Raw genomic sequence first — 112261 nt, forward strand, 5'->3', positions numbered from 1 at the left:
CCCGCCCTCGGCCCGGCCGGAGTCCAGGTCGCGCTCACCGGCGCCCCGGCCGCGGTCGTCGCGACCGCCGCCGCCCCGCCCGCGGTCGTCGCGGCCCCCCGTGGCGTCGTCGAAGTCGTCCTCGTCGTCGTCCTCGTACGGGGCCAGCGGACGCAGCACGCAGTACCAGATGCCGGCGGCGGCCACCACGAGCAGCGCCGCCGTGAAGAACCCCGGCACGGCGAAGCGCATCGCCCCCAGGACGGCCAGCGCGGACGGCACGACGACCAGCACCGCGTGGAGGTTGTCGGTGTCGTACTCGTCGCCGTTGCGCCAGCGCAGCGCGGCCACCACCAGCGCGCCCAGGAGGAGCGCCGCCACGACGGCGTGCGCGCCGAGGAGCAGCCCGTTGGGGATGAGTCCCCAGTGCGCGCCGCCCGCGGGCAGCACCTTGGTCATCTCGTCGCCGATGATCGGGTCGACGAGCAGGATGACGCCCGCCACGATCGTGAACGCGGTGCCGAACAGCCAGGCGGCGAACTTCGGCGGCACCTTCTCGGCCAGCAGCTGGACCAGGCCGACGGCGAGCCAGAGCGGCGCCAGCAGGGACCCGGTGAGCTGGTAGAGCTTGAAGGTGACGGTGCCGAAGCCCGTCAGGTAGCCGACGCCGATCCCGGCGAGTGAGAGGCAGAGCGCGACCGCCGCGACGGTCCAGGCGATCAGCCAGCCCTCGGCCTCCTCACGCAACCGGCGGACGAGGGCGCCCGTGGCGATCGCGGCGAGGAGCGCACCGGCGAAGGCTATGACAGCAACAAGGATCTCCATGGTGACTCCCATGCTGCCGGACTATGCCTCCCAGCCGGTAGCCGAAGAGGGAACGGGTCGGTCCACACGGTATCCGCCGATTACGGCAAGTCATGCCTGCTGCACCTGGATTGTGGATTTTGCAGTTGATTTCTAGAGTGTTCGAGCACGCCGCACCCCTTACCCGTAGGGATACCGGATGCCTGACTCGTGGCCGTTCGCCGAGCTGCTCTCACCAGCGGTCTCCGGCGCCGCCCGGACGTCCGAGCTCGCCGTACGCGAGGAGCTCCCCGACGACCTACGCCTGCTGGTGCTGCGCGCCAAGACTGGTGACACGGATGCTTTTGGCACGCTCTATGACCGTTACGTAGAGCTGGTCTACCGTTACATCTACTTCCGGGTGGGCTCCCACCCGCTCGCCGAGGACCTGACCAGCGAGACCTTCCTGCGCGCGTTACGCCGCATCGCCGACTACACCTGGCAGGGACGCGATTTCGGCGCCTGGCTCGTGACGATCGCCCGCAACCTGGTGACCGACCACTTCAAGTCGGGCCGCTACCGGCTGGAGATCCCGACGGGAGAGGTGATCGACGTCCCGCTCGACGGGGCGCACATCCCGGAGAACGCCGTGGTCACCGCCATCGTCAACGACCGGGTGCTGCGCGCGGTGCGCGATCTCGGACCGGAGCAGCAGGAGTGCGTGGTGCTGCGATTCCTGCACGGTCTGTCACTGGCGGAGACGGCGTTGATCATGGGGAAGAAGAGCGGAGCGATCAAAGCCCTGCAGTTCCGGGCGATCAAGGCTCTGGCGCGGGCCCTCCGTCATGACCTTGCGTAACCTCCCATTGCGTCACTTCGTTAGGCATTTGTCACGACTGAAGGTTTTTCGGGGGAGGTCAGGGAGCTGTCATGGGTAGGTCGCGCAGATCGCGCGAGCGCGTGGTGGGTCACCTCACCGAGCTGCGGGAACTCCAGCTCGGCGGCGGGCCGAGCGACGCGTTCCGCCACAGGCTGCGCGACGAGCTCCTCGCCGCCCGCGCCTCCACTCCTGCCACGGGTACCCCTGCCGGCGCGAACTCCCCGCGACACGCCCAGGGCTCCTGCTCCGGCTCCGCCCGGCGGCGCGGGCGGGCGCGGCCGTGGCTGTCGCAGCTGGCCACGCTGAGCCTGGCGGCCGGTCTGATGCTGTCCGCCTTCTCGACGTACCGATCGGTGCCCGGCGACACCCTCTACCCGCTCAAGCGCGCCGCCGAGAGCACGCTCGTGCGGCTCAGCGGCGACGACGTCGAGCGCGCCGAGCGCGAGCTCGACTCGGCCAAGGCCAGGGCGGAGGAGGTGTCCGAGCTGCTCGGCTCCTCCGCCGACGACGCCCTGGTCACCAGGACGCTCAGGGACATGGAGGAGTCCACCCGCTCCGGCATCAGCAGGCTCGAACGCGTCCGCCCGCGCTCACCGAAGATCAGGACGTTCGCCGAGAACCAGCGCGACATGGTGGAGCCCATGCTGGAGCGCATGGCCGACGACGATCACGACAAGGCCACCGGGTACCTCGACTACATCGAAGGGCTCGTGGCTCCGCCTGGGTAAGCTGAACGGCATGAGGCGGCTTATCCGACGACGGCACGAGGTGGAACCGGAGCTCGCCGGAGAGGCCGCGGCGGCGGCCGCCGTGACGACTCCCCCGGCCGATCCCGACCTGGAGGCGGCGGCCTTCTTCGACGTCGACAACACGATGATGCGCGGCGCCTCGATCTACCACTTCGCCCGGGGACTCGCGACGCGCGGCATGTTCACGACGTCCGACCTGTTCAAGTTCGCCGTGGGCCAGGCGGTGTTCCGCCTGCGCGGCAACGAGAACCCCGAGCACATCGCCGTGGCCCGCGAGACCGCCCTGGCCTTCGTCGCGGGGGCCAAGGTCGACGACGTCGTACGCCTCGGCGAGGAGATCTACGACGAGGTGATGGCCGACCGCATCTGGGGCGGCACCCGCGCGCTGGCGCAGAGCCACCTCGACGCGGGCCAGCGCGTCTGGCTGGTGACGGCCACCCCCGTCGAGCTGGCCAGGGTGATCGCCCAGCGACTCGGCCTGACCGGCGCGCTCGGCACCGTCGCCGAGACCGCCGACGGCGTCTACACCGGGCGGCTGGTCGGCGACCTGCTCCACGGCCCGGCCAAGGCCGAGGCGGTGCGGGCGCTGGCCCGCCGCGAGGGCCTCGACCTCACCCGGTGCACCGCCTACAGCGACTCGGCCAACGACCTGCCCATGCTGTCGCTGGTCGGCCGGGCGGTGGCCATCAACCCCGACACGGAGCTGCGCGAGCACGCCAAGAAGGTCGGCTGGCAGGTCAAGGACTTCCGCACCGGCCGCAAGGCGACGCTGACCGCGCTGCCCATCGCCGCGGGCGTGGGGGCGGTGGCGGGCGGCGTGGCCGCGGGCATCGCGCTGCGCAGGCACTACCGCCACCACCTGTAGGACACCGCCTGTAGGACACGGCTACCTGAACGTCTCGAAGAGCTGCTTCGCCTCCGGCTGCTTCCAGACGACCCGGTTGGGGTCCTTCGGGTCGGGCTGCCAGGGCACCGAGACGAGCATCGGCCGGCTCTTCTCCACGCTCCGTGCGATGTCCACCATGGTCTCCAGGCCCAGCCCCTCGTCCGTCTTGATCGACTTGGTGCTGACGGCCAGGAAGGCGCGGACCTTCCCGGGATCGGTCAGCGTCCTGCGGGCCTTGGCCAGCATCGCGATGAGCATCACGTGCTGCCGCTTGATCCGCTGGATGTCGGAGCCGTCGCCGTAGCGGCGCAGCCGGACGTAGCCCAGGGCCTGCTCGCCGTTCAGGAGGCTCTTCCCGGCGGGCAGCTTCAGCTTGGACGCCTTGTCGTCCACCGGCCGCGGCAGCGTGACCTCGACCCCGCCGAGGGCGTCCACGACGTCCTTGAACGCGTCGAAGTTCACTTCGGCCATGTGGTCGATCCGCACGTTCGTCAGCTTCTCCACGGCCTTCACCGTGCACGTCAGCCCGCCCTTGCTGAAGGCCGAGTTGATCATGTCGCGCCGGGCAGGCTGGGAGCCGCACGCCGGGAGCCGGACCATGGAGTCCCGCGGGATGCTGACAGCGGTGATCTTCTTCCGGTCGGCCGGCAGGTGCAGCAGGATGATCGTGTCGCTGCGCGCCCCCTTCTCCGCCCGGAATCGCGCGGAGCCGGCCCTGTCGTCGGTGCCGACGACCAGCACGTTGAGCGCGCCGGTCACCTTCGCCGGCCGGACGCCGGCCGGCGGGGGCACAGTCTGGTGGCCGCGCAGCACCACCGTGGGCACGGCGACCGCGGCGGCGGTGGCGACGGCGGCCAGGCCGGTCAGCAGCAGGCCGGTCCGGCGCCGTCGTGGCCTGGCCCGGGTCAGGCGGTTGCGCTGGCGCGCCAGCGTCGCGGGCGGCTCGTGCTCCAGCGCCGCGCCGAGGTCGCGGAGCAGCTTCAGGTCGTCCATCGTCACGCCTCCTCGTCGAGCAGCGGGTTCGTGTCGCCCAGCGCGGCGCGTACCTTCCGCCTGCCCCTGTTGAGGCGGGAGCGCACGGTGCCGATCGGGATGCCGAGGGCCTGAGCGGTCTCCTCGTACGAGAGATCGCCCCAGGCGATGAGCAGCAGCACGTCACGGTCCTTGGCGGGCAGCGCCGCCAGCGCGCTGGCCAGCTCGGGCCGTGACGCCTGCGCGGTGACGCCGGCCGCGACCCGGTCGGCGGGCGAGTCCACGCGGTCCTCGACGGGCGCCCGCAGCAGGGCCCGGTATCGGGCCGCCTCGCTGCGGTGATGGCGGGAGATGAGCTTGGTGAGAATGCCGAAGAGCCACGGCCTGGCGTCGGCGTAGGCCAGGTCGTAGCTCTTCCTGCGGGAGAAGGCGACCAGGAACGTCTCGCCGACGAGGTCCTCGGCGGGCTCGGGGCCGAGGCGTTTGGAGACGTACCGGTAGAGCATGCCGGAGTAGCGGTCGAACAGCTCGGCGAACGCCTCCGGTTGTGTCCAGGAGGCGCTGACGAGGTCGGCGTCAGGCCCCCTGGTGGCGGGTTGCGTGATCATCAACGCCCTTCTGCGGGGAAGTAGGTCGCAGATGTCTCGCCACAACCCGCCTTACGGGTTCACGACGCCGGGAGCCGGGTCACAGCTCCTTGAGGAATCCCCCGTCCACCGCGATCTCGGCGCCCGTCGTGCTGCCCGAGCGCGGCGACACGAGCAGCGCCACCGCGTCGGCGATCTCCTGCGGGTCGACCAGGCGGCCGGTGACCATCCTCATCATCTGGGGGGCCACGGTGGAGATGACGCTGTCCTTGTCGGCGCCGGCCATCCCGGCGATGACGTCGGCCGCGCCGCCCTCCTTGGTCCACCAGTCGGTGAGCACGGCGCCGGGCAGCACCGTGTTGACCCGGATGCCCTGCGGGCCGTACTCCTCGGACAGGGCCTTGCTCACGTGGTCGAGTGCCGCCTTGGCGGCGCCGTAGTCGACGTTCATCGCCGACGGTTGCTTGCCCATGGTGGAGGAGACGTTGACGATCGCGCCGCCGCCGCGCTCCAGGATGACCGGCACCGCCGCGCGGATCATCCGGACCGCCGCGTACAGGTTCAACTCGAACATCTCCCGCCAGGCGGCGTCGTCGGCCGCCAGGAAGCCGACGCGCGGCAGCGTGACGCCGGGCGGCGGGCCGCCGGCGTTGTTGACGAGGATGTCCACGCCGCCGAACTCCTCGACGGCGGCGGCCACGACCCGGGCGGGCGCCTGCGGGTCCATCAGGTCGGCGGCCACGTGGACCACCTTGTCGGGCAGGTCGCCGGTACGGGTCCGGGAGACGGCCACGACGTGCGCGCCCTCCTCGTGCAGGGTGCGGGCGACGGCCAGGCCGATGCCCTTGGACGCTCCGGTGACGACGGCCACGCGGCCGGAAAGCTGCAGATCCACGATGTTCCCTCGGGGTTCGGTGTCACTTACCTCCGGAGAACACCGGCCGGACCGGAGCGGTTGCGGTCGCGGTCGCGGTCAGAGGAACGGCGGGAAGGCGTGGCCGCGGCGCAGCCTCAGCTCGTTGAGCATCTGCTGGATGACCTCGCGCACGTGGTCGGTCAGCTCGAAGACCACCATGGGGTCGTCGGCGGCCGACGGGTCGTACTCGTCGGTGCGGATCGGCTCCCCGAACTCGATCATCCACTTCGACGGCAGCGGCACCAGCCCGAGCGGGCCCAGCAGCGGGAAGAACGGCGTGATCGGCAGGTAGGGCAGCCCGAGCAGCCGCGCCAGCGTGGGCAGGTCGCCGATCTTCGGGTAGATCTCCTCGGCCCCCACGATGGCGGTGGGCACGATCGGCACGCCCGCCCGGATGGCGGAGGCCACGAAGCCGCCCCTGCCGAACCGCTGCAGCTTGTAGCGGTCGGAATAGGGCTTGCCCACGCCCTTGAACCCCTCGGGGAACACCCCGACGAGCTCCCCCTTGCGCAGCAGCCGATCGGCGTCCTCGGGGCAGGCCAGGGTGTGGCCGGTCTTGCGCGACAGGTGCCCGAGCACGGGGAGCTGGTAGACCAGATCGGCGCCGAGCAGGCGCAACGGCCGGCCCGCCTCGTCGTGCAGTGCCACCTGCATCATGAGCGCGTCGAGCGGCAGCGTGCCGGAGTGGTTGGCGGCGACGAGCGCGCCGCCCTCGGCGGGCACGTTCTTCAGCTCGACGGTCTCGACCCGGAACCAGTGGCGGTACAGGGGCCTGATCAGCTCCAGCATCACCTTGTCGGTGAGCTCGGGGTCGTAGCCGAACTCGTCCACCTCGTACTCACCGGTGATGCGGCGGCGCAGGAAGGCCAGCGCCTGCGCGAGCGGTTCGGCCCGGTCCGACTGGTCGTAGGAGGGAGCCGAGGTGATCGGGATCACCCGCGCGTCCTCGTGGTCCGAAACGCTCACCTGCGGACACCTCCGAGCGGACGAAGCCCTCGCGACCGCAGGTAGTCGTCGAACGCCGCGCCGGTCGTGAACTTGGGCTTCCAGCCGAGCTCCGCCTCCAGCCGGGAGCAGTCGACCACGCGGCCATGACTCATCAGGCGCACCTGCTCGGGCGAGTAGTCGACCAGCCCGGCCCGGCGGGCCGCGTCGCCCAGCATGCGGAAGGCCGGTGCGAGCAGCGGCATCGACGCCCGGCCCGCGCGGCGCGCGCACTGCGACAGCAGCAGCACGCCTGCCCCGGCCACGTTGAACGTGCCGGGGTGGTCCTCCGTCGCCATCCGGCGCAGCACCTCGACCGCGTCGTCCTCGTGGACGAACTGCAGCCGCGGGTCGAAGCCGAACACCGTCGGCAGCACCGGCTGGGTGAAGTAGCGGGTCAGCGGCGAGTCGACGCCCGGACCCATGAAGTTGGCGAAACGCAGCAGCGACACCGTGATGTCGGGGCGACGGCGCGCGAATCCGCGCACGTAGCCCTCGACCTCGGCGGCGTCCTTGGCGTAGCCGTGGACCGGGCCGTCGTGGGGTTCCAGGTCCTCGGTGAAGACCGCGGGATCCCGGGGCGACGACCCGTAGACGGCCGTGGTGGAGCGCACCACGACACGCCGCACGGTGGCGGACCGCTGGCACGCGCCGAGCAGTTGCATGGCGCCGATGACGTTGTGCTCCTTCATCAGCGCCCGGCCGGTGGTGCGCGAGGGAGCGCTCACCAGGCTCATGTGCACGACGGTGTCGATGTCAGCGGCCGCGATCACCTGGGCGATGTCGGGGCTGCGCAGATCCACCCGGACGAACTCCGTCCGGCCGAGGGAGATGCCGCCGTCCCGCGTGAGGGAGGGGGGCGGCACGGTGTCGACTCCGATGACACGGCTGACGTCCGGGTCTGCAGCCAGGACGCTCGCCACCCGGGCGCCGATATGGCGCGAGACCCCGGTGACGAGCACGGTGTGGGTCATCAGCGCCTCGCAGCTGCGTGTGTCTTACTTCTTGTTACGCCGCTGGATGCGCGTCTTCTTGAGCAGCTTGCGGTGCTTCTTCTTGGCCATCCGCTTGCGGCGCTTCTTGATCACAGAGCCCACGGGACCCCCAGTGCTGGTAGCAAGTCTGAACGGTGTGCGAGCGCACACCGGCTCATACACTACCGGCGATCCACGGTAGATCGCCCCAAGGGGGGTAGAAGCCCGGCCGCGTGGCGCCGGCCAGGCCTCTCCCGCGTCGGCATTCGCGGTGTGATCACGGCGTGCCCCACACCGCTACTCCAGCATCAGCCTGCCTCGATGTAGGCCTCCCGCAGATAGTCATGGACCGCCTGCTCGGGCACTCTGAAGGACCGGCCTACTCGGATGGCCGGCAGCTCGCCGGAGTGCACCAGGCGGTACACGGTCATCTTGGACACCCGCATGACCGTGGCCACTTCCGCCACGGTCAGGAACTTCACCTCGCTGAGAGGTCTTTCGCTGCCTGCACCCATCGGACGCCTCTTCCGCACGTGTTTCCGGGTTATCCCCACTGGTGCCATTGCTCACGCACGTGTACTGCTGTCAGCGTAAGTCGCGACTCCGAGTCGGCAAACCCCCTAGTTTCTCAGTTCGCGGAGCCGCATGTCAGCCAGACCAGCGAAATCGCTGGCCAGCACCGTTGCCGAGCACCTCGCCTGGACCTTGGAACCATCCAACTTGTCACACATAGAGTCGCCCAGGGTGTGCCAAAAGTTGGCAAAGGGACAGCGAGCCTCTTGGAATGCAGGCGCGAAAAGACCGTATCGGGAGGGCCGAATTGAACTCAGAGGGCTCGTGAGACCAGAGTGACGAGCCTCTCGGTCAGCGGCGCGTAATAGCGCGGCAGCACGTTGTCATCGAGCGGGACCACCACGTCGATCTTGCCCTCGGCCTCGCCGACGAACAGGCCGGGGTCGTTGCTGTCGGCGAAGGCCACCGTCGGCACGCCCGCCTGCCCGGCGGCGCCGGCCCAGCCGTGGTCGGCGATGACGAGGTCCGGCGGGTTGTCGCCCAGCTCGGCGAGCATCCACTCCATCGGGGCCGCGTCGTGGGTGTGGACGAAGCCGCCCTTGTCGTCGAGCATCGCCACGTCGTCGAGGTAGCGCAGGCGCCGCGGCCGGCCGAAGCCCGACCCGGAGTACGTCCAGCCCTCGGCGGGCGTCAGCAGCGTCGCGCCGCGCTCGGCGGCGAAGCGGGCCAGCGGCAGGTGGACGGCCAGCAGGCCCGTGGGGTGGCCGGTGGCGAACAGCAGCCGCGGGCTCCCGTGCGACAGCGCCGTCGCGATGCGCTCGGCCATGGCGTCGAGCGCGTCGATCGTGAGCTCGGGGTCGATCGTGTCCTGTCCCCAGCGGTGCCCCGGGTCGGCGACCACGCCCGCGGACTTGGCCATCAGCTCCAGGACGTCCCTGAACGCCCAGGGCTGGTCACTGATCAGGCCCAGCATGTAGTACGGGTCACCGTTGGCCAGCGAGCTGTAGTGGTCGAGGTTGTTCTCGCGGGGGGTCGCGACATCGCCGGCGATGCGGGTGCGCACCAGATGCTCGCGGAGTTCGTCGCGGCTCAGCACTGCTCTTCCTCGTCAGGACAGGGGGCTCAGGGCATGGGATCGAGGCCGTGCAACGGGAAGACCGCTTTGCGGGTCGCCATGATGGCACGGTCTATGGGGTCTCCTGGGTCATAACCACCGGATAGGGGGCGAAATTCCGGATTGCGACCGTCTGTCATGGTAAGCGGCGGGGTCTCACCCGTGCGCTCCCGCGCCAGGCGCCGCCACTCCTCGCCGGTCGGCGTGGCAGGGTCGAGCGGGTGCCCCGCGACCTCGGCGATCAGATGCGTCCACGCCCGCGGCACCACCTGGACCAGCTCGTACCCGCCGCCGCCGGTGACGATCCACCGGCCGCCCGCCGTCTCGTGGGCCAGGCGGTGCAGCGCGGCGTAGGCCGTGCGCTGCCCGTCGATGCTGAGCATGAGGTTGGCCAGCGGGTCGAGGGCGTGGCTGTCGCAGCCGTGCTGGGTGACGAGGATCTCCGGCCGGAACTCGCGCAGCAGCGGCGGCACGACCGCGTCGAACGCCCGCAGCCAGCCGGTGTCGCCGCAGCCTGCCGGGAGCGCCACGTTGACGGCCGTGCCCTCGGCGCCGGTCTCCTCGGCGAAGCCCGTGCCGGGGAAGAGGGTGCGCGGGCTCTCGTGCAGGCTGATCGTCAGCACGCGGGGGTCGTCGTAGAAGGCCGCCTGGACGCCGTCGCCGTGGTGGACGTCGACGTCCACGTACGCGACGCGGGTGGCGCCCTGCCTCAGCAGCCAGGCGATGGCCAGCGCCGGGTCGTTGTAGACGCAGAAGCCGCTGGCCGTGGCGGCCATCGCGTGGTGCAGGCCGCCCGCCACGTTGACCGCGTGCTCGGCCGTGCCCTCCCAGACCGCGCGGGCGGCTGCCAGCGAGGCGCCGGCGATGAGCGCGGACGCCTCGTGGACGCCCGCGAAGGCGGGGTTGTCGGCCGTGCCGAGCCCCGCCGACAGGTCGGGCGCGCCGGTGGCCGACACCCGCTTGACCGCCTCGATGTAGCCGCGGTCATGGACCATGGCCAGCTCGTCGTCACCGGCGGGCTCGCACCCGGCCACCTCCACCTTGTCGAGCACGCCGAGCTCGCGGGCCAGCGCCATCGTCAGCTCGACCCGGACGGGCGCCAGCGGATGGCTCGGCCCGAAGTTGTATGAGGTGAGAGCGTCGTCCCAGATGACCCGTGCTGTCCGACTCATAGCTCTCCCGTTTCCTCGCCTTGGGGCGACGTTACCGCAGCGTCAACGGGGGCCGCCCACGCGGTGGCCTCCGTTGATCAAGGTGAAACACAGCACGTCCGGACACGAGTCCGCATACCCATGCATATGCCGCAATAAGGTCAGGTCATGGCTCTCCCCCGGCCGACGGCCCGGCGCGCCGCGGCCGTGTGGCGCTTCCTCAGGCGGCCGCCCGTCCTCGACGCCGCTCTGGTGCTCGCGCTCGTCGCCGCGGCCTGTCTGGGCCTGGTGGCGGTGCTCCTGCAGGGTGATCGCGAGGCGGCCGCGGGCGCCGCGCACTTCATGATCACCACGGTCCCCCTCCTCGTACGGCGCCGCCACCCGGTCGCCGCCGCCGCCCTGGTCGCCGCGCTCGACCTGATGGGCCTGGCGACCGGCGTCATCGAAGGCGCCAACGCGTCCGTGGTGATCGCCCTTTACAGCGTCGGCCGCTACACCGGGGGCAGGCCGGCCGTCCTCGTCACCACCGCGGCCACGATCGTCTACAACGTCGCCGGCGCGATCGCCGTGGACGGGCCCAGCACCGTGCTGCCCACCGCTCTCCTGTTCTTCGCGTCCATGGGGGTGGGGCAGTTCGTCCGCGTCCGCGCCCAGCTCAGGGAGCGCGATCAGACGGAGGCGGCCGAGGCCGCGGTCCGCGCCGAGCGGCGGCGCATCGCCCGCGAGCTGCACGACGTCGTCGCACACCACCTCAGCGTCATCAACGCCCTGGTCGGCGGCGCCCGGGCGACGCTACCGCCAGGCCACGACGTCACCCGCGACGCCCTGTCGAGCGCCGAGGGCACCGCCCGCCAGGCGCTCGCCGAGATGCGCCAGCTCCTGTACGTGCTGCGGGCCGACGGAGACGGCTCCGACGCCGCCACGGGCGTCGGCGCGGACCGCCTCCCCGCGCTCGTCGAGGAGGCCCGCACCGCCGGGCTCCCCGCCGAGCTGACCGTGATCGGCACGGCCGTGCCCCTGCCGGCGGCCGTGGACCACGCCGTCTACCGCATCGTCCAGGAGGCGCTGACCAACACCCGCAAGCACGCGCCGGGCGCGCGGGCCCGGGCGCTGCTCGCGTACGAGCCGGACGCGGTCGAGGTGGAGGTCCTCGACGACGGCGCCGCCGGCGCGCAGACGGACAGGCCGCCGGGGTTCGGGCTCGGCGGCATGGCCGAGCGCGTGGCGCTGTGCGGCGGCGAGTTGCGCGCGGGCCACCGGCCGGAAGGCGGCTTCCGGGTGCACGCGCGCATCCCCCTGGAGATCCCCGTGGAGCAGGCATGATCACGGTGTTGCTGGCGGACGACCACGCGCTGGTGCGCAAGGGCTTCCGGCTCATGCTCGACGCCCAGCCGGACATGACCGTCGTCGGCGAGGCGGCCGACGGCGAGGAGGCGGTCGAGCGGAGCAGGCGGCTTCGCCCTGACGTGGTGCTGATGGACCTGCACATGCCGGGCCTCGACGGGGTGCGCGCCACCGAGCTCATCACGGCCGAGCTGCCCGGCGTGCGGGTGCTCGCGCTCAGCACGTTCGACCTCGACGAGAACGTGGTGGCCGCGTTGCGGGCCAGCGCCAACGGATTCCTGCCCAAGGACGTCTCACCGGAGGAGCTGGTGGAGGGCGTGCGCGTGGTCCACCGGGGCGAGTCGGCCGTGGCGCCGAGACTGCTGACCCGCCTCATCGGCACGTTCGTCCGGGCCGCGCGCCCCCGCCGCCCGGGCCGGCGCTCCACCCTGCGCGGGCTGACCGAGCGGGAGCGCGAGATCCTCGTGCTGATCGGCCGGGGCCGCTCCAACGGCGAGATCGCCGCCGAGCTGGGCGTCTCCCCCTCGACCGTGAAGAACCACGTGACGAGCCTGTTCGGCAAGCTCGGCGTCAGGGACCGGGCCCAGGCGGTGATCGTGGCCTACGAGTCAGGGGCGATCACCCCAGGAGAGTAGGACCGCGCTCCCAGAGGCCCCGCCCGCGAACGGTCCTCCCGCAGGAGGTCCGCCCGCCGCCGCGCGGCCAGGCTGGACACATGACCGCGATAACCGCGACGAACCTGACCAAGAGCTACGGCCGGACCGTCGCCGTGGCCGGCCTCTCCTTCGACGTCAGACCCGGCCACGTGACCGGCTTCCTCGGGCCGAACGGCGCCGGCAAGTCCACGACCATGCGCATGATCCTCGGCCTCGACCGCCCCACCGGCGGCTCGGTGCTCGTCGACGGCACGCCGTACCGGGAGCTGCGGCACCCGCTGCGCAAGGTGGGCGCGCTGCTCGACGCCAAGGCCGTGCACGGCGGGCGCAGCGCGCGCGACCACCTGCTGGCCATCGCGCAGGCCAACGCGATCCCCGCGAGCAGGGTCGGTGAGGTGCTGGAGACCGTCGGCCTGCGCGAGGTCGCCAGAAGGCGCGTCGGCGGCTTCTCCCTCGGGATGTCACAGCGGCTCGGCATCGCCGCCGCGCTCCTCGGCGACCCCGAGATCCTCATCTTCGACGAGCCGGTCAACGGGCTCGACCCCGACGGGATCCTGTGGATCCGCACGTTCATGCGCGACCTGGCCGCCGAGGGGCGCACGGTGTTCGTCTCCAGCCACCTCATGAGCGAGATGGCGCAGACCGCCGACCACCTCGTCGTGATCGGCAGGGGCCGGCTGATCGCCGACACGAGCATGACGGAGTTCATCGGCCGCAGCTCCCAGGCGTACGTCCGGGTGCGCTCGCCGCGCCTGGCCGAGGTGGCCGAACTGGTCAAGGTCGGCAGCCTGTACGCCGACCACCTGCGCGTGACGGCGATGTCGCCGCTGGAGATCGGCGCCCTCACCGCCCGGGCCGGCCTGCCGCTGGAGGAGCTGACCCACGTGCAGCCCTCGCTGGAGGCGGCCTACATGGAGCTCACCAAGGACAGCCTGGAGTACTCGTCATGATCGACATCATCCGCTCCGAATGGACCAAGATCCGATCGGTCCGCTCGACGGTGTGGACCCTGGCCGTCACCGCCGTGCTGATGCTGGGCCTGTCCGCCCTCTTGAGCGCCTCGGCCAGGAACGCGGCCGAGGGTCCGATCCCGGGTGAGCAGGCGATCATGCTGAGCCTGACCGGCCTCATGCTGGCGTCGCTGTCCATGGCCACCCTGGGTGTGCTGGTGATCTCCAGCGAGTACCGCACCGGGGGCATCCGCACCTCGTTCATGGCCGTGCCGCGGCGCATGAGCCTGCTGACCGGAAAGATCACGACGTTCGTCGCGATCTCGCTGGTCGTCTGCACCGTCGCCTCGGCCGGCGCGATCGGCGTGGGCGTGGCCATCTCCCAGCCGCCGTCGATCGAGATGGGCGACGTGGCGCGGTCCGCGCTCGGGTCCGGTCTCTACCTGACCGCCTGCGGGCTGTTCGGGCTGGGACTGGGCACGCTGGTCAGGCACACGCCGGGCGCGATCGTGTCGGCCATCGCGCTGATCCTGGTGCTGCCCTCGCTGGCGAACCAGCTTCCTGGCGAGTGGGGGCGGACCGTGGCCGCACACTTCACCACGAACGCCGGCCTGCTCGTCGTGTCCGGCGCGGGCAACGGCTCCCTGAGCTCGTGGAGCGGGTTCGCCGTCTACCTCGGCTGGATCGCCGTCACGCTGGCCGTCGCGGCCGTCCTGATGCACCGCCGCGACGCCTGACCCACCAGGCGGCCTCCTCGGCGTACCCGGCCTCGGCCGGCGGGTGCGCGGAGGCCGGGTCGCGGCGGTGTCAGCCGGAGGCCAGCTCGCGGCCGCGGTCGCGGGCGGCCTCGATGGCGGCCAGGAACGCGGCCCGCACGCTGTGCCGTTCGAGCTCGGCGATCGCGGCGATGGTGGTGCCGCCCGGCGAGGTCACCGCCTCGCGCAGGATCACCGGGTGCTCGCCCGAGTCGCGCAGCATCACGGCCGCGCCCACGATGGACTGGGTCACCATGTCGAGCGCGGCGGCCCGCGGCATGCCGAGCAGGATGCCCGCGTCGACCATGGCCTCGACCAGGTAGAAGAAGTAGGCGGGCCCGGAGCCCGACAGGGCGGTCGCGGCGTCCTGCTGCGCCTCGGGGATGCGCAGCACCTTGCCGACCGGCTTGAGCAGGTCCTCGGTGTGCCGCAGGTGCTCCTCGCCCGCGTGGGCGCCGGCCGAGATGACGCTCATCGCCTCGTCGAAGCGGATCGGCGTGTTGGACATGACGCGCACCACCGGCACCTCGACGTCGAGCCGCTGCTCGACGAACGCGGTGGTGATGCCGGCCGCCGCGGTGATCACCAGCCGGTCGGCCGGGACGTGCGGGGCGATCTCGGCCAGCAGCGTGGCCATGTCCTGCGGCTTGACGGCCAGGACCAGCGTCTCGGCGACCTTGGCCGCCTCGGAGTTGGACAGCGTCCGCACGCCGTACGTCTCGCGCAGCACGCGCGCCCGCTCGGGCCTGCGCGTGGTGGCCACGATGTCGTCCGGCTGGCGCCCCGCCCGCAACAGCCCGGACAGCAGGGCCTCGCCCATCTTGCCGGTGCCCAGAATCGCGATCACGTCGCACCTCCCGCGAGCAGCCTACCCGGCGCCCCGCCGGCCGCCCGCACGCCGGGTCTCCGCCCGGCGGCGACCCGGCGGGAACCGCTCAGCGGCGGCCGAGCAGGGAGCGCAGGAAGAAGGCGAGGTTGCGGGGACGCTCGGCCAGGCGGCGCATCAGGTACGGGTACCAGTCGGAGCCGTACGGCACGTAGACGCGCATCTGGGCGCCGAGCCGGGCCAGCCGGTCCTGCTCGCGGGGCCGCACGCCGTACAGCATCTGGAACTCGAACCCGGAGTGGTCGCGGCCGTGCAGCACGGCGAGCGCCGAGGCGATCTCCACCAGCCGGGGGTCGTGCGTGGCGACCATGGGGTAGCCGGCGCCGGCCATGAGAACCTTGAGGCATCGCACGTACGCGCGGTCGATGTCGGCCGGCGCGGTGAGCGCCCCCGGCGCGCTGTAGGCGCCCTTGCACAGCCGCACCCGGACTCCCTCGGACTCGGCCAGCCTGGCGCAGCGCTCCACGGCGCCGGGAAGGTACGACTGGACGACCACGCCGACCGTGGGCTGCTCCTTGAGCAGGGTGGCGTGGACCGAGTGCAGCTTGCCGATCGTGTCGTGCTCCTCGGCGTCGAGGGTGACCGTGATGCCGCGGGCGGCGGCGTGCTCACAGATCGTGGCGGCGTTGTCGAGCGCGAGCTGCTCCGACAGGCGCAGGCCCAGCGCGGTGAGCTTGACCGACACGTCGGCGCCCTCGGGCAGCTGGGTGAGCAGGGCCAGGTAGGCCTGCACCTCGCGCTCGGCCTGGGCCGGGTCGGCGACCTCCTCGCCCAGGTGGTCGGCGCTGACGAGCAGACCCTCGCGGGTGAGCCCGGAGACGACGTCCCGCACGTCGCCGGCGACGTAGCGGCTGACCACGTCCCTGGTCAGCGGCGAGGTGGACACGACCCGCTCGACGCGGTCGCTCCTGGAAGCTGCGAGCAGCACCTGACGAAGCACGTCCCCAACCCTAGCCCGATGCCCCCGCCCCGCGGCGGATCGCCGTCCGCCCCGGTGCGCGATCCGCTCACGCCCCTTGAACCGGGCGGGCGTGCCGTCCGTCGTAGGGGTATGCGGACCTTGAAAGCGACTCTTCTGGCCGGATCTGTCGTGCTCGCGATGGGATGCGGCACGGCGACGCCCGCCGGGCAGGCCGGACCGCCCTCCCGAGGGCAGGCCGCCTCTCCCGCTCCACACATCCCCGTCTCCGTCCCCGCGGCGACGACCCCGCCCAAGGGTCCCCAGCCGGTCAAGCCCACGGGCGACGCGGTGAACGTGCGCAAGGTGCCCTGGCAGACGGCCCGGGCCGTCCCCAAGAGCCGCATGATCCGGCTCGTGTGGTCGTCCGGCGTGGAGCCCTGCACGGTGCTGGACCGGGTCAAGGTCAAGGAGACCGCGAAGACCGTGACCGTCACCCTGTACGAGGGCGCCTCCCCCAAGGCGAAGAACGTGGCCTGCATCATGATCGCCATCGAGAAGACCACGACCGTCAAGCTCAAGGCCCCGCTCGGCAAGCGCAAGCTCGTGGACGGCGCCAAGCACTGACCCCAGCGGCCCCGCGACCCCTGCCAGGCCCCGCCCCGGTACGGACATCCGTGCCGGGGCACTTTCTTGGAGGAATGTGCGTTCTGTCGGAATGCCGGGCGAGTCATCTAGGTTGAGTCCGGTAGGCTCAAGTCGTTTGACAAAGCCTCCCGGCATTCGTAGCTTGAGTCTGACCGACTCAACTTTGACCACAAGGACGTACTCATGGCACGTGCGGTAGGTATCGACCTTGGGACGACCAACTCCGTCGTCTCGATCCTCGAGGGCGGTGAGCCCACCGTCATCGCCAACGCGCAGGGCTCGCGGACCACGCCGTCCGTGGTCGCCTTCGCGAAGAACGGCGAAGTCCTGGTCGGCGAGGTCGCCAAGCGCCAGGCCGTCACCAACGTGGACCGCACCATCCGCTCCGTCAAGCGCGAGATGGGCACCAACTGGTCCCAGGAGATCGACGGCAAGAAGTTCTCCCCGCAGCAGATCAGCGCCTTCGTCCTGCAGAAGCTCAAGCAGGACGCCGAGGCGTACCTGGGCGAGAAGATCACCGACGCGGTGGTCACCGTCCCCGCGTACTTCAACGACGCCCAGCGGCAGGCCACCAAGGAGGCCGGCACGGTCGCGGGCCTTAACGTGCTGCGCATCATCAACGAGCCCACCGCCGCGGCCCTCGCGTACGGGCTCGACAAGGAGCAGGACCAGACGATCCTGGTCTTCGACCTCGGCGGCGGCACCTTCGACGTGTCCCTGCTCGACGTCGGTCAGGAGGACGGCCACGGCTTCGTCGAGGTGAAGGCCACCTCCGGTGACAACCACCTCGGTGGCGACGACTGGGACCAGCGCGTCGTCGACGAGCTCGTCAAGCGCTTCCAGAACGCCCACGGCGTCGATCTGTCCAAGGACAAGATGGCTCTGCAGCGCCTGCGCGAGGCCGCGGAGAAGGCGAAGATCGAGCTGTCCAGCCAGTCCGAGACCAGCATCAACCTGCCCTACATCACGGCCTCCTCCGAGGGCCCGCTGCACCTCGACGAGAAGCTGACCCGCGCCGAGTTCCAGCGGCTGACCGCCGACCTGCTCGAGCGGACCAAGGGCCCGTTCCACCAGGTCATCAAGGACGCCGGCATCAAGGTCTCCGACATCGCCCACGTGGTGCTCGTCGGCGGCTCGACCCGCATGCCCGCGGTCACCGAGCTGGTCAGGGAGCTGACCGGCGGCAAGGAGCCCAACAAGGGCGTCAACCCGGACGAGGTCGTCGCCATCGGCGCCGCCCTGCAGGCCGGCGTGCTCAAGGGCGAGGTCAAGGACGTCCTGCTGCTCGACGTGACCCCGCTGTCGCTGGGCATCGAGACCAAGGGCGGCATCTTCACCAAGATCATCGAGCGCAACACCACGATCCCGACCAAGCGCTCCGAGGTCTTCACCACGGCCGAGGACAACCAGCCGTCGGTGCAGATCCAGGTGTTCCAGGGTGAGCGCGAGATCGCCTCGTACAACAAGAAGCTCGCCACGTTCGAGCTGACCGGCATCGCCCCGGCGCCGCGCGGCATCCCGCAGATCGAGGTCACCTTCGACATCGACGCCAACGGCATCGTCAACGTCTCCGCCAAGGACCTGGGCACGGGCAAGGAGCAGTCGATGACGATCACCGGCGGCTCCGCGCTGCCGAAGGACGACATCGAGCGGATGATGCGCGAGGCCGAGTCGTACGCCGAGGAGGACAAGAAGCGCCGCGAGGAGGCCGAGGTCCGCAACAACGCGGACGGGCTCGCCTACCAGACGGAGAAGTTCCTCCGCGAGAACGACGACAAGGTCCCGGGCGACATCAAGACCGAGGTCAACGACGCGCTCGGCGAGCTGAAGAAGGCCCTGGAGGGCACGGACACCGACACGATCCGCACCTCCGCCGAGAAGCTCGCCACCGTCAGCCAGAAGATGGGCTCGGCGATCTACGCCCAGAGCCAGCAGCAGGCCGGCGGCGAGGGCGCCCCGCAGGGGGCCGCGCCCGGCGACGGCCAGCAGCAGAAGGCCGACGACGACGTGGTCGAGGCCGAGATCGTTGACGACGACCAGCCGAAGAAGGACCAGTGATGCCGCCGCGTGACAACGGGCACGAGCACGGTGAGCCGGTGATCCGCGACAACCGCAAGATCGACCCGGAGACGGGGCTGCCACGCGTCAGCTCGGAGGGGGCCGAGGCCCGTTCCGAGCAGGCGCCGGCCCCCGACCAGGCCGGGACGACGACCGACGGCGAGCTGGAGGCCCAGCTCGCCGAGCGGACCGCCGACCTCCAGCGGCTCCAGGCCGAGTACACCAACTACCGCAGGCGCGTCGAGCGTGACCGCGTCGCGGTGCGCGAGCAGGCCGTCGCGGGGGCGCTCATGGAGCTGCTGCCCGTGCTCGACGACATCGGCCGGGCCCGCGACCACGGCGAGCTGACGGGTGGCTTCGCGAAGGTGGCGGAGTCCCTGGAGGCGGCGGTCACCAAGCTCGGGCTGAGCGCGTTCGGCCAGAAGGGCGAGCCGTTCGACCCGATGGTCCACGAGGCGCTGATGCACAGCTACTCGCCGGACGTGACCGAGCCGACCGCGGTCGAGGTCCTGCAGTCCGGCTACCGGATGGGCGAGCGGGTGCTGCGCCCGGCCCGGGTGGCTGTGGCCGAGCCCGAGGACGCTCCCCCGGCGTCCGGCGACATCGCCGACTGACTCCGGCGACGACAACTCCACGAACATGGACGAAGGGCTGTAGATGAGCACCAAGGACTACCTGGAGAAGGACTACTACGCCGTCCTTGGTGTGCCCAAGTCCGCCACCGCCGATGAGATCAAGAAGGCGTACCGGAAGCTGGCCAGGCAGTACCACCCCGACACCAACCAGGGCGACACCGCCAAGGAGACCAAGTTCAAGGAGGTCTCCGAGGCGTACGACGTCCTGTCCGACGGCAAGCGCCGCAAGGAGTACGACGAGGCGCGGACGCTGTTCGGCTCCGGTGTCGGCGCCCAGCGGCCCGGCGGCGGTGGCGGGTTCCCGTTCGACTTCGGCGACCTCTTCGGCGGCACGGCCGGCCCCCAGGGCGGCCACGGCGCCGGAGAGCGGCTCGGTGACCTGTTCGGCGGGCTGTTCAACCGCACGGGAGGTGGTGGTGCGACCCGCACCACCAGCACCACCAGACCCCGCCGCGGACAGGACATCGAGTCCGAGGTCACGCTCACGTTCACGGAGGCGGTCGAGGGCACCACGGTGTCCCTCCGGCTCACCAGCTCGGCCGCCTGCACCGCGTGCAGCGGCACGGGAGCCAAGGCGGGCACCACCCCGCGGGTCTGCCCCACCTGCGAGGGCACCGGCGCGGCCAGCCGCAACCTGGGCAACTTCGCCTTCTCCGAGCCGTGCCGCGACTGCAAGGGCCGCGGCCTGCTCGTGGACGACCCGTGCCCCGTGTGCGACGGCAGCGGCCGGGCCAAGAGCACGCGCACCATCCAGGCGCGCATTCCCGCGGGGGTGGCCGACGGCCAGAGGGTCCGGCTCAAGGGCAAGGGCGCGCCGGGCGAGAACGCGGGACCCGCGGGCGACCTGTACATCCTCACCCACGTCAAACCGCACGCGGTCTTCGGCCGCTCGGGCGACAACCTGACGATCACCGTGCCGGTGACGTTCACGGAGGCCGCGCTGGGCGCCGAGATCAAGGTGCCCATCCTCAAGGGGATGCCGGTCACGCTGCGCATCCCGCCGGGGACCCCGAACGGCCGCACCTTCCGCGTCCGCGGCCGGGGCGCCGCCCGCAAGGACGGCACGAAGGGCGATCTGCTCGCCACGGTGGAGGTGGTCGTCCCGCAGAGCCTCGACGACAAGTCGCGCGAGCTCCTGACGGAGTTCGGCACCGCGACGGCGGGTGACGACCCGCGAGCTGATCTCATTCAGAGAGCCAGAAGCGAGTAGCCGATGGACGCCAACTATTTCGATCTCTCAGACGACACGCCCGTCTACGTGATCTCGGTGGCCGCGCAACTCTCGGGGCTGCACCCGCAGACGCTGCGGCAGTACGACCGGCTGGGGCTGGTCAGCCCCGGACGTACGGCGGGGCGCGGCCGCCTCTACTCGACGCGCGACATCCTCCAGCTCCGCGAGGTGCAGCGGCTCTCCCAGGAGGAGGGCATCAACCTCGCCGGCATCAAACGGATCCTGGAGCTGGAGAACGAGGCGTTGCGGCTGCGCGAGGAGGTCCACCGCCTGCGCGCCGAGATGCAGATGGTCAAGGCGCTGATCCGCTACGAGCTGCCACCGGGGGCCTAGAACAAGATGGACTACAAGCTCACTCAGAAGAGCCAGGAGGCTCTCTCGGGGGCCATGCGGCGCGCCGCCGCCGAGGGTCACCCAGAGATCTCCCCGGCCCACCTGCTGACCACGCTGCTCGGCCAGACGGGCGGCACCGCGGTCCCGCTGCTGGAGGCCGTGGGCGCCGACTGGAAGGCCGTGCGCGCCAGGGCGGAGGAGCAGCTGGCGGCGCTGCCGAAGGCGCAGGGCTCCACCGTGAGCGCGCCGACGAGCTCGCGCCAGCTTCTCACCGTCATCAACACCGCGGCGCAGCGCGCCAAGCGGCTGGAGGACGAGTACGTCTCCACCGAGCACCTGCTCGTGGCGCTGGCCACCGACGGCGGCCAGGTGGCGGAGCTGCTCAAGGGGCAGGGGGCCACGCCGCAGGCGCTGCTGGACGCGTTCGAGAAGGTGCGCGGCCACGCCCGCGTCACCAGCGAGACGCCCGAGGACACCTACCAGGCGCTGGAGAAGTACGGCGTCGACCTGACCGAGCGCGCCCGCGCGGGCCGGCTCGACCCGGTCATCGGCCGTGACTCCGAGATCCGCCGCGTGGTGCAGGTGCTGTCCCGGCGCACCAAGAACAACCCGGTGCTGATCGGCGAGCCCGGCGTCGGCAAGACCGCCGTCGTCGAGGGCCTGGCCCAGCGGATCGTGGCGGGCGACGTGCCCGAGTCGCTGCGCAACAAGCGGCTCATCTCGCTCGACCTGGGCGCGATGGTGGCGGGCGCTAAGTACCGCGGCGAGTTCGAAGAGCGGCTGAAGGCCGTGCTGTCCGAGATCAAGGAGAGCAACGGCCAGATCGTCACCTTCATCGACGAGCTGCACACGGTCGTCGGCGCGGGCGCCGCCGAGGGCGCGATGGACGCGGGCAACATGCTCAAGCCCATGCTGGCCCGCGGCGAGCTGCGCATGATCGGCGCGACGACGCTCGACGAGTACCGCGAGCGCATCGAGAAGGACCCGGCGCTGGAGCGCCGCTTCCAGCAGGTGTACGTCGGCGAGCCGACGGTCGAGGACACCATCGCGATCCTGCGCGGGCTGAAGGGCCGCTACGAGGCCCACCACCAGGTGCAGATCGCCGACAGCGCGCTGGTGGCCGCCGCCGCCCTGTCCGACCGCTACATCACCAGCCGGTTCCTGCCCGACAAGGCCATCGACCTGGTCGACGAGTCCGCCTCGCGGCTGCGCATGGAGATCGACTCCCGGCCCGTGGAGATCGACCAGCTCCAGCGCAACGTCGACCGCATGAAGATGGAGGAGCTGGCCCTCTCCAAGGAGACCGACGACGCCTCGCTCCACCGGCTGGAGCGGCTGCGCAAGGAGCTGGCCGACCGCCAGGAGGAGCTGAGCGCCCTCGTCGGCCGCTGGGAGCGGGAGAAGGCCGGCCTCAACAAGGTCGGTGAGCTGAAGAAGCAGCTCGACGAGGCGCGCGGCTCGGCGGAGCGGGCGCAGCGCGACGGCGACTTCGAGGCGGCGTCCCGGCTCATGTACGCCGAGGTGCCGAGGCTGGAGCAGGCGCTGCGGGAGGCGTCCGAGGCCGCCCAGCCCGACGACGCCATGGTCAAGGAGGAGGTCGGCCCCGACGACATCGCCGAGGTCATCTCGTCCTGGACGGGCATCCCGGCCGGCCGCCTGATGGAGGCCGAGACGACCAAGCTGCTGCGCATGGAGGACGAGCTGGGCAGGCGCCTGGTCGGCCAGCAGCAGGCCGTACGCGCCGTGTCCGACGCCGTCCGGCGCAGCCGGGCCGGCATCGCCGACCCCGACCGGCCGACCGGCTCGTTCGTGTTCCTCGGCCCGACGGGCGTGGGCAAGACCGAGCTGGCCAAGGCGCTGGCGGAGTTCCTGTTCGACGACGAGCGGGCGATGACCCGCATCGACATGAGCGAGTACTCCGAGAAGCACAGCGTCGCCCGGCTCGTCGGCGCCCCTCCCGGCTACGTCGGCTACGAGGAGGGCGGCCAGCTCACCGAGGCCGTACGGCGCAGGCCGTACACCGTGGTGCTGCTGGACGAGGTGGAGAAGGCCCACCCCGAGGTCTTCGACATCCTGCTCCAGGTGCTGGACGACGGTCGGCTCACCGACGGGCAGGGCCGCACGGTCGACTTCCGCAACACGATCCTGATCCTCACCTCCAACCTGGGCTCCCAGTTCCTGGTGGACCCGACGCTGGAGGGCGACGCCAAGCGCGAGGCCGTGATGGGCGCGGTCCGCGGCGCCTTCAAGCCGGAGTTCCTGAACCGGCTCGACGACGTGATCCTGTTCGACGCGCTCGGCTCGGAGGAGCTGGCCCAGATCGTCGACCTCCAGGTCGACCGGCTGGCGAGGCGGCTGGCGGACCGCAGGCTGACCCTGGACGTCACTCCGGCGGCCCGCGAGTGGCTGTCGCTCACCGGCTACGACCCGCTGTACGGCGCCCGTCCGCTGCGCCGCCTGGTGCAGTCGGCGATCGGCGACAAGCTGGCCAAGGCGGTGCTGTCGGGCGAGATCGTGGACGGCGACAAGGTGCTGGTCGACCTCGGCGACGACGAGCTGACCGTCAAGCGCGCCTGACGCGCGACGTACCGACGACAAGGCCCCGGGGCCGGCCTTTCCCGCCGGCTTCCCGGGGCTTTCGCGTGCCCGGGTCCGTGTCGCGGCCCGCTCGCCGGTAAGGGCTGGTCCACCGTTCGGCCAAGCCCGCCCCGGCGCACCGCTTCCCTGGCTAGCTTCGGCCTTCGTCCGAGATCCGCCCGGCGTCCGCCCGGGCAGCCGTACCGACGAGGGGGACGTTCAGTGTCAGTGTCATCCCGGTCCTATCCCAGGTCATCCCGGTCCTATCCCAGGTCATCCCGGTCCTGTCCCGGCTTTCGGGCCGTCGCGGCGGCCACGCTGAGCGCCGGCGTCATCTGGATCATCGCGGCGCCGCCTCCCGTCCTCGCCCTCACCCACGCCCTCACCCCCGTCCCGGCCGGGGACGAGGGCGGGGCGGCCGGCGAGGAAAGCGCCGCCGCGGTCGCGGCGCGGACGGCGGAGCGCCTCGGCCTGACCGGCCCCCGGGGCGCCGGCTCCCCGATGGTCGCCCCCGACCTGACGGCCACGGCCGCGGGTGTGCCGGTCCTGCCTCCGGGCGCGCGCAACCCCTCGGGCCTGTCCGACGTGTCCACGATGGCCGCCGCGCCCGACCTGCCCGGCCTGCCGGCGGCTCCGGCCCGGCCCGTCCGGACGTTCGACGGGGTGCCCGTCTCGGGGGCCCCGGAGCCGGCCGTCCGCCGTCAGCACGCGCACGAGGCGCCGGACCGCGCACCGAGCCGCCGGGACGCCGCCACCCACGCGGAGGGGCCGCGCACCGGGGCCTCCCGCGTCGCGGAGCCCGGCGTCACCTCGCTCGGCGACGTCGGCACCCTCCTCCCGAGCCTGCCGCTGGGATGATCCCTGTTACGGTGGACCGTGACGCGGGGTGCCCGGAGGGCCGGGCTGAGATCACACCCGTCGAACCTGATCTAGTTCGTACTGGCGAAGGGACGTCGACGTTGTCGTTCTGCGACGAGGTCTGGGCGAGCACCGCCACGCTGCTCGACGCCATCCATCGGCACCCGTTCAACACCGCCCTCGGCGGCGGCACCCTGAGCCGCGACCGGTTCACCTTCTACCTGGTGCAGGACGCCCGCTACCTGGCGGCGTACGCGAAGGTGCTGGCGACAGCGTCGGCGCGCGCCACCGAGCCCGCGGACGCCATGTTCTTCGCCCAGAGCGCGCACACGGCGCTGGCCGTCGAGCGCGCCCTGCACACCGGCTACCTCGACGGGTTCGGGCTGAGCCCCGAGGACGTGGCCGGCATCCGCACCTCGCCGACCTGCCTGGCCTACGCGTCGTACCTCCAGGCGACGGCTCTCAGCGCGCCCCTCCCCGTGCTGGTCGCCGCGGTGCTGCCGTGCTTCTGGGTCTACCAGGACGTCGGAACGGCCCTGCTGGAGCGCACGGCCGGCCGGTCCGGCCACCCGTACCAGGCGTGGATCTCCACCTACTCCGACCCGTCGTTCGCCGCCTCGGTGACACAGGTGCGTGCCATCGCCGACCGGCTGGCCGGGACCGCCGACCCCGCCACCCGCCGGGCCATGGCCGAGGCGTTCTGCCGGGCGACGGAGTACGAGTGGATGTTCTGGGACAGCGCGTGGCGGCTGGAGACGTGGCCCACCGGCCAGTGGCTGGCGACCGGCGCGGAGGCCACGGCCGCCCTCTGACCCCGGATCGCCCGTACGGCCTGATCGCGGGCATGCCGACGGCAGCGAGCGCCCCTCGGGGCGCACCCCGGGCCGGACAGGATCGCCCGGCCGGGAGAGCCCGGCTCAGGACACCAGGGCGTCGAGCTCGTCCTCGGGCAGGCCCAGGTCGACCCGGATGCGGTAGCGCGTGCGCAGCAGCGCCACATGCTCCGGGTCGTCCTCGTCACTGGCCAGCACGGCCTGGGTCACCCATTCGAGCCCGGCCGGCAGGTCGCCGTACGCGACGAGCGTCTCGGCGATCGTGTGGGAGGTCGCCGTGGTGATCCCGCCCTCCGCGCGGATCGCCTCGATGACCTCCCTCGCCTCAGCGGGACGGTCGAGCTCGAAGAGCGTGTCGGCGATGCCGGCGCGTGGGTCGATGAGCGACTCACCGCCGTCCTCCACCGCGCGCTGGAAGCACTCCAGGGCCCGGGCGGGCTGCCCGGCCGAGCGCCATTCCTCGGCCGCGAGGACCAGGATGGACGCCCTGGAGACATCGCCCGAGGAATAGCCGAGCGCGACGTCGTACAGCCGCCTGGCAAGGGAGCTGTGGTCGTCGGCCAGCAGAGCCTGCTCAAGCAGGCGATCAAGGTGCTCACGGGTCACATGCGCCACACCGCGAGACTACCGAGCCAGGTGCCGGTTTGCCCCGGCAATGCACATCGCCGATCCGGCACGACTTTGGCAAGGTCATGTCAAAGGATGCCCGCTTCCGGCGTGTCTTCGCAGGCCGTAGGGCATATAGCGGTCGCGCGCACCGGCGAGGAGGAGGGGCTGCGATGGGCATCTCCAAGCAGACGACCTTCACGCTCTCCTGTGCCGTGGCGCTTTCGGTCCTGGTTCCGGGTGCGGCCGGATACCTTTCCGGACGGCTCGCCGCCGTGGAATCGGCCGAGCGCGAACTCCACGCGATCGAGACCCGGCTGGACGCCCGGGAGGCGCGCGAGGACCGCCAGGCGTGGCCGGTGGCGCTCCCGGCGCCCTGCGACGGTGCCCCGACGGCCAAGGACCGCGAGGGGCGCGCCCCCGCGCCCCGGCAACGCGTGACGCCCTCGCAGGCGCCCCAGGCCGGCGAGGCACGCCCGCCGGCGCCCGACACGCGGCCGCCGGCCCCCAAGGCCCAGCAGCCGCACCCGGCGCTCGGCTGGCTCCCCGAGCTCATCCAGCGCCTGCGCCTGAACGACTGACCACCCCGGACGGCGTCCGCGGCGTCAGGCCGTCCACGGAGTCAGGCCGTCCGCGGCGTCAGGCCGTCCACAGAGCCAGGCCGTCCGCGGCGTCAGGCCGTCCGCGGCGTCAGGCCGTCTGCGGCGTCCAGGAGCGGAGCTGGCGGGACAGGAAGCCGCGGATGAGCTGCTTGGCCGCCGCGATGATCTCCGGCTCGCCGTTCGGGTCGCGGCGGAAGGCGAGCTTGAGCACCGCGTCCCCCGCCTCGACCGCCACCAGGACCGCCACGTCCAGCTCATGGCTGTCGGCCAGGCCGAACTCCTGGAGCAGCAGCCCGCGCAGCCGTCCGGCGATCACCGTGTTGTTGTCGGAGTCGGAGTCGAGGAGGTTGAGGTCGACCACGTCGCCGAAGTGCAGGCTTCTGAAGCCCCGGACGGTCCGGTGCATGTCGACGTACTCGTCGATGATCGCGTCGACGGCCTCCCACCAGCCGACGTAGTCCTCCTCCAGGAACCTGCGGCCGACCCTGGAGACGAACTGCTCGACGTTGCGCCGGGTCAGCTCCTGGGTGATGGCCCGCTTGTCGGGGAAGAACTGGTAGACCGACCCGATCGCGACACCGGCCCGGTCGGCGATGCGGGTGGTGGAGAGCGACTCGTAGCCGATCTCGTCGAGCAGCTCGGCGCAGGCGTCGAGCATCCGCTCGACCCGGCGCGCGCTGCGGCGCTGCGCCGGCCGTCGCCGTAACGGCTGGGGTCGCACGCATTCGTCCATCTGGGGTGACAGCACGAGTTCCATCTTTCCCCCAAGGACACGATCGTTATCTGGCAATCAGTGGATTTCTCACGGCTCCAGGTGAGCCTCGTGCGAGTTCGGCCGGTGGCCGAGGCGGCGGGCCGTGCCGGAGAGCCGGGCCAGCACCCGGGCGGCGCCGGGCGAGAGGCGTGACAGGGCGTACCCGAGCTTGCCCTCGGCGTTGACCGGGACGACGGCCTCGTTCCGGTGGACGGCCCGCAGGATGTGCGCGGCGACGCGCTCGGGCGGGTAGCCGCGGCTCTCCAGCGCCGTCACCGAGATGTCGCGGAGATCGGTGCCGACGTACGTGGCGTGACGGGCGATGTTCGTGGAGACGAAACCGGGACAGATCGCGCTGACGCCGATGCCCTGCCCGGCCAGTTCGGCCCGCAGGCAGTCGCTGAGCGTCTTCACCGCCGCCTTGACCGTCGAGTACGCGGGCAGCAGCATCGTGGGCGCGAACGCGGCCAGCGAGGCGACGTTGACGATGTTGCCGCCTTCGCCGCGTTCGACCATCTGCGCCGCGAACAGCCGGCAGCCGTGGACCACGCCCCACAGGTTGACGTCGATCATGCGCCGCCAGTCCTCCACGGAGTGGTCGAGGAAGGCGCCGGCGACGAGGATGCCGGCGTTGTTGACCACGATGTCCGGGACGCCGTGGTCGGCGCGGACCTTCTGGGCGAAGCTCTCCATCCGGGCGGCGTCGGCGACATCGACCTGCTGGGCGTGGGCCGTGCTGCCGAAGTCCTTGGCGATGCCGGCGGCCGTGCGGGCCGCCGCCGCCTCGTCCACGTCGGCGCAGACCACCTCGGCCCCGTGGGCGGCGAAGGCTCGGGCGGTGGCGCGGCCGATCCCGCTGCCCGCGCCGGTGACGACCGCCAGCCGCCCCGCGAACGCCTTCTCCCTCCCCGGGGAGGACTCCTGCCGGGCGCGGCGCAGGCCCGGCGGGGCCTCGGCGCCGTCCACGTGCGCGGCGAACTCGGCGATCATCCTGGCCACCACGTCCGGCCGGCCGCGCTGCGCCCAGTGTCCCGCCACGATCCTGCGATGCCAGAACCTCGGCGCCCACCGCCCGAGCGAGGCCAGCAGCGCCGGCGAGACGAACGGGTCACGGGTGGCCTCGATGAGCTGCACCGGCACGTCCACCACCGGGTCGCCATGTGACGCGGTGTGGCGGGGCCGCAGCCCGGGGCCCATGTTGCGGCGGTACATCCACAGCCCGTTGGCGGCGTCCCTCGACAGCGTGTCCGCGGGGTGCCCGGCGCGCGGCTGGACGCCGTCGCGGACCCGCATGCTCCGCTCCAGCACCGCCGGCATGAACGTCCGCCACGCCGTCTCGGGCAGCGCCGGTGTCTGGAACACGCCGATGTACCAGGACCGTGCGAGCTGCGAGGCGACCTCCGCGGGGCTGCCCTCCCGCATGAACCGGCCGGCCTGGGCCAGCCCCGGCCCGCCGAAGCTGGTGAACGACGCCACCCGCTCCCGGATGCCGGGCCTGCTCACCGCGTCCCAGCCCTGGAGCGAGCCCCAGTCGTGGCCGACGAGGTGGACGGCGGGCTTGCCGATCGCGTCGAGCACCGCTGCGAGGTCGCCCGCGAGGTGGTCGAAGGTGTAGTCCGCGTCGTCGGCCGGCGCGGTGGAGCGGCCCGCGCCGCGCACGTCGTAGCGCACCACGTGGAAGCGGTCGCGCAGCAGCTCCGCGACCTCGTCCCAGACGCGGTGGGTGTCGGGATAGCCGTGGACGAGCAGGATCGTCGGGTGGGCCGGGTCGCCCTCCTCGACCACCCACAGCCGTACGTCACCGGACTCCACCCACCGCATCGCGGCCTCCTCCACGTCGCCGGCCCGTCCAGAGGACATGACCGGCCACGCCGCCCGCAAACGCCGGTCAGGGACGGGTGGACAGGCCCGTGCAGGAGCGCAGCGCCTTCCAGTCGGCCACCGCCTGCGTCCTGGCGGCGCCGGTCATCGGCACCGGGATGCCGCCCTGGATGGTGGCCGGGGTCCACTGGTCCTTGAGCACCTTGCGCCCGTTGATCGTGAGCGTCAGCACCCCGGTCCGTCCGGTCGTGCCCGGAGTGGAGTTGTAGAAGACGAAGTTGCCCAGGCCGTAGCTGATGTAGGAGCTGCCCAGGTAACCGGCGCCGAGCAGGATGTGCGCGTGGCCGCCGACCACCACGTCCGCGCCGGCCTTGACCAGCTTGGGGGCGAGGGAGAGCTGCGCCGGGTTCGGGCACTTCTGCATCTCGGTGCCCCAGTGCAGGTGGACGATCACGGTGTCGGAGTTCTTGCGGGCCTGCCGGACGGCCCGGAGCAGGCGGTCCTCGTTCTTGGCCGAGGCGAGACCGCCCTTGCCGGGCGTCGCCGTCCAGGCGTTGACGAACTCGGCGTCGAGCACCTGCGTGGCCCCGATGACCGACACGCGGTTGCCGTTGACGACCTTGCGGAACGGCCGGTACGCCTCGGTGTCGTTCGCCCCGATCCCCACCACGGGGAACCTGGACTTCTTGATGGCCGCGAGCGAGTCGGACAGGCCGGTCTCCATGTAGTCCATGCCGTGGTTGTTGGCCATGGACACCACGTCCACCCCGGCGGCCTTGAGCGCGGTGAAGGCGCTGGCGGGCGCCCGGAAGGTGAACTGCTTGCCCGGCGCGGGCGTGCCGCCGGTGGTGATGGCCGTCTCCAGGTTCACCATGGCCAGATCGGCGCGGCGCAGGACGGACGCGATCGGCCCGAGGGTGGTACGCGGGTTGTTCAGACGGGGGCGCAGCACGCCCTCGAAGTGCACGTCACCGCCGAAGGAGATCGTGAACGGCCGGCGCTCCGGCGACGGCGTGGAGTCCGCCACGGCGGGCTTGTCGAGGGCCTGCTTGCTCTGGGCGCTGGGCTGGGGGTCGGGCTCGTCCGCGGCGCACGCGGTGGAGGCGGTGAGGGCGGCGGCGACGGCCACGGCCGCGGCGGCACGACGGGGGAGTCTCATTTGTCGCCACTTCTGCTCGTTCCTGACATTCAGCCAACGAGCATGCCATGGGTGGCGACGCGGCGTGCCCTAACTCCGGACGGTCAGCGGGACATGAGCCAGGTGACGGCCTCGCGACTGGCGTCGTCCACCGGGGTGTAGATGACCATCCGCGTCTCGGGCGCCGCCGAGGAGTTGAAGCTCACCGTGCTGAAGCGGAGCCTGCCCACCTCGGTGTGCTTGAAGATCTTCTCGCGTGGCCCCGGCTCGGCCACGTCCTGGCGCGCCCACAGGCGAGCGAACTCCGGGCTCTCCCGGGTGAGCCGGCGGACGAAGTCCTGCCAGCACGGGTCGTCGGTGTGACGGCTGTAGGCGCCGCGGAAGACGGCCACCGCGCGGGCCAGCTCCTTGTCGCGGTTGACCAGCACGCAGGCCAGCGGCCCCACACAGCTCTGCCAGAGGGTGTTGCGCTCGCCGTCGGGCGCGCCGACGACCTCGGGGAACAGCGCGGCGTAGGCGGGGTTCCAGGCGAGCACGTCGCAGCGGCTGTTGGCCAGGCAGGCGGGCATCGGGCCGAGCTGGTCGAGGATGGCCTGGACCTGCGGGGTGACGCGCGTGGTGTCGTCGTTGGGCACGCCCGTGGTGTGTCCGGCCAGCCGGTAGAGGTGCTGCCACTCGGCGTTGTCGAGCCGGAGCGTGCGCGCGATCGCGTCGAGCACCTGGGTGCTGGCGTTGATGGGACGGCCCTGCTCCAGCCACGTGTACCACGTGACGCCCACGCCGGCGAGCTGCGCGACCTCCTCGCGTCGCAGGCCGGGCGTGCGCCTGCGCGGCCCCGGGGCCAGGCGCACCATCTCGGGGGTGATCCGCTCGCGCCTCGTGCGCAGGAACGCCGCCAGGTCGGTCCGCTTGGTCTCCGCCATCGTCATGTCTCCCCTATGGTCCGCCGGGCAACGATGATCCAGGTGGTGCCAGTACCAGTATAAAGAGGCTCTCGTTACTGGTATCGAAATCCCCTCATCCTAGGAGCATGACCCAAACAGCCGTTTCCCCCTCTCTGGCCGGACAGCCGGAAAGGACCCGGGCCGGCGGGCTGCTCCTCACAGTCATCCTGGTGGGGCAGTTCCTGGCCATCCTCAACGTCAACATCGTCAACGTGGCCACCCCCACCATCCGGGCCGACCTGCACTCCTCCGGCGCGGGCCTGCAGATGATCGTGGCCGGTTACACCATTGTCTATGCCGTCCTGTTGATCACCGGTGCCAGGCTGGGCGACCTGTTCGGCTACCGCAACGCCTTCCTCGGCGGCCTGGCCGCGTTCGGCGTCACCACGCTCGGCGCGGGGCTGGCCCCCTCGACGGGCTGGCTGGTCGCCTTCCGCCTGGCCCAGGGTGCCGGCGCGGCGATGATGATGCCTCAGGTGATGACGCTCATCCAGCGCAACTACCAGGGTGCGGCCCGGGGACGGGCGCTCGGCCTGTGGTCGGCGGTGATCAGCGGCGGCATCGTCGTCGGCCAGGCGATGGGCGGCATCCTGCTGGGGCTCGGTGCGGGCTGGCGGATCGTGTTCCTGGTGCTGGTGCCGATCGCGGCGTTGCTGCTGGCCGCGGGTGTGAAGGTGCTCCCCGCCGACGAGGGCGGCGGGGGGCGGGCCGGGCTCGACCCGCTGGGCCTGGTCACGTTGTCGGCCGCCGTGCTGCTGCTGATCGTGCCGATGGTGCTGGGCAGGGACCTGGGCTGGCCGGTGTGGGGCTGGATCTCCATGGCGTTCAGCGTGGTGATGTTCGGGGTGTTCGTCCAGGTCGAGCGCTGGGTGACCGCGCGGGGCGGCCGACCGTTGGTGGACGCGGCGGTGCTGCGGGCACCGGGCATGCGGCCCGGGCTGGGCGTGCTGCTGTTCGGGCCGGCGACCTGGGGCGCGTTCCTGTTCACCTCGGCCCTGCACCTCCAGGGCGAGCTGCACCTGACACCGCTGGCCTCCGGCATGATGCTGGTGCCGTGCGCGCTCGCGTTCGCGCTGGTCGGGCTTGGCTGGCCGCGTCTGCCCGCGCGGTTGCAGCGCCGGTTGGTGCCGTTCGGGTACGTGGTGGCCGCGCCCGCGTACGTCGGCCTGGGGCTCGCGGCGGCGGGCGGACTGCCGTACGCGGTCATGAGCGCCCTCATCGGCGCGGGCCTCGGCGTGCAGGTCGCGGTCACGAACCTGGCGACCGAGCAGGTGGCCGACGAGTACGCGGCGGACGCCAGCGGCGCGCTGCTGACCGTCATGCAGCTCGGTCAGGTGATCGGCGTCTCGACGGTCGGCACGCTGTTCGTCTCGCTCCAGGGCCGCGCCTCGGCCTCCATGTCCACGGCGATCGCCCTCGCGGCGCTGGCCGTCCTGGCCGGGATCAGCTCCCTCTTCCTCGTACGGCGCCGTGCGGCTGCACCCGCGGTTTGAGCGGCACGTGAAACGGCCCCTGTCCCGCGATTTGGGGATGCTGTTGGGGAAGTAGACCGAACAGAAAAGGGCCCGTGATCACTTACTGGCAGCGGTCAGCATAGCGCGAGCCGACTGGGCCACCGTGTTCCTTTGAGGGAAGACAAAACCCAGTCGGAGGCTTAGGGGTCCCTGTGGTAACTCAGCGGTGCGCCTTCCAGGGTGCGCTCGGATGTCACGTGAGTCCTGACCTGCATATTCGTCGAAGATCGACCCACCTCCGGACGGCGCTCCGCCGAAGTGGCCGATCGTCACCACCGATGGTTCTGTCACGTTCGTAGTTCGCGCACAAGTTGATGCCTGAGCGGTTGTCCGATAACCGCGGGAAGAGCGCCAAGTGCCCTCAGGCGGTCGCCGAGACGTTATGGGTGGTTTCGCAGGTTGAGGCCCAGCCTCGTATGTGAGGCGTCTTGGGTCAGGTTTCAGCCGTGGGGTTCCGATGGTGGTTCAGTGCTCCTAGTGTGAAGCGCAAGGCCACCACCGTTCGCGGGCCGGAACCCCAGTCCATGGAACTCAGGATCGTCGACCGCGGTGACCACGCGCAGGGCGCCGGCCTCGGCTACCTCGCGGACCACGAGACGCACCAACGCATCGCGCACCTGTGATGGAATGCCGGGCTGGATGTGCACCAGGTCGAGACGGGCGATGGTGCGTCGCTTGTCCTCCCAGGACGCGACTGCCTGACCGACGAAGGGTTCCCCGCGGGCGTTGTCGACATAGGCATGAAGCCAGCAGGCAAGCCTTGCTTCGACGATCAGCTGTCTGGGGATGGTGACATCCATCCCTGCCCGGGCCAGGTGGGTGCCGACCTTGGCCGCAGGCGGAGAAACCGATGCCGACAGCGATCCGATGAAGAAGCCGGCGGGGCAGTCGTCTGGGGCATCGTGAATGTCCAACAGGACGTACCCATCTCGGATCATCCGGCGGCTTCGGCGAACCAGCCCGGTATCGAGTTCCAACCTTAGACGGAATGCGAAGTCTGCGGCCCATTCATCCGGCGAGGTCACCGGCAGGCCAGTGTAGGAACCGCCGGTCCACGGACTCTTCGACGCCATCGGAAACTCGACCTTGATGGCGTATGTGTTCGGGTCTCGCCGCCATTGGAACATCACTAGCATGCCGTCGGGCTCTGCCATGACATCGACGGTGAAGTACCCGTCCAACACAGCGTCCGCACGCAGCAAGCGTGTCCTGACCGCTTCGAGGACCTCCTGCCGGGACCACTCAATTGTCATATGTCCAGACTCTCACGCCCTTCCCCTGATCGGATCGGGACATGTCACTGAAGATCGTGGGGTCTCCGGTGTCGAAGGGGAACGGTTCGCTGATATCGGCCATCTACTGTGCGATGAGTCAGGAGACAGGTTCGGGCCAGGTCAGGCGTAGGTCACCACAAGTTCCGCGAGGCGTTCAGCCCGGGTGTCCCAGCCGAGCGTCCTTCTTGGTCTGGCATTCGATTCGGCAGCAACGATGTCGAGCTCGTCACGGGTGTGGACGGACAAGTCGGTGCCCTTGGGGATGTAATCGCAACAGGTGGCGTGGCAGGGTCGTGATGGTCTGGGTGAGAGCCTCGCGCATCAGTTCGGCGCTGCGGCCGTGAGGAAGGTGGATGAGCATCACGTAGCGGGTGCTGCGCTCCACGAGGGTGCTGATGGCGTTGCCGTTCTTGCCGATGATGAGGTCGCCCTTCCCAGTGGCCGGGCACGGTTAGGTCGTCGGCCTCGGCGGGTCGCTCGCTGATCATGACCATGGGCGCGCTGTAGCGGGGCGGGCGCTGCTGGGCCGACCGGCGGGGCTTGCGCATGGCGCGGCCGGTGCGCAGCGCCCGGGTCAGCTCGCGACGGGGCCAGTGGCGTTCCGGTGAACCAGGCATCCAGCAAGGCCGCACGGGCTACCGCCGGCGTGGCCGCCGGGATCCCGTCCGGACCAGTCGAACGTAGGGACACCGGGGCACATCCGAGGTAAGAACCACAGAAGTGACCCCATGATCACAGACGTGATCACGAGGCCACTTCTTTTGATCTACTTCGCCAACGGTGTCCCGGATCATCCAAGGCCGTTCGGCGTCATACGCCTGGCGTCAGCGTGGCCAGATCGAATTCACCGTCGCGGACCCCGGCCACGAAGGCCGTCCATTCTGCTTCGGTGAAGACGAGAACCGGGCTGTCGCCGATCTTGCCGTCCCGCAGTGCGACACTGCCGTCGCCCAGCGGGGCGACTTCCACACAGGTGCTCGAGCCGTTGCAGAAGCTGCTCTTCCGCCATGCCGCCGAGCTTATGTTGATGTGCATTATCTCCCCATATGGGCAAAAAAGGGCGCCATTGCCCTCTTCTTGTGCTAATTTCGCCACAGCATGGCTTTTCGCTGGATCAGCACGCGGGATTCGTCCTCATCGAGCGCTTCCGCGCCCAAGTACTCGAAAGCCGCCTCGTATCCAGCGACCCGTCCGAGGTCTTCGACGAAGCCACCCGCGTAAAGCTGCTCCAGGTAAACGACGTCATCGAAGCCCGCGAACTTGAGATGTACGAATCCTCCAGTGTTGACCGGGTGCAGCGACTCCATGGTGAGAACGCGAATGCTGACGTGCGGGAGCAGTGAAGCCTCCAGGAGATGCTCCATCTGCGCCTGCATGACCGAAGGCTCGCCGAATTTGCGGATCAGGACTGATTCGTCCAACACGAAACGCGCATCCGGCGGATCGGGCCGGTACAGGACGCGCTGCTGCCGATCCATGCGCGCCTCCACCCGGCTCCGCACGCCACTATGAGTGATGCGGACGATGCTACGAGGCGCCGAGACGACTTCGCGCGCATAGTCCTCGGTTTGCAGAAGACCGGGCACGACCTGGGGTTCCCAGTTGCGCTGGCACACGGCCTCCGCCTCCAGCCCGAGGAATCTTGTGTACTCCCCGGGCAGGGAGTCTTCGTAATCCTCCCACCACCCCCGTTGATCCGCATCTCGCAACAGGCCGAAGAGTTCGTCAAGCTTGGCCTCGGCCACGCGGTAGAGCTTGGCCATGGACTCGATGTCCTCGGCGCTGGGCATGGTCTTGGCGGCCTCGATGCGGCTGACCTTGCTGGGCGACCAGCCGAGCTCCCTGGCGGCCGCGGCACCGGTGAGCTTGTGACGCTCACGGAGGAGGCGGAGCTCCTGGCCGAGCCTGAGCCTGCGGACAGTCGGGCTGCCCTGTTGCGATGACACCGTCCACTCTCCTCGTCGGAAGGAAGGTGTAGCCGGAAAGGTCGTTTGGACGCCCGGGGCGGTGGACCGTCCGCCCAATCTTACACTGCAAGTTGCACGCGTCACGGTGGGAGGCCCCCGGGAGACGCACCGACGAGCATGGAACTCCCCTCGTCAAACCCATGACAGCACGTTGCGGTGCAACTTGCACGGCAATTCATCCGGCAAGGTGCGAAGAAATCGAAATCTTCTCTTGCGCAAGCTCTTGCAGGGGAAGAAAGCCGGAGGGACCATCAAGGCCTGGAGGGACATCGAGCGCACAAGGAGGCCGGGATGAACGTCTCACGGCCTGGCGCTCAGGGATCTTCCCTCGCGATCACGCGCGGCCACGCGGGCCGCACCACCGGCAACGGCGCCGTCCCGGATACGCAGATCTACGCCAGGGAGGCCGTTTGCCGGAAGGACCCCGCATTCATCTGAACGCAAGCCGCGACCGCAGCAGCTCCGCCCGATCGTCCGCCACGAGCGCCGCTCACATGAGCACAGGTCAGGGGAGCACCGAAAAGCCGGACCGAGGCCGGTCACCGGATCGCCGCATATGGGCTGCCACCCTGCGACGACGTGGTCACCAGCCTGCAGTCCGGCGTAAGAAGCCACCTCGAGTAATGCCGCGAAAGGGGTCTTCTATGTACCCACAAGGTACCAAGGGACTCAGCCGAATCAAGTCCCGAATCCGGGAACTCATCGCCTGGGCCGACCGCGAGATCTGCATGGAGCCGGACGAGTTCGCCTACCGGCGAGGCTGGGCCGTGACCCGTACCGGGTTCGGCTGCCGCGTCTACCGCGACCCCCGGTTCGACCAGCTCAAGCTTCCCGCCAAGGTGGCCGAGGAGGTGTCGTGAGCATGCCGCGCAACCCCCGCAACCAGATCTACCCGGCCAACGAGGACCTGCCCGGCGCCGGCCGGAGCGGCCTCCTGGCCCGGCTGTGGCGCTGGCGCGCGGAGCTGCTGCTGCTCGCGCTGGCCGTTCTGGTCACGTTCATGCTGCTGGGGGCGGCGCGGGGCGGCCACTGGACGCCGTTCGCCCTGACGGCCGGCGCGATCTCCGCGCCGGCGGTCACCCGGACGGGCCGCAACTGGGTGGTGGCGCACTTCTGGTGCGTCGTCTCCCGGCACCGCCTCCAGCGGACCTGCCTGGAGACGACCATGCACACCCGCTCCGGCAGGATCCCGCTGGTGCTGTGGATCACGCCGACGCGCACGGGCGAGAAGGCACTGATCCTGACGAGGGCCGGCATCAGCGCCGCGGAGTTCGAGGCGTACGCGGAGGAGATCGCCGCGGCCTGCTGGGCGCGCAGCGCCAACGTCTACCGGCACCGCAGGCGGGCGCAGCTCGTGGTGGTGGAGGTGGTGCGGCGCGAGGAGCTGCCGGGCGTCCTGTCGCCGGGGTTCGACCGCCTGTACGGCAGGCGCGCGTGGATCTCGCTGCGCCCGGACCTCGAGGAGCCGCCTGATCTCCTCCACCGCGAGCGGGCCCTGACAGCGGCCTGACCAGGTGACCCAGGGAGCGCCCACCGCGCCGGGCGCTTCCTGGCCGAAGCCCCGGAGACAGCGCGGGGGCTCCGGGGCTTCCCCCTCCGGCCGGCACGAGCCAAGATGAGTTCATTCCACGAACCCAGGAGTGGCGATGACGGCGACCGTCCACCGGACCTGTCCCCTGTGCGAGGCCGTGTGCGGCCTGGCCCTGACCCTCGACGAGGGAGGGCACGTCACCGGGGTCCGGGGCGACAAGGAGGACCCCTTCAGCCGGGGCTTCATCTGTCCCAAGGGCGCCAGCTTGGGGCGCCTGGACGAGGACCCCGACCGGCTGCGCAAGCCGCTGATCCGCGAGGGCGACCTGTGGCGCGAGGCCGGCTGGGACGAGGCATTCGCCCTGGTCAGGGCGAACATCGACCGGGTCGTCGAGACGTACGGCCGGCAGGCCCTCGGCGTCTATCTGGGCAACCCGGTCATCCACAGCATGGCCGGCTCCCTGTACGGCGGGCCGCTCGTCAAGGCGCTCGGCACCCGCAACGTCTTCAGCGCCAGCACCGCCGACCAGATGCCGAAGCACGTGTCCAGCGGCCTGATGTTCGGCCACCCGCTGGCCATCCCGGTGCCCGACCTGGATCGCACCGACTTCTTGCTGATGCTGGGCGCGAACCCGCTGGAGTCCAACGGCTCCCTGTGCACCGCGCCGGACTTCCCGGGCCGGCTCAAGGCGCTGCGCGCCCGGGGCGGCAGGCTCGTGGTGGTCGACCCGCGCCGCACCCGTACGGCCGCGCTGGCCGACGAGCACGTGTCCGTCCGGCCCGGCACCGACGCCTACCTGCTGTTCGGCCTGGTCCACACGCTGTTCGCCGAGGACCTGACGCGGGTCGCGGCGCCGGTCGACGGCCTGGACGAGGTGCGGGAGGCGGCCAAGCACTTCCCGCCCGAGGTGGTGTCCCGCCGCACGGGCGTGCCCGCGGACGTCGTCGCACGGCTGGCCAGGGAGCTGGCCGCGGCCCCGACCGCCGCGGTGTACGCCAGGATCGGCACCTGCACGGCCGAGTTCGGCACGCTGGCCCAGTGGCTGGTGGACGTGCTCAACGTGCTGACCGGCAACCTCGACCGGCCGGGCGGCGCCATGTTCCCCAAGGCCGCCACGGAGTCGCCGGGGCGGCGACGGGCGTACACGGTCGGGCGCTGGAGGAGCCGCGTCCGCGGCCTGCCCGAGGCGAACGGCGAGCTGCCGGTGGCGACGCTCGCCGACGAGATCGAGACGCCCGGCGAGGGGCAGATCCGGCTGATGGTGACCGTGGCCGGCAACCCGGTGCTGTCGGCGCCCCACGGGGACCGGCTCGACGCGGCCTTCGCCGGGCTCGACTTCATGGTGAGCGTCGACCCGTACCTCAACGAGACCACCAGGCACGCGCACGTGATCCTGCCGCCGCCGCGCGTGCTGCAGTCGGGCCACTTCGACTTCTCGCTGCTCGGCCTGGCCGTGCGCAACTACGCGCGCTACTCCCCGCCGTCGCTGCCGCTGGACGGCCGGCCGTCGGAGGCGCTGATCCTCTCCCGGCTCGCCCAGATCGCCTCGGGCCTGGAGGGCGACCTCGACGAGTTCGTCATCGGCGGGATGCTGGCCAAGGCGGTCGAGACGCCGGGGTCGGCGGTGGCGGGCCGCGACCCGGCCGAGCTGCGGGCGGAGCTGGACGGCGAGACGGGCGCCGAGCGCAGGCTCGACGTGATGCTGCGGCTCGGCCCGTACGGCGCGTGGGCGGGCAGGGGCGACCTGTCGCTGCGCAAGCTGCTCGACCACCCGCACGGGCTGGACCTCGGGCCGCTGGAGCCCCGCCTCGGCGAGGTGCTCAGGACGGCGTCCGGGGTGGTGGAGCTGGCCCCGCCGCAGCTCATGGAGGACGTCGAGCGGCTGCGCGGCCGGCTGGAGGAGGAGCCGCCGGAGTTCGTGCTGATCGGCCGCCGGCACCTGCGCTCCAACAACAGCTGGATGCACAACGTCGCGCCGCTCGTCGGCGGTAGCAACACCTGCACGCTGCAGATCCACCCGGCCGACGTGTCCCGGCTCGGCCTGGACGGCGTCGCCGTGGTGCGCTCGGCCAAGGGCGAGGTCACGGTGCCGCTGGAGCCGACCGAGGCGATCATGCCGGGCGTGGTGTCACTGCCCCACGGCTGGGGTCACGCGGACAGCACCCAGGCGGTGGCCGCCGAGCACGCCGGGGTGAGCGTGAACGCCCTGACGGACGAAACGGCGATCGATGTTCCGTCCGGAAATGCCGTGTTCAACGGGGTGCCGGTCACGATTTTGCCAACCGGGGTGATCACCGCACATTAAGGTGTCGCGCGTGACTATCGCACCAGATGAGGACCGCCTGACCGCCCAGATCGCCTTCGCCGTCGAGATCGACAAGTTGAAGCGGGTCATCCGCCGCAACCTGTTGATGGACGGCTCGCGGCGGGAGAACGACGCCGAGCACTCCTGGTACGTAGGCATGCTGGCCCTCGTCTTCGCCGAGCACGCCCCGCCGGGGACCGACATCCAGCGGGTCGTGGCCATGCTCCTCGTGCACGATCTCGTGGAGATCGACGCGGGGGACACGTTCATCTACGACCCGGTGGCGGTGGCCGCGCAGGTCGAGGCCGAGCGGGCCGCGGCCGAGCGGATCTTCGCGCTGCTGCCCGCGGACCAGGCGGCGTCGATGCGCGCGCTGTGGGAGGAGTTCGAGGCGCGGGAGACGCCGGAGGCGAGATTCGCCAAGGCGCTGGACCGCTTCGCGCCGATCCTGGCCAACCACAACACCGAGGGCGGCACCTGGCCGCTGTTCCGCGTCACCGCTTCGCAGGTCAAGGAGAAGGTGCGGCTGATCGAGGACGGCTCGCCGTCACTGGGCGCGTACGCCATGGAGCTGGTCGAGCTGTCCGTCGCGAGAGGTCACCTGTCCGAGTGATGCCCTCACGCGTGGGGTAGGGGACTTGTCGTGAAAGAGATAGTACGACCGAGACGTAGGCAGATGCGCGTTTTGGGGGGACCGCTGGACCTGGCCGACCGACTGGAGAAGTCCAAGGCCATGGACAAGCCGATCCAGCGGCTCGCCAAGGCCGTACGTGACCGGATCCGGCCGGGCCTGTTGCGGGACGTGCTCCACGGCGTTCCCACGGGCAAGCCCCTGCACCCGCCGATGGCGACGGTGAGTCTGGGCTGCTGGGCATCGGCCGGTGTGCTCGACCTCACCACCATCGATCCCCGCGCCGCGCGGCTGCTGCTGGCCGTCGGCATCGGCAACGCCCTCCCCACGGCCGCCGCCGGACTGACCGACTGGTCCTCGCTCCACCGGGAGCAGCAGCGCGTCGGCTTCGTGCACATGCTGTCGAACGTGACGGCGCTCGGCCTGTTCACCGCCTCGCTGGCGACCCGCCTGTCCGGCCGCGAACGGGTCGGCCGCATGCTGTCCTGGGCCGGGCTCGGCGTGGGCGGCGTCGGCGCGTACCTGGGCGGCCACATGGCCTACCGGCAGGCGGCCGGCGCGAACCACGCGCCGCAGGTGGCCCACCTGGTGCCGCTCGGCTGGCACGACCTGTGCCGGCTCAGCGACCTGCCCGACGGCCGGCCGGTGGCCCGGCGGCTCGGCTACATCCAGCTCTTCGTGCTGCGGCAGGGCGAGGGCGTCACCGTGCTGGCCGACCGCTGCCCCCACCTGGCGGGCCCGCTCCACCAGGGCCGGCTGGTCGCGGAGGACGGCGAGGCGTGCGTGGTGTGTCCCTGGCACGGCAGCACGTTCCGGCTGGAGGACGGCTCGGTGCGGCACGGCCCCGCCACGGCGCCGGCCCCCGCGTTCGAGACACGGGTCAGGAAGGACGGCACGCTCCAGGTACGGCCGGGCTTGCTATGAACCTTGGTTGAGGTTCTACGGTCGGAGGCATGAACGACATCCTCGTGACCGGTGCGACCGGCAACGTCGGCAGACACGTCGTCTCCCAGCTCGCGGAGGCAGGCATCCCGGTGCGTGCGTTGGTCCGCGACCCCTCCCGTGCCACACTGCCCGACGGCGTCCAGGCCGTGCGCGGCGACCTGACCGCCCCCGAGACGCTGGAGCCCGCGCTGCGCGGCGTGGACGCCGTCTTCCTGATCTGGCCCGGCTTCGCCGCCGAGACGGCCGAGCCGGTGGTGGAGGCCGTCGCCAAGCACGCCCGCCGCGTGGTCTACCTGTCCGCCCACGTGCCGGCGGCCGGCGACGACGACGACGAGCCGACGATCTTCCACCAGCAGGTCGAGCGGCTCATCCGCCGGACCGGGATGGCGTGGACGTTCCTGCGGCCGAGCGGGTTCGCGGTCAACACCCTCGGGTGGGCCGACCAGATCCGGCAGGGCGTGGTGCGCTGGCCGTTCGGGGCGGCCTCCAGGTCGCTCATCCACGAGAAGGACATCGCGGCGGTCGGCACGCACGTGCTCACCTCCGCGGGCCACGCCGGTGCGGCCTACGTGATCACCGGGCCGGAGCGGATGACGCAGGCCGAGCAGGTGCGCGTCATCGGCGAGGCGGTCGGGCGCGAGGTGCGCTGGGAGGACATGCCGCCGCAGGAGGCGCGCGAGCTGCTGCTGGCCTCGTGGGGTGACCCGGGCTTCGTGGATGGGGCGCTGCGGGGCTGGGAGTCGTTCGTGACGTCGCCCGAGACGATCACGGACACGGTGGAGGGGCTGCTGGGACGGCCCGCGCTGGCGTTCCGCCAGTGGGCGGAGGACCACGCCGCCGACTTCCGCTGAGGGCCCGGACGGCCGGGGCGCGGGCCGGGCCGCGCCCTGTCGTCAGTCGTCGTCCCGCGCGCCCCCGCCGTGGGAGTTCTCGTCGGCGGGGTGCTCCACCAGGGCGAGGATGCGGCTGGACATGAACCGCGCGGTCCGTACGGTCGTGCCGCCGCGGGTCACCTCGCTGACCTCGACCAGGCCCCGGCGCGTGGCCACCTCGACGCGGCGGCCCGCGCGGGTGGCGATCACTTCGTAGGTTCGCGGGGTGCCGCCCGCGTCGATGACGATCTCCACCCGATCACCCTTCATGTACGGATTTATACCCAGAAAGACGGGAATTTATCCGTACACTAGTTTGATAATCGCCGCGATCCCCACCACCACGATGATGCCGCGCAGCACCGGAGCCGGGATGCGCCGCCCGATCCGGGCCCCCAGGAACCCGCCGGCCGTGGCGCCCAGCGCGACGGCCAGCACCGCCCACCAGTCGATGTCGGCGATGAAGAAGAACAGGACGGCCGCGGTCGCGTTGACGATCAGCGAGAGCACGTTCTTGGCGGCGTTGACCCGCTGGATGCCGTCGTCGAGGAAGCTGCCGAGCAGGCCGATCAGCAGCACGCCCTGCGCCGCGCCGAAGTAGCCGCCGTACAGGCCCGCACCGAACACGCCCAGCCAGAGCGCCACCCCGCCGTGCGGATGGGCGTCCTCTCGCCGCGCCGCCAGCCAGCCGTTCAGCTTGGGCTGCACCACGACCAGCACGCAGGCCAGGCCGATCAGCACCGGCACCACGACGTGGAACACGGCCGGGTCGAGGAACAGCAGCAGGATCCCGCCGATGAGCGAGCCCAGGCAGGAGGCCGGGGCCAGCCGCAGCAGCCGCTCACGCTGGCCCTTGAGCTCCTGGCGGTAGCCGTAGGCGCCGGTGAAGGAGCCGGGGACGAGGCCGATGTTGTTGGACACGTTCGCGACCACGGGATCGACGCCCACGGCCACGAGGGTCGGGAAGGTGATGAGCGACCCGGATCCGACGACCGCGTTGATCGCCCCGGCCGCGACACCGGCCGCGCACACCGCGACCCCTTCCCAGAACATCACCCGCCCGAGCCTAGAGGGCCCGATTCCGGGTGACCCTCCGGGGGTGCCAGGTCAGAGCGCCCGCGCGTACCAGCGGCCGTCGGCGCTGCGGTCGAGCGTCAGCGGCACGCCGAACGTCCGCGACAGGTTGTCGGCCGTCATCACGTCGTCGAGCGAGCCCTGCGCCACCACCGAGCCGTTGCGCAGCAGCAGCCCGTGCGTGAACCCCGGCGGCACCTCCTCCACGTGGTGCGTGACCAGCGCCAGCGTGGGCGAGCGGTAGTCGTGGGCCAGCACCGACAGCCGGCGCACCAGGTCCTCCCGGCCGCCCAGGTCGAGGCCGGCGGCGGGCTCGTCGAGCAGCAGCATCTCCGGGTCGGGCATCAGCGCGCGGGCGATCTGCACCCGCTTGCGCTCCCCCTCGGACAGGGTGCCGAACCGGCGGCGGATCAGGTGCGCCGCGCCCAGCATGTCGATGAGCTCCACGGCACGGGTCACGTCGTTGGAGTCGTACTCCTCCGTCCAGCGGCCCATGATCCCGTACGAGGCCGTGAGCACGAGGTCGATGACCTTCTCCTCCGGCGGGATGCGCTCGGCCAGCGCGGAGCTCGCCAGCCCGATGCGCGGCCGGAGGTCGAACACGTCCGTCTGACCCAGCCGCTCGCCCAGCACCTCGACCACACCCTCGGTCGGGAACAACAGCGTGGCCGCCACCTGCAGCAACGTGGTCTTGCCCGCGCCGTTCGGCCCGATGACGACCCAACGCTCGTCCTCGTTGACCGTCCAGTCGATGCCGCGCAGCAGGGCCGCTCCGTCGCGCCTGACGGCGACGTCCTGGAGCCGCAGCACCTGACCACCCATCCTCGGATCCCTCCTTAGGAGAACGCTCGGGACAAACCTATTGCAGGGCGAGCGCATATCGTGGACCGGTGCACCCTGAATCACCTGTCTGCCGGGTTCTTGTCGTGTGGGGCAACGCCTGGCTCGCCGGCCACGTCGGCCTGGACGAGGCCGCCGACCGGGTGGAGAGCGCCGGCGGACCCACCGTCGTGGGTGAGGTTCCGCTGCGCGAGTATCTCGCCGTCCTGCGCCGCGACGGCCTGAGCGAGCTGCGGCTCGCCCTGCCCGCGCCCGGCGACCCGCTCGGGCTGTCCGGGCCGCCGGAGTTCAACGCGGCCGCCGTCGAGGCGGGGCAGGCGGCCATCGCCGTGCTGCCCGACCGGCGCCTCGGGCTGGTGCCCTCACCCGACCGGCGCGGGTCGTCGTACGCGGGCGTGCGGCTGTCGGTGTACGAGGCGGGGCCCGTACGCCACGACCTGCCGTCGCTGGCGGAGGCCGAGCAGGAGCTTTCGGCCGCGATCCGCGCGGCCACCGAGTCGCTGGACTCCGTCGACGGGCCCATGGCCGGCCGTCCGGAGCGGCTGGGCGCCGCGGGCGGCGACCTGGCCCCCGGCTACCCGGCGCGGGCGCACCGCGTCTCCGCGCTGGCCGCCCGGCTGGCGACCGTGCTGCGGCTGGCCGGGGAGCGGGGGCTCACCTCGGGGCAGGTCGCCGTCCGCGACGCCGCGCTGCGCGAGCTGGACCGTGCCGTACGGCGGGCGCTCCTGGCCTCCTGCCACGCCATCCTGGAGCCCTCCCCCGACCGCTCCTGACGCACCGGGGATCAGGCCAGGCCGTGGCGGACGGCGTACAGCGCGGCCTGGGTGCGGTCCTGGACGCCCAGCTTCATCAGCACGTTCGACACGTGGGTCTTGACCGTCTTCTCGGCCACGGCGAGGCTCCGGGCGATCTCCCTGTTGGACCGGCCCGCCGCGATCAGCGCGAGCACCTCACGCTCCCGCTCGGTCAGCGGCGCCGGCCCCGGCACGCCGCCCGGGTTCCCGTACGGGCCCGCGCTGCCGGTGGCGCTCAGGACCGCCTCGGCCGCCTCGGCCGCCAGCAGCACCTGCCCGCCGTGCACCGCCCGCACGGCCTGTGCCAGCGCCGACGGGTCCACGTCCTTGTAGAGGAACCCGGCGGCGCCCGCCCGCATCGCCGGCGCCACGTCCGACCGGTCGCTCACCGACGTGAGCACCAGCACCCGGACCGGCGACCCGGCCAGCCGCTCCAGCGCCCCCAGCCCGTCGAGGACCGGCATCCGCAGGTCGAGCAGCATCACGTCCGGGGCCAGCTCCGCGGCCAGCTCGACCGCCCGCGCCCCGTCACCCGCCTCACCCACGACCGTCATGTCGTCCTGCAGGTCGAGGAAGGTGCGCAGCCCCTGCCGCACCACCGGATGATCGTCGACGATCAGCACCCGGATCACACGCCCACCTCCACGCGGACCGTCGTGCCCCGGCCCGGCGCCGAGTCCACGGTCATCACCCCGCCGACGGACTCCGCCCGCTCCCGCATCGACACCAGCCCGAGCCCGCGCGAGACGCCCTGCTCGAAGCCGTCGCCGTCGTCCGTCACCGACAGGGTCAGCTTGCCGCCCGCGTGGCCGAGCCGTACCGACACCTCGCACGCGCCCGAGTGGCGCAGCGCGTTGTGCAGCGCCTCCTGGGCCACCCTGAGCAGCGCGACCTCCACGGCGGAGTCGAGCGGCGGCGGCTCGTCGCAGTCGAACGCCACCCGCGCCGGATGCAGCCGGTCCAGGAGGCGCACATGCTTGCGCAGCGTCTCGGCCAGGCCGTGACGGTCCAGCTCGGCCGGGCGCAGCTCCACGATCACCGCGCGCAGCTCGGCCAGCGCCTCGCCGGCCAGCCGCTGCACCCGATCCAGCTCGGCCGCCGCCTTGTCGGGCGCCTTCTCCAGCAGAGTCACCGCGGCCTGCGCCGTCAGCCGCAGCGAGAACAGCTTCTGCGTGACCGCGTCGTGCAGCTCCCGGGCCATCCGGTTGCGCTCCTCCAGCATGGCCAGCTCGCGTCCGCGCTCGTACAGCCGGGCGTTGGTCAGCGCGATCGCCGCGTGCGCCGCGAACATCGTCAGCAGCTCCTCGTCGGCCTCCGTGAAGCCGCCGGGCGTGCGCTTGTTGGCCAGGAAGACGATGCCGAGCACCTCGTCGCCGTCGCGGATCGGCACGCCGAGGAAGTCCTTCATCACCGGATGCGCCTTCGGCCACCACTCGAACCTCGGGTCGTCCCGCAGGTCGGCCAGCCGCACCGGGGAGCCTTCGCGGAGCATCGCGCCGAGCATGCCGTGCTGGCGCGGGAGCGGGCCGATCGCGTCCCACTGCTTGTCGGTCAGCCCCTCGGCGACGAACTCGGCGAACGAGCCGTCCTCGTCGGGCACCCCGAGCGCGGCGTAGCGGGCGTCGAGCAGCCGCTGCGCCGAGCGGACGATGACCTGGAGCACCTCGCGCACCGACAGGTGCCGGGTGACCGCGAGCACGGCGGAGCTCACCGCCTGCAGGATCTCCTCCCGGTCCGACATCACGGACACACTCTATGGTCCCCGCCCAGCGCTCCTGGGACGAGACGGTCCTAGGACGAAGTGCCCAGACGCGGACAGGTCCGAGGTCCGATGTGCCGGGGACGCCGTTTTCCTACCGTCGAGACATGACGAACACCGCACTGATCACCGGCGCCTCCCGCGGCCTCGGCCTCGCCCTCGCCCGGTCGCTGGCGGAGTCGGGCTGGGACCTCGTCCTCACCGCCCGCGGCAGGGACGACCTCGACCGGGTCGCCGCCGAGCTGGGCGCCACGGCCGTCCCCGGCGACGTGACCGACCCGGCCCACGTCGAGCGGCTGTCGCTGGCCGTACCGGAGCTGGACCTGCTGGTCAACAACGCCAGTGACCTCGGCGTGACGCCGCTGCCGCCGCTGGCCTCGTACCCGCTGGAGGCGTTCAAGGCGCTGCTGGAGACCAACGTGACCGCGCCGCTCGCGCTCGTCCAGGCCACGCTCCCCGCGCTGCGCCGGCGGCGCGGCGCGATCGTCAACGTCACCTCCGACGCCGCCACGGGCGCCTACCCCGGCTGGGGCGGCTACGGCGCCACCAAGGCCGCGCTGGAGCAGCTCTCGAACGTGCTGGCCGCCGAGGAGGACGAGGTCGCGGTCTGGTGGGTGGACCCCGGCGAGATGAACACCCGGATGCTCGCCGACGCCGTGGGCGAGCAGGAGGCCGCCGGCGCCGCCGACCCCGCGAAGGTCGCCGCCGCCCTCCACGACCTCGTCAAGGCCCGGCCCGCCGCCGGACGGGTGAGCCTCCAATGACCGCCGCACTGGACTTCGCCCTCCCCGACGCCCTGTCCGCGCACGAGCCGCCCGAGGCCAGGGGGCTGCCCCGCGACGGGGTACGCCTGCTCGTCTCCCGCGGCGACGAGCAGCCCGCCCACCACCGGTTCACGGACCTGCCCGCGCTCCTCGCGCCGGGCGACCTCGTCGTGGTCAACAACTCGGCGACGCTGCCCGCCGCCGTCCGGCTCGACCGGCTCGCCGTCCACTTCTCCACCGCCCGCGAGGACGGCACGTGGCTGGTCGAGCTGCGCCGCCGTACGAGCGCCGCCTCCGAGCCGTACGCCGGAGGGGAGCCCGGCGAGTGGCTGCCGCTCCCCGGCGGCGCCACCCTGCGGCTGCTCGGCCGGGAGACGCCACGGCTGTGGCGGGCCCGCCTCGACCGCGACGTGGAGGCGTACCTGCGCGAGCACGGGACGCCGATCCGCTACTCCTACGTGGCCAGGGACTGGCCGATCGACGCCTACCAGACCGTGTTCGCCACCGTGCCGGGCAGCGCCGAGATGCCGAGCGCGGGCCGGCCGTTCAGCGCCGCGGTGGTGACGGCGCTGGTGTCACGCGGCGTGCACATCGCGCCCATCACGCTGCACACGGGCGTCGCCTCGCCCGAGAAGGACGAGCCGCCCTACGCCGAGAGGTACGAGGTGCCGGCGCCCACCGCGAGGCTGGTGAACCTCACCCGGCGGAACGGCGGCCGGGTCGTGGCGGCCGGCACCACCGTGGTGCGCGCCCTGGAGACGGCCGTGGACGCGGACGGGCAGGTGGCCGCCTCCACCGGCTGGACCGGCCACATCGTGACGCCCGAGACCGGGGTGCGCGCCGTCACCGGCCTCCTCACGGGCCTGCACGAGCCCCGGTCCAGCCACCTCATGATGCTGACCGCCATCGCGGGTACCGGCCCGCTGGCCCGGGCGTACGAGGCGGCGCTGCGGGAGGGGTACCTGTGGCACGAGTTCGGCGACACCCACCTGCTGCTGGCAGAGTGAACACGAGTGAACGACGGGACTGCTCGTGGAGTGATCCGAGTCATGAACACCCACCCTGGTCCGCGACCATCCCGTCGGGCACAGTAGCGTGACTCGATGTGGACCAGCGGACCCTCCTGATCACCCTGAACGGCCCGGACCGGCCCGGCGTCACCTCCCGGCTCTTCTCCGTGCTGTCGAACTTCCCGGTCACCGTCTCCGACATCGAGCAGGTCGTCATCCGGGGGCGGCTCACCCTCGGCGTTCTCGTCGCCTACGCGGGCGGGCCGTCCACCGGCACGGGCAGCACCCTGGGCGCCCTGTGGACCTCCGTGGAGCGCATCGGCGAGGACCTCGGCATGGAGGTGGAGCTCTCCACCGGCTCGCAGGCCAAGGAGAAGCGCCGCCGCGGCCGGCTGTCGGTCAGCGTGCTCGGCGCCACCCTCCAGCCCGCCGCGATCGCCGGCATCGCGGGCCGCATCGCCGCCGCGGGCGCCAACATCGACCGCATCGAGCGCCTCGCCCAGTGGCCCGTCACCTGCATCGAGCTGTCCGTCTCCGGCGCCGACCCCGACGCGCTGCGCGTCGAGCTGGCCGCCGAGGCCGCCGCCCAGCAGGTCGACGTGGCCGTGCAGCGCACGGGCCTGTCCCGGCGGGCCAAGCGGCTGATCGTCATGGACGTCGACTCGACCCTCATCCAGGGCGAGGTCATCGAGCTGCTCGCCGCCCACGCGGGCTGCCTGGATGAGGTGGCCCGGGTCACCGAGGAGGCCATGCGCGGCGAGCTGGACTTCGCCGAGTCGTTGCGCCGCCGGGTCGCCCTGCTCGAAGGGCTGCCGGCCGACGTGCTGGAGCTGGTGCGCAAGGAGGTCGTGCTCACTCCCGGCGCGCGCACGCTCGTCCGCACGCTCAAGCGGCTCGACTACCGCTTCGCCATCGTCAGCGGCGGCTTCACCCAGATCACCGACGCGCTCGTCGAGGACCTCGGCATCGACTACTCCGCGGCCAACCTCCTGGAGATCGTCGACGGCCGGCTCACCGGCCGGGTCGCCGGCGAGATCGTCGACCGGCCGGGCAAGGCCAGGGCGCTCGAACGGTTCGCGCGGGAGGCCGGGCTGCCGATCAGCCAGACCGTGGCCATCGGCGACGGCGCCAACGACCTGGACATGATCGCGGCGGCCGGGCTGGGCATCGCCTTCAACGCCAAGCCGGTGCTGCGGCAGGCGGCCGACACGACGGTCAACACGCCGTACCTGGACTCCATCCTGTACCTGCTCGGCATCTCCCGGGACGAGGTCGAGGCGGCCGACGCCGAGGACACCGCACTCACCCGCTGACTTCTCCGTCCAGGCGGCGGCTTCTCTCAGGCGGTGACCGGCCTTTCGCGCGCCGGTTCGAGGGCCTCTGTGGTCTTACGGGCGAGTTCGAGGGCGTCGGAGCAGAGGGAGCGCAGCGCCGGGTGTGCCGTCACGGTCAGCCGGAGCTGGCGGCGCACCGCGGACGTCTCCTCGGCCGCCACGTCCTCGGCCGCCTCCTTCGCCACGGCCTTCTCCATGAGGGAGCTGACCTCCCCGGCCAGCTCGGCCAGGCGCGCCTCCAGCTCGTCGGCCTCCGGGGCGGGCTCCCGGGTGCGCACGGTCTCCGCCACGGCCGCCAGCCGGTCCGCCACCGCGTCCAGCACGGCGACGGTGGCGTCGGAGCCCACCTGCGAGCCGCGCAGCACGGACGCCACCACCAGCGCGTCGTCCCGCAGCTTCCGGGCCGCCTTCACCGCCTCGCGCAGCTCCGGCGGGACCCGCCCGCCCGGCTCCTTGCCCAGCTTGTCCAGGGACGCGGTCAGCTCGTCGGCCGCCTGACCCGCCGCGTCCGCCCGCGCCAGCACGGCGTCGAGGTCCCGCTCGGCCAGCGCGTCCACCAGCGACGCGTGCTCCTCCAGCAGCTCGGCGGTACGGCCGCGCAGCCGTCCCCCCTCGCCGCGCGGCCACAGCAGCCGCGCCGCCGCCAGCGCCAGCAGGCCGCCCGCCATGGTCAGCAGCAGCCGGGCCCCGGCCGCCCGCCAGTCGAGCCGGGTCGAGAAGTCTGCCAGCATCATGGCCAGCGGCGTCGCGAACACCATCCAGTACCCGAAGCTCACCTCCCGCAGCGCGTACCCGACCGTGGCGAACACGAGCACGGTGACCGCGATCGTGTACGGCCCCGGGACCGCCGCCAGGATCAGCGCGGCGACCGCCGCCCCCAGCACGGTGCCCGCCACCCGCAGGACCACCCGCTCCACCGTGTCGCCGTACGTGGACCGCAGGGCCAGCATCACGGTGATCACGAACCACTTGCCGTACACCTCGTGCGTGCCGATCATGAGCGCCATCGCCACGGTCACCGCGATGCCCAGCCGCCCCGAGTGCTCGGCCACCCCACCGGCCCCCAGCGCCCGCCAGGCCGCCCGGAGCGCGCGGGACACCCACCGCCGCGCCCCACGCCATCCCCGCCGCCACGCCCTCTCCAGGCTCGCCGGCCGCCACAGCACGGGTTTCCACACCACGGGCCGCCACACCACGGGCTTCCACAAGACCCTCGGAGGCATGGCCGGCACCCGGATCCCCCGCGCGGCGAACACCCCGATCCCACGCACCGCCACCACGAGCCGGTCGAGGCAGCGCCGCACCTGACCCAGCACCGCGACCCGCCGCAACGACGCCGGATCGGCGCCGGAGCGGGACCGCACCTCGCCCGCGTGCTCGCCGAAGCGCGCCGCCGCGTCCAGCGCCGCCTGCACGTCCTGCGGCGCCTTCGTCCGCAGCGCCACGGTCAGGGCCCGTACGACCTCGTCGATCTCCCGCCGGTCCGCCGCGGCTTCCACGCGCAGCCGGCGCAGCGCCACCGTCTCGGCGAAGACGCGCAGCAGCATCCGCACGTACGCGTCGGCGGAGCGCGTGGTGTCCTCACCCGCGTGGAACGAGGCCGACGCCGTGGCCGCCCCCTCCAGCGCCTTCGAGGCGCGCTCCCGGAGCCGGCCCCATGCCTCCTCGTCCAGGTCGACGCCGTCGAGCAGCGAGGCCAGCGCCTCCCGCGCCCCGCCGAGCGCGTCGCGCAGCGGGTCCAGCCGCCGCACCGGCCACGGCGCCATCGCCAGCAGCACGAACACCGCCCCGCCCAGCGCCATCTCCAACGGCCCCGCCAGCCCGACCGGCCCGTGCAGGTAGAAGGCGACGATCGCCGCGATCGCGGGCGGCGTCCCGACGAGCTTCCACCGCCCGGCCGCCGCCACCAGGCCGATCACCACGGCCCCCCACCACGGGTACGGCGCCAGGAACAGCCCCAGCCACGCCCCGGCCGCCACCAGGACGAGCTTGACGACCAGGTTCCAGGCCCGCTGCGCGTACGGCTTGCCGTACGCGTCGCCGAACGCGGTCAGGTAGGCGCCGAGCGCCACGAACGCGCCGCTGTGCGGCAGTCCCGCGGTCACGCCGGCGAACAACGGCCACGCCACGGCCACCCCGCACAGCAGCCCGTACTTCCACGGCGGGCGCGCCGGCAGCGCGAACCCGTCGCGCAACGCTCTGGCGGCCCCCCGCATGCGTGTCGCCCCTGGTCGGTGTTTCCTTCAGATCTGGTGGGTCTTCCCTGGGACCTGGTCGGTCTTCCCCGGCATCCGGTCAGTTCCCCGCGTCCTGGTCGGTCTTCCCTGGGATCCGGTCAGTGTTCCCTGGGATCCGGTCAGTGTTCCTTGGGATCCCAGCGCGAGACCAGGTGTCCCTCCCCTGGGCACAGGTCTACCCAGGAGGAACCCGTCCGGATCACCGCGAACGACCCCGGCCGGAACCCGTAGTCTCCGCCCGCCAGCCCGAGCGCCAACTCGTGCACCCCCGGGTTGTGCCCGCACAGGACGAGCGTGCCCACCTCCGGGCCGGTCCTCCTGACCAGCTCCAGCAGCTCGTCCGGGTACGCCTCGTAGATATCGCGCTCGTAGCTCACCTCGACGTCGGGGAACGCAAGCTCGGCGGTGCGCCTGGTGCGCTCGGCCGGCGAGCACAGGACCAGGTCGGGGACGAGCCCCATGTCCCGCACCTCGTCACCGGCGCGCCCGGCGTCGCGCTCGCCCCGTTCGGTCAGCGGCCGCTCGCGGTCACTCAGCCCGGGCACCTGCGCGGCCTTGGCGTGACGGAGCACGATCAGCGTGGGCATCCGATCACACTCCCCTCGACGCCCACACGCCCATGGCCACGATGACGGCCAGAATCACGAGCATCGCGATCAGGATGAGGGCCAGCGTCTTTCCACCGGTGGGCCGCTTGTCGTCCATCCGCACAGTTTCCCACCGGGGCGGTCAGGTGTCCCGTACGGGTCCGATCACCCGGCCCGCCACCACAACCCCCGCCTCTCCTCCCTGCGACCACCCCGCCGGCCTCCCCACGCCCGGCTCGCCCACGCCACCCGGCCGGCCTTCCCACGCCCGGCTCGCTCACGCCACCCCGCCGGCCTCCCCACCCGGCTCGCCCACGCCACCACGCCTGCCTTACCGCGCCGCAGCACCGGCTCCCCATGGCCGCCCGCACATCCGCCCCCACGGACCACGGCCACACCGATCTCATCAGCGCGCCGCCACACCGCCACCACCGTGCACCACCACACCTGACATCACCGTGTACCACCACACCTTCCTCCCGCCCGAGCCTCCAGACCCGCCCCCTCCGCGGCCGCCGCAGCCGCTCCTCACCCGGGGCCGCCGCAGACATGTCTCCCCCAGGGCCGCCGCAGACGTCTCTCACCCGGGGCCGCCGTGGACGTCTCTCCCCGGCGCCGTGGAAGCAGAGAAGCCCTCGTCCCGGAACGCGAGCGCCCGCCCTCCCCACACTGGGAAGGACGGGCACGTGCAGACTGCGAGGGTGTCGGGCCTACGACGCGACCGGGGTGTGCTCCCGGTTGTTGTTGTTGGCCGGCTCGCTGGCGACCGAGCGCCGCTTGGAGACGACGATGGCCGCGACCACCACCGCCACCGCGAACACCGTGACCCCGACCCGGAGGACGGTGTTGCCCGCGTACAGCACCACGGCGGGCGCCACCAGCAGGGCGACGAGGTTCATCACCTTGATCAGCGGGTTGATGGCCGGACCGGCGGTGTCCTTGAACGGGTCGCCCACCGTGTCGCCGATGACGGTCGCGGCGTGGGCCTCGGAGCCCTTGCCGCCGTGGTGACCGTCCTCGACCAGCTTCTTCGCGTTGTCCCAGGCGCCACCGGAGTTGGCCAGGAACACCGCCATCAGCGTGCCGCAGGCGATCGCGCCGGCCAGGAACGCGCCCAGCGGCGCGTACCCGAGCGCGAAGCCCACCGCGATCGGCGTCATGACCGCCAGCAGACCCGGGGTGGCCAGCTCGCGCAGCGAGTCACGGGTGCAGATGTCGACCACGCGCCCGTACTCGGGCTTCACGGAGCCGTCCATGATGCCCGGGTTGTTGCGGAACTGGTCGCGCACCTCGAACACCACGCGCATGGCGGCCCGCCCGACCGCCATGATCGCCAGGCCGGCGAAGAGGAACACCACCGCCGCGCCGATGATGAGCCCGACCAGTACGTTCGGCTGGTCGATGCTGAGGCTGAACGAGGTGGCCTGGGCGAGCTGCGACTCCACCGCCGTGCGGAACGCGCCGAACAGCGCGGTCGCCGCGAGCACGGCCGTGGCGATCGCGATGCCCTTGGTGATGGCCTTGGTGGTGTTGCCGACGGCGTCGAGGCTGGTCAGCACCCGGGCGCCCTCGCCCTCGACGTCCCCGGACATCTCGGCGATGCCCTGCGCGTTGTCGGAGACCGGGCCGAAGGTGTCCATGGACACGATGACGCCGACCGTGGTGAGCAGGCCGGTGCCGGCCAGCGCCACCGCGAACAGCGCGATCGTCACGTTCCCGAAGCCCAGCAGGAACGCGCCGTAGACCGCGCCCGCGATGATCAGCGCGGAGTAGACGGCCGACTCCAGGCCGACGCTGATGCCGGCCAGGATGACGGTGGCGGGGCCGGTGGCCGAGCTCTCGCCGATCTCCCGGACCGGGCGGCGGTTCGTCTCGGTGAAGTAGCCGGTCAGGAGCTGGATGGCGCTGGCCAGGACCAGGCCGATGAGCACCGCGCCGATGGCGATCAGCCTCGGGTCCGCGTCGGACTTCACGGCCGAGCCGCTCAGGCCGCTGAAGCTGTCCGGCAGGTACCAGAACGCGGCGGCCGCGACCAGCACCGCGGAGATGGCGGCGGAGATGAAGAAGCTGCGGTTGATGGCGGACATGCCGCTGCGGTCGCGGTCGCGCATGCCGGTCACGAAGATGCCGATGATGGCGGTGACCACCCCGATCATCGGGACGATGAGCGGGAAGATCAGCCCCTGCTCGCCGAAGGCCACCTTGCCGAGGATCAGGCTGGCGACCAGCATGACCGCGTACGACTCGAACAGGTCGGCGGCCATGCCGGCGCAGTCGCCGACGTTGTCGCCCACGTTGTCGGCGATGGTCGCGGCGTTGCGCGGGTCGTCCTCCGGGATGCCCTGCTCGACCTTGCCGACCAGGTCGGCGCCGACGTCGGCGGCCTTGGTGAAGATGCCGCCGCCGACACGCATGAACATGGCGAGCAGCGCCGCGCCGAAGCCGAACCCTTCGAGCACGCCCGGCGCGTCCCCCTGGTAGAGGAAGACGACGACGGCCGCGCCCAGCAGGCCGAGCCCGACGGTGAACATGCCCGCCACGCCACCGGTGCGGAAGGCGATGCGCATGGCGCGCTTCTCGCCCGAGTCACGGGCCGCGGCGGCGACGCGCACGTTTCCGCGCACGGCCAGCCACATGCCCATGAACCCGGTCAACGCGGAGAACACCGCGCCGACCACGAAGAAGATGGAGCGGCCGATGCGGACATCGGTCTCGCCCGGCAGCAGAAGCAGCAGGAAGGGAATCACGACAACGAAGATCGCCAGCGTGCGGAACTGCCGCGTCAGATAGGCGGCGGCGCCTTCCTGCACGGCTCGGGCGATGTCCTGCATGCGCTCGGTACCCTGGTCAGCGCGCAACACCTCGCGCACCAGGCCGCCCGCGACGGCCAGAGCGATCAGTGCGATCGCGGCGACCACGATCACGATGGTGAGATTGTTACCGTTCAGGGCCAGATTGGACGCTGGCTCGGCGGCCAGCACGTGCCTAAACATCGGGTTCTCCTCGGCAAGACCGGTCGTCCTGCCCGGGCGGTGCTGCGAACGTCGGCTGGCGGTGCGGCACCATCCGGGTTGTGGGTGCCGCTTCCGGTTGAGTCCGCAGTTCCGCCGGATCACCTTGGCCGGTGCCGGGAGTCTACGCAGCGTCTGCCAGGATATGAAGGCTCTGCAGCCGGTTAATTGTGCGCGCGTCCAGTAAACCGCTGACAGCGGGGCGATTTGGGATCTGACACGGCAAATTTCCGGCGGTTTACGGCCCTGACAACAAGAGATAACGACACGCCCGAAAGACCCACCAGCCCCAGCAGCCTCCTGACCACCGGATCTCCCTCAGGCCACACCGTGGATGTCAGGGCACGGGCGAGACAGGCGTACGGAAGCCACGGGGCCATGAATGGCCGGCATGCCCGGGGTCCACGGCGTACGAAAGCCACGGGGATGCGGGTCTACCGGCACCTCTCGGGACCACGGCACGCGGAAGCCTCGCGTTCGATGCGCGCGTAGAAGCCCCGGGACCGCGGCACGCGGAAGCCTCGCGTTCGATGCGCGCGTAGAAGCTCCGGGACCACGGCACGCGGAAGCCTCGCGTTCGGTGCGCGCGTGGCGGCGATCGACCCGCGCCGCTGGAGGAGCGTGCCCCTGGACAGAGCCTGACCCCGGTCGGCGGGTGGGGCCCACCGTGCTTTGCCGTAAAGAATGGACGTCAGACGGAAACAAAGGACGGACGTCAGGCGGAACCAAAGGATGGACGTCAGGCGGAAAGGCACGCATCGCCACGCACGGGACCATCACCCAAGGCACCATCACCCCACGGCGCGATACCCGCCGCGTGCGCCCCGGACGTGCTTGGCGGCCGTCGTCAACGGGTCGCCGCGCACGCGCCGGGAGCCGCGCAAGCGCCAGAACAGAAAGGGGATCTACACGGGAAGGCGGCCGTTGGGAGCGGCGGGCCAGCTCATGCGGATGCGCATGCCCTTGGGACTGGGAAAAACCTCGACATCGTCGGCCAGGCCCGCGATGACCGCGATGCCGAAACCCGTCGTGAACGAGTCGGAGAGCATCCCCAGATCCAGGGGTTGCTCCGGCTTGATCTCGTCACTGGGGGCCTGGTCGCTTACTGTTACCTCGAAACGTCCGGAGTCGTCACGTAGCTCGATGCGGATGGGCTCGCCCGGGCAGTGGGCACGGTGGGCCTCCACCGCCCGAGAGCACGCTTCACCCACGGCGAGCCTGACCTCGTCCAGCAGCGACTCCTCCACGCCGGTGCGCCGGGCGATCGCCGTGGCCACCAGCCGGGCGGTCCGCACGTGTGCGGGGAGGGCACTGAACGTCAGCTCGACAGTGGCCATCTACTTGTCTTTGCCGTGAGCTTCCTTGGCTTCGTCGACAGAAGCATAGATCCCGAAGACCTTGGTCAGACCGGTGATCCGGAAGATCTTGAGGATGCGCTCCTGCGTGCAGACCAGCTCCAATGAGCCGTCGTGCGCCCGAACCCGCTTGAGCCCCCCGACCAGCACACCAAGGCCGGTCGAGTCCAGGAAGTCAACCTTCTCCATGTTCACGAGAAGGTGGAAGTTACCCTTGTTCACCAGATCGATGAGGAGCTCACGCAATCTCGGCGCGGTGTAGACATCGATCTCACCCTCGACCTCAACGATGGTGAGTCCGTCTTCGGTGCGGTGATCCAACTTCAGATCCACAGATCCTCCAGCGCCTCGCCTGCGAAAGTACCCTTATGAGCCTGGTCGTCCGGAGCTTAGCCGCCCGGCCGACCGACCCTGACGCGCGGCATTCAACCATGCGTCTCGCTTGTGTCTACACGAAATCACGATTCCCGACGACTTTGCCCACGGATGCAGACTGGAAACAGTGACTTCCACCGCTTCCTCCCCACACCGGCCAGGTCCACTCCTGCGGCACCTGCTCGGCGTTCCCGCACGTCACGAGCGTGTCACCCATGTGGAGCATGTTCCAGCACGTCAGGCCGGTCAAGCCAGATGGCCGAAATGGGCGCCGGAACTCCTGGTTACGCGCTTGGCGAACCGCGGCATCACCGGCATGTGGCCCCATCAGTACGAAGCCGCCGATCTGGCCCATCGTGGCCGAAACGTGATCATTTCCACGGGCACGGCCTCGGGCAAGTCGCTGGCGTACCTGACCCCGGCGGTCTCCTCCTGTCTCGACGGAGGCACGGTCCTGTATCTGACGCCGACCAAGGCGCTGGCCGCCGACCAGCTCCGCGGGCTGCGGGAGCTGCGCATCGCGCAGGTGCGGGCGGCGACGTTCGACGGTGACACGCCGTTCGAGGAGCGCACATGGGTACGCCAGCACGCCAACTATGTCTTGACAAACCCGGACATGCTGCATCGCGGCATCCTTCCTCGGCACGCCCAGTGGTCCTCGTTCTTCCGCCGGCTCCGCCTCGTGGTGGTGGACGAGTGCCACGGTTATCGGGGGGTGTTCGGCTCGCACGTGGCCCAGATCCTGCGCCGCCTGCGGCGGGTCTGCGCCCGGTACGGGTCGCATCCGGTGTTCCTGCTGGCCTCGGCGACGGCCAGCGAGCCGGGGGCGTTCGCCAGGCGGCTGACGGGGCTGGAGATGGACGAGGTGACCGAGGACGCCTCCCCCAAGGGTGCGACCACGTTCGCCCTGTGGGAACCGCCCCTGACAGACCTGCGCGGTGAGGGCGGCGCTCCGGTGCGCCGCACGGCGACGGCCGAGGCCGCCGATCTGCTGGCCGACCTCGTCCTGGCCGACGTCCGGACACTGGCCTTCGTCCGCTCGCGGCGCGGCGCTGAGACGGTCGCGCTGACGGCCCGCGCCAAGCTCGCCGACGTCGCCTTCTCCCTCTCCACCCACGCCCACCGCCCCCGCCCCTCAACCCCGTACCCCACCCACAACAACGATCCTCACCTCACGACTCTCACTGAGCCACATCTCCGCCCGGACTCCCAGCACTCCACCAAGCCGCAGCTCCAGGCCGGCCACCACCCCGTGAGCCCCCGTCACCTGCACAACGAGCTCCCCGACCGGCAAGACCCGGCGGGCGCCCCCACCTCGCTCCCGCCGGGTTCCTGGCCGCTCCCCGACGACGAGTCCGACTCGGCCGATCTCCCGGACAAGGTGGCCGCCTACCGGGCCGGATACCTCGCCGAGGACCGCCGCCAGCTGGAGAAGGCGCTCCGCTCGGGCTCCCTCATGGGTCTGGCCACCACGAACGCCCTCGAGCTCGGCGTCGACGTCTCCGGGCTCGATGCCGTACTGATCGCCGGCTGGCCCGGCACCCGCGCCTCCCTCTGGCAGCAGGCGGGCCGAGCCGGACGCGACGGGCAGGACGCGCTGGCCGTCCTCATCGCCCGGGACGACCCGCTCGACACGTACCTGGTGCACCATCCGGACGCGCTCTTCGGCCGGCCCGTCGAGGCCATCGTGCTCGACCCCGACAACCCGTACGTCCTCGGCCCGCATCTCTGCGCCGCGGCCGCGGAGATCCCGCTGAGCGAGGATGACCTGCCCATCTTCGGACCCACCGCGCCGGAACTCCTCGACGACCTGGTGACCCAGGGCCTCCTGCGGCGGCGCCCCACCGGGTGGTTCTGGACCCGGCGGGAGAGGGCCACCGACCTGGCCGACATCAGAGGCTCGGGCGGCGCCCCGATCCAGGTGGTCGAGTCGTCCACCGGCCGCCTCCTCGGCAGCGTCGACGAGCCGTCGGCGCACACCACCGTCCACACGGGCGCGGTGTACCTGCACCAGGGCGAGACGTTCCTGGTCGAACTGCTCGACCTCGAAGCCGGGGTGGCCCTGGTCAGCAGCAGCGAGCCGGACTACACAACGTTCGCCCGGGATGTCACCGAGATTTCCGTACTGTCCTCCCTTCGCTCGCACGCCCTGGGGCGGGGCGAACTCCACTTCGGAGAGGTCGAGGTGACCCGGCAGGTCGTCTCGTACCTCAAACGACGTCTCCAGTCCGGCGAGATGCTCGGCGACGAGCCCCTCGACCTTCCGCCGCGCACCCTCCGCACCAGGGCGGTGTGGTGGACGCTCCCCGCCTCGGAGCTGGTACCGCTGGCCGAGGACGGCATCGACCTCGGCGGCGCCGCCCACGCCGCTGAGCACGCTTCCATCGGCCTGCTGCCCCTGTTCGCCACCTGCGACCGCTGGGACATCGGCGGCGTCTCCACGGAACTGCACGCCGACACGGGCCTGCTGACCGTGTTCGTGTACGACGGCCACGAAGGAGGCGCGGGCTTCGCCGAGCGCGGGTACGCCCGGGCAGCCGACTGGCTGACGGCGACCCGTGAGGCGATCGCCTCCTGCGAATGCGAACGCGGCTGCCCTTCCTGCATCCAGTCCCCCAAGTGCGGCAACGGCAACGAACCCCTGGACAAGCGCGGCGCCATCCGTCTCCTGGACACCCTCCTGGGCACGTCGCCGAACTGACCGCGGGGTTGTTCGACGCGGGGTGTTCGACGCGGGCGACCGGTAGTGGCCTGCGCGGGTGTGTTGGCGCGAGATGCCGGCGGCGAGCCTTCTTGAAGTCACTGATCGTGCCGCTGTTCCTCCTGATCGCCGGGTCTGAGGCGTGGAAGTCGGCCGGGGATCCGATCAGGGTTCGTCGCGCTCGCGTGGCTGGGGATGAACCGTCCCAGTCATCGCCTGAACCCTGGTCAACGGGCTGGCCGGCACGTCGCGGGCCCGCACGGGAGCGACCCGTCAGTGATCGGGTCCCTACGAACGGGAACCGGGCCGTAAGGGATGTCCAGACGTCGGCGATCTCGTCGCTCACTTGGCATCTGACCAGCTTCGTGCCGTTCTCTGCTGCCACGGCGGCCGCTGCTCGGCACGCCTCGCCCGGGTCCGCGATCGCCAGCCGGGCCGCCGCCAGAGCACTCAGGTCCGCTGCGGCGTTGACGCGGTGGCGGGCCACTCGCGCGGACGCCACGGTGGCCAGTGCCACGGCGACCACCATCAAGATCCCCATGAGCGCGACGCCCCACAAGGTCGCCGAGCCTCGGTCGCGTCCGTGGGGGCGTCGGCCTGGAGGAACGGTAGACGACACTTCAGACCTTTCTCGGCCAGTCTCTTTAGTTGCGTCTATTGCGTATGTTGCGTGTGCGGCTCTGTTGCTCTGCTGCCCTGTTGCGTCGGCTGCGCAACAATGTCGGCAGGTCGGACAGCGGGTCTCTCAGTGACGTGCTGGTGTCGATGGCTCGCGCTCGTGGATTGCCGGTCTCCAGCCTCTGGAGAGCCGATGTGTGTTCGCTGGTGTCTCCTGCCCTTCGCCTGCCCTTCGCCGGTTCCTCGCCTTCGTCGTCTTCGCCTTTGTCGTCTTCGCCTTTGTCTTCGTGCGTTCGTGGTCGTCGCGTTCGTACGGTTCATCGCGGCGGTGGGAATGTGCCCGTGTCGGGGCAGGGACGTGTGCGGTTCCTTTGCCGGCTCCTGCGATGCCGGCTTCTGCCGGCCCATTGGTTCAGTTCTCGGTGGCAGCCGAGGCGGAGGCCGACACACGTATCGCGGGGAAGGCCGCGCCCCCTGCTGGGCGCACGTCCACAGCGACCTTCACGTGTGTACGTTCCGGGCCTCGCCTCACCTCCACCTGGGCGTCCGAGCGGGTCGCCGACCTGACCAGTTCGCGTACCTGGTCCAAGGGCTCTCCGCGGGCGGCGGCCCGCGCTCCCACGCGGGCCGCGTCCACGCATTCGAGCTGGGCTCCGACGGCCTGGACCGTCCACAGAGCGGCGGCGAGCACGACCATCAGAGCGGGGAGGACGGCGGCCGTCTCTGCCGTCACCGAACCTCTGGACCCTGATCGCCCGGCGCGCCACGCGGCGGACCTCCGGCTCAAGGTCATGTGGTGGTCTTGAGGGCGCGGTCGATGAGTGCCTTCAGCATCTCCTGAACCTCCGGGCTGCTCACGACCTTGAACAGCAACGCCGCGAAGGCGCAGGCCGCGATGGTGCCAACGGCGTATTCGGCTGTGGACATGCCTCGGTCGCGGTTGGCCGCCCCGTAGCGCGCCCACGTGGCGATCCACTGACCGGCACGGCGGCGCTCTTCCGCGCCCGCCGGAGGAGTGGTGAAGGGCTCCGCGGTCGCCGTAACAGCGGTCTCTCGGAAGGTAAGGGGGTCGCGCATCATGCCTCCAGGTGGCTCGGTGCCGGGGCGATCCGGCGTTGCGGACCAAGCGTTGCGGGACGGGGTGGGTGGCCGATCCGCCGAATGGCGTTCTGTGGATACCGCGGGGTGGGCGGGGTTCCCTGTGGATGCGGGCCGATCGCGGGCGTAGAGATCCGAACGATCCGCGGAGGTGGAGGCCGGGAGGGATGACGCTTGGGCGGGGGCCGTGGATGCAGGTCGTCTGTCGCGGATCGTGCGGCGACGGGCTGAGTCGGTGGCGACCTGGCGGCAGGCGCAGATGGTGCTGCTGTCGGCTCAGACCTGCTGGTGGCCCGACTTGCGAGGGGTGGTGGGCGTCGTCACCCAGGGAGCCGCGTTCGCGATGGTCGCCTCGATCATCCTGCTCGGCACCCAGAGCCTGCTCGCCTGCATCGGTTGCCGGTGCGGGGCCGAAAAGCGATCGAGCAGCCCGAGCTCGCCATGTCGGCGGTAGCGATTCACCCACTTCGCCGCGGTGGCGGGAGATGCCCACCTCCGCTGCGACGTGGGCGATGGACGGGTGCGACATCTCTCGACTGGCCGACGTCGTCCTTCGGGATGAGCGTTGCGATGCGTCATGCCTACCGGACGTCTTCGGCCGGCGCGGCAACCGCAGGATCAGGCATGTGTGTTTCCTTGGGCAGCAAGAGCGGAGTCGCAAGCAGGAGAACGCCGGAGATGGTGATCGCGATGAGCGGACTGGTGAGTGTCGCGAGGACGCCCCAGATCGCCATGAGGGCCGCCTGAGCGAGTTTGCTGCTGATGCTCCATGCGCTGAGAACTTGCGCGGTGTGATCGGCTGGAGTGCGTTGCAGGCGTTCTGTCGCGTAGATGGGGTTGAAGACGCCCATACAGGTGATCAGCAGACCCTCGACGACGATGACCGTGAGGAGTCCGGGGATGCCCGGCTGGGTGAAGGCGAGGCCGAGCGGGAAGACGGATCGCAGCCAGCCGGAGACGGTCATGACTCGGTACCGGCCGTGGCGGGCGACGAGGCGCGCGGAGAGGCGGGCGCCGACGAAGCCGCCGATCGCGGGAACCCCGAAGGCGAGACCGTACTGCCAGGCCAGGAAGTGGTACTGGCCCAGCAGGAGGACGGACAGGAGCGGGACGGTGGCCATGATCAGACCGCCGACGGTCACGGAGTTGAGGAACAGACGTCGCAGTACGCGGTCGTGGAGGATGAACCGCCAGCCGTTGAGAAGGTCGGCTCCCCGCAATCTGGTGGCCGGATCGCGAGGTGCCGCGACGTCGCCTCCACGGATGCGAAGCACTCCGAGCGCGGACAGCAGGTAGCTGAGGGCGTCCGCCGCAACCGTGATCATCGGGCCGAGCAGCCCGATGAGCGCCCCACCGAGAGGCGGTCCTGCCGCGGTCGCCACCCACGCCGTGCCCTCGAATCTGCCGTTCGCGACGAGGAGATGGTCGCTGCGAACGAGGTGTTTCAGGTAGGCGCCGGAGGCGGCGGTGAAGGCGATGCTCGCCGTTCCGGCGATGACCGACACGACAAGCAGCTGGCCGTAGGACAGTAAGCCGAGGAGGTATGTGATCGGGACGCTCGCCATGGCGAGGAAGCGGGCCAGGTCCATCGCGATCATCACCGGGCGCTTGGCCCGATGCTCGACCCACGGCCCGAGCGGGACGGCAACGAGCGCCGCGACCGCAAGTCCGGCGGCATCGAGGAGCGAGACGGCGAATGCCGAAGAATGCAGGACCCGAACCGCGATGAGCGAGAACGCCCCGAAAGCGATCCACGTGCCGTATGTGCTGACGGCGTAGGCCGACCACAGCCACCCGAAGCCGGGCCCCAATCTCACGCGCACGTGACTCCTTAGCGACAACCGAATGTTTGGCTGCCTGAATCACACCAGTCGCACTGCAGCGGGATCAAACAACCGATTCTCGGTGAGCCACAACTGTTAGTTGGGCGTGCATATGCTGATGCGATGGATATGGAAGCGGTGCGATCCTTCGTCCGGGCGGCCGAGCTCGGACAGTTTCAACATGCGGCCGACGAGCTGGGCGTGACACAGCAGGCGGTCTCGAAGCGGATCGCCGCTCTTGAGCGCGAGCTGGAGGTCCGCCTGTTCACCCGTACCGCTCGAGGGGTCGAACTGACGCTCGACGGCCAGGCGTTCCTCCCGCACGCACGGAGCATCGTCGTGGGTGTCGAGCGCGCCATGACCGCGATCAGGCCGAACTCACGGGCTCTGCGGATCGACGTCCTCGGTTTTCGGAGCGGACAGGCCATCGTCCTCCACGACTACTGGCGGTCGCATCCCGAAACCGACCTCGACGTGGTGACCTTGAAAGCCGGCGACCCACACGTGGCGGTTGCCGCTATCCGAGCGGGCGATATCGACGCCTCGTTCCGCACCGTCACCGACCCGGCCACGCTGCCAAGCGACGTCGAAATGATCCATGTACTGGACTTCCCTCTGGAGCTCCTCGTGGGCCCGAGACATCCGCTTGCCTCCGCGCGAACGCTGACACCAACCCGGCTGCGCCGGCATCGGATCTGGGTGCCCGGTATCGCACCACGGAGCGAATGGGCGGAGTTCTACGACCAGCTCGCCGCTGCCTTCGACCTCCGCATCGACGGGGCAGGCCCCAACTTCGGCGTCGAAGCACTCCTCGACACCCTCGCGGAATCCGCGGACGTGGCCACCCTGGTCGGCTCCCGCGACCGCCTTGTGTGGCCGACGAGCTACGACCTACGCCGCATCCCGGTCGTGAACCCTACGATCGCCTACCCGCAATCGCTCATCTTCCCCAGGACGAATCCACACCCTGGACTTCGGGCGATCATCGACTACTTCCGAAGCCTGGCAACCCTGCCCGAGACGGCCTGGCTTCCCTCTTGGGTAACGCCGCGCCGCAACAACGCCGCGCCCTTGGGCAACGCCGCGTTGTAACAACGCCGCGCCCTTGGGCAACGCCGCGTTGTAACGATGGGGACGTTGCGCACACCCGGCGTTGAGAGTCGTGCCGGACGGCGCGCTGCCGGTCTGACGAACCGTGTGACGAAGGGGCGCTTGGTGCGGAAGGTCGTGAAAAGCGGAAAGTCCGGGCCGCTCGGGTGGTTCAGGGCAGCACGATCGTCGATGCCAGGCCGGCTATCACGGGGATGATGCCGAGCAGGACGAACGCGGGCAGGAAGCACAGGCCGAGTGGTGCCACCGCCTTGACACCGACGCTTCGGGCCGCCGCGACCGACGTCGCCCGGGCGGCCTCGCGGGCGTCGTCCGCCACGCGCATGAGGACGTCCGCCACCGGGGCGCCGCTCTGCGCGGCACGGCTCATGGCGCGCGCCAGCTGGCCCGTGGACGGGTCCCTGGCGAGGTGGGCCCACGTCGGCTCCGGATCGGCGCCGAGGCGGAGCTGGCTGCTGACCCAGGAGAGGCGTTGGCCGAGAGGGCCCGCGACCGCGTTCGCGGCGATCTCGGTCGCTGCGCCGACGGGCCGGCCCGCGCTGAGGCAGGCGGCCATCAGGTCGGCGGTGAACGGCAGGTCGGCGATGATCCGCTCACGAACGCGCCGGGTCGCCGGGTCCTGCCTTCTCTGCAGCGCGAAGGCCACCATGGGCATGGTGAGCAGGCCCGCTACGACTCCTGGGACGCCGCCGATCATGAGGATGGCGAGGCCGCCCACTGCTGCTGAGGTGATCACGGTGCGCCGGTCGAGAGGGCGAGCTGTCGGTCGGGCCGGAGCCAGCCAGGCTGGGAGGGACTCCTCATGGTGGCCTGATCTGTGGTGCGCGTTTGTTTGCGAGGGCGAGGGCGAGGGCGCCGACATCCTGTCTGTCAGTGAACCGTCTGCATTCAGGGGCCTTGGTGCTCCGGCTGTATCTGGCGGTGTCGGTGCTGCGGTCGTGGAGGTGCCGGGCCCGGGGCGCAGCCTGGCCAGCCGCTCAGCGGGGGTGGTCGGTGACATGCACAGCCACGTGGAGAGGCCGGCACAGAGTGCCGATAGGAGGGCGAGCATTGGCTGATCCGATTCGTTGGTCGCTGTCGGTTCGTGGGATGGCGGCCTTGAGTGAATGGGTGGGTGGGTGGTGGCGTGTTCTGCGGCCCGGTGGAGTGGATGGCTGCCGCCGCCGGGACGATCCGGGAGACGTGCATGGATCGGAGGCGAGGGGCGCCGGGCGTCACACTGGTACGGACCGGCCTTCATGAAGCCTGGGCTCGCAGGGCCATGCAGTGGGTCCACCACAGGCCGCAGGCGTCAAGGGCGATGCCGGCCATGAGGCACGCGAGGCCGGGAAGGGTGCCGAACAGGAAGTCCAGCGGATGCATGTCCAGGGTGGCGGCCATGAGGAGGCCGAGGGCCGGGAGGGCGGCGAGCATCCTGGCCGTCGTGCGTGGGCCGGCGAGCTGGGCGGCGACGTCCTGCCGGTGGACCTGGGCTGCGCGTAAGGTGCCTCCGACCCGCTCCACCAACGCGGCGAGGCCTGCTCCCGCCGTCACGCTGACCTCCCAGCAGGCGGCCAGGCGGCGCAGGCCCTCACCTCCTTGAGCCGGTGCGACCGCCGCAAGGGCGCTCGACACGTCCCCGCCGTCACGGGCCGCCGCCGCGACTGGCCGCATGGCGTCCGCGTCGGGGAAGTCCACGGCTTCGAGGGCTCTCGTCAGCGCCTCGCCCGGGGTGCGGCCGGCCGTGAGTTCAGCCGTCAGGGACTGGCACAGCTCGATCGTGGCCCGGCGCCAGGCGTCGGCTCGGCGGGCCGGGCTGGGGCGCGCCGCCAGCCGTCGTAGGGACTGCCACGGGAACGACCGCTGGGGCGAGGTCATGCGGCGCAGTCGTGCCACCGCGATGTCGGGGCCTGTCCACAGCCAGAGGGCGAGGGTTGTGAACATCGCGGCCGTGAACGCCGTCATCGCCTTCTCCTGCCTGCTGCTCGTCGCATGCCGCGGAGCCACTCCGCTGTTCTGTCGTCCTGTGTGGGGTGATCACTGCTGCTGCTTGAGGTCGAAGCTGGTCATGACGGTGTTCTCGCTGCGAGGGCGTCGTAGCCGGGGCCGAAGTGGGAGCGGCCGTGTGCGTCGAAGCTCAGAGCCGGGACCGCCTCCACCAAGCCCGCCGGTGTGCGGGACAGGAGGCAGATCTCCGCCACGCGGCGGCGGCCGTCCGTGCGTCCGCGTGTCAGATGCACCACCACGTCGAGCGCGGCGGCGAGCTGGCTGTGAACGGCCTCCCGGGTGAGTCCGGCGGCGCAGCCGAGGGCCTCCAGGCGTGGGGGCACGTCCGCCGCGGTGTTGGCGTGCAACGTGCCGCAGCCGCCCTCGTGGCCCGTGTTGAGCGCTGCCAGCAGGTCGACCATCTCCGCGCCTCGTACCTCGCCCACGACGACCCTGTCCGGGCGCATGCGCAGCGCTTGCCGTACGAGATCGCGCAGTCCCACGCCTCCCGCTCCCTCCAGGTTGGCGGGACGCGACTCCAGGCGGACGACATGAGGGTGCAGGGGGCGCAGCTCGGCCGAGTCCTCCACGAGGAGCAGGCGCTCACGGGGGTCGGCCAGCGACAGCAGGGCCGAGAGCAGGGTGGTCTTGCCCGTACCCGTCCCGCCCGTCACCAGGAACGCCAGCCTGCCCGACACCATCGACGTCAGCACCGGGACCGCCGCGGGCGGTATGGTCCGCGCGTCCACGAGGTCCACCAGCGTGAACGTGCGTTTGGGTGGGAGGCGCAGCGAGAGGCAGGTGCCGCCCGGAGCCACCGGGGGCAGGACGGCGTGCAGGCGGACGCCTCCGGCGAGTCGGGCGTCCACGTACGGCGAGGCGTCGTCGAGTCGTCTGCCCGCGGCGGCGGCCAGCCGCTGCGCCAGCCGTCGCACCGCGCTGTCGTCGGTGAAGGCGACCGAGGTGCGGCGCAGCCCTTGGCCGGCGTCGACCCACACCTCTCGTGGGCCGTTGACCAGGACGTCGGTGACATCGGGCTCGGCCAGCAGCGGCTCCAGCGGGCCCGCGCCGATGAGGTCCGCGCAGAGGGCGCGGGCCACCGCCAGGATCTCGGCGTCGCCGTACACGGACTTCTCCGCCCGGAGAGCCACGGCGACCTGCGCGGCGCTGGGTTCGACGCCTGTGCGCGCCAGGCGCACCCGCACGGCTTCGACCAGTTCGGGGGACACGGTGGGGTTGGTGGTGGTCATCTTCTCTCCCTGGGGTTGCCCGTCGTGTATGCGTGCGCGCCGTCGTACGCACGGGCGTGCCGTCGTACGCACGGGTGTGCCGTCGTACGTACGTGCGTGCCGTCGTGGATGCGTGCGCACCGTCGGACGCCCGCGCCGCCGTAGGTGCTGTCTTTGTGCCTGTTCTGGCCTGGCTTGAGGGGCTTGCCGGCTATGCCGTTCGTCGTGCCAGCCGTCCGGCTCAGGTGGGGAGGAGGTCGCGGAGGAGGGAGGCGCACGCGGCGCCCAGGGGGGTGCGGGGGCCGAGCTTCGGGAGCTCGCCGTGGTTGAGGGTGGTGGTCAGGCGGGGGTGGTCGGGGAGTCGGCCGGCCACGGGGATGTGGAGTGAGGTGGTGATGACCTCCTCGTCCAGGACGCCCGGGCGGACGACGGCGCGGACGTCCGCGGTGTGGTGGGTGGTTGCCGCGAGCACCTGGGCGGCGGCCAGGACGCCGCGCACGTCCGCGCTGACCACCAGGAACGTGGTGCTCGCCCTGGCCAGGGCCTCGGCGGCGGCGGGGTCGACGTGGCGGGGCAGGTCCACGACGACGAGGTCGAAGCCTCGATGGCCGGCTTCGAGGACCGAGCGCATCGCCTGCGCGGGGATGGGCTGCACCTCACGACGCGGGAACGAGAGCACACTGAGCTCTCCGAACGCCGGTAGGGCCGTCTGGAGTGCCGTCGAGCTGACCCGGCCTTCACGGGCGACCAGGTCCCCCCAACGGGCGCCTCCCGACTCCTCGTGGCCGAGCAGCGCGTCTATGCCGCCGCCCAACGGGTCGGCGTCGATCAGGAGCGTGCGCAACCGCTCCTGGGAGGCTTTGAGCGCCAGGCAGGAGGACAGGACACTCGCACCGGCGCCTCCCCGGCCGCCGATCACGCACAGCACGACGCCGGCGCGCGGCTCCGGCTCCATGGCGTCGGCGAACTCCTCCACCAGCCGGCGCTCCCCCGACGGCAGCGCCACGACAGCCTGAGCTCCCACCGCGACGCACTTGCGCCAGTTGTCCGGGTCGTCAGGCTCTCGGACGACCAGCAGGACGCGATCTCTGGCGGGGGGCGCGGCGGCGGCCACCGAGTCGGCCACGTCGTCTCCGACAGCCACCAGCGAGGCGAGGTTCCACAACGGCCTGGCATGGGTGGGGGTGTGGGCGACGTCCAGTTGCGCGCCGGCAGCGGCTGCTATGCGGACGAGGTCGTCGAGGAGGTCGTGGTCCTCGGTGATGACCAGCGGGCGGTGCATCTGGGCCTCCCTGGGCTCGGGAGGTCCACCTTGCCGACGTGAGTGGGTGCCGGGTTGGAGCGAACGGCATTCTGTGGATGAGGGTGGGTTGCTGGGTCGTGGCTGTGGACAACTTTCGCCGTAGCCGCCGATCGGCCGAGGCGGAGCAAGGTGATCAGGTGCCCCGGGCGCTCCGTGAGCAGGCAGCCGGACGGTTGAGGCGGGCTGCCGGTGGAGGGCGACGAGGGCAGACGAGAGAAAAGGGGCGACCCCCGCCGGGGGGGAGAGCGGGGGTCGCCTGATCGGTCCGGCTCCGGGGGGGTAGAGCCGGTCCCGTTTCAGAAGAAAGCTTTCATCACATGACCGGAGCATGGCAAGGGAGTCGCAAAGCAATCCCGTGCGCAGTCACTCCAGTTTCTGGGATACCACCGTATGCTGCCCGATCAACTCGAGTTACGTCGAGGAGCAAACTCGCATTTTCGCCAAGTTTTTTCCGTCAAGCATAACGATCACATAAAGGACGTCACCCTAAGTGATGGTCACCGGCCGGCAATCGACCGGTGTGCACCCCTCCATGGAGAGGTCTTCCCCGACTCGGCAAAGGTCTTGTTCCAAGGGGTTCCCATCAGGGCGGATCCGACGTACAAAGGTGACACGGACCACTTGTCCGGGTGCGTCAGCAGGGCACCCACGCGCGACCAGCCGCGGGAGGCGCGTCGAGACGGGCTTGACCCGTCCGACGAACAGAGATGCGCGCTTGGTAACCCTGTGTGACGCACCGGCAGACGGCGTCTCATATCGGGACGCCGTCCGCTATGTGCGCAGTGACACCGGTCGCGCTCAGCCGCGCTGGAGCGCCTCGCAGATGGCGGTCGCTTCCCGCACCCCGAGGGTCACCGCGGAGGCACACTGCCGTACCCACTCCGCCACACCCTCGCCCGTGCCCGTCAGGTAGGCGCGCAGCCCGTCCGTGTACGGCAGCTCCAGGTGCCCCACCTCGACGGCCGCCAGCGACTTCGGGTCCAGCCCGTACTCCACCAGCGTGAGGCGTTCGGCCGCTCGGGCCACCACGCCGTCCGCGACACCGAACGGCCGCAGGACCGCGAGCTCGGCGTGCACCACGGCGGCCAGCACGAGCGCGGGCGCCTTCGTCGGCGTCCCCAGCAGCTCGAACAGGGCCTCCATCCGCGCGCCGGTCTCCTTGGCGCCCGGCGCGGGGCCCAGGACGAGGGGGTCGGGGACCTCCGCTTCCTGATCCGGGGAGTCCGTGCGCGGACGGCCGAGGTGCGCAGGGTCGGCCAGGCCGGCGGCGGCCGCCGTGTGGAGCCGGGCCAGGACCTGCCGCGGAGCCTTGCGCCAGGTGGGGCCGAGGCGGCCCATCTCGGCCGACGCGCGCAGCGCCCCCTGGACGACCGGGTCGTGCACCTCGTCGCGCCGGAGCGCGTCGAGCGGAACGTCCACGCCCTCGATGGCCGCCGACGCCCGCGCGCCGCGCAGCGACGACTCCGCGGAGACCGCCGGGCCGGCGCGTCGCAGGACACGGTGCCGGTACAGCAGGTCGACGGCCCGCCGAGCCTCCTCCACCGCCTCGGGGACGCCGGGGAGCCGCGCGATGACGGCCAGTGGGTCACTCACGGAACCCGACCTTACCCGTGAGTACTACTGGTCCGACCGGCCATCCGACCTGTTTCGAGGAGCCAGGGAAACGGCAGCGCGGAGTGACCGCCGGACCGGCGCGGCCCGGCCGGCCCACGGCATGGCGCCGGACCGTACGACCCCGCCCCGGGGCTCATAAAGCCCTGCCCGACGCCGCCATTTGGCCCGTTCCAGCTTTGCTCCATTTCGATGCGGCAACATTTCAATAGCTTTTGTCCGGCCAATCTGGATAAAAGGCCGGCCCGTCGGGCCATGAGGTACAGACCTGTCTAGACCTCTTGTGTGCGCCCCCTATGAGCTGGTGAAGTGGGACACGACCTAACAACCTGGCCATAGAAGGAGCACGAGGTGGCCCCGGAGACCCCTGGCACCGAGCCGCAGGCGCTGTCGAACCTCCTGCAGGAAAATCGCCGGTTCGCGCCCCCAGCCGAGCTCGCGGCCGCCGCGAACGTGACCGAGGCGGCCTACGGCGAGGCCGCCGCCGACCGTCTTGCCTTCTGGGAGGGTGCCGCCGGCAGGCTGGCCTGGGCCAAGCGCTGGGACACCACACTGGAGTGGAACCCGCCTTTCGCCAAGTGGTTCATCGGCGGTGAGCTGAACGTCGCCTACAACTGCGTGGACCGTCACGTCGAGGAGGGCCGCGGCGACAAGATCGCCTACTACTGGGAGGGCGAGCCCGAGGGCGACACCCGTGTCCTGACCTACGCCGACCTCCAGCGGGAGGTCTCCAAGGCGGCCAACGCGCTGCTGGAGCTGGGCGTGGGCAAGGGCGACCGGGTGGCCATCTACATGCCGATGATCCCCGAGCTGCCGATCGCGATGCTCGCGTGCGCGCGGATCGGGGCGATCCACTCGGTGGTGTTCGGCGGCTTCTCCGCCACCGCGCTGAAGAGCCGCATCGACGACGCCGACGCCAAGCTGGTCATCACCTCCGACGGCGGTTACCGCCGTGGCGCGCCGAGCGCGCTGAAGCCGACCGTGGACGAGGCCGTCGCCGAGTGCCCGCAGGTCGAGCACGTTCTGGTGGTACGGCGTACCGGGCAGGACGTCGCCGTCAACGAGCGCGACGTGTGGTGGCACGACGTGGTGGAGCGGCAGAGCGAGCAGCACACGCCGGAGGCGCACGACTCCGAGCACCCGCTCTACATCCTCTACACCAGCGGCACGACCGGGCGGCCGAAGGGCATCCTGCACACCACGGGCGGATATCTGACGCAGACGGCCTGGACGCACCAGGCGGTGTTCGACCTCAAGCCCGAGAGCGACATCTACTGGTGCACCGCCGACATCGGCTGGGTGACCGGCCACTCCTACATCGTGTACGGCCCGCTGGCCAACGGCGCCACGAGCGTGATCTACGAGGGCACTCCCGACACCCCGCACCGCGGCCGGTTCTGGGAGATCGTCCAGAAGTACAAGGTCACGCTGCTCTACACCGCGCCGACGGCCATCCGGACGTTCATGAAGTGGGGGGACGACATCCCCGCCAAGTTCGACATGTCCAGCCTGCGCATCCTCGGCTCCGTCGGTGAGCCGATCAACCCCGAGGCGTACGTCTGGTACCGCGAGCACATCGGCCACGAGCGTTGCCCCGTGGTCGACACCTGGTGGCAGACCGAGACCGGCGCCATCATGATCAGCCCGCTGCCCGGCGTGACCCACGGCAAGCCGGGAGCCGCCATGCGCCCGCTGCCGGGCATCGTCGCGGACGTGGTCGACGACCAGGGCAACAGCGTCCCGAACGGCGGCGGCGGGTTCCTCGTCGTCCGTGAGCCGTGGCCGGCGATGCTGCGCACGATCTGGGGCGACGACCAGCGCTACATCGACACGTACTGGAGCCGGTTCGAGGGCATGTACTTCCCCGGCGACGGCGCGAAGAAGGACGAGGACGGCGACCTGTGGCTGCTCGGCCGCGTCGACGACGTCATGCTCGTCTCCGGCCACAACATCTCCACCACCGAGGTGGAGAGCGCGCTGGTCAGTCACCCGAAGGTGGCCGAGGCCGCGGTGGTGGGCGCGACCGACCCGGTGACGGGGCAGGCCATCGTGTCGTTCGTGATCCTGCGGGGCGGCGCCGAGGAGGGCGACGACATCGCCGCCGACCTGCGCGCCCACGTGGCGAAGACGCTCGGCCCGATCGCGAAGCCGCGTCAGATCCTGGTCGTGCCGGAGCTGCCGAAGACCCGCTCCGGCAAGATCATGCGGCGGCTGCTGCGTGACGTGGCCGAGAACCGCAGCATCGGCGACGTCACCACCCTGGCCGACAGCACGGTGATGAACCTCATCTCCGAGAAGCTGCCCAGCGCCAAGGCCGAGGACTAGCCCAAAAGGCCGCACACGGCCACAAACATCCCGAAGGGCCGCTGATCCCGAAATTTCGTGCGATCGGCGGCCCTCGCCGTGTCCCGGCCTGCCCCCCCGGGACGAGCCCGGACCGCCCGCGGGAGAGCCCCGCCCAAGCCCCTCCCCGCCCGCGGCGTTATCTTCTCCGATTGGGTAAGAACCGTCACCAGCGGGTTCACCCGGCCGGCGGCACCGGCCGGGCGGCGCCACCGCCGGGCAGACAAAGGTATGCAAGCGGCGCTTCCCGTACGGACCCGCATGCGGCACGTATGGGTACGCAACCGGCGCAAAGCGCTGGATGATGTTTGACACGGCCACCAGGCCTCGATAGGAGACGTTCATGCCGCAGACTCCCGAGGAAGAATCCCTGGGCTCGCTGGTCGCCCAGGCGAGCAATCACATCTCGACCCTGGTCCGATCCGAGATCGAGCTGGCCAAGGCCGAGTTCAGGTTCGACGCCAAGCGGGTGGGCACGGCCGGTGGGCTGTTCGCCGCCGCCGCGTTCATGGCGCACCTGTGCCTGATCCTCGCCTCGTTCACGATCGCGTACGCGCTGTCCCACTGGCTGCCCGACTGGCTGTCCTTCCTCATCGTGACCGTCTTCTACCTGCTGGTCGCGGCGTTGCTGGTCTTCATCGGCATCCGCCGGCTCAAGGGGCTGGCCGGGATGAAGCGCACCGCCCGCTCGATCAAGGGCCTCAAGCAGATCGCCTCGCCGGAGGAGGAGGCGACCGCACCGGCGGTCGCGACGGGGCCGTCGGCGGGCCAGGTGGGGCTGCACCGGGAGCCGGTGAGCCGCGATGGCACCTGACGAGTCAGCCGTCCACATCGACGGTCCCTGGAAGCACCGGCAGGTCCACGCGGGCGGCACGCGCTTCCACGTCGTGGAGGCGGGCGAGGGGCCTCTGGTGCTGTTGCTGCACGGGTTCCCGCAGTTCTGGTGGACGTGGCGGCACCAGCTCCGGTCGCTGCCGGCGGCCGGCTACCGGGCGGTCGCGGTGGACCTGCGCGGCTACGGCGGCAGCGACAAGCCGCCGCGCGGCTACGACCTGCCGACGCTGGCGGCCGACGCGACGGGCCTGATCCGGGCGCTGGGCGAGACGGGCGCGATCGTGGTCGGCCACGACTGGGGCGGGCTGCTCGCGTGGACGATGGCCGTGCTCGACGCCAAGTCCGTGCGCCGCCTGGTGACCGTCTCCGCCCCCCATCCCGTACGGCTGCGCGGCGCCCTGCTCACCGACCCGCTCGGCCAGCTCCGGGCGAGCAGCCAGCGCCTCGGCTTCCAGCTGCCGTTCCTGCCGGAGCACCGGCTGACCCGCAACGGCGGGGCCATGGTCGGGCGGCTGCTCGACGAGTGGTCCCGGCCGGGCTGGCCCGACGCCGAGACGGCCCGTGTCTACCGCGAGGCGTTCGGCATCCCGACCGTCGCCCACTGCGCGCTGGAGTATCACCGGTGGTTCGGCCGCTCCCAGCTGCGCCCCGACGGGCGGCGCTACGCCCGGGTGATGCGCACCGAGATCGAGGCGCCCACCCTGCAGATCCACGGCGCGCTCGACACGTGCCTCCTCCCTCGCACCGCCCAGGGATCGAGCCGCTACGTGGCCGCCCCCTACCGGTGGAGGCTGCTCGAAGGCGCCGGCCACTTCCCGCACGAGGAAACCCCCGACCTGTTCGACACCGAGCTGACCGGCTGGCTGTCGGATCCGGAGCCCGACCGATGAGAGATCGCGATCCCGAGGGCAGGCCGCGCAACGCCCGGCCGCGCGACGCCTACGGCAGGCCGCTGCCGCACGGCTCGTCCGGCGGCATGCCGCGCGTGCCCGACGACTACGCCCCCACGACCGAGCAGGCGCTGGCCGACGGCCGCCGCTTCCTGCGCGAGGGCCTGCCGTTCAACGCCCACGAGGTGTTCGAGGGCCGCTGGAAGTGCGCCCCCGAGGAGGAGCGGGAGCTGTGGCAGGGGCTGGCGCAGATCTGCGTGGGCCTGACGCACCTCCAGCGCGGCAACGGCCGCGGCGCCCTGACGCTGTTCGAGCGGGGCGCGGCCCGGGTGCAGTCGTACGGCGAGCCGTACGACGCGGTGGGCCGCGGCGCCTCCGCCCTGAGCCCTGACAGCGACCCCGAGCAGGCGATCAGGCTCATCCTGGGCGAGCTGCCCGCGGCGCACTGACGCCTCAGTCGCACTCCTGGGTGCCGGCGGGCGAGGTGTCGTTGCGGCCCTGGTCGGCGTCGGGCCGGACCTCGCCGGCGGTCAGCACGTAGCCGGTGTCCTCCTGGCTGACCGCGGCGGCGAAGATCACGCCGTACACCTTGCCGTCGACCGTGAGCAGCGGCCCGCCAGAGTTGCCCGGCAGCACCTTGCCGCGGATCGCGTAGACCTGCCGGTTGACGTTGCTGGCACGGTAGATGTCGGGCCCCTCGGCTTCGAGGCGGCTGCGGATGCGGGCCGGCTCGGCGGTGAAGCCCTGCCCCTTGGGGAACCCGGCGATGATGGCGTTGTCGCCCTTGTCGGCCTCGCCCTCGAAGGTGAGCTGCGGCAGGCCGAGGCCGGGCACGTACAGGATGGCGATGTCGCGCTTCGGGTTGTAGCGCACCACGGTCGCGTCGTGGCGCTGGTTGGCGGAGTCGATGACGGTCAGGTCCCGCGTCACGCCGGCCACGACGTGCGCGTTGGTCATGATCCGGTCCCTGGCGTAGACGAAGCCGGTGCCCTCGATGTGCTTGTTGCAGCTCTCGGCGTTGCCCTGCACCTTGACGATGGCCCGCTGCGCCCGGGCGAGCCCGGCGCCCTTGAGGATGCTGCGCGGCGCGGGCGGCACGTCGATGATCTGGCCGGCGCCGATCGCGTCGAAGACGGGCGGGAACTCCGAGCGGTCGATGAACTTCTTGAACGGCTGCTGCCAGTTGCGCGCGGCCTGCGGGATGGCCTCGTCCACGGTGCTCAGCAGCATCGACTGCTTGACCTGCTCGACCAGCAGCGGGAACGACGTGGAGACGACCAGCGACCCGATCAGCCAGGCGATCACCAGCACCGACAGGGCGCTGGCGAACGTGCCGCCGACCGCGTCGGCCACCTTGGCGGGCTCCCAGGTGACGTGGCTGCGCACGACGGCGCCGATCGTGGAGGAGGCGAACTGGCCGATCGTCGCGGACAGGAACACGATCACGATCGCGAGCAGCGCCTGCGGGGTGTCGCCGTCGACCACGGCCTTGGAGACGGGAGGCGCGATGAAGACCCCGAGCACGGCCCCGCCGATGAACCCCACGAAGCTCATGACGCCGATGATGAACCCCTGCCGGTAACCCGACACGCCAAAGGCGATCACAAGGCCGATCAGGATGAGGTCGAGCAGATCACCGCGCACGCTTCAAAGGTAACCAGCGACAGGGTCAAGTGTGCACGTCTTGCCGGAGCGCAGCGTCCCGTCCTGACTACCTTGAGCGCTATGCCGCCGCTGGACGGGAGTGTCCGCAGCCTGGTCGAGACGGCTCTCCGTGACGCCGATCCCGACGGGCCGCTGCGCTGGCACGTGATCTCCGAGCTGTGGCAGCGGAGCGACCTGGAGTCGTTCGTCGAGGCCAGGCGGCTGTGCGAGTCCGGCACGCTGAAGGAGCGCCTGCTGGGCGTCGACGTCATGGGCATGCTGCGGCCGTTCGTGGACCGGGCCCTGCCGGTGCTGCGCCGCCTGGCGGCCGGCGAGGACGACCCGATGCTGCTCTACTCGGTGCTCATCGCCTTCGGCCACCTCGCCGACCCGCGCTCGCTGCCGTCGGTGATCGACCTCGCCGCTCACCCCGACGCCAGGGTGCGGTACGGCGCGGCGTACGCGCTCCAGCACGTCCTGGGCGAGCCGCCGGACCAGGCGGGGCTGGACGCGCTGCGGATGCTCGCGGCGGACGGCGACGCCGACGTGGCGGCCTGGGCCGCGCTGGGCCTGGCCCTCGCGAGCGGCGACGAGCCGTAACCACCCGGACGAACTCGGAAGAACCCGGACGAGTCAGCCGCGCGCGAGGACGTCCGGGGGCATGGGCTCCACCCGGTCGCGGTCCCACGGCCGCTCCAGTCCGGCCTCGCGCAGCACCACGTCCAGCACCATCGCGGTGAACCCCCACACCAGCATCCCCCGCACCCGGAACGCCGGCCCGGCGAACCCGCTCGGATGCCGCAGCGTGAACCGGTTGTCCGCGTCGACCAGCTCGGCGATCGGCACCCGCTCCACGGAGTCAACCTCGTCGGGCGAGGCCGCGTGGACGGCCGAGGGCTCGTGCCACCAGCCGACGACGGGGGTGACGCGGTTGTCGCTGCGCCACACGTACAGCTCGGGCATGGAGCACAGCACGGTGACGCCGGCGGGTTCGAGGCCGGTCTCCTCGGCGGCCTCGCGCAGGGCCGCCCGGACCGGCCCGCCGTCGTCGGGGTCGACGCCGCCGCCGGGGAAGGCGGGCTGGCCCGCGTGCCTGCGGCCACGCGTGCTGCGCTGGATGAGCAGCACGTCGGGGCCGAGCGGGCCCTCGCCGAAGAGCAGCAGCACCGCGGCACGACGACCGCCCCGCTCAGGCGGGCGCAGCCCTTCGGGCACGGGAATCCGTACGGCCTGCGCGGCCAGTCTGTCGAGCCAGTCGGGGACCACGATCACGCCATCTCCAACACGCCGGCCGCCGCGGGGCTTCCCGGCGGGGGAGCCGGTCACGAGAAGGGGCCGGGACGGACGAGCTTGGCGGCCTGTCCGGCGTCGGTCGGGCCGGTGCCGTACGACGGGCAGAGCGTGGCGAGCGGGCACACGCCGCAGGCGGGCCGGCGGGCATGGCAGATGCGGCGCCCGTGCCAGATCAGCCGGTGGGAGAACACCGTCCACTCCCGCTTGGGGATCAGCTCCCCCACGAAGTGCTCGATCTTGACCGGGTCGGTCTCGTCGGTCCACCCGAAGCGGCGCACGAGCCGCTGGAAGTGGGTGTCCACGGTCAGCCCCGGGACCCCGAACGCGTTGCCGAGCACCACGTTGGCGGTCTTGCGGCCGACGCCGGGCAGCGTGACGAGGTCCTTGAGCTTGCCGGGAACCTCGCCGCCGTAACGCTCGGACACGGTGCGGGCCATGCCGATGATGCTGTTGGTCTTGGCCCGGAAGAACCCGGTCGAGCGGATGATCTCCTCCATCTCGGACGGGTCCGCTGCGGCGTAGTCCTCCACAGTGGGATACTTCGCAAAGAGGATAGGAGTCACCATGTTCACCCGTTTGTCCGTGCACTGAGCGGACAGGATCGTCGCTACCAGCAGCTCGAGCGGGGTACCGAAGTCGAGCTCGCAGTGTGCGTCGGGATAGGTTTCCGCAAGGACGCGATTCATCCTGCGGGCGCGACGGACAAGGGCGAGCCTTGACTCTTGGGGCATTCCCCTAGCCTATGTGCGGCGCCTTCAGTGGGGTGCGTCACAATGGCAGCAGAGGAGGCAGAGTGAACACCGAAGATGTGCTGGGCAAGGCCCCCCTGTTCGCCGCGCTCGACCGCGAGAGCGCAGCGGCGCTGCGGACGAGCATCACCGAGGTCCAGCTGTCGAAGGGACAGACGCTCTTCCACGAGGGCGAGACGGGTGACCGGCTCTACGTCGTGCTCGAAGGCAAGATCAAGCTCTCGCGCCAGTCCCCGGACGGCCGCGAGAACCTGCTGAGCGTGCTCGGCCCCAGCGAGATGTTCGGGGAGCTGTCGCTGTTCGACCCCCGCCCGCGGACGGCCAGCGCCACCGCCCTGACCGACGTGCGGCTGGCCGGGCTCGGCCACGACGACCTGCGGCCCTGGCTGACCGGCCGGCCGGAGGTGGCGCTCCACCTGCTGCGCGCCCTCGCCCAGCGGCTGCGCCGTACCAACGACGTGCTGGCCGACCTGGTGTTCACCGATGTGCCCGGCCGGGTGGCCAAGCAGCTGCTCGACCTCGCCGAGCGGTTCGGCACCAAGGCCGAGGACGGCCTGCGCGTCCACCACGACCTCACCCAGGAGGAGCTGGCCCAGCTCGTCGGCGCCTCCCGCGAGACCGTCAACAAGGCCCTGGCCGACTTCGCGCAGCGCGGCTGGCTGCGCATCGAGGCCAAGGCCGTGGTCATCCTCGACATGGACCGGCTCTACAACCGCTCCAGGTAGTCGAGCTGGGCCCGTACCGACATCTCGGCGGCGGGCCAGAGCGACCGGTCCACGTCCGCGTACACGATCGTGACGATGTCGCGCGGCGTGCGCGCGCCCTGCGCCATCGCCGCCCTGATCTGGTCGAGCCGCTGCCGCCGGTGCGCGAGGTAGCCGTCGAGCGCCGCGATCGGGTCGGGCAGCACCGGGCCGTGGCCGGGCAGCAGCGCTTGTGCCTCCAGGCGCTCGGCGGCCGCCCTGAGCCGGTCGAGGCTGCGCAGGTAGTCGGCCAGGCCGCCGTCCTGGGCGATGACGGTGGTGCCCCTTCCGAGCACGGTGTCGCCGGTCAGCATCGCCCGGTCGGCCGGCAGCCAGAAGCAGAGCGAGTCGAACGAGTGCCCCGGCGTGCCGTACACGTGGAGCTCCACGCCCCCCGCGCTCACCACGTCGCCGTCGGCCAGCCCCTCGCCGCCCAGCCGGTGCCGCGGGTCCAGGGCCCGTACGGGGGCGCCCACCATGGCGCTGAAGCTCCTGGCGCCGCCGCTGTGGTCGACGTGGCCGTGGGTGAGCAGGATCTCGCTGACCCGGCGCTCCCCCAGGCTCTCCCGCACCCGGCTCAGGTGGCCTTCGTCGTCCGGGCCCGGGTCCACGACGATCACCTCGTCGGGGCCGCCGACGACCCACGTGTTGGTGCCGTCGAGGGTCATGGCCGACGGGTTGGGCGCGAGCAGGTTCTGGGCGTGCTCGGTGCGGGAGCCGTCGGGCGTGCCGATCGGGATGCGCAGGCCGCTCACGCGATCACCAGCCGCAGGCCGCTCACGCGACCACCAGCCGCAGCTCGCCGCCGACGTCCACGACCCGCGGCATGATCGTGACGATCTCGCGCGGGGCGGCCAGCACGGCGTCGACGCCGTCGTGGGCGGCCAGCTCGCTCAGCGTGCGGTACGTGGGCGGCATGAGGAAGATCGCCCCGCTGCGGGCCAGGTCGAGGGCCTCGTCCGGGCGCCGCCACGTGGCGTGGTCCGCCTCGCCGCCCACGTCGCGCGCGTGCTGCCCCTCGGGGAGCACGGCGACGAAGAACCGGGTGTCGAAGCGCCGCGGCTCGATCTCCGGGGTGATCCAGTGCGCCCACGGCTTGAGCAGGTCGGACCGGAGCACCAGGCCGCGCCGGGCCAGGAAATCGGCGAAGGCCAGACTCCGGTCCACGAGCGCGAGCCGGTCGGCCTCCCAGTCGTCGCCGGTGGTGTCGGCGACCACGGAGCCCTCGTCGGGCCCGGCCAGCAGCACCCCGCACTCCTCGAACGTCTCCCGTACGGCCGCGCACACCAGCCCCCGCGCGACCGCCTCGTCGGCGCCGAGCAGCCGCCCCCACTCCGCGGTGGACGGCCCGGCCCAGGCGACGGCCTGGTCGGTGTCGCGCGGGTCGACGGTGCCGCCGGGGAAGACGTGCGCGCCCGCCGCGAAGGCCATCGTGGACTTCCGCCGCAGCAGGTAGACCTCGGTGCCCTCCCGTCCCTCGCGCAGGACGACCACGGTGGCGGAGTCGCGCGCCGGCGCGGGGGCGACGCGACCCGACAGGACGTCCCTGGCACGGGCGGCGAGGTCGCTCGGAAGCGGAAGACCAGTCACATGACCTCCTTCAGAACATCACTCGGTCATCGTGACATATCCGTATTCGGGAGGTCTGTGGCGATCCACGGGTGTCAGGAGACCTCGGCGATCAGCTCCACCTCGACCGGCGCGTCCAGCGGCAGCGACGCCACACCCACAGCGCTGCGCGCGTGCCTGCCCGCGTCGCCGAGCACCTCGGCCAGCAGCTCGCTCGCGCCGTTGGCCACCTGCGGCTGCTCGGTGAACCCCGGGTCACTGGCCACGAACACGACCGCCTTCACGACGCGGACGACCGACGCCAGCTCGCCCACCTCGGACTTCAGCGCGGCCAGCGCGTTGAGCGCGCAGATCCGGGCCATCTCCCGGCCCTCGTCCACGGTCAGCTCCGCACCCAGCTTGCCGGTGCGCGCCAGCTTGCCCTCGACCATGGGCACCTGACCCGAGGTGTAGACGAGGTCACCGGTGCGCACGGCCGGCACGTACGCGGCCAGCGGCGGCACCACCTCGGGCAACGTCAGCCCGAGATCGACGATCTTCTGCTCCGGGGTCACTGCTTCTCCCTCTTGAAGTAGGCGACGAGCTGCTCCGGCGAGGCACCCTGCACGATCTGGACCAGCTCCCAGCCGTCGGCGCCGAAGTTGTCCAGGATCATCTTGGTGTTGTGGATCAGCACCGGCGCGGTGAGGTACTCCCATTTCTTCATGGGGGTCAGCGTAAGCGCTGAGAACCGCAGCTTGTGGTGCACCGCTGAACGCGGCGCACCGCAGTGTGAGCAATCTCAAACGGTGGTCGTGGGCTGGCCGCAAGTGACCGTTCGGTAGCCTCGAATCGTGGAGTCTCGGGACACCGATTGGGACGGCGTGCGGCTGCACGTCGTCACCGGCAAGGGCGGCACCGGCAAGACCACGGTCGCCGCGGCCCTCGCTCTCGCCCTCGCCTCCGGTGGCCGTAAGGTGCTGCTGGTCGAGGTCGAGGGCCGTCAGGGCATCGCGCAGATCTTCGATCTGCCGCCCCTGCCGTACGAGGAGCGCAAGATCGCCGTCGCCCCCTCGGGGGGCGACGTCTACGCGCTGTCCGTCGACCCCGAGGAGGCCATGCTCGAATACATGGAGATGTTCTACGGGATGCGCCGGGCCGGCCGGGCGCTGACCAAGATGGGCGTCGTCGACTTCGCCACCACCGTCGCCCCCGGCTTCCGCGACGTGCTCGTCACGGGCAAGACCACCGAGGCCGTGCGCAGGCGCGGGAAGAACGGCAAGCGGGTGTACGACGCGGTCGTGCTGGACGCCCCGCCGACGGGCCGCATCACCCGCTTCCTGAACGTCACCCAGGAGGTGGCGGGCCTGGCCAAGGTCGGGCCGATCAAGAACCACTCCGACCTGGTCAGCGGTGTCGTGAAGTCCCCGGAGACGGCGGTCCACTTCGTCACCCTGCTGGAGGAGATGCCCGTGCAGGAGACGCTCGACGGCGTCGCCGAGCTGCGGGAGGCCGGCCTGCCCGCCGGGGGCGTCTTCATCAACATGGTGCAGGAGTCCCAGCTCCCCCGGACCGCCCTTGACAAGGCTGTCAAGGGCAGGTTCGACGTCGCCGAGCTGGCGCTGGGCCTCAAGGCGGCCGGGCTGGCCGACGGGACCGACGCCGCGTCCGTGGCCGAGGCCCTGGCCGACGAGGTCGTCGAGTACGCCCGCCGCGCCGCGCTCGAACACGACGAGCGCGCGTCGCTGGCCGAGGTGGCGCTGCCGAGCTACGACCTGCCGCTGCTCGCCGACGGCGTCGACCTGGCCGGCCTGTACGAGCTGGCCGAGAGCATCCGCACCCAGGGAGCAGCGTGAAGGACGTGAAGAGGGGCCCGGCGAAGCCCGCCCCCCTCGACATCGACGCGATCATCGACGATCCCGGCACCCGGATCATCGTCTGCTGCGGCGCCGGCGGCGTGGGCAAGACCACCACGGCCGCCGCTCTAGGGCTGCGCGCCGCCGAGCGCGGCCGGTGCGCGGTCGTGCTCACGGTCGACCCGGCCAGGCGGCTCGCCCAGTCGATGGGGCTCACCGAGCTGGACAACACGCCCCGGCTGGTCAGCTCGCCCGAGGGCGGCGGCCAGCTCTACGCCATGATGCTCGACATGAAGCGGACGTTCGACGAGATCATCGAGGCGCACGCCGACCCGGAGCGCGCCCGGCAGATCCTGTCCAACCCCTTCTACCAGTCGCTGTCGTCCAGCTTCTCCGGCACGCAGGAGTACATGGCGATGGAGAAGCTCGGTCAGCTCCGCCGCTCCGACGAGTGGGACCTGATCATCGTGGACACGCCGCCGTCCCGCTCCGCGCTCGACTTCCTGGACGCGCCCGAACGGCTCGGCAGGTTCCTCGACGGCAGGTTCATCCGGCTGCTGACCGCACCGGCCAAGGCCGGCGGGCGCAGCGCGTTCAAGCTGCTCAACGCCGGGTTCGGGCTGGTGGCCGGGGCCATGACCAAGCTGCTCGGCGCGCAGGTGCTCAAGGACCTGCAGACGTTCGTCTCGGCGCTCGACGCCGTCTTCGGCGGCTTCCGGCAGCGCGCCGAGCTGACGTACAAGCTGCTGCAGGCGCCCGGCACCGCGTTCCTGGTGGTGGCGACGCCCGAGCGGGACGCGATGCGCGAGGCGTCGTACTTCGTGGAGCGGCTCGCCGAGGAGCGCATGCCCCTCGCCGGCCTGGTGGTGAACCGGGTCCACGACACGCCCGAGAACGGCCTGTCAGCGGCCCGCAGCGCCGCCGCGGCCGAGGACCTGGATTCGCGTGGCGAGCACGAGCTGACCGCCGCCGTACTGCGGCTGCACACCGGCAGGATGCAACTCGTGGCCCGCGAGCACCGGGAGCGGGAGCACTTCGTCTCCGCGCATCCCACGGTGCCGGTCGTCCAGGTCCGCGCCATGTCCGAGGACGTCCACGATCTCACGGGTCTGCGCCAGATCGGAGAGCTCCTGGCGAGCGCATGAGTACGGCCGGCGTGGTACGCCGGCCGTACTCCGGGCAGCTCAGCCCGCGATCAGCTCATTGGTGCGTTCGTACTCTTCCTTGGCGGACTCGAGCAGCTCTCGCCACGAGTCCACGTCAGGCCGTCGCCGTAGCAGTGCCCGGCGTTCCCGCTCGGTCATACCGCCCCACACCCCGAACTCGATGCGGTTGTCCAGCGCATCGGCGAGGCATTCGGTACGGACCGGGCATCCTCGGCAGATCAGCTTGGCCCTGTTCTGGGCGGCACCCTGGACGAACAGCGCGTCCGGGTCCGCACCACGACAGGCGGCACGGGAGGTCCAATCCGTGATCCACATTTTCGACCCCACTCCCCTTAGGTGGTCAGTCGTCATTTGGGGCCGACGGGCGCGGGCGCCGAGCCTCCGTATTCAGTTGCCGCAGAGGAGAACGTACGCAACGAGACGTTCGGGCCGACAGACCCCAGAGGACCAATTTCTCGCCGCCCCGTTGACCGGGAATGACTAGTCACCCCCGTCAGTCAAGGCGAAATGGTGCCGAGTTACCGATAAGGTCACCCTTTCGACGTACCCTGGATGCTGTGCAAGCTCAGGGTAAAGATCATTCCTCGCCGTTCGTGAACATCGTGCGCCTGATAGCCGCCGGTGCGGCCGCGGGCGTGCTGACGGCAGCCATCGCGCTGCCGGCGGTAGGTGGCGCGGGCGTCACCGCGAACACGGCGATGAAGGAGATCAACCTCAAGCCGGAGAATCTCGAAGAGCCTCCGCTGCCCGAGCGCACCACCCTGCACGACACCAACGGCAAGCAGATCGCCCAGTTCTACTTCGAGAACCGCCAGTCGGTGACCCTGGACAAGGTCGCGCCGATCATGCAGACGGCGCTGATCTCGATCGAGGACTTCCGCTTCTACCAGCACGGCCCGATCGACGTCGAGGGCACGGCGCGCGCGCTGGTCAAGAACATGACGACCGGCGGCGTCACCCAGGGCGGATCGTCGATCACCCAGCAGTACGTCAAGCAGGTGCTGGTCAACGCGGCCGAGACGCCCGAAGAGCAGCAGGCGGCCATCGCCCCGACCGTGTCGCGCAAGCTCAACGAGCTGCGCTACGCGATGGCGATGGAGAAGAAGTACTCCAAGAACCAGATTCTGGAGAAGTACCTCAACATCGCGTACTTCGGCGCCGGCGCTCACGGCGTCCAGGCCGCGGCCAGGAGGTTCTTCGACAAGCCCGCCTCCGAGCTCAACCTCGTCCAGGCCGCCACCCTGGCCGGCGCCGTGCAGAACCCGGCGCGCACCGACCCGAGCGTCGGCAAGAAGGCCCAGAAGGCGCTCATCGACCGGCGCAACACGGTGCTCGACCGGATGGCCCAGCTCGGCAAGATCACGCCGCAGGAGGCGGCTGAGGCCAAGACCAAGAAGCTCGGCTACAAGGGCGTCGCGGCACCGGGCGGCTGCGAGGAGAGCAAGTACCCGTACTTCTGCCTCTACGTCCAGAACGAGATCCTGAACAACGAGAGCTTCGGCAAGACCCCGCAGGAGCGTCTGAAGCTGCTCCAGCGCGGCGGCCTCAAGATCAAGACCACGATCGATCCGAAGATGCAGGCGGCCGCCGAGAAGGCGATCAAGCAGTACGTCAGCACCAAGGACAAGCCCGCCGCCTCCCAGGCGATGATCGTGCCGGGCACGGGCGAGATCAAGGCCATGGCCGCCTCCCGCAAGTTCGGCGGGAACAAGAAGAAGAACGAGGTCAGCTACAACATCGTCGCCGACGCCAAGCACGGCGGCGGCGTCGGCTTCCAGCAGGGCTCGACCGCCAAGGCGTACACGCTGGCCACGGCCCTGGAGGAGGGCTACAAGTACGGCGACGGCTTCCCGTCGCCGGCCGGCTACAGCGCTCCCAGCTTCGGCTCGTTCCGCGACTGCAAGGGCAACCGGGTCGGCGACCCCAGCCACGAGGTGCACAACTCCAGCGAGGGCGGCGGCGGCTTCAAGACCCTGCAGACCGGCACCTGGGGCTCGGTCAACACGTTCTTCATGAAGCTGGAGGAGCGGGTCGGCCTGTGCAAGGTGGTCGAGCTGGCCAAGCGGCTCGGCCTCAAGCGCGCCGACGGCGGCAAGCTGGGCGAGTACGAGACCTTCACCCTCGGCATCAACGAGGTCGACCCGGTCACGGTGGCCAACAGCTACGCCGTCTTCGCCTCCCGCGGCCAGTACTGCAAGCCGCTCGCCATCACCGAGATCACCGACCGGTACGGCAAGGTCAAGCAGTTCAAGCCGAAGTGCTCGAAGGTCATGGACCCGGAGGTCGCCGACGCCGTCAGCGGCATCCTGTCGGGCGTGTTCACCAAGGGCACGATGCAGGAGGTCGGCGGCATCGGCCGTGACGCCGCCGGCAAGACCGGCACCACCGACGACTACACCGCCGCCTGGTTCGCCGGCTACACGCCGAACCTGGCCAGCGCGGTCAGCCTCGGCGACCTGCGCGGCGCGTTCAAGCACAAGCTGATCGGCGTCACCATCGGCGGGCGGTACTACTCCTACGTGTACGGCGCGACGATCTCCGGCCGCATCTGGAAGACGGCCATGCTGGGGGCGCTCAAGGGCGTGGAGGCCGCCGACTTCAACCCGGTCAACCAGGAGCGCTTCGGCGGCTGCGGTGAGAACTGCGCACCCAAGCCGAAGAAGAAGCGGGACGAGGGGCCGCCGGACGTCCTCGACCAGCTGCGCGACCAGTTCGGCAACCCCGACGACCAGGGCGACCAGGGCAACGGCCGGCGGCGGGGCCGCGGCGGCGAGACCGCCCCGGCCGACACGACGACGGGCCCGATCACCATCACCGAGGACCAGCTGAGGCGCGGACGCTGACCTCGGCGCCACACTGATCTCACCTGAGGCCTCCGCTCCCGCGCGGAGGCCTCTCCCGTCACCCGGCCCGCCCGCCACTGAGCCGGCGCCACTGGGCCGACGCTGTTGAGTCGGCGCTGTTGAGTCGGCGCTGTTGAGTCGGCGCTGTTGAGTCGGCGCTGTTGAGTCGGCGCTACTGGGCCAGGCGGGCGCGGACCGCGGCGGCCACGCGGCCGCCCTCGGCCCGCCCGGCGACCTTCGGGTTGACCGCCTTCATGACCTGCCCCATCGCCTGCGGACCGGCCGCGCCCGTCTCCGCGACGGCCTCCGCGACGAGCGCCTGGAGCTCCTCGTCGGTGAGCTGTGCGGGCAGGTACTCCTCCAGCACCGCCATCTCGGCCAGCTCGGCGTCGGCCTGCTCGTCCCGCCCCGCGCCGCGGAACGCCTCCGCCGCCTCGCGCCGCTTCTTGGCCTCCTTGGTCAGCACCTTGACGACCTCATCGTCGGAGAGCTCCCTGGCCTCCTTGCCGGCGACCTCCTCGACGTTCACCGCGGCCAGGGCCATCCGAACCGTCCGGAGACGTACCTCGTCCCGGCTCTTCAACGAGGCCGTCAGATCGGCCTTCAGCTTGTCCTTCAATGCGCTCATGACGTCCATCTTGCCGTCTGGCCGGACAGCACGTGCCCGTTGTCGGGCATCATGAGTACGTGAGGAAAGCCGTCGCTGTGCCCCTGTCCATGCTCGGTCTCGGCCTGGCCGGGCTGGGTTACGCCTCCGTCGTCGAGCGCAACTGGTTCCGGCTGCGCCGCTTCGACGTGCCGGTCCTGGAGCGCGGCCGGCGACCGGTGCGCATTCTCCACCTGTCCGACCTCCACCTGACGCCGCGCCGCGACATGCTCATCAACTGGGTGCGCTCGCTCGGGTCGCTGGAGCCGGACCTCGTCGTCAACACCGGCGACTCGATCGCCCACCCCGACGCGGTCCCCTCGCTGCTGCACGCCCTGGAGCCGCTGCTGTCGCGCCCGGGCCTGTTCGTCTACGGCTCCAACGACCTGTACGCCCCGAAGCCGAAGAACCCGGTCCGCTACCTGTGGCGCACCTCCAAGAACGACCGCAGGCAGCACATCCCGTCGCTGCCGTGGGAGGAGCTGGGCGCCGGCATGGCCGCCGAGGGCTGGCTCGACATGAACAACACCACGGCCCGGATCAAGGTCGGCGACCTCGACGTGGCGGTGGCGGGCATCCACGACTCCCACATCGACCTCGACCGGTACGACCGGGTGGCGGGCCCGGCCCCGGCCGACGCCGACCTGCGGCTCGGCGTCATGCACTCGCCGGAGCCGCGCAACATGACCCGCTTCGCCGCCGACGGCTATCAGCTCCTGCTGGCCGGCCACACGCACGGCGGCCAGCTCTGCGTCCCCTTCTACGGCGCGCTGGTCACCAACTGCGGCATCGACCGGGCCCGCGTCAAGGGCCTGAGCCGGCACGACTCGGCCTGGCTGCACGTCTCGGCCGGTCTGGGCACCTCGCCGTACGCCCCGGCCCGCTTCGCCTGCTTCCCGGAGGCGTCCCTGCTCACCCTCGTCCCGCGCCGCTGACCCACCGCCCACGGGGCTCCGGCGGCGACGGCGTCACAAGCACCCGCGAAGTCCGCTAGACTTTCCCAAGCACGCGCAAGACGGTGTGCACCGGGGTGTAGCGCAGCTTGGCAGCGCGCTTCGTTCGGGACGAAGAGGTCGTGGGTTCAAATCCCGCCACCCCGACACAGTGCCACAGGTGAAAGGCCACTTCCGAAGATCGGAAGTGGCCTTCTCTGTTTTCTGCGTGACCAACCTTCCTGCGTGACCAACTGCGGACTGATCCGCAGAAGGATCCTGAGCAGCGCGAAGGCCATGTCCTCCGCTGCCGCCGGACACTGTCCGGCGTCGAGGTGGTCACTGGAGAGCCTCCTCATCGGCGGAGGCAGCGGGGACGTGCAGCAAGACCGGTGCCCGGATGTCGGCGGCCGGTTGGAAGGCCATGGCGTACCCGGCCCCGTCCGGTAGCCCTGCGGTCTCTCTCAGTAGTTGATCTTGAGGGTGCGCGCGGCCCCTGGCTACAGTGGCGGCGGCCGAGGGTCGAGTGCGGCCGAGGCCGGGTCAAAAGCTGGAGGAGAACAGGCATGCGAAGAACTTGGCCAGTGGCGTTGGTGGCCCTCGCCACTGTCGTCATGGGCGGCGCGACGCCGGCGAGTGGCGACGCGGTCGATCGGGCAACCGGTTCGACGACGGCAAAGGCAGCGGTCTGCGGCAGCTCGTCGCTGAACGGCCCGACCACACCGCCCGCCGGCGCGGTCGTGGTCCCCGCGGGCGACAACAGCGGCGTGGACTTACGCAAGGCGAACACCACGTACTACTTCCAGACCGGCACGCACACGCTGGGCACCGGCGAGTACGCCCAGATCCTGCCCGGCGACGGCGCGACGTTCATCGGCGCGCCCGGCGCGGTACTGGACGGGAAGGGGCTGAACAAGTACGCGTTCGGCGGTGCGAAGGCGACCGGCGTCACGATCCGGTACCTGACCATCACCGGGTTCATCCCGCCGCACGACGAGGGTGCGGTCAACCATGACTCCGGCGACGGCTGGGTCGTGGAGCACAACACGATCCGCGACAACTCCGGCGCGGGGCTGATGGCCGGGGCCACGAACAAGATTCGTGGCAACTGCTTGAAGGACAACGGGCAGTACGGCCTGAACGCGTACAAGGCCGGCAACACCATCACCGGCCTGGTTGTGGCGGACAACGAGTTCACCGGCAACAACACCGGGGACTGGGAGCACCAGAAGCCTGGGTGCGGGTGTACCGGTGGCATGAAGTTCTGGGCGGTGAACGGTGCCGACGTGACCGGCAACTGGGTCCACGGCAACCACGGGCCCGGGGTCTGGGCGGACACCAACAACAACGACTTCCTCATCGAGAACAACCTCATCGAGGACAACGAGTCACTGGCGATCTTCTACGAGATCAGTTACAACGCCGTGATCCGGAACAACACCATCCGCGGCAACGCCGTGGCCTCCGGCGCCGAGCGGGCAACGAAGGGCGACCCGTTCCCCGAAGCGGCGATCTACCTGTCCGAGGCGGATGGTGAGCCCCGCGTGCCGGCGCGGACCAGCAAGATCGAGATTACCGGAAACCTGCTCGAGAACAACTGGGGCGGGATCACCGCGTGGGCGAACGCCGACCGGTTCTGCAACAGCCCGGCCTCGACGACCGGCGACTGCACGCTGATCGTCGGGCCGACCAACACCTCACAGTGCTCGGCTCCTGCCATCAACAACGAGCCGCTCAAGACCGACTGCCGCTGGTGGACGAAGAACGTCGACGTTCACCACAACACGTTCGCCTTCAACCCCAGCGCCGTCAACGGCGGCTGCCCGACGCAGTACTGCGGGCACATGGCCCTGCTGTCCAACTGGGGCACGTACCCGGACTGGTCCCCGTACAAGGGCTCCGTGATCCAGCAGTCGATCGTGTACGGGTCGCACAACTCCTGGCACGACAACACCTACACGGGACCGTGGCAGTTCAGGGTCAGCGACATGGGCAATCGCATCTCGCCCGGACAGTGGGCCGGCCCCCAGTACGGCCAGGACGCCGGCAGCACGTTCGACGGCGGCGCGCCCGTCCCGCCGGCGATCACCGAGCAGGACTTCGAGTCCGGCTCGACGACCTCGCCCTACTCCGCGTGGTACGGGGCCAGTGTGGCGCACCAGAGCGGCGGCGCGCATGGTGGCACCGGCTCGCTGCAGATGACCAGCGCCCAGGCGTCCGGCAGCGCGGTGGCGCTCGACAACTACCCCGGATACAGCGGTGTGGTCGCCGGTACGAGCTACAAGGTGTCGCTGTGGTACCGGGAGGCCGTGGCGACCATGCCTGCCGTCACGTGGAACGTGCGGTGGCGCGACGAGTCCGGCACGGTGCTGCGTACGGACCCCATCTCCCTGGCCCGGAAGACCGCCTGGACCGAAGCGGCCGGCACGTTCACCGCGCCCGCGGGCACGACCCGCGTCGACTGGACCTTCGTCTGGAACGCGAGCGCCCCCGGGCCGGCGTTCCAGATCGATGATGTGGCGATCCGTCCCGGGGCGCTCAAGCAGTAGGCCTGAAGAACATGAGCCCGGTGACGGCGCTCCGTCCGCCTTCCGGGCACGCTACTCGCGAAAGAACGGTTCTTTCACATCCCGCCACCCCCGAAGCGGGCCGTTCTTGAGCCGGCTGGACCGAAGTTGACGGGATCCCGTCTGATCTTGGTGATCGGGCGGGATCTCGTCGTTTCAGGAGGCTCTTTCAGCAGGCCTCGGTGGTGACCAGGCCGAGGAAGGCAGGACCGACCGCAGCAAGCCGGGCCACCGTCGTCGTAATGCGCCTCAGGCGTTGAACCATGCCGCGCTGGAGGGGGTCAGCAGGAGAGCGATGGCCGCCACCGCCAGTGCGAGACCGGCCAAGGCTCCGGCGTTCGGCCCGCCGGACAGCCCCACAACGGCATTGGCCACAAGCGCGATCTCGATCACCCCGCCCAGCCATCGCACCCACCGGGCACGACTCCGCATCTTGATTACCACCAAGCCGATGAGCACGGACGCGCCGAGCTCGAAGAAGAAGACGACCAGCAGTATTCCGTGGACAGCGAGCGTCAGGAACAGGATGACGTTCAGGAGGACGGTGATGACAAGCTGAATGCATATGATCGTCCGAGCGGCCCGCACCGTGCCGGGCATGGTGAGGTTCTCGGTCGAATACACGCCGCCTCCGTCATGCACACGTGGGTGAGTCCCGCCATCACCCAAGCGCCGCCGCGGTCAGGTGTCAAGGCAGCCGATCCTCCCCTTGTATAACGCGGTCCCTAGGTGCGCGCTTTGCCATTACGTGCAGCTATTTGGGCGTTTTTGATGGCCTATGCTCAGTAATCATGAGCGTTCTGGTGCGCAACAACGTCAGAGTTTCCGGCCGGCTGGACGGCAAGCCGCTCGTGTTCGCCCACGGCTTCGGTTGCGACCTGAACATGTGGCGCCTCGTCGCGCCCGCCTTCGAGGACGCGTACAAGGTCGTGGTGTTCGACTACGTCGGCGCGGGGCGGTCCGACCTGTCGGCCTACACCCCCGAGCGCTACTCCAGCCTCCACGGGTACGCGCAGGACGTTCTCGACATCTGCCACGAGCTGGACCTCACGGAGGTGAGCTTCGTGGGCCACTCAGTGAGCGCCCTCATCGGCGTGCTCGCCGCCAACGCCGAGCCGGACCGCTTCGCGAACCTGGTGCTCATCGGCCCCTCGCCCCGTTACGTGGACGAGGGCGGCTACGTCGGCGGCTTCAGCGCCCAGGACATCGAGGAGCTGCTGGAGTCGCTCGACAGCAACTACCTCGGCTGGTCCAGCCAGATGGCGCCGGTCATCATGGGCAACCCGGACCGGCCGGAGCTCGGCGAGGAGCTGACCAACAGCTTCTGCCGGACGGACCCGGAGATCGCCAAGCGGTTCGCCCAGGTGACGTTCCTGTCCGACAACCGCGCCGACCTGGAGAAGTGCCGGACGCGGTCCCTCGTCCTGCAGTGCTCGAACGACGTGATCGCACCGGAGGTCGTCGGCCGGTACGTCCACGCGGCGATCCCCGGCAGCGAGCTGGTCCTCATGCGCGCCACCGGACACTGCCCGAACCTCAGCGCACCCGAGGAGACGATCGCGGCGATCAAGGGCTTCCTGTGACGCGGCGGGCGGGGTCCCCGTGGACCTGACGAGCAGCTTCGAGGAGCTGTTCGAGGACGCGCCGTGCGGGTTCCTCGTGACCGACGCCGACGGTGTGATCCGCCGGGCGAACCGGACCTTCCTCACCATGACCGGCCACCGCGCCGAGGACCTGGTGGACCGGGTTCGCCTCCAGGAACTGCTCGTGGTCGGCGACCGGATCTTCTACGAGACGCACTTCGCCCCTCTGCTCGCCCTCCAGTCCTCGGCCCATGAGATCGCCGTCGACTTCCGTGGCGCGGCCGGCGACCGGCTGCCCGTTCTGCTCAACGCCGTCATGAAGGGCGAGCCGCCCGGGCCGCGGGAGATCTGGGTGTGCGTCTTCGCCGCCACGGACCGGCGTGGCTACGAGCGCGAGCTGCTGCTCGCCCGGCAGCGGGCCGAGCAGTCGGAGAAGGAGGCCCGCGAGCTGGCCGGCGTCCTGCAGGCCAGCTTCGTGCCGCCCACCCTGCCGCAGATCGACGGCATCGAGCTGGCGGGCGTCTACGCACCCGCCGGCCTCGGTGAGGAGGTGGGCGGCGACTTCTACGACATGTACGAGACCCGCGACGGCTGGGCGCTGGTCATCGGGGACGTGTCCGGCAAGGGCGTGGCCGCCGCGGTGGTCACCAGCCTGGCCCGCTACACCCTGCGCGCCGCGCCCGCCCGCGAGGCCAGCCCGTCGGCGGTCCTGGCCTCGCTGCACCGGGCGGTGGTGAAGGAGCGGACCGACCGCTTCGTCACGGCCGTGTACGCCCAGGTGTCGCCCTCGCCCGGCGGGGGCTGCCTGCTCACGCTGAGCCTGGGCGGGCATCCGCAACCGGTCCACCTCACGGGGAAGGGCCCGTCGCGGATCGGCAACCCCGGCACGCTGCTCGGCATGCTGCGGAAGCTGCGGCTGAGCGACGTCACCGTGGAGGTCCTTCCCGGAGAGAGCGTCGTGTTCTTCACCGACGGCGTCGTCGAGGCGCGGCGCGACGACGAGCTGTTCGGCGACGAGCGGCTGGAGCGGGTGCTGGTCGAATCGCGGGACGAGAGCGCCTCGGACATGGCCGGGCGGCTCCTGCACGAGGTGTCCTCGTTCCAGTCCGGCGTGCTCAGCGACGACGTCGCCATCGTGGCGCTGAAGGTGCCGGAGGCGCTGAAGGTGCCGGAGGCGCTGGAGGCCCCGCAGGAATCGACGGCCCCGTGAAGGGCGTCGTGCTGATCACCGGCATCATGGCCGCGGGCAAGTCGACGGTCGCGCAGGCGCTGGCGGAGCGGCTGCCGCGGTCCGTCCACGTCCGCGGCGACCTGTTCCGGCGCATGATCGTCAACGGCCGCGCCGACATGACGCCGGACGACGCCGGCGAGGCGGCGCGCCAGCTCCGCCTGAGGTACCGCCTCGCGGCCGCGGCGGCCGACCTGTACGCCGACGAGGGGTTCACCGCGATCGTCCAGGACGTGGTGCTGGGCGAGGACCTGACCCACTTCGTGTCGCTGGTCGGCGGCCGGCCGCTGCGGGTGGTCGTGCTCGCGCCCGACCCGGCCGCGGTCGAGCGGCGGGAGGAGGGCCGGCCCAAGACCGGGTACGGCGCGTGGACGGTCGCCGCCCTGGACGACGCGCTGCGGAACGGCACACCGCGCATCGGCCTCTGGCTGGACACGTCGAGCCAGACGCCGGCCGAGACGGTGGACGAGATCCTGGCCCGCCGGGACGAGGCCCTGATCTGAGCCGGCCCGGGCGGGCGGCGGGCGTGGGGGCTCAGCGGGATCTGCGGCCCGTGCGTGGGTGCTTGCTCGGGCCGTCCGGCGGCAGGACCTCCATCGACGTCTTGCGGATGTGGTCGTAGACGAGCGAGGTACGCACGTCGGCGATGTTGCGGTGCCGCGACACGTGGTCGAGGACGAAGTCCCGCAGGTGCCCGGTGTCGCGTACGGCCACCTGGATGATGAAGTCGTCGCCGCCCGACACCACGAACACCGCGAGCGTCTCGGGCAGCGCCGCTATGTACTCGCGGAATCCCTCGACCGCCTCGCGGATCTTCGGGTGCAGCCGGACGTTGATCAGCGCCTGGACCGGGCGGCCGATCGCCGCCAGGTTGACCTCGGCGTGGAAGCCCTCGATCACCCCGTTCGCGCGCAGTGACCGTACGCGCTCCAGGCAGGTCGAGGGGGCGATGCCGATGCGCTCGGCCAGCTCCCTGTTGGTCTGGCGGCCGTCGCGCTGGAGCTCGGCGAGGATGGCCGTATCAAGTTCGTCCACGTACGCGCTCCCTGACGAATTTCCGAACTTCCTTCGGAAACAGCGTAGTCGTGTTGTCACGTCAGCGGAGTATCTGTGATGGTCGCTCCACAAGTTCGGAGAAAGGATCGTTCATGACCGCGCTGGCCGACCTCGACCGCCGTCCCGACCTGCCGACCAGGGAGCTCCCGGTCAAGTGGGTCATCGTGATGGACCGCGACCTGCCCCGCGGGCTCCAGGCCAACGCCGCGGCGTGCCTGGCCGCGTCCACGAGCCAGGCCGTGCCGTCGATCCTGGGCTCGGGCGGCGCGGACGCCTCCGGCCAGCCGCACGCCGGGCTGCCGTGGACGGGGTGCACGGTGCTGGCCGCGCCGTCCGCGATCGTCCGGTCCGTCAGGGACGAGGCCGCCCGGACGGCCGGCGTGGTGGTCGCGGACATGGCCGCCATCGCGCAGCGGACCAACGTCTACGACGACTACCTCGCGGAGCTGGCCCGCACCGGGGCCGAGGAGCTGTCGTACTACGCCGTGAGCCTGCTCGGGCCGCGCGCGGACGTGGAGCGCCTGACCGGCCGGCTGCCCCTGCTTCGCTAGAGGCGCACATTCGACAGGCGAAGTCAAGGTCGTTGGACAAGGCCCCGCAACCCCTGCGCCGCGAGTGTGTCACCAGGTCACAGGATGATGAACACGCCCTGATGAAGCAGGGATTACCATGATCTCTGCAAGGCGAAGTCAAGCGGCTTGCATGTGCCGGGTTGCACGGTCTAGGCATGAACAAGGGGCCATTCACCGCCAGCGTCACCGTCGTCGTCCCCGCGATGAACGAGGCCGACAACCTGCCACACGTGTTCGCGACCCTGCCCGCCTGGATCGACGAGGTCGTCCTCGTCGACGGCAACTCCAGCGACGACACCGTCGCCGTGGCCCGTCGGCTGCGCCCCGACCTCCGGGTGGTCACCCAGACCGGGCGGGGCAAGGGCAACGCCCTGATCGAAGGCTTCGCCGCGGCCGGCGGCGACATCATCGTCATGATCGACGCTGACGGCTCCACCGACGGCCGGGAGATCTTCTCCTTCGTCGCCGCACTGGAGGACGGGGCCGACTTCGCCAAGGGCTCCCGGTACGCCCCGGGCGGCGGCTCCGACGACATCAGCCCGCTGCGCTCCCTGGGCAACCGGGCGCTGACCGGGCTGACCAACTGGCTGTACGGCACCCGCTACACCGACCTGTGCTACGGCTACAACGCCTTCTGGGCCCGGCACCTGGACGCGATGGCGCTCGACTGCGACGGTTTCGAGATCGAGACGCTCATGAACGTCCGCGCCGCCCAGGCCGGCCTGGCCATCGCCGAGGTCCCCAGCCACGAGCGCAGCCGCATCCACGGCGAGAGCAACCTGCACGCCGTGCGCGACGGCTGGCGGGTGCTCAGGACGATCGTGCGTGAGCGCTTCCGCGGCGCGGCCACTCCCCGGACCCAGGTGGCGCTCGCGAAGTAGCGTCGCCGAGCGCGACGGGGCCGGTGGCGCCGGCCGTGACGAGGGTGACATCCTCGAACGCATGCGTTACATCGTCATAGGAGCGGGAGCGGTCGGCGGCACCATCGGGGCCCGCCTCTTCCAGGGCGGCCACGAGGTGCTGCTGATCGCGCGGGGCCGCCACTACGAGGCGCTCAGGACGGGCGGGCTGCGCCTGATCACGCCCCAGTCCGACGAGACCCTCCCCATACCCGCCGCCGACGGCCCCGTTCCCACCCGCGACGACGACGTGCTGGTCGTCGCGACCAAGTCGCAGGACACGGTCGCCGCGCTGGACCCCTGGCCGCGGCACCTGCCGGTGGTCTGCGCCCAGAACGGCGTCGAGAACGAGCGGACCGTGCTGCGCAGGTTCGAGCGCGTCTACGGCATGTGCGTGTGGCTGCCCGCCCTGCACCTGGAGCCCGGCACGGTCGCCGCCTACGGCCATCCCCACTCGGGCCTCCTGCACGTGGGCCGCTATCCCCAGGCTGTGGACGACCAGGGTGTGGACGACCAGGGTGTGGACGACCTGACCCGCCAGATGGTCGCCGACCTGACCAAGGGCGGCCTCGTCGCCCTGGCCCAGACCGACGTGATGCGCTGGAAGTACGGCAAGCTGATCGGCAACCTCGGCAACGCCGTCGAGGCTCTGTGCGGTCACCGGCCCGGCGCCGACGCGGTGTACGAGCGGGCCCGCGCCGAGGGCGCCGCGGTGCTGAAGGAGGCGGGCATCCCCTTCAGCGGCCAGGAGGAGGAGCGCGAGCTGCGCGGCCACCTGGTCGACCTGCTGCCCATCGACGGGGTCACCCGCGGCGGCGGCTCGTCCTGGCAGAGCCTCGCCCGCTCCAGCGGCTCCATCGAGACCGACTACCTCAACGGCGAGATCGTCCTGCTCGGCCGCGACCACGGCGTGCCCACTCCGGTCAACGAGGTGCTCCAGCTCGAAAGCGGCCGCTACGCGCGCGAGAAGCTCCCGCCCGGGTCGATGCCGGTCGAGCGCCTGACCGCCCTCATCGACGAGCGTTCCGCAGCCGTATCCCGCTGAACCCGAGCGTGCTGGACGTCACCTCGTCCCAGAACGGCCAGAGCCGGTCGAGGACGCGGAGCTGGATCCCGGCCCGCTCGTGCAGCTCCAGGAGGTCGCCCACGGGCTCAGGAGGGCCCAGGGGCTCCACCGGCACCCGCGCGACCACGGCGTGGGGCGGATCGCCGATGGGCGCGAACGGCTCGGCCGGCAGCCGGTACGCGTACAGGCTCGTCTCCATGATCGCGCGCAGCCAGCCGTACTCGACGGCGTGGACCCGGTCGCCGCAGCCGGCGCCGATGACGCGCTCGGCGTCGGCGTCGGTGGTGTCCGGGACGCGCCAGGCCATCGCGCGGGGGCACTGGCGCGGGAACCAGTAGTCGGGGCAGCGCTCGGGACCGACCGCCCACACGTACGGCTCGGAGAGCGCCGACGTCGGCGCGACGTGCGGCACGAACCGCTCGATGGCCGGGTCCTCGGAGAAGTGCAGCACCTGTCCTGGCTCGGGTCTCATGAACGCCATCATGGCCTGGAACCCCTGCCGGATCGGGTCTGCGCGGAATACCGGGGCCGCTTGTGGGCAGGGGGAGACTCGCTCAGACGACAAGGGGTGAGTTCGGATGACCTTTCTTGGGCTGGTCCTGGTCCTGCTCGCCGGTGGTGCCGTCATCCTGGTGGCCACCGAGGAGACGTCCAGGTACATCTTGTTCGGTTACACGTTAGAGCCCGACCATTTCCAGATGTTCGTGGCCGGAGCCGTCACCGCCGCGGTGCTGCTCCTGGGCATCGCGCTGATGGTGGCGGGCACGCGCAGGTCCGCGCGCAAGCGCCGGCAGATGCGCAGCGCCCGTGCGCAGACCTCCGACCGGGTCGCCCGGCTGGAGGACGAGAAGCGGGAGCTGGAGCGCCGGCTGGAGACCGAGCGCGCCGCCGAGGACCGCGTCGCCGCCGAGCGCGCGAGCGCCGACCGTGCCGCCACCGACCGTGCCGCCGGCGACCGGGCGGTGGAGCGGGACGAAGAGGACCGCGACACCGCTCCCTTCCGCCGCGACGGCGCGGGCCGGGAGCCGGCGTACACGGAGGCGCGGGCACACGGCCCCGCCCACGCGCGCATGCCTGGCGACCGCCTGGTGGCGCGCGGCCGCGAGGACAGGATGCCCTGACCGGGCCCCTCGAAGCCGAGTGCCTCGAAGGACACGACGGGCCGTGGTGCGGCGTCCAGGACGCCCCGCCACGGCCCGACGCTGTGCGGCCGGAGAAATCCCCCCAAAGAGGTGTACTCTGCGAGGCGATCTCACCATGCCTCCGGAGGTCGCATGCCCCCCACACGTGGCCGTCCCATCGCGCTCAAGCTCCTGGTCCTGCTGCTCGTCCCGCTCACCTCGCTCGTGGGCCTGTGGGCGTTCGCCGCGTCGCTGACCGGCGGCGACGGGCTGCGCCTCCTCCAGATCAACGAGCTGGTCACGAACCTGTCCGACCCCGCCGAGCAGATCAACGTGCAGCTCCAGAACGAGCGCCTGGCCTCGGTGGAGTACCTCACCAGCAGGCAGGGCCGCCAGCGCCTGACCACCCAGCGGGCGCTCACCGACCGGACCGTGGCCACGTTCCGGCAGCTCGCCGGCCGTGAGCGCGGCCTGTCCCCGCAGATGGCCACCCAGCTCACCGGCCTGTACGGCGAGCTCGGCAAGCTGGACAAGCTGCGCCGCAGGGTCGACGGCTCGGACGCCGCGCCGCTCCAGGTGATCGACGGCTACAGCCGGATCGTGGACGCCGCTTTCCGCATGCTCGACGCCATGGTGCTGGTGCCCGAGCAGTCGCTCTACCGGCAGGCCAGGGCCGTGACCATGCTCGGCGAGGCCAAGGACATCCTGTCCCGGGAGCGCGCGGTCATCGTCGTGGTGCTGGCGCGGGGCCGGATCACCAAGGCCGAGCGTGAGGCGTTCATCGGCATGGTCGCCACCCGCCGCCTCCTCTACACCGAGGCGCTCTCCCACCTCGACGGGAAGCTGCGCGGGCCGTACGACAAGCTGGTGGCCTCCCCCGCGTACCAGGAGTTCGTGCAGGCGGAGGACGCCATCCGCGGGCAGGCCGCGACGAACGGGCTGCCCGCCTCGGCGGCCACGTGGCCCGTCGACGGCGCCAACCTGTGGGCCGCGACCGAGCGCGACCACTCCCAGGCCGTGCAGGGCTTCGTGCGGCGCGTCACGCCCGCTGCCAACGGCATCCTCACCAAGATCGGCGTGGCGGGCGGCGCGGGCCTGCTCGCGGTCGTCGCCTCGATCCTGCTCTCGCTGCGCTTCCGCCGCCGGCTGGGCGAGGAGCTGGCCGGCCTGCGTGACGCGGCGACGGAGCTGGCCGAGGTGCGGCTCGCCGGACTGGTCAAGCGGCTGCGCGCCGGCGGCGGCGATCCCACGCCCGAGGAGCTGGCGCCGCTGGAGGTCAAGGCGGAGACGGCGGAGGTGCGGGACATCGTCACGGCGTTCAACAGCGTGCAGCGCACCGCCGTCGAGGCGGCCGTGGACCAGGCGCGGCTGCGGCACGGCGTCAGCCACGTGTTCGTCAACCTGGCCCGGCGCAACCAGACGCTGCTGCACCGCCAGCTCATCCAGCTCGACAGCATGGAACGCCACACGGAGCAGCCGGAGATCCTGGCCGACCTGTTCAAGCTGGACCACCTCACGACCCGCATGCGCAGGCACGCCGAAAGCCTCATCATCCTGTCGGACCAGGCGCCGGGGCGCGGCTGGCGCAACCCGGTCCCGCTCATGGACGTGCTGCGGGCCGCCGTGGCCGAGGTGGAGGAGTACCCGCGGGTGGAGGTGCTGCAGCCGCCGCAGGTCTCCGTGCTGGGCGGCGCGGTCACCGACGTCGCGCACCTGGTGGCCGAGCTGGTGGAGAACGCCACGCTGTTCTCGCCGCCGCAGACGCGCGTGGACGTCCGCTCCACGATCACTCCGCACGGGGTCACGGTCGAGATCGAGGACCGCGGGCTCGGGCTCGCGCGCGCCGAGCTGGACCAGCTGAACGCCCGGCTGGAGGAGGTGCCGGAGTTCGACCTGGCGCAGAGCGACCGGCTCGGGCTGTTCGTCGTGAGCCGGCTGGCGGCCCGGCAGGGCATCCGGGTCAGGCTCGGGGCCTCACCGTACGGGGGGCTGACCGCGATGGTCGCGCTGCCCGCGTCGATCCTGTCCGGCCGGCCGGCCATGGCCGACCACTGATCCGGCCCCGGACGTCACGCCGGGACCGGAGGGGTCACAGCCGGACGAACGGGTCCGCGAAGTGGGCCGTGGCCAGGACCGCGCGGTCGGCGCGCAGCCCGTCGAGGACCCTGGCGCGCGTGGCCGCCGCCTGCTCCTGGTCGTCGTCGTAGACGTACCGCACGGCGGGGTCGGCGAGCTGCGCCGGGTGGAGCACCAGGTCGCCCGTCATGGCGACCTCGCCGACGCGGGCGATCTGGTGGCCCGGCGTGTGGCCGGGGGTCAGGTGGACCCGCACGCCCGGCGCGACCTCCGCGTCGCCGTCGACGACGTGCAGCAGGTCCTTCAGGGGCGTGATCACCTGATCCAGCACCTGCCCGCCGGCCACGTCCAGGTCGGCGCGCTGGAGGACGTGGCGGGCGTCCGCGAACACGGGCGTGCCGTCGTCGCCGACCGCGCCGCCGGCGTGGTCGCTGTGCAGGTGGGTCAGGATCACGGTGCCGACGTCGGCGGGCGAGACGCCCACAGCGGCCAGCTCACCGGTCAGCGAGCCGGGCACCGGCGCCCAGCTGGACGCCGGTGAGCCCGCGGCGCCGATGCCGGTGTCGACGAGCGTGAGCCGGTCGGCCGGGTCGCGGATCAGGAAGCAGTGGAAGTGGAGGGTCCACGGCTCTTCGGGGAGGTCGGCTCCCGGGAACATCTCGGCCATCGGGCGGAGGATGCTCGCGCCCATGGGTCCGACCGCGTCGCAGAGGGGCGTGACCTCGACGCCCGAGACGATGAGGGGCTGGTGTGGCACCAGCCCAGACTAGAGTGCCGCGGCATGACCGTGGGCTCTGCCGGGCTTGCCCGCACGGCCGAAACCCTCGGATCGATCGCCCACCGGTTCAGCGAACACCGGAAGCCTGGCGACGTGTAGACGCAGCCAAGGCGGCGCTCATGGGGCCGTGCCGGCCGCACGCAGTCGCCGGATGGCCAGTTCGGCCAGCAGCCGCGCGCCGTCGTCCAGCACCACGTCGTCGAACTCCGCCAGCGGAGAGTGGTTCTCCTGCGCCTCGTCGCGGCCCAGACGCGCCGGGCGCGCGCCCAGGAACACGAAAGCCCCGGGCACCTGCGCCAGCACGCGCGAGAAGTCCTCGGAGGCGGGGTGCGGGTGGGGCATCGCGGCCAGCCGTTGCGCGCCCCACAGCTGTTGGATCGTATCGCCCGCGAAGGCGGTCTCCGCCGGGTCGGTGACGGTGACCGGCAGCTCGGCGTCGTACTCGATCTCCGCTGTGGTTCCGTGCGCCGCCGCGATACCTGTGACGAGCTCGCGCAGCAGGCGGCGGGCCGCCACGCGGTTGCGTTCGGAGTAGGTGCGGACCGTGGCCTCGAAGAACGCCGAGGCGGGGATGGCGGTTGCGTGCGACCCGGCCGACACGTGGCCGACCGTCACGACCACCGGGTCGAAGGCGTCGAACCTGCGGGTGACCAGGGCGTGCACGGCTGTGATCATTTCCGCGAGCGGGGGCACGGGGTCGAGCGCACGATGCGGCACGGCGCCGTGGCCGCCCTTGCCGTGCACGGTGACGCGCATCCGCGCGGTGCCCGACAGCACGGTGCCTGAACGGGTGGCGAACACGCCGGCCCGCCGTACGGACTGCACGTGCAGCGCGTACGCCGCGAGCGGCGGAGCGCCGGCCGCTTCCAGCACCCCTTCGGAGAGCATCACCGCGGCCCCGTCATGCCCCTCCTCGCCCGGCTGGAACATGAGGATCACATCGCCCGGCAGCTCATCGCGCGCGGCGCACAGCAGGTGCGCCGCGCCCACGAGCATCGCGGTGTGCAGATCGTGGCCGCAGGCGTGCATCACGCCCGGTTCGCGGGAGGCGTACGGCAGGACCGTCTGCTCCTGGACCGGCAGCGCGTCCATGTCGGCGCGCAGGAGGACGACCGGTCCCTCCTCCGCGGAACGCTTCCCTCGGCCGCGCAACACCGCGGTGACCGAGGTCGAGGCGGCTCCCAGGGCGATCTCCAGGGGGAGCCCGCCCAGTGCGTCGAGCACCCGCCGCTGGGTCAAGGGCAGCGCGAGCCCCAGCTCTGGGTCGGCGTGCAGCGCTCGGCGCAGGGACACCAACAGGCCGGTGGGTATCACGGATCGTCCTCCTGCTTGGGTGGGCTTCGTCGCTGGAGTGCAGCAGGTCCGCCCATCCGGTAGCCGCTATCGTCAGCGAATCGGCAAATCCAGGGTTGGAGGTGACGGATCCGTGCGGCAGGAGCTCAGCGAGCAGGATCTCCGGCTGATCCACGCTGTCCAGCTCGCGCCGCGAGCCCCCTGGACGACGATCGGCCCCGCCTGCGCCCTGCACCCGATCACCGCCGCCCGGCGCTGGCAGCGGCTGGTGGACCGTGGCCTGGTGTCGGTGCTGGTGACGCCCGGTCCCGCGCTCCTGCGCCGGCTCGCGCCCGCCTACCTCGACGTGGAGTGCCGGCCGTCCGACCGCGAGGCTGTGATCGCCGCCCTGCTCGTCAACCCGCGGGTGGCCTCGATCACGATCGTCGGCTCCGGCCGCAGCCTGTTCCTGACCTTGATGGCCGCCTCCCACCAGGCCCTGGCCGACCTCGTCCTCGCCCGGATCGAAACCCTGTCGGGCGTGCTGCGCACCGAGCTCTACCCGATCACACAGGTGTACGGCGAGGGCAGCTCCTGGCGCCTGGACGCGCTGGCACGCTCCGAGATCAGCGGCCTCGACCGCCGCTCCGAACGCGCGCCCCGGCCGTTCGCCGTCTCCGAACGGCACCGGACGCTGTTCCGCGCGCTCAGCCTGGATGCCCGCGCCCCGGTGGCGGCGCTCTCCGAGCAGGTCGGCGAGAGCCCTTCGACGACCAGCCGGCGGGTGGCGGCGATGATCGCCGCCGGGCTGGTGTCGATCAGGTGCGACGTCACACAGGAGGCCGCGGGCTGGCCGATCCTCGTCAACTACTTCCTGCGCGTGCCGGCCGTCGAGCTGGACGCCGTCGGGCGGGCGCTGGCCGCCCTGCCGGAGAACCGGGGCAGCTTCGCCGTCGCCGCGCGGCCGAACCTCTTCGCGAGCCAGTGGCTGCGCCACGTGTCCGACGTCCCGTACGGGGAGGCCCGCATGACGGGGGCGATCCCGTCCCTGGAGGTCCTGGACCGGATGGTCGCCCTGCGCGTCGTCAAGCGCATGGGCCGCGTGCTGGACGCGGACGGGCGCTCGATCGGGGTGGTCCCGCTCGACCCCTGGCACGAATCCGTCGTCACGCCGCCCGCCGTGACGGATCGCTCATGATTCGGCCATCCGTCGCCGTACCGTGCTTTGGTTCCGTTCAGCCAGACAGGCGAGCGAGAAGGGGAGACCGGCGACATGGGGGACGACGTGCTCAGCCCGAGCATCAAGGCTCTGTTCGAGTCGGACGATCCGGTCGGGAGCGAGGCGCGGTTGTGGACCGAGCTGCGGTCAGGCGGCACGCCGCTGATCGAGACGTGCCCCGACGACCCGCGGACCCGCCTGGTGACCTTCCTGTGGAAGGCGGATCGGCCGGTCGAGCGGGTCACGGTGAACGAGACGGTCAGCGGGCTCCCGCCGCACCGGCGCTCTCTGCTGCCGGTGCCGGGCACCGCCACCTGGTTCCTCACCTGGAGGATCAGGGCGGACGTGCGCACCTCCTACAGCTTCGAGGTCGCCGACGCGTCCGGGACCGAGCGCGTCCCCGACCCGTACGCCCGGGTCCGCGAACCGCATGACTTCGCCGCTCAGATGGCGCGCGGCGTGTCGCCGCTGGAGTCGGTGCTGGTGTGCCCGGACGCCGAGCCGCTGTCGTGGACCGACCGGCGCCCCGACGTCCCGAGGGGAACGGTGACCGAGGGGGTGTACGACGACGGCAGGAAGGTGTGGACGTACATCCCGGCGGGCCACGACGAGCCAGGCGCTCCCCTGGGCGTTCTGGTCGTGCTCGACGGTTACGCCGGCCACAGTGCGAGCACCGTCCTCGACAACCTGCACGCCGAGGGACTGATCCCGCCGACGGCGGCGCTGTTCGTCCAGAACGGCGACCGTGGCAAGGAACTCTCCTGCAACCCGGAATGGTCTCGCCACCTGGCCGAGGACCTGCTGCCCTGGGCGCGGCGGCGCCACCCCCTCACCGAGGACCCGGCGGCTACCGTCATCACCGGCCGCAGCCTGGGCGGGCTGTGCGCGGCCTACACCGGGCTCAAGCACCCTGACGTGTTCGGAGGCGTGCTCATGTTGTCGGGATCGGCCTGGTGGGACCCGGACACCCTGCGCGCCTACCTCCGCCTCGCCGACCCCGCCTCCGATCCGGCCGACACGGTCGTCGGCGCCAGGTCCAGGACGCCCGCGCTCATCGACGAGTTCCGGCGGGCCGACCGCGTGCCCATCCGGATCTACCAGGAGGTCGGTGCGTTCGAGACGGGGCCGCCGCCCGCCACGCCCGGCCAGATCCACGCCAGCAGGCACCTGCGCGACGTGCTCGCGCTCAAGGGCTACGACCACCGCTACCGCGAGTTCGCCGGCGGCCACGACGAGACCTGGTGGCGCAGCCGTCTCGGCGACGGGGTGATCTGGCTGAGGGGGGACGGCGCCGATGCCTGAGGTACGCCTTCCCCGCCCCACCGGCCCTCGCCTGGCCGGCGTCCGGGACATCGAGACGGGCCCGCTGCTGATGCGAGTCTGGTACCCCGCGGCGGCGGCGACGGGCCAGCCCCGGCCGTACGCGGTCGGCAGCGAGCGGGACCTGCTGCTGGAGTGGACCGCCCGCCGCAACCCGACCTGGCCGCCCGACACCACCACGGCCCTGCTCGCCGCGGCGCTCACGCACGACCACCGCGACGCACCCGCCGTGCCGGGACCCCATCCGACGATCGTGTACTCCCACGGCGCCGACCTGTACCCCGCCCAGAACACCGCGTTGATGACCGAACTCGCCTCCCACGGTTACGTCGTCGTCAGCGTGCTGCAGCGCGGCGGCGGGTTCGCCGCGCGGCCCGACGGATCGCGGCTCGGACCGAGGGAGCCGATCTTCGCCGCGGCCGTCGACCTGTTCTCTCGGCTGGAGCGCCTCACGTCGCTCGGCACCGACCTCGACGCCCGCCATGACTGGTACGCCGACCTCTGGGAGAGCGGCAAGATAGTCCCGCTCGTACGGCAGTGGCGCGATCGCATGATCGCCGTCGGCGACGCGCTGTCGGCCGCGACACCGGACGGCCCCTTCGGCGACCTCGCCGGAGCCTGCGACCTGGCGCGGCTGACGTACATGGGAATGTCCCTCGGGGGGAGCGCCGCCGCGAGCGCCGCGCAGGCAGACCCGCGCGCCCGCGCCGCCGTCAACCTCGACGGCATGCACCTCGCGGCCGACCTCTTCGGCCGCCCCGCCCGCGTCCCGATCCTCGGGCTGTACGCGGACTTCCAGGGCCGTGTGCACCACAGCCACCTGTTCTACGAGGAGTTCGGCCGGACGGGGCTGCGCGGAGACGTAGTACGGGTCAAGATCGCCGACGCCGCGCACCGGGACTTCACGGACCTGGCGCTGCTGCCCGGCAAGCAGCGCCTCGACCATCTCGGTCCCGTGGACGGGGAGGGCGTCACCCGGCTCGTGGGGGCGCTCACGCTGGCGTTCCTCGACCGGTTCGTCGAGGGCAGGACCTCCGCGGCGCTGCCGCTCGGAGACGGGGCCGAACTCCTCGACGCGTCGCACGTGCGCGCATGGAGCGGTCGCCGGACGGCCTGACGGCTTCGGCCGCGTTCGGCCTCGGACATCTGCTCCTAGGCGGCGACGGGCGTGCGCGGCACGTACTCGTTGTCGAGGTCGGCGGCGTAGACCGTGCGGCGGCAGTGCGCGCACCGGTACATGATCGGGCCCTCGTCGAGCTCGTGGTGGCACTGAGGGCAACAGGTGCTGGTCTTCATGGGATCCCCCTTGGAATGCTGCTCGCCTACAGGAAAACCTGGCCGGATTGCAGGAGCCCTGCATCACGCTTGACACGATGCCGCGGCACGGCCGGGCGTTCCATGTCGTCGTACGCGCCGCATGGGCGTCGTTCGACGGCCTCGGTGTCGTTCGACGGCGTCGCGAGAAGAACATTGTTACGGCCGCGCAGGTCGTCCGGCGTGCTACGACACGAGAACAGCCCGGGAATAGCCCATGCGGGCTAGGCGTTGCATGGCTCAGAACGTGTGATACGTTCCGATTGGCGTTGAGCTACCGCTCCGCCGGTTTCTTCTCCGCGAACCGCCCTCTTTCGTCGGGCCGGATCGCGACCATCCCACCCCGCCGGGTCACACGGCGTTTCTCCGTGTACGAGCCCTGGCCGCCGGACCTCCGTCCTGCCTGCCCTTGAAAGGGGCCCCATCATGTCTGTTCACACCCTCCCCCAGCAGCGTTCCGTCCCCCAGCAGCGTTCCGGCGCACCCGTACGGCAGGTCACCGGCCTGCTCGACCTGCGGGAGCGCGGCGCCTTCATCCGCGCCGGGCACATGCCCGGCCCCGGCGACGTCCGCGTCCTCCCGGACCGGGCCCAGCAGCTCGGCCTGCGCCACGGCGACCATGTCGCCGCCTCCGTCGCGGGCGGCAAGCTGGTGAGCGTCGAGTCGGTCAACGGCGCCGCCGAGTGGCGCGACCGGCCGGCCTTCGCCGACCTGACCCCCGTGCACCCGTCCGAGCGGCTGCGCCTGGACACCGAGTCGCTCAGCACCCGCGTCATCGACCTGTTCGCGCCGATCGGCAAGGGGCAGCGCGGGCTCATCGTGGCCCCGCCGAAGGCCGGCAAGACCATGGTCCTGCAGGCCCTGGCCGCCGCCGTCGCCCGCAACCACCCGGAGGTCCACCTCATGGTCGTCCTCGTCGGTGAGCGGCCCGAGGAGGTCACCGAGATGCGTGCCTCCATCCGCGGCGAGGTCTTCTCCTCGACCTTCGACCACCCCGACCGCGACCACGCCGCCGTCGCGGAGCTGGCCGTCGAGCGCGCCAAGCGGCTCGTGGAGGCCGGCCGGGACGTCGTCCTGCTGCTCGACTCGCTGACGCGGCTCGGGCGCGCCTACAACAACCTGGCGCCCGGCGGCGGGCGCGTCCTGACCGGCGGCATCGACGCCTCCGCGCTCTACCCGCCCAAGCGTTTCTTCGGCGCCGCCCGCAACGTGCTGGAGGGCGGCTCCCTCACGATCCTCGCGACCGCGCTCGTGGACACGGGCTCGCGCATGGACAACAGCCTGTACGAGGAGTTCAAGGGCACCGGCAACATGGAGCTCCACCTGGCCAGGGACTCGGCCGAGCGCCGCCTGTACCCGGCCGTGGACCTGGAGGCGTCCGGGACGCGGCGCGAGGAGCTCCTGCTGCCCGGCGACGAGCTGCAGGTCGTGTGGCGGCTGCGCCGCATGCTGGCCGCGCTCGACCGCAACCAGGGGCTGGAGCTGCTGATCGGCAAGCTCCGCGAGACGACGAGCAACGCCGACTTCCTCCACGCGGCGGCCGCCTGACCCCTCCCCTCGGAGGCGGCCCCGGCCGGCAGCCGGAAGAATAGCGGCATGCTCGCTGACATCATCGAATTTCTGGCCTGCCCTATTTGCCGGGAACCGGTGACCATTGACCGGGGTGCCGTCCGATGTGGCGACGGGCACGCGTTCGACATCGCCAAGCAGGGATACGTGAGCCTGCTCGTGGGATCACGCGTACCGGGGACGGCCGACAGCGCCGAGATGGTCGCCGCACGTGCGGATTTCTTGAGCAATGGGCATTTCGCGCCGCTTGTCGAAGCTGTCGCCGAATGTGTAGATATGCGGATTACGGCCGGCCGGGAGAGCGCAGGAACGGCGATTCGTGAGAAAAGCTTCGCTGAGCCGGAGGACGGGGCGGCGGCGAAGGCGTACGGTGGTCCCGGAGTGGATCCCGGTCACCGGGCGGAGCCGGTCGGGCAGGAGCCCGGCGACGCGCCGAGGCCGGTGATCGTGGACGCCGGAGCGGGCACCGGGCACTACCTGGCAAGCGTGCTCCAGGCGGTCGACAGAAGCATCGGAGTGGCGTTCGATGTGTCCAAGCACGCCGTCCGGCGGGCGGCGCGAGCGCATCCGAGGCTGGGAGCGTTCGTGGCTGACGTGTGGCGGCCGCTGCCCATCCGGAGCGGGGTGGCCGACGTGGTGATGGATGTCTTCGCGCCCAGGAACTCGGCGGAGTTCCTGCGGGTCCTGCGGCCCGGCGGAGCCGTGGTCGTCGTCACGCCCGCGCCCGCGCATCTCAGCCCGCTCGTCGAGGAGCTGGGGCTGCTCTCCGTCGACGAGGACAAGGAGCGGCGGTTGGCGCGTGGCATGGAGGGGTTCGCCGAGGTGGATCGGCGCTCCATCACCTTCGACATGGAGCTGGACCGCCACGGCGTGGCCGAGGTCGTGCGGATGGGCCCGAGTGCGTGGCACACGGACCCCGCGGAGCTGGACGAACGAATCGCCGCATATATCGCGCGCGGCACCGGTACAACGGGGGGAGTCGCGGAGGGAGCAGCGGGAAATCCGGGAAAAGCGGTGGCGCGGGCCGCCTTTCACCTGTCCGTCTTCGAGGCGGCGCCGAAGTCAAGGACCATTCCTTGACGGACATGTGGGGCTGGTGTTGCTCATGAGGCATTTAACCCGAAATTCCCCTACATTCGGCGAGTATTTCCGCGATACAGGAGCAATACTGGACGGCAACCCGTGGCCGGAGGCGGGCGGCAGAGGGAGGGGGCGCGCCGGATGAAGGCCGAGGAACGCTGGCAGGCCAGGTTCCGAGCGTCGCGCATGACGCTGCCGATCTGGGCGCGCCAGGCACCGAGCAGGTCCGTCTACCGCTCCAACGCCACGGGCACCTGGGAGGTCTACACCTGGGACCGTGCCAACGGCGCCACCCGCCAGGTCACCGAGCGGCCCAAGGGCACCGCCCACGCCACCATCGACCCCACCGGCCAGTGGATCTACTGGTTCGCCGACACCGAGGGCGACGAGTTCGGCGTGTGGTGGCGGCAGCCGTTCAACGGCGGCCCCAGCGAGCTCGTGGCGCCGGGCCTGCCGCCCGGCCAGCCGGGCGGCATCGCGCTGTCGAGCACCGGCTTCGCCGCGATCAGCCTCGCCAGCGAGGGCACCTTCCGCATCCATCTCGTACGGCCCGGCGAGCCCTCCCACCTGCTCTACGAGCACCCCGAGGCCGCCTGGGTGGCGGACATGTCCCTCGACGGGGAGCTCATCGCCATCAACCACGGCGAGTACGGCGACTTCCGGCACCCGGCGCTCCGTGTGGTGCGCCAGAGCGGCGAGACGGTCCGGGAGCTGTACGACGGGCCGGGCAAGGGCGTGATCGGCCTCCGCTTCGCCCCCGTGGCCGGTGACCGCCGGCTGCTCGCCCTGCACGAGCGCCGCCACCGGCAGGAGCCCCTGGTCTGGGACCCGGTGACCGGCGAGCAGCGCGAGATCTGGCTGCGCGACTCGGGCGACCTGGCCGCCGAGTGGTACCACGACGGGCGGGGCCTGCTGATCCTGCGCGACAACCGGGCACGCACGTACCTCCACCGCTACGACCTGGGAGGCGGCGGCCTGACGCCGATCGAGACGCCGCACGGCGTGATCGAGGAGGCCGCGCCGCGCCCCGCCGGTCACGTCGAGTACTCCTGGTCGAGCGCGTCCCGCCCGCCGGTCATCAAGTCGACCAACGGCCAGGTCGTGATCAACGCCGGCGGCCCCGCCGCGCCGCCCAGCGTGCCCGTGGAGGACCTCGACATCACCGGCCCCGGCGGCCGGATCCACGCGCTGGTCTCCCGACCCGAGCACGGCGGCGGGCCGTTCCCGACCATCTTCATGCTGCACGGCGGCCCCACCGCGCACGACCGCGACGCCTTCTCCCCCGAGGTCGCGGCGTGGGTGGACGCCGGGTTCGCCGTGGTGCGGGTCAACTACCGCGGCTCCACGGGCTACGGCTCGGCCTGGCGCGACGCCCTGCGGGGCGACGTCGGCCACATCGAGTTACAGGACGTGGCGGCCGTGCGGGAGACGGTGGTCGAGCGCGGCGTCGCCGACCCTGACCGGATCCTGCTGAGCGGCACCGCGTGGGGCGGCTACCTCACCCTCCTCGGCCTCGGCACCCAGCCGGGCCTGTGGGCCGCGGGCATCGCGGCCGTCCCGATCGCCTGCCACCAGACCTCGTACGAGGACGAGGCCGAGAGCCTGCGCGCCTACCACCGCGCCCTGCTCGGCGGCTCGCCCGACGAGCAGCCCGAGCGCTACGCCGCCAGCTCCCCCATCACCTACGTCGACCGGGTCGAGAGCCCGGTGCTCATCCTGGCCGGCGAGAACGACACGCGCTGCCCGCTGCGCCAGATCAAGAAGTACGTGGCCAAGCTGGCCGAGCACGGGCGGCCGTACGAGGTCTACACCTACGACGCCGTGCGCGGCTCGCTGGTGGTGGCCGAGCGGATCGCGCAGATGAGCCTGCAACTGGAGTTCGCCCGCAAGCACCTGCGCCACTGACCGCCCGGCCCGGGTCCGGCGGGTCAGCGGGCGCGCAGGACCACGATGGCGAGGTCGTCGGCGCTCGGCTCGACGGCGAAGTCGGCGACGCCCCGCCGGATCCGCTCCGCGACCGCCCGCGCCGACAGGCCCGCGCACTCGCCCAGCAGCTTCGCCAGGCCGCCGTCGTCGTCGAGCAGGCGGTCGCCGCAGCGGCGCTCGGTGACGCCGTCCGTGACCGCGAGCAGCACGTCGCCGTGGTCGAGGTGCATGGTGTCGGCCTCGAACACCACCTCGGGGAAGACCCCCAGCAGCGACTGAGGGGTGGTCACCGACTCGACCTGGCCGTTGGCCTTGAGGCGCAGCGCCTCGGGATGGCCGGCCGACACCATCCGGATCTCCAGGCCCGTCTCCACCGGCGTGATGTCGCCGTGCAGCAGGGTCAGGAACCTCGCCCGCTCCCCCTCCTCCAGGATCGCCTGGTTGAGCCGGCCGAGCACGGCGGCCACGCCGTACCCCTCGCGGGCGAGCAGCCGCAGCGTGTGGCGCGCCAGGCCCGTCACCGCCGCCGCCTCGGGGCCGGTGCCGCACACGTCGCCGATCGCGAACCGCCACGAGTCGTCGCCGGCCTTGAACAGGTCGTAGAAGTCGCCGCCGACCTCGTTGACCTCGCCGGCCGCCTCATAGATGACGCCGTAGTCGAGGCCGGGCACCTCCGGCTCGTTGGGCGGCAGCAGGCTGCGCTGGAGCGCCCGGTTGGCGGCGGCCTGCTGCGCGTACAGGCGGGCGTTGTCCATGGCCAGGGCCGCGCGCCTGCCGATGTCCTCGGCGAGCTGGATGACCTCGTCCGGGAAGCGGTCGGAGCGGCCCAGGCACATCACGCCGAGGCTGCGCCCGCGGGCGGTCAGCGGGACCGTGAGCACCTGGGAGTCGCCCAGGTGCAGGATGGACGGCTGCGTGCCGGCCGAGTCCACGTCCACGCCGTCCAGCTCCTGGCGCAGGCCGTCGATGCGGGCCTCGTCGGCGTGCCAGACGTAGACGAGGCGCATGGGCCCGGTCGCGTTGTCGGCGGTGTAGACGGCGCACCAGCTCGACAGTCTGGGCACCACGACCTGGGCGACGATGGCGGGCACCATGTCGGGGTTGAGCGTGCCCGCGAGCAGGTCGCTCGCGTCGGCCAGGAACCCCAGCCAGTGCGGTCCCCGCGAGCCCTCCGACGGGCGATCGGAGACGACTGTTTCCGTGAAGCCGGGTAGCGTGAGACGTGCCCAGTGGACGTGCCCATCCCGAGAGAAGGTGATCCCCCATTCCGCCACCGCCGCAGAGGGCGCCTTCGGATCACCTTGGGGGGCGTTGCGCTGCTTCAGCTCCACCTGCACGGCGTCGCCGAAGTGCTTCCACACGACCTCGAACGGCTCGTCGACCACCTGCTCCGCCAGATCGCCGGTGACCTGCTCGGCCGTGTTCAGCAGCGCGCCGCCGACGGCCCAGGCGGTCATCACCTCGCGCGTGAACCGC

The 112261-nt window shown here is 71.3% G+C and carries 107 protein-coding genes, 1 tRNA gene, 5 pseudogenes and 1 riboswitch (1 of these 114 cut by a window edge); of the genes and pseudogenes, 56 read left to right on the forward strand and 57 right to left on the reverse strand.

Annotated features, from left to right (window positions below; all coding sequences use genetic code 11):
- Window positions 1-804 (reverse strand): annotated as a pseudogene (locus ABZS51_RS00005) (hypothetical protein); the annotation flags it as partial.
- Between the two features lie 178 nt (window positions 805-982).
- On the opposite strand from ABZS51_RS00005, the gene ABZS51_RS00010 reads away from it, so the two are divergent.
- From ABZS51_RS00010 to ABZS51_RS00020, 3 genes are all read left to right on the forward strand, one after another.
- Window positions 983-1621: a sigma-70 family RNA polymerase sigma factor gene (locus ABZS51_RS00010; protein WP_310707268.1), complete on the forward strand. Its 639-nt coding sequence runs from the start codon at window positions 983-985 to the stop codon at window positions 1619-1621.
- A 71-nt stretch (window positions 1622-1692) separates the two neighbouring features.
- Entirely contained in the window at window positions 1693-2370 is a 678-nt protein-coding gene (locus tag ABZS51_RS00015; RefSeq protein ID WP_355434040.1) for a DUF5667 domain-containing protein, read from the forward strand.
- 10 nt (window positions 2371-2380) lie between these two features.
- A complete protein-coding gene (locus ABZS51_RS00020; RefSeq protein ID WP_310707270.1) occupies window positions 2381-3256 on the forward strand; it encodes an HAD-IB family hydrolase in 876 nt (291 codons plus the stop codon).
- 21 nt (window positions 3257-3277) lie between these two features.
- Here ABZS51_RS00020 and ABZS51_RS00025 read toward each other — a convergent pair whose 3' ends face one another.
- The 9 genes from ABZS51_RS00025 to ABZS51_RS00065 form a co-directional block, all read right to left on the reverse strand.
- Window positions 3278-4270 (reverse strand): LCP family protein, encoded by a 993-nt coding sequence (locus tag ABZS51_RS00025; RefSeq protein ID WP_355434043.1) that lies wholly within the window; start codon window positions 4268-4270, stop codon window positions 3278-3280.
- Between the two features lie 2 nt (window positions 4271-4272).
- Window positions 4273-4857, reverse strand: a complete 585-nt coding sequence (locus ABZS51_RS00030) for an RNA polymerase sigma factor (protein ID WP_355434045.1) — start codon at window positions 4855-4857, stop codon at window positions 4273-4275.
- Window positions 4858-4936: 79 nt separating this feature from the next.
- The gene (locus ABZS51_RS00035; RefSeq protein ID WP_355434048.1) at window positions 4937-5731 is read right to left on the reverse strand and encodes an SDR family oxidoreductase; all 795 of its coding nucleotides are present in this window, start codon (window positions 5729-5731) and stop codon (window positions 4937-4939) included.
- Window positions 5732-5809: 78 nt separating this feature from the next.
- The gene (locus ABZS51_RS00040) at window positions 5810-6718 is read right to left on the reverse strand and encodes a lysophospholipid acyltransferase family protein (protein WP_355434051.1); all 909 of its coding nucleotides are present in this window, start codon (window positions 6716-6718) and stop codon (window positions 5810-5812) included.
- Window positions 6715-7710 (reverse strand): NAD-dependent epimerase/dehydratase family protein, encoded by a 996-nt coding sequence (locus ABZS51_RS00045; RefSeq protein WP_355434054.1) that lies wholly within the window; start codon window positions 7708-7710, stop codon window positions 6715-6717. Before ABZS51_RS00045 ends, ABZS51_RS00040 begins: the two co-directional genes overlap by 4 nt.
- A gap of 24 nt (window positions 7711-7734) precedes the next feature.
- Window positions 7735-7833, reverse strand: coding sequence for an AURKAIP1/COX24 domain-containing protein (locus tag ABZS51_RS00050; protein WP_018654693.1), 99 nt, complete (start codon window positions 7831-7833; stop codon window positions 7735-7737).
- Between the two features lie 185 nt (window positions 7834-8018).
- On the reverse strand, window positions 8019-8225 hold the full coding sequence (locus ABZS51_RS00055; protein ID WP_310707275.1) for a helix-turn-helix domain-containing protein: 207 nt from the start codon (window positions 8223-8225) through the stop codon (window positions 8019-8021).
- 311 nt (window positions 8226-8536) lie between these two features.
- Window positions 8537-9319, reverse strand: coding sequence for a phosphatase (locus ABZS51_RS00060; protein ID WP_355434057.1), 783 nt, complete (start codon window positions 9317-9319; stop codon window positions 8537-8539).
- A 26-nt stretch (window positions 9320-9345) separates the two neighbouring features.
- Window positions 9346-10509, reverse strand: coding sequence for an acetoin utilization protein AcuC (locus ABZS51_RS00065; RefSeq protein WP_355434059.1), 1164 nt, complete (start codon window positions 10507-10509; stop codon window positions 9346-9348).
- Between the two features lie 147 nt (window positions 10510-10656).
- Between ABZS51_RS00065 and ABZS51_RS00070 the strand changes: the two genes are divergently transcribed.
- From ABZS51_RS00070 to ABZS51_RS00085, 4 genes are all read left to right on the forward strand, one after another.
- Entirely contained in the window at window positions 10657-11811 is a 1155-nt protein-coding gene (locus ABZS51_RS00070) for a histidine kinase (RefSeq protein ID WP_355434062.1), read from the forward strand.
- On the forward strand, window positions 11808-12467 hold the full coding sequence (locus ABZS51_RS00075; RefSeq protein ID WP_355434065.1) for a response regulator transcription factor: 660 nt from the start codon (window positions 11808-11810) through the stop codon (window positions 12465-12467). The genes ABZS51_RS00070 and ABZS51_RS00075 overlap by 4 nt, the downstream gene beginning before the upstream one ends.
- 80 nt (window positions 12468-12547) lie before the next feature.
- Window positions 12548-13438, forward strand: coding sequence for an ABC transporter ATP-binding protein (locus ABZS51_RS00080; protein WP_355434068.1), 891 nt, complete (start codon window positions 12548-12550; stop codon window positions 13436-13438).
- Entirely contained in the window at window positions 13435-14175 is a 741-nt protein-coding gene (locus tag ABZS51_RS00085; RefSeq protein WP_355434071.1) for an ABC transporter permease subunit, read from the forward strand. Before ABZS51_RS00080 ends, ABZS51_RS00085 begins: the two co-directional genes overlap by 4 nt.
- A 70-nt stretch (window positions 14176-14245) precedes the next feature.
- Here the strand turns inward: ABZS51_RS00085 and proC are convergent, their stop codons facing one another.
- Both proC and ABZS51_RS00095 read right to left on the reverse strand, forming a co-directional pair.
- Window positions 14246-15040: a pyrroline-5-carboxylate reductase gene (gene proC, locus ABZS51_RS00090; protein WP_310707282.1), complete on the reverse strand. Its 795-nt coding sequence runs from the start codon at window positions 15038-15040 to the stop codon at window positions 14246-14248.
- A gap of 88 nt (window positions 15041-15128) precedes the next feature.
- Window positions 15129-16019 carry a proline dehydrogenase family protein gene (locus ABZS51_RS00095; RefSeq protein WP_355434074.1) on the reverse strand — a complete coding sequence of 297 codons (891 nt, stop codon included), beginning with the start codon at window positions 16017-16019 and terminating at the stop codon, window positions 15129-15131.
- Window positions 16020-16139: 120 nt separating this feature from the next.
- On the opposite strand from ABZS51_RS00095, the gene ABZS51_RS00100 reads away from it, so the two are divergent.
- The 8 genes and pseudogenes from ABZS51_RS00100 (at window position 16140) to tenA (ending at window position 25129) form a co-directional block, all read left to right on the forward strand.
- Entirely contained in the window at window positions 16140-16604 is a 465-nt protein-coding gene (locus ABZS51_RS00100) for a hypothetical protein (protein WP_355434077.1), read from the forward strand.
- Between the two features lie 204 nt (window positions 16605-16808).
- Window positions 16809-18683: a molecular chaperone DnaK gene (gene dnaK / locus ABZS51_RS00105; RefSeq protein ID WP_355434080.1), complete on the forward strand. Its 1875-nt coding sequence runs from the start codon at window positions 16809-16811 to the stop codon at window positions 18681-18683.
- A complete protein-coding gene (grpE, locus tag ABZS51_RS00110) occupies window positions 18683-19297 on the forward strand; it encodes a nucleotide exchange factor GrpE (protein ID WP_355434083.1) in 615 nt (204 codons plus the stop codon). Before dnaK ends, grpE begins: the two co-directional genes overlap by 1 nt.
- A 43-nt stretch (window positions 19298-19340) precedes the next feature.
- Complete coding sequence (gene dnaJ / locus ABZS51_RS00115) at window positions 19341-20528, forward strand: molecular chaperone DnaJ (RefSeq protein WP_355434086.1); 1188 nt, start codon at window positions 19341-19343, stop codon at window positions 20526-20528.
- A gap of 3 nt (window positions 20529-20531) precedes the next feature.
- Window positions 20532-20828 (forward strand): annotated as a pseudogene (locus ABZS51_RS00120) (helix-turn-helix transcriptional regulator); the annotation flags it as partial.
- Window positions 20829-20888: 60 nt separating this feature from the next.
- Window positions 20889-23459: an ATP-dependent chaperone ClpB gene (gene clpB / locus ABZS51_RS00125; protein ID WP_355434089.1), complete on the forward strand. Its 2571-nt coding sequence runs from the start codon at window positions 20889-20891 to the stop codon at window positions 23457-23459.
- A gap of 222 nt (window positions 23460-23681) precedes the next feature.
- Entirely contained in the window at window positions 23682-24317 is a 636-nt protein-coding gene (locus ABZS51_RS00130; RefSeq protein WP_355434092.1) for a hypothetical protein, read from the forward strand.
- Window positions 24318-24331: 14 nt separating this feature from the next.
- Window positions 24332-24427, forward strand: a riboswitch (TPP riboswitch).
- Window positions 24419-25129 carry a thiaminase II gene (gene tenA / locus ABZS51_RS00135; protein WP_355434094.1) on the forward strand — a complete coding sequence of 237 codons (711 nt, stop codon included), beginning with the start codon at window positions 24419-24421 and terminating at the stop codon, window positions 25127-25129. (Overlaps the previous riboswitch by 9 nt.)
- A 105-nt stretch (window positions 25130-25234) precedes the next feature.
- Here tenA and ABZS51_RS00140 read toward each other — a convergent pair whose 3' ends face one another.
- A complete protein-coding gene (locus tag ABZS51_RS00140) occupies window positions 25235-25765 on the reverse strand; it encodes a hypothetical protein (RefSeq protein WP_310707291.1) in 531 nt (176 codons plus the stop codon).
- A gap of 164 nt (window positions 25766-25929) precedes the next feature.
- Here ABZS51_RS00140 and ABZS51_RS00145 point away from each other — a divergent pair, with 164 nt between their 5' ends.
- Entirely contained in the window at window positions 25930-26337 is a 408-nt protein-coding gene (locus ABZS51_RS00145) for a hypothetical protein (protein WP_355434097.1), read from the forward strand.
- 109 nt (window positions 26338-26446) lie between these two features.
- Here the strand turns inward: ABZS51_RS00145 and ABZS51_RS00150 are convergent, their stop codons facing one another.
- The 4 genes from ABZS51_RS00150 to ABZS51_RS00165 form a co-directional block, all read right to left on the reverse strand.
- Window positions 26447-27091 (reverse strand): TetR family transcriptional regulator, encoded by a 645-nt coding sequence (locus ABZS51_RS00150; protein WP_310707530.1) that lies wholly within the window; start codon window positions 27089-27091, stop codon window positions 26447-26449.
- 69 nt (window positions 27092-27160) lie between these two features.
- A complete protein-coding gene (locus ABZS51_RS00155; protein WP_355434100.1) occupies window positions 27161-28972 on the reverse strand; it encodes an SDR family oxidoreductase in 1812 nt (603 codons plus the stop codon).
- 28 nt (window positions 28973-29000) lie between these two features.
- Window positions 29001-30092 (reverse strand): CapA family protein, encoded by a 1092-nt coding sequence (locus ABZS51_RS00160; RefSeq protein WP_310707294.1) that lies wholly within the window; start codon window positions 30090-30092, stop codon window positions 29001-29003.
- Between the two features lie 83 nt (window positions 30093-30175).
- Window positions 30176-31000, reverse strand: a complete 825-nt coding sequence (locus tag ABZS51_RS00165; protein WP_355434103.1) for a helix-turn-helix transcriptional regulator — start codon at window positions 30998-31000, stop codon at window positions 30176-30178.
- Between the two features lie 101 nt (window positions 31001-31101).
- Here ABZS51_RS00165 and ABZS51_RS00170 point away from each other — a divergent pair, with 101 nt between their 5' ends.
- Window positions 31102-32508 (forward strand): MFS transporter, encoded by a 1407-nt coding sequence (locus tag ABZS51_RS00170; RefSeq protein ID WP_355434106.1) that lies wholly within the window; start codon window positions 31102-31104, stop codon window positions 32506-32508.
- Window positions 32509-32969: 461 nt separating this feature from the next.
- On the opposite strand, the gene ABZS51_RS00175 is transcribed toward ABZS51_RS00170, so the two are convergent.
- The 4 genes and pseudogenes from ABZS51_RS00175 to ABZS51_RS00190 form a co-directional block, all read right to left on the reverse strand.
- Window positions 32970-33782, reverse strand: coding sequence for a hypothetical protein (locus ABZS51_RS00175; protein WP_355434110.1), 813 nt, complete (start codon window positions 33780-33782; stop codon window positions 32970-32972).
- A gap of 141 nt (window positions 33783-33923) precedes the next feature.
- A pseudogene (locus ABZS51_RS00180) lies at window positions 33924-34390 on the reverse strand (IS30 family transposase); the annotation flags it as partial.
- Between the two features lie 223 nt (window positions 34391-34613).
- Window positions 34614-34838, reverse strand: coding sequence for a DUF397 domain-containing protein (locus ABZS51_RS00185; RefSeq protein WP_355434113.1), 225 nt, complete (start codon window positions 34836-34838; stop codon window positions 34614-34616).
- Between the two features lie 47 nt (window positions 34839-34885).
- Window positions 34886-35749 carry a helix-turn-helix transcriptional regulator gene (locus ABZS51_RS00190; protein ID WP_355434116.1) on the reverse strand — a complete coding sequence of 288 codons (864 nt, stop codon included), beginning with the start codon at window positions 35747-35749 and terminating at the stop codon, window positions 34886-34888.
- Window positions 35750-36414: 665 nt separating this feature from the next.
- On the opposite strand from ABZS51_RS00190, the gene ABZS51_RS00195 reads away from it, so the two are divergent.
- The 6 genes from ABZS51_RS00195 to ABZS51_RS00220 all read left to right on the forward strand — a co-directional run bounded on the left by ABZS51_RS00195 (window position 36415) and on the right by ABZS51_RS00220 (window position 42033).
- Complete coding sequence (locus ABZS51_RS00195; protein ID WP_355434119.1) at window positions 36415-36630, forward strand: hypothetical protein; 216 nt, start codon at window positions 36415-36417, stop codon at window positions 36628-36630.
- A complete protein-coding gene (locus ABZS51_RS00200; protein ID WP_310707301.1) occupies window positions 36627-37280 on the forward strand; it encodes a hypothetical protein in 654 nt (217 codons plus the stop codon). The genes ABZS51_RS00195 and ABZS51_RS00200 overlap by 4 nt, the downstream gene beginning before the upstream one ends.
- 136 nt (window positions 37281-37416) lie before the next feature.
- Window positions 37417-39606, forward strand: coding sequence for a molybdopterin-dependent oxidoreductase (locus tag ABZS51_RS00205; RefSeq protein ID WP_355434122.1), 2190 nt, complete (start codon window positions 37417-37419; stop codon window positions 39604-39606).
- Between the two features lies 1 nt (window position 39607).
- Window positions 39608-40219, forward strand: coding sequence for an HD domain-containing protein (locus ABZS51_RS00210; protein WP_310707303.1), 612 nt, complete (start codon window positions 39608-39610; stop codon window positions 40217-40219).
- 63 nt (window positions 40220-40282) lie between these two features.
- Window positions 40283-41161 carry a Rieske 2Fe-2S domain-containing protein gene (locus tag ABZS51_RS00215; protein WP_355434125.1) on the forward strand — a complete coding sequence of 293 codons (879 nt, stop codon included), beginning with the start codon at window positions 40283-40285 and terminating at the stop codon, window positions 41159-41161.
- 29 nt (window positions 41162-41190) lie between these two features.
- Entirely contained in the window at window positions 41191-42033 is an 843-nt protein-coding gene (locus tag ABZS51_RS00220; protein ID WP_355434127.1) for an NAD(P)H-binding protein, read from the forward strand.
- Between the two features lie 42 nt (window positions 42034-42075).
- Here the strand turns inward: ABZS51_RS00220 and ABZS51_RS00225 are convergent, their stop codons facing one another.
- The 3 genes from ABZS51_RS00225 to ABZS51_RS00235 are packed head-to-tail and all read right to left on the reverse strand — an operon-like array spanning window position 42076 to window position 43950.
- Window positions 42076-42324: a hypothetical protein gene (locus tag ABZS51_RS00225; RefSeq protein ID WP_310707306.1), complete on the reverse strand. Its 249-nt coding sequence runs from the start codon at window positions 42322-42324 to the stop codon at window positions 42076-42078.
- Window positions 42325-42354: 30 nt separating this feature from the next.
- Window positions 42355-43110: a sulfite exporter TauE/SafE family protein gene (locus tag ABZS51_RS00230; RefSeq protein WP_310707307.1), complete on the reverse strand. Its 756-nt coding sequence runs from the start codon at window positions 43108-43110 to the stop codon at window positions 42355-42357.
- Window positions 43111-43161: 51 nt separating this feature from the next.
- Window positions 43162-43950, reverse strand: a complete 789-nt coding sequence (locus ABZS51_RS00235) for an ABC transporter ATP-binding protein (RefSeq protein ID WP_310707308.1) — start codon at window positions 43948-43950, stop codon at window positions 43162-43164.
- A 68-nt stretch (window positions 43951-44018) separates the two neighbouring features.
- Here ABZS51_RS00235 and ABZS51_RS00240 point away from each other — a divergent pair, with 68 nt between their 5' ends.
- A complete protein-coding gene (locus tag ABZS51_RS00240; RefSeq protein WP_355434131.1) occupies window positions 44019-44741 on the forward strand; it encodes a hypothetical protein in 723 nt (240 codons plus the stop codon).
- Window positions 44742-44752: 11 nt separating this feature from the next.
- Here ABZS51_RS00240 and ABZS51_RS00245 read toward each other — a convergent pair whose 3' ends face one another.
- Both ABZS51_RS00245 and ABZS51_RS00250 read right to left on the reverse strand, forming a co-directional pair.
- On the reverse strand, window positions 44753-45394 hold the full coding sequence (locus ABZS51_RS00245; protein WP_355434134.1) for a response regulator transcription factor: 642 nt from the start codon (window positions 45392-45394) through the stop codon (window positions 44753-44755).
- The gene (locus ABZS51_RS00250) at window positions 45391-46503 is read right to left on the reverse strand and encodes a GAF domain-containing sensor histidine kinase (RefSeq protein ID WP_355434855.1); all 1113 of its coding nucleotides are present in this window, start codon (window positions 46501-46503) and stop codon (window positions 45391-45393) included. Before ABZS51_RS00250 ends, ABZS51_RS00245 begins: the two co-directional genes overlap by 4 nt.
- A 125-nt stretch (window positions 46504-46628) precedes the next feature.
- On the opposite strand from ABZS51_RS00250, the gene ABZS51_RS00255 reads away from it, so the two are divergent.
- From ABZS51_RS00255 to serB, 3 genes are all read left to right on the forward strand, one after another.
- Window positions 46629-47285 (forward strand): SDR family oxidoreductase, encoded by a 657-nt coding sequence (locus tag ABZS51_RS00255; protein WP_310707311.1) that lies wholly within the window; start codon window positions 46629-46631, stop codon window positions 47283-47285.
- On the forward strand, window positions 47282-48292 hold the full coding sequence (locus ABZS51_RS00260; protein WP_355434138.1) for an S-adenosylmethionine:tRNA ribosyltransferase-isomerase: 1011 nt from the start codon (window positions 47282-47284) through the stop codon (window positions 48290-48292). The genes ABZS51_RS00255 and ABZS51_RS00260 overlap by 4 nt, the downstream gene beginning before the upstream one ends.
- A 98-nt stretch (window positions 48293-48390) precedes the next feature.
- On the forward strand, window positions 48391-49608 hold the full coding sequence (gene serB / locus ABZS51_RS00265; RefSeq protein WP_310707313.1) for a phosphoserine phosphatase SerB: 1218 nt from the start codon (window positions 48391-48393) through the stop codon (window positions 49606-49608).
- A 26-nt stretch (window positions 49609-49634) separates the two neighbouring features.
- Here the strand turns inward: serB and ABZS51_RS00270 are convergent, their stop codons facing one another.
- The 5 genes from ABZS51_RS00270 to ABZS51_RS00290 all read right to left on the reverse strand — a co-directional run bounded on the left by ABZS51_RS00270 (window position 49635) and on the right by ABZS51_RS00290 (window position 57152).
- Window positions 49635-51845 carry an FUSC family protein gene (locus ABZS51_RS00270; RefSeq protein WP_355434141.1) on the reverse strand — a complete coding sequence of 737 codons (2211 nt, stop codon included), beginning with the start codon at window positions 51843-51845 and terminating at the stop codon, window positions 49635-49637.
- Between the two features lie 140 nt (window positions 51846-51985).
- Entirely contained in the window at window positions 51986-52453 is a 468-nt protein-coding gene (locus tag ABZS51_RS00275) for a histidine phosphatase family protein (RefSeq protein ID WP_355434142.1), read from the reverse strand.
- Between the two features lie 710 nt (window positions 52454-53163).
- Window positions 53164-55446: a sodium-translocating pyrophosphatase gene (locus ABZS51_RS00280; protein WP_355434144.1), complete on the reverse strand. Its 2283-nt coding sequence runs from the start codon at window positions 55444-55446 to the stop codon at window positions 53164-53166.
- Between the two features lie 923 nt (window positions 55447-56369).
- Window positions 56370-56801: an ATP-binding protein gene (locus ABZS51_RS00285; RefSeq protein ID WP_310707317.1), complete on the reverse strand. Its 432-nt coding sequence runs from the start codon at window positions 56799-56801 to the stop codon at window positions 56370-56372.
- Entirely contained in the window at window positions 56802-57152 is a 351-nt protein-coding gene (locus tag ABZS51_RS00290) for an STAS domain-containing protein (RefSeq protein WP_101786510.1), read from the reverse strand.
- A 409-nt stretch (window positions 57153-57561) separates the two neighbouring features.
- On the opposite strand from ABZS51_RS00290, the gene ABZS51_RS00295 reads away from it, so the two are divergent.
- Window positions 57562-59895 (forward strand): DEAD/DEAH box helicase, encoded by a 2334-nt coding sequence (locus tag ABZS51_RS00295; protein WP_355434148.1) that lies wholly within the window; start codon window positions 57562-57564, stop codon window positions 59893-59895.
- 262 nt (window positions 59896-60157) lie between these two features.
- Here ABZS51_RS00295 and ABZS51_RS00300 read toward each other — a convergent pair.
- The 3 genes and pseudogenes from ABZS51_RS00300 to ABZS51_RS00310 form a co-directional block, all read right to left on the reverse strand.
- Window positions 60158-60514 (reverse strand): annotated as a pseudogene (locus ABZS51_RS00300) (Rv3654c family TadE-like protein); the annotation flags it as partial.
- Window positions 60515-60925: 411 nt separating this feature from the next.
- Complete coding sequence (locus ABZS51_RS00305) at window positions 60926-61246, reverse strand: TadE family type IV pilus minor pilin (protein WP_355434151.1); 321 nt, start codon at window positions 61244-61246, stop codon at window positions 60926-60928.
- 56 nt (window positions 61247-61302) lie between these two features.
- Window positions 61303-61593 (reverse strand): DUF4244 domain-containing protein, encoded by a 291-nt coding sequence (locus ABZS51_RS00310; RefSeq protein ID WP_355434154.1) that lies wholly within the window; start codon window positions 61591-61593, stop codon window positions 61303-61305.
- A gap of 232 nt (window positions 61594-61825) precedes the next feature.
- On the opposite strand from ABZS51_RS00310, the gene ABZS51_RS00315 reads away from it, so the two are divergent.
- Window positions 61826-62065: a hypothetical protein gene (locus tag ABZS51_RS00315; protein ID WP_355434874.1), complete on the forward strand. Its 240-nt coding sequence runs from the start codon at window positions 61826-61828 to the stop codon at window positions 62063-62065.
- On the opposite strand, the pseudogene ABZS51_RS00320 reads toward ABZS51_RS00315, so the two are convergent.
- Window positions 62005-62190: pseudogene (locus ABZS51_RS00320) on the reverse strand (leucine zipper domain-containing protein); the annotation flags it as partial. The gene ABZS51_RS00315 and the pseudogene ABZS51_RS00320 sit on opposite strands and share 61 nt — an antisense overlap.
- 2 nt (window positions 62191-62192) lie before the next feature.
- Window positions 62193-63434: an MFS transporter gene (locus tag ABZS51_RS00325; RefSeq protein ID WP_355434157.1), complete on the reverse strand. Its 1242-nt coding sequence runs from the start codon at window positions 63432-63434 to the stop codon at window positions 62193-62195.
- A gap of 123 nt (window positions 63435-63557) precedes the next feature.
- Between ABZS51_RS00325 and ABZS51_RS00330 the strand changes: the two genes are divergently transcribed.
- A complete protein-coding gene (locus tag ABZS51_RS00330) occupies window positions 63558-64526 on the forward strand; it encodes a LysR family transcriptional regulator (RefSeq protein WP_355434160.1) in 969 nt (322 codons plus the stop codon).
- Between the two features lie 169 nt (window positions 64527-64695).
- Here the strand turns inward: ABZS51_RS00330 and ABZS51_RS00335 are convergent, their stop codons facing one another.
- The 5 genes from ABZS51_RS00335 to ABZS51_RS00355 all read right to left on the reverse strand — a co-directional run bounded on the left by ABZS51_RS00335 (window position 64696) and on the right by ABZS51_RS00355 (window position 70634).
- Window positions 64696-65280 (reverse strand): type II secretion system F family protein, encoded by a 585-nt coding sequence (locus tag ABZS51_RS00335; RefSeq protein WP_355434162.1) that lies wholly within the window; start codon window positions 65278-65280, stop codon window positions 64696-64698.
- A gap of 500 nt (window positions 65281-65780) precedes the next feature.
- The gene (locus tag ABZS51_RS00340) at window positions 65781-66488 is read right to left on the reverse strand and encodes a type II secretion system F family protein (RefSeq protein WP_355434166.1); all 708 of its coding nucleotides are present in this window, start codon (window positions 66486-66488) and stop codon (window positions 65781-65783) included.
- A 101-nt stretch (window positions 66489-66589) separates the two neighbouring features.
- On the reverse strand, window positions 66590-67759 hold the full coding sequence (locus ABZS51_RS00345; RefSeq protein WP_355434168.1) for a TadA family conjugal transfer-associated ATPase: 1170 nt from the start codon (window positions 67757-67759) through the stop codon (window positions 66590-66592).
- 220 nt (window positions 67760-67979) lie between these two features.
- The gene (ssd, locus tag ABZS51_RS00350; protein ID WP_355434171.1) at window positions 67980-69020 is read right to left on the reverse strand and encodes a septum site-determining protein Ssd; all 1041 of its coding nucleotides are present in this window, start codon (window positions 69018-69020) and stop codon (window positions 67980-67982) included.
- An 819-nt stretch (window positions 69021-69839) separates the two neighbouring features.
- Complete coding sequence (locus tag ABZS51_RS00355; protein WP_355434174.1) at window positions 69840-70634, reverse strand: oxidoreductase; 795 nt, start codon at window positions 70632-70634, stop codon at window positions 69840-69842.
- A gap of 369 nt (window positions 70635-71003) precedes the next feature.
- Here ABZS51_RS00355 and acs point away from each other — a divergent pair, with 369 nt between their 5' ends.
- The 4 genes from acs to ABZS51_RS00375 all read left to right on the forward strand — a co-directional run bounded on the left by acs (window position 71004) and on the right by ABZS51_RS00375 (window position 75168).
- A complete protein-coding gene (gene acs, locus ABZS51_RS00360) occupies window positions 71004-72977 on the forward strand; it encodes an acetate--CoA ligase (protein ID WP_355434177.1) in 1974 nt (657 codons plus the stop codon).
- Window positions 72978-73338: 361 nt separating this feature from the next.
- Window positions 73339-73809 carry a phage holin family protein gene (locus ABZS51_RS00365; RefSeq protein ID WP_355434180.1) on the forward strand — a complete coding sequence of 157 codons (471 nt, stop codon included), beginning with the start codon at window positions 73339-73341 and terminating at the stop codon, window positions 73807-73809.
- Window positions 73799-74719 carry an alpha/beta hydrolase gene (locus ABZS51_RS00370; protein ID WP_355434183.1) on the forward strand — a complete coding sequence of 307 codons (921 nt, stop codon included), beginning with the start codon at window positions 73799-73801 and terminating at the stop codon, window positions 74717-74719. Before ABZS51_RS00365 ends, ABZS51_RS00370 begins: the two co-directional genes overlap by 11 nt.
- Window positions 74716-75168 (forward strand): DUF309 domain-containing protein, encoded by a 453-nt coding sequence (locus tag ABZS51_RS00375; protein WP_310707331.1) that lies wholly within the window; start codon window positions 74716-74718, stop codon window positions 75166-75168. The genes ABZS51_RS00370 and ABZS51_RS00375 overlap by 4 nt, the downstream gene beginning before the upstream one ends.
- 4 nt (window positions 75169-75172) lie before the next feature.
- Here the strand turns inward: ABZS51_RS00375 and ABZS51_RS00380 are convergent, their stop codons facing one another.
- Window positions 75173-76363 carry a MarP family serine protease gene (locus ABZS51_RS00380; protein ID WP_355434186.1) on the reverse strand — a complete coding sequence of 397 codons (1191 nt, stop codon included), beginning with the start codon at window positions 76361-76363 and terminating at the stop codon, window positions 75173-75175.
- A gap of 81 nt (window positions 76364-76444) precedes the next feature.
- Between ABZS51_RS00380 and ABZS51_RS00385 the strand changes: the two genes are divergently transcribed.
- Window positions 76445-76963 carry a HEAT repeat domain-containing protein gene (locus ABZS51_RS00385; RefSeq protein ID WP_355434188.1) on the forward strand — a complete coding sequence of 173 codons (519 nt, stop codon included), beginning with the start codon at window positions 76445-76447 and terminating at the stop codon, window positions 76961-76963.
- A 33-nt stretch (window positions 76964-76996) separates the two neighbouring features.
- On the opposite strand, the gene ABZS51_RS00390 is transcribed toward ABZS51_RS00385, so the two are convergent.
- Entirely contained in the window at window positions 76997-77635 is a 639-nt protein-coding gene (locus tag ABZS51_RS00390) for a CoA pyrophosphatase (RefSeq protein WP_310707334.1), read from the reverse strand.
- 50 nt (window positions 77636-77685) lie between these two features.
- Window positions 77686-78387: an endonuclease III gene (nth, locus tag ABZS51_RS00395; RefSeq protein ID WP_310707335.1), complete on the reverse strand. Its 702-nt coding sequence runs from the start codon at window positions 78385-78387 to the stop codon at window positions 77686-77688.
- 11 nt (window positions 78388-78398) lie between these two features.
- Between nth and ABZS51_RS00400 the strand changes: the two genes are divergently transcribed.
- On the forward strand, window positions 78399-79130 hold the full coding sequence (locus ABZS51_RS00400) for a Crp/Fnr family transcriptional regulator (protein WP_310707336.1): 732 nt from the start codon (window positions 78399-78401) through the stop codon (window positions 79128-79130).
- Here ABZS51_RS00400 and ABZS51_RS00405 read toward each other — a convergent pair.
- The 4 genes from ABZS51_RS00405 to ABZS51_RS00420 form a co-directional block, all read right to left on the reverse strand.
- A complete protein-coding gene (locus tag ABZS51_RS00405; protein WP_355434192.1) occupies window positions 79112-79903 on the reverse strand; it encodes an MBL fold metallo-hydrolase in 792 nt (263 codons plus the stop codon). The genes ABZS51_RS00400 and ABZS51_RS00405 overlap by 19 nt on opposite strands.
- 22 nt (window positions 79904-79925) lie before the next feature.
- Complete coding sequence (locus ABZS51_RS00410) at window positions 79926-80738, reverse strand: NUDIX hydrolase (protein ID WP_355434196.1); 813 nt, start codon at window positions 80736-80738, stop codon at window positions 79926-79928.
- A 74-nt stretch (window positions 80739-80812) separates the two neighbouring features.
- Window positions 80813-81271: a RidA family protein gene (locus ABZS51_RS00415; RefSeq protein WP_310707339.1), complete on the reverse strand. Its 459-nt coding sequence runs from the start codon at window positions 81269-81271 to the stop codon at window positions 80813-80815.
- Window positions 81268-81423 carry a DUF4177 domain-containing protein gene (locus ABZS51_RS00420; RefSeq protein WP_217708645.1) on the reverse strand — a complete coding sequence of 52 codons (156 nt, stop codon included), beginning with the start codon at window positions 81421-81423 and terminating at the stop codon, window positions 81268-81270. The genes ABZS51_RS00415 and ABZS51_RS00420 overlap by 4 nt, the downstream gene beginning before the upstream one ends.
- A 127-nt stretch (window positions 81424-81550) precedes the next feature.
- Between ABZS51_RS00420 and ABZS51_RS00425 the strand changes: the two genes are divergently transcribed.
- Both ABZS51_RS00425 and ABZS51_RS00430 read left to right on the forward strand, forming a co-directional pair.
- Window positions 81551-82552 carry an ArsA-related P-loop ATPase gene (locus tag ABZS51_RS00425; RefSeq protein WP_355434199.1) on the forward strand — a complete coding sequence of 334 codons (1002 nt, stop codon included), beginning with the start codon at window positions 81551-81553 and terminating at the stop codon, window positions 82550-82552.
- Window positions 82549-83697, forward strand: coding sequence for an ArsA family ATPase (locus tag ABZS51_RS00430; protein WP_355434201.1), 1149 nt, complete (start codon window positions 82549-82551; stop codon window positions 83695-83697). The genes ABZS51_RS00425 and ABZS51_RS00430 overlap by 4 nt, the downstream gene beginning before the upstream one ends.
- Window positions 83698-83736: 39 nt before the next feature.
- Here ABZS51_RS00430 and ABZS51_RS00435 read toward each other — a convergent pair whose 3' ends face one another.
- The gene (locus tag ABZS51_RS00435; RefSeq protein WP_148036282.1) at window positions 83737-84033 is read right to left on the reverse strand and encodes a WhiB family transcriptional regulator; all 297 of its coding nucleotides are present in this window, start codon (window positions 84031-84033) and stop codon (window positions 83737-83739) included.
- 278 nt (window positions 84034-84311) lie between these two features.
- On the opposite strand from ABZS51_RS00435, the gene ABZS51_RS00440 reads away from it, so the two are divergent.
- Entirely contained in the window at window positions 84312-86561 is a 2250-nt protein-coding gene (locus ABZS51_RS00440) for a transglycosylase domain-containing protein (protein ID WP_355434204.1), read from the forward strand.
- A gap of 172 nt (window positions 86562-86733) precedes the next feature.
- Here the strand turns inward: ABZS51_RS00440 and ABZS51_RS00445 are convergent, their stop codons facing one another.
- Entirely contained in the window at window positions 86734-87189 is a 456-nt protein-coding gene (locus ABZS51_RS00445) for a GatB/YqeY domain-containing protein (protein WP_310707343.1), read from the reverse strand.
- 89 nt (window positions 87190-87278) lie between these two features.
- On the opposite strand from ABZS51_RS00445, the gene ABZS51_RS00450 reads away from it, so the two are divergent.
- The 3 genes from ABZS51_RS00450 (at window position 87279) to ABZS51_RS00460 (ending at window position 90688) form a co-directional block, all read left to right on the forward strand.
- Window positions 87279-88142: a metallophosphoesterase gene (locus ABZS51_RS00450; RefSeq protein ID WP_310707532.1), complete on the forward strand. Its 864-nt coding sequence runs from the start codon at window positions 87279-87281 to the stop codon at window positions 88140-88142.
- Between the two features lie 91 nt (window positions 88143-88233).
- Window positions 88234-88307 (forward strand) — tRNA-Pro (locus tag ABZS51_RS00455).
- Between the two features lie 416 nt (window positions 88308-88723).
- Complete coding sequence (locus ABZS51_RS00460) at window positions 88724-90688, forward strand: right-handed parallel beta-helix repeat-containing protein (RefSeq protein WP_355434207.1); 1965 nt, start codon at window positions 88724-88726, stop codon at window positions 90686-90688.
- 267 nt (window positions 90689-90955) lie between these two features.
- On the opposite strand, the gene ABZS51_RS00465 is transcribed toward ABZS51_RS00460, so the two are convergent.
- Window positions 90956-91330, reverse strand: a complete 375-nt coding sequence (locus ABZS51_RS00465; protein ID WP_355434210.1) for a hypothetical protein — start codon at window positions 91328-91330, stop codon at window positions 90956-90958.
- A 167-nt stretch (window positions 91331-91497) separates the two neighbouring features.
- Here ABZS51_RS00465 and ABZS51_RS00470 point away from each other — a divergent pair, with 167 nt between their 5' ends.
- From ABZS51_RS00470 to ABZS51_RS00480, 3 genes are read left to right on the forward strand one after another with little or no spacing between them, the layout of a single operon-like run.
- Window positions 91498-92289, forward strand: a complete 792-nt coding sequence (locus ABZS51_RS00470; protein WP_355434213.1) for an alpha/beta hydrolase — start codon at window positions 91498-91500, stop codon at window positions 92287-92289.
- A gap of 19 nt (window positions 92290-92308) precedes the next feature.
- A complete protein-coding gene (locus ABZS51_RS00475; RefSeq protein ID WP_355434216.1) occupies window positions 92309-93499 on the forward strand; it encodes a SpoIIE family protein phosphatase in 1191 nt (396 codons plus the stop codon).
- On the forward strand, window positions 93496-94020 hold the full coding sequence (locus ABZS51_RS00480; RefSeq protein ID WP_355434218.1) for an AAA family ATPase: 525 nt from the start codon (window positions 93496-93498) through the stop codon (window positions 94018-94020). Before ABZS51_RS00475 ends, ABZS51_RS00480 begins: the two co-directional genes overlap by 4 nt.
- 31 nt (window positions 94021-94051) lie before the next feature.
- Here the strand turns inward: ABZS51_RS00480 and ABZS51_RS00485 are convergent, their stop codons facing one another.
- A complete protein-coding gene (locus ABZS51_RS00485) occupies window positions 94052-94552 on the reverse strand; it encodes an Lrp/AsnC family transcriptional regulator (protein WP_355434220.1) in 501 nt (166 codons plus the stop codon).
- Between the two features lie 113 nt (window positions 94553-94665).
- Between ABZS51_RS00485 and ABZS51_RS00490 the strand changes: the two genes are divergently transcribed.
- The 3 genes from ABZS51_RS00490 to ABZS51_RS00500 all read left to right on the forward strand — a co-directional run bounded on the left by ABZS51_RS00490 (window position 94666) and on the right by ABZS51_RS00500 (window position 97089).
- Entirely contained in the window at window positions 94666-95124 is a 459-nt protein-coding gene (locus tag ABZS51_RS00490; protein ID WP_310707355.1) for a DUF2000 domain-containing protein, read from the forward strand.
- A gap of 176 nt (window positions 95125-95300) precedes the next feature.
- Window positions 95301-96026, forward strand: a complete 726-nt coding sequence (locus ABZS51_RS00495) for a glycosyltransferase family 2 protein (protein WP_310707356.1) — start codon at window positions 95301-95303, stop codon at window positions 96024-96026.
- A 61-nt stretch (window positions 96027-96087) separates the two neighbouring features.
- Entirely contained in the window at window positions 96088-97089 is a 1002-nt protein-coding gene (locus ABZS51_RS00500; RefSeq protein WP_355434223.1) for a 2-dehydropantoate 2-reductase N-terminal domain-containing protein, read from the forward strand.
- Here the strand turns inward: ABZS51_RS00500 and ABZS51_RS00505 are convergent.
- Complete coding sequence (locus ABZS51_RS00505) at window positions 97055-97582, reverse strand: DUF6886 family protein (protein WP_355434226.1); 528 nt, start codon at window positions 97580-97582, stop codon at window positions 97055-97057. The two genes, ABZS51_RS00500 and ABZS51_RS00505, sit on opposite strands and share 35 nt — an antisense overlap.
- Before the next feature lie 106 nt (window positions 97583-97688).
- Between ABZS51_RS00505 and ABZS51_RS00510 the strand changes: the two genes are divergently transcribed.
- Together ABZS51_RS00510 and ABZS51_RS00515 are read left to right on the forward strand one after the other, a co-directional pair.
- The gene (locus ABZS51_RS00510) at window positions 97689-98231 is read left to right on the forward strand and encodes a hypothetical protein (protein WP_355434229.1); all 543 of its coding nucleotides are present in this window, start codon (window positions 97689-97691) and stop codon (window positions 98229-98231) included.
- 153 nt (window positions 98232-98384) lie between these two features.
- On the forward strand, window positions 98385-100286 hold the full coding sequence (locus tag ABZS51_RS00515) for a nitrate- and nitrite sensing domain-containing protein (RefSeq protein WP_355434232.1): 1902 nt from the start codon (window positions 98385-98387) through the stop codon (window positions 100284-100286).
- Window positions 100287-100320: 34 nt separating this feature from the next.
- On the opposite strand, the gene ABZS51_RS00520 is transcribed toward ABZS51_RS00515, so the two are convergent.
- Window positions 100321-101064, reverse strand: a complete 744-nt coding sequence (locus ABZS51_RS00520; RefSeq protein WP_355434235.1) for an MBL fold metallo-hydrolase — start codon at window positions 101062-101064, stop codon at window positions 100321-100323.
- A 138-nt stretch (window positions 101065-101202) separates the two neighbouring features.
- Window positions 101203-102399 (reverse strand): M20 family metallopeptidase, encoded by a 1197-nt coding sequence (locus tag ABZS51_RS00525; protein WP_355434237.1) that lies wholly within the window; start codon window positions 102397-102399, stop codon window positions 101203-101205.
- A gap of 112 nt (window positions 102400-102511) precedes the next feature.
- Between ABZS51_RS00525 and ABZS51_RS00530 the strand changes: the two genes are divergently transcribed.
- The 3 genes from ABZS51_RS00530 (at window position 102512) to ABZS51_RS00540 (ending at window position 106013) form a co-directional block, all read left to right on the forward strand.
- Window positions 102512-103555, forward strand: a complete 1044-nt coding sequence (locus ABZS51_RS00530) for an Lrp/AsnC family transcriptional regulator (protein ID WP_310707363.1) — start codon at window positions 102512-102514, stop codon at window positions 103553-103555.
- Between the two features lie 75 nt (window positions 103556-103630).
- Window positions 103631-104878, forward strand: a complete 1248-nt coding sequence (locus ABZS51_RS00535; RefSeq protein WP_355434240.1) for an alpha/beta hydrolase-fold protein — start codon at window positions 103631-103633, stop codon at window positions 104876-104878.
- A complete protein-coding gene (locus ABZS51_RS00540; RefSeq protein WP_355434243.1) occupies window positions 104871-106013 on the forward strand; it encodes a hypothetical protein in 1143 nt (380 codons plus the stop codon). The genes ABZS51_RS00535 and ABZS51_RS00540 overlap by 8 nt, the downstream gene beginning before the upstream one ends.
- Window positions 106014-106048: 35 nt before the next feature.
- Here the strand turns inward: ABZS51_RS00540 and ABZS51_RS00545 are convergent, their stop codons facing one another.
- The gene (locus tag ABZS51_RS00545; RefSeq protein WP_310707366.1) at window positions 106049-106192 is read right to left on the reverse strand and encodes a hypothetical protein; all 144 of its coding nucleotides are present in this window, start codon (window positions 106190-106192) and stop codon (window positions 106049-106051) included.
- A 444-nt stretch (window positions 106193-106636) separates the two neighbouring features.
- On the opposite strand from ABZS51_RS00545, the gene rho reads away from it, so the two are divergent.
- The 3 genes from rho to ABZS51_RS00560 all read left to right on the forward strand — a co-directional run bounded on the left by rho (window position 106637) and on the right by ABZS51_RS00560 (window position 110764).
- Complete coding sequence (gene rho, locus ABZS51_RS00550) at window positions 106637-107758, forward strand: transcription termination factor Rho (protein WP_355434246.1); 1122 nt, start codon at window positions 106637-106639, stop codon at window positions 107756-107758.
- A 48-nt stretch (window positions 107759-107806) separates the two neighbouring features.
- The gene (locus tag ABZS51_RS00555; RefSeq protein ID WP_355434249.1) at window positions 107807-108859 is read left to right on the forward strand and encodes a putative RNA methyltransferase; all 1053 of its coding nucleotides are present in this window, start codon (window positions 107807-107809) and stop codon (window positions 108857-108859) included.
- Window positions 108860-109000: 141 nt separating this feature from the next.
- Window positions 109001-110764: a prolyl oligopeptidase family serine peptidase gene (locus tag ABZS51_RS00560; RefSeq protein WP_355434252.1), complete on the forward strand. Its 1764-nt coding sequence runs from the start codon at window positions 109001-109003 to the stop codon at window positions 110762-110764.
- 23 nt (window positions 110765-110787) lie between these two features.
- Here ABZS51_RS00560 and ABZS51_RS00565 read toward each other — a convergent pair whose 3' ends face one another.
- On the reverse strand, window positions 110788-112261 hold the 3' portion of the coding sequence (locus ABZS51_RS00565; RefSeq protein ID WP_355434255.1) for a GAF domain-containing SpoIIE family protein phosphatase. 71 nt of this gene lie beyond the right edge of the window; the window shows 1474 of its 1545 coding nt (coding positions 72-1545); its start codon lies off the right edge, out of view; the stop codon is at window positions 110788-110790.

Origin of the sequence: Nonomuraea sp. NPDC005501 (assembly GCF_040605905.1) — a bacterium.
Classification (GTDB): domain Bacteria; phylum Actinomycetota; class Actinomycetes; order Streptosporangiales; family Streptosporangiaceae; genus Nonomuraea.

What these genes read in the sequence shown, in the direction of transcription:
- ABZS51_RS00010 (WP_310707268.1), top strand. Translation starts at nt 983, where the DNA reads ATGCCTGACTCGTGGCCGTTCGCCGAGCTGCTCTCACCAGCGGTCTCC.
- ABZS51_RS00015 (WP_355434040.1), top strand. Translation starts at nt 1,693, where the DNA reads ATGGGTAGGTCGCGCAGATCGCGCGAGCGCGTGGTGGGTCACCTCACC.
- ABZS51_RS00020 (WP_310707270.1), top strand. Translation starts at nt 2,381, where the DNA reads ATGAGGCGGCTTATCCGACGACGGCACGAGGTGGAACCGGAGCTCGCC.
- ABZS51_RS00025 (WP_355434043.1), bottom strand. Translation starts at nt 4,270, where the DNA reads ATGGACGACCTGAAGCTGCTCCGCGACCTCGGCGCGGCGCTGGAGCAC.
- ABZS51_RS00030 (WP_355434045.1), bottom strand. Translation starts at nt 4,857, where the DNA reads ATGATCACGCAACCCGCCACCAGGGGGCCTGACGCCGACCTCGTCAGC.
- ABZS51_RS00045 (WP_355434054.1), bottom strand. Translation starts at nt 7,710, where the DNA reads ATGACCCACACCGTGCTCGTCACCGGGGTCTCGCGCCATATCGGCGCC.
- ABZS51_RS00055 (WP_310707275.1), bottom strand. Translation starts at nt 8,225, where the DNA reads ATGGGTGCAGGCAGCGAAAGACCTCTCAGCGAGGTGAAGTTCCTGACC.
- ABZS51_RS00065 (WP_355434059.1), bottom strand. Translation starts at nt 10,509, where the DNA reads ATGAGTCGGACAGCACGGGTCATCTGGGACGACGCTCTCACCTCATAC.
- ABZS51_RS00070 (WP_355434062.1), top strand. Translation starts at nt 10,657, where the DNA reads ATGGCTCTCCCCCGGCCGACGGCCCGGCGCGCCGCGGCCGTGTGGCGC.
- ABZS51_RS00075 (WP_355434065.1), top strand. Translation starts at nt 11,808, where the DNA reads ATGATCACGGTGTTGCTGGCGGACGACCACGCGCTGGTGCGCAAGGGC.
- ABZS51_RS00080 (WP_355434068.1), top strand. Translation starts at nt 12,548, where the DNA reads ATGACCGCGATAACCGCGACGAACCTGACCAAGAGCTACGGCCGGACC.
- ABZS51_RS00085 (WP_355434071.1), top strand. Translation starts at nt 13,435, where the DNA reads ATGATCGACATCATCCGCTCCGAATGGACCAAGATCCGATCGGTCCGC.
- dnaK (WP_355434080.1), top strand. Translation starts at nt 16,809, where the DNA reads ATGGCACGTGCGGTAGGTATCGACCTTGGGACGACCAACTCCGTCGTC.
- grpE (WP_355434083.1), top strand. Translation starts at nt 18,683, where the DNA reads ATGCCGCCGCGTGACAACGGGCACGAGCACGGTGAGCCGGTGATCCGC.
- dnaJ (WP_355434086.1), top strand. Translation starts at nt 19,341, where the DNA reads ATGAGCACCAAGGACTACCTGGAGAAGGACTACTACGCCGTCCTTGGT.
- clpB (WP_355434089.1), top strand. Translation starts at nt 20,889, where the DNA reads ATGGACTACAAGCTCACTCAGAAGAGCCAGGAGGCTCTCTCGGGGGCC.
- ABZS51_RS00145 (WP_355434097.1), top strand. Translation starts at nt 25,930, where the DNA reads ATGGGCATCTCCAAGCAGACGACCTTCACGCTCTCCTGTGCCGTGGCG.
- ABZS51_RS00150 (WP_310707530.1), bottom strand. Translation starts at nt 27,091, where the DNA reads ATGGACGAATGCGTGCGACCCCAGCCGTTACGGCGACGGCCGGCGCAG.
- ABZS51_RS00155 (WP_355434100.1), bottom strand. Translation starts at nt 28,972, where the DNA reads ATGTCCTCTGGACGGGCCGGCGACGTGGAGGAGGCCGCGATGCGGTGG.
- ABZS51_RS00160 (WP_310707294.1), bottom strand. Translation starts at nt 30,092, where the DNA reads ATGAGACTCCCCCGTCGTGCCGCCGCGGCCGTGGCCGTCGCCGCCGCC.
- ABZS51_RS00165 (WP_355434103.1), bottom strand. Translation starts at nt 31,000, where the DNA reads ATGACGATGGCGGAGACCAAGCGGACCGACCTGGCGGCGTTCCTGCGC.
- ABZS51_RS00170 (WP_355434106.1), top strand. Translation starts at nt 31,102, where the DNA reads ATGACCCAAACAGCCGTTTCCCCCTCTCTGGCCGGACAGCCGGAAAGG.
- ABZS51_RS00175 (WP_355434110.1), bottom strand. Translation starts at nt 33,782, where the DNA reads ATGACAATTGAGTGGTCCCGGCAGGAGGTCCTCGAAGCGGTCAGGACA.
- ABZS51_RS00185 (WP_355434113.1), bottom strand. Translation starts at nt 34,838, where the DNA reads ATGCACATCAACATAAGCTCGGCGGCATGGCGGAAGAGCAGCTTCTGC.
- ABZS51_RS00195 (WP_355434119.1), top strand. Translation starts at nt 36,415, where the DNA reads ATGTACCCACAAGGTACCAAGGGACTCAGCCGAATCAAGTCCCGAATC.
- ABZS51_RS00205 (WP_355434122.1), top strand. Translation starts at nt 37,417, where the DNA reads ATGACGGCGACCGTCCACCGGACCTGTCCCCTGTGCGAGGCCGTGTGC.
- ABZS51_RS00215 (WP_355434125.1), top strand. Translation starts at nt 40,283, where the DNA reads ATGCGCGTTTTGGGGGGACCGCTGGACCTGGCCGACCGACTGGAGAAG.
- ABZS51_RS00220 (WP_355434127.1), top strand. Translation starts at nt 41,191, where the DNA reads ATGAACGACATCCTCGTGACCGGTGCGACCGGCAACGTCGGCAGACAC.
- ABZS51_RS00225 (WP_310707306.1), bottom strand. Translation starts at nt 42,324, where the DNA reads ATGAAGGGTGATCGGGTGGAGATCGTCATCGACGCGGGCGGCACCCCG.
- ABZS51_RS00235 (WP_310707308.1), bottom strand. Translation starts at nt 43,950, where the DNA reads ATGGGTGGTCAGGTGCTGCGGCTCCAGGACGTCGCCGTCAGGCGCGAC.
- ABZS51_RS00250 (WP_355434855.1), bottom strand. Translation starts at nt 46,503, where the DNA reads ATGTCGGACCGGGAGGAGATCCTGCAGGCGGTGAGCTCCGCCGTGCTC.
- ABZS51_RS00255 (WP_310707311.1), top strand. Translation starts at nt 46,629, where the DNA reads ATGACGAACACCGCACTGATCACCGGCGCCTCCCGCGGCCTCGGCCTC.
- ABZS51_RS00260 (WP_355434138.1), top strand. Translation starts at nt 47,282, where the DNA reads ATGACCGCCGCACTGGACTTCGCCCTCCCCGACGCCCTGTCCGCGCAC.
- ABZS51_RS00270 (WP_355434141.1), bottom strand. Translation starts at nt 51,845, where the DNA reads ATGCGGGGGGCCGCCAGAGCGTTGCGCGACGGGTTCGCGCTGCCGGCG.
- ABZS51_RS00275 (WP_355434142.1), bottom strand. Translation starts at nt 52,453, where the DNA reads ATGCCCACGCTGATCGTGCTCCGTCACGCCAAGGCCGCGCAGGTGCCC.
- ABZS51_RS00280 (WP_355434144.1), bottom strand. Translation starts at nt 55,446, where the DNA reads ATGTTTAGGCACGTGCTGGCCGCCGAGCCAGCGTCCAATCTGGCCCTG.
- ABZS51_RS00285 (WP_310707317.1), bottom strand. Translation starts at nt 56,801, where the DNA reads ATGGCCACTGTCGAGCTGACGTTCAGTGCCCTCCCCGCACACGTGCGG.
- ABZS51_RS00310 (WP_355434154.1), bottom strand. Translation starts at nt 61,593, where the DNA reads ATGATGCGCGACCCCCTTACCTTCCGAGAGACCGCTGTTACGGCGACC.
- ABZS51_RS00330 (WP_355434160.1), top strand. Translation starts at nt 63,558, where the DNA reads ATGGATATGGAAGCGGTGCGATCCTTCGTCCGGGCGGCCGAGCTCGGA.
- ABZS51_RS00340 (WP_355434166.1), bottom strand. Translation starts at nt 66,488, where the DNA reads ATGACGGCGTTCACGGCCGCGATGTTCACAACCCTCGCCCTCTGGCTG.
- ABZS51_RS00345 (WP_355434168.1), bottom strand. Translation starts at nt 67,759, where the DNA reads ATGACCACCACCAACCCCACCGTGTCCCCCGAACTGGTCGAAGCCGTG.
- ssd (WP_355434171.1), bottom strand. Translation starts at nt 69,020, where the DNA reads ATGCACCGCCCGCTGGTCATCACCGAGGACCACGACCTCCTCGACGAC.
- ABZS51_RS00365 (WP_355434180.1), top strand. Translation starts at nt 73,339, where the DNA reads ATGCCGCAGACTCCCGAGGAAGAATCCCTGGGCTCGCTGGTCGCCCAG.
- ABZS51_RS00370 (WP_355434183.1), top strand. Translation starts at nt 73,799, where the DNA reads ATGGCACCTGACGAGTCAGCCGTCCACATCGACGGTCCCTGGAAGCAC.
- ABZS51_RS00375 (WP_310707331.1), top strand. Translation starts at nt 74,716, where the DNA reads ATGAGAGATCGCGATCCCGAGGGCAGGCCGCGCAACGCCCGGCCGCGC.
- ABZS51_RS00385 (WP_355434188.1), top strand. Translation starts at nt 76,445, where the DNA reads ATGCCGCCGCTGGACGGGAGTGTCCGCAGCCTGGTCGAGACGGCTCTC.
- nth (WP_310707335.1), bottom strand. Translation starts at nt 78,387, where the DNA reads ATGCCCCAAGAGTCAAGGCTCGCCCTTGTCCGTCGCGCCCGCAGGATG.
- ABZS51_RS00400 (WP_310707336.1), top strand. Translation starts at nt 78,399, where the DNA reads ATGTGCGGCGCCTTCAGTGGGGTGCGTCACAATGGCAGCAGAGGAGGC.
- ABZS51_RS00420 (WP_217708645.1), bottom strand. Translation starts at nt 81,423, where the DNA reads ATGAAGAAATGGGAGTACCTCACCGCGCCGGTGCTGATCCACAACACC.
- ABZS51_RS00435 (WP_148036282.1), bottom strand. Translation starts at nt 84,033, where the DNA reads ATGTGGATCACGGATTGGACCTCCCGTGCCGCCTGTCGTGGTGCGGAC.
- ABZS51_RS00445 (WP_310707343.1), bottom strand. Translation starts at nt 87,189, where the DNA reads ATGAGCGCATTGAAGGACAAGCTGAAGGCCGATCTGACGGCCTCGTTG.
- ABZS51_RS00450 (WP_310707532.1), top strand. Translation starts at nt 87,279, where the DNA reads ATGCTCGGTCTCGGCCTGGCCGGGCTGGGTTACGCCTCCGTCGTCGAG.
- ABZS51_RS00470 (WP_355434213.1), top strand. Translation starts at nt 91,498, where the DNA reads ATGAGCGTTCTGGTGCGCAACAACGTCAGAGTTTCCGGCCGGCTGGAC.
- ABZS51_RS00490 (WP_310707355.1), top strand. Translation starts at nt 94,666, where the DNA reads ATGACCGCGCTGGCCGACCTCGACCGCCGTCCCGACCTGCCGACCAGG.
- ABZS51_RS00495 (WP_310707356.1), top strand. Translation starts at nt 95,301, where the DNA reads ATGAACAAGGGGCCATTCACCGCCAGCGTCACCGTCGTCGTCCCCGCG.
- ABZS51_RS00500 (WP_355434223.1), top strand. Translation starts at nt 96,088, where the DNA reads ATGCGTTACATCGTCATAGGAGCGGGAGCGGTCGGCGGCACCATCGGG.
- ABZS51_RS00505 (WP_355434226.1), bottom strand. Translation starts at nt 97,582, where the DNA reads ATGAGACCCGAGCCAGGACAGGTGCTGCACTTCTCCGAGGACCCGGCC.
- ABZS51_RS00510 (WP_355434229.1), top strand. Translation starts at nt 97,689, where the DNA reads ATGACCTTTCTTGGGCTGGTCCTGGTCCTGCTCGCCGGTGGTGCCGTC.
- ABZS51_RS00515 (WP_355434232.1), top strand. Translation starts at nt 98,385, where the DNA reads ATGCCCCCCACACGTGGCCGTCCCATCGCGCTCAAGCTCCTGGTCCTG.
- ABZS51_RS00535 (WP_355434240.1), top strand. Translation starts at nt 103,631, where the DNA reads ATGGGGGACGACGTGCTCAGCCCGAGCATCAAGGCTCTGTTCGAGTCG.
- ABZS51_RS00540 (WP_355434243.1), top strand. Translation starts at nt 104,871, where the DNA reads ATGCCTGAGGTACGCCTTCCCCGCCCCACCGGCCCTCGCCTGGCCGGC.
- ABZS51_RS00545 (WP_310707366.1), bottom strand. Translation starts at nt 106,192, where the DNA reads ATGAAGACCAGCACCTGTTGCCCTCAGTGCCACCACGAGCTCGACGAG.
- rho (WP_355434246.1), top strand. Translation starts at nt 106,637, where the DNA reads ATGTCTGTTCACACCCTCCCCCAGCAGCGTTCCGTCCCCCAGCAGCGT.
- ABZS51_RS00555 (WP_355434249.1), top strand. Translation starts at nt 107,807, where the DNA reads ATGCTCGCTGACATCATCGAATTTCTGGCCTGCCCTATTTGCCGGGAA.
- ABZS51_RS00560 (WP_355434252.1), top strand. Translation starts at nt 109,001, where the DNA reads ATGAAGGCCGAGGAACGCTGGCAGGCCAGGTTCCGAGCGTCGCGCATG.